This window comes from Clostridium sp. AWRP, assembly GCF_004006395.2.
Classification (GTDB): domain Bacteria; phylum Bacillota; class Clostridia; order Clostridiales; family Clostridiaceae; genus Clostridium_B.
This window is the reverse complement of sequence record NZ_CP029758.2, coordinates 4,383,030-4,498,372: the sequence shown is the minus strand read 5'-3', so window position 1 is coordinate 4,498,372 and position 115,343 is coordinate 4,383,030. Positions and strand designations below refer to the sequence as shown.

Below are 115,343 nucleotides of genomic sequence, written 5' to 3'. Positions count from 1 at the left end.
GTAACCAAAAGTTCCCCAACGATTTTCTAAGAATTCTACTAAATCCTTTTCTTCAAAATCTGGAAGCATGTCAATTTTAATTTTAACGGACTTTTTATTAAATAAATTACATGAGGCTATGCGACTTATGTCAAGTATAGGTGGCCCTGATATTCCGTAATCTGTAAATAATATTTCTCCATATTCTCTTTTTTGCATTATATTATCCACAACTATGTATACATACCCATTGAATTTTACTCCCGATAGGGCTTTTAAATGATTATAGCTTAATTTCAACTGTACAAGGCCAGGAAGGGGCGGTATTATACTGTGGCCAAGGCTTTTACATAGGGTAAATCCCGAACCGTCAGATCCTGTATTAGGGGCAGATTTTCCACCTGTACATAATATTAGTTTATTACATTCGTAAATTTGATCATTACAGTATATTTTAAAGGATTTTTTATTAAAGGATATATTACCGACTTTTGAATTTAAATAAACAGGTATATTTCGATCTTCAATAGCCATTTTCAATATATCTAGTACGGAGGATGATTGAAGAGAAAGAGGATACATCCTTCCGTTTTCCAAAGTTGTAATTGGAAGACCTAGTGAATTAAAAAAGTTTATTGTGTCGTCAAGGGAAAAATTATTTAAGACATTTTTAAAAAAACTAGCATTATTACTGTGATATCTGCAAAAATCTATATTTTTATTAGTTATATTACATCTACCATTTCCAGTTGATAATATTTTACTCCCTATCCTATTTTTGAATTCTAAAATTGCTACGTCTTTTCCTCTGTCTTTTGTCGTAATTGCAGCCATGATACCAGAAGCACCTGCACCAATTACTATGATTTCATGAAACATGTAGATACATCTCCTATTTAACAAAATTCATTTATCCGATCACTACCATTGCTAACACCCCCCATCTTTTATCAAAGTGGGGGATAAGCACTGCTACGTGCCTGGATAAGTTCTCCTAAGGTTCAGCTGGAGAAAGCCATCCTTATAAGAAAGCTCCATCTGAACCTAAGAATCACTTGATAGTTATATTTTAACTTACTTGTACTTTTTTTAATACAATTTGCAAAAAAATATATATTTAACTGCAGTTTGTAATATAATAAAAACAACATTATAAACATGAACGAGATAAAATTTTATTTCTATAATCTTATATATTTTGTAAAAAGGAGTGCTGTCCAAATGGAAGCTGCTAATTTCCTATACTATAAGAACTGGGTAGTAGTTGGCGATGTGTCTAATGAAGAAAAATATGCTTTTAAAATATTAAGTTCTCTTAAGGGCGCAATGTATAATGCAGAGGGAGTGAATCCTAGAGATGATAGTGGGAAGGTACACAAATCTTTAAGTGAAATACCTTTTAAAGTAGATGTACTTGATTTGTGCATAAATCCTAAGACTGGTATTGATATAGTTAAAGAAGCTTTTCAAATTGGCATAGACAAAATATTAATACAGCCAGGTGCAGAAAGTGAAGAAATATTAAATTTCTGCAGTAACAATGCAATTGATGCAGTAAAAGGATGTGCACTTGTAGAACTTACGAAAAAACATCAATGAATCTTACTTAGTGGGAGTTCGGTTTCTCCCACTAAGTCTATATGAATTATCTAGGGGCGTAGATACTGTTAGCTCCCACTTTTATCAAAGTGGGAGTGTTTACAGTAGGTAGCCATCAGATAAAGTTTAGGGGGTTTTTTATGCTTAAAATATATGCAGTTTCTGACTCTATAGGTGAGACTGCAGAACTTGTTGCTAAAGGTGCTGCTAGCCAATTTTATTCAGAGATAGAAGTACACAGGGTACCTTATATAAAGAGTTATGAGGATGTAAATGAATTTATAAATGGGTTAGAAAGCAAAGAAAATATCATGGTTATATCTACAATAGTCCTTGTAGAAGTAAGAGAATTTCTAGTTCAAAGGTGTGTAGAATGTGGTATTCCTATAAATAATATTTTAGGACCTTGTATAAGTATGGTATCAAGGATACTAAATAAAATACCTGAATATAGGCCAGGTGCTGTATGGGAAATAGATTCTGAGTATTATAAAAAGGTAGAGGCAGTAGAATTTGCCATAAAATATGATGATAGCAAGGATAATTCAGGAATAAAGTATGCAGATGTTGTTCTTTTAGGCCTTTCTAGAACTTCTAAAACACCACTTTGTATGTATCTTGCAAATAAGGGAATAAAAGCTTTGAACATACCGCTTATGCCCGAGGTACCTGTACCAGAGGAGCTATTTGACATTGATAGAAAAAAGATTGTAGCCCTTACTATAGATCCAGTGCACTTAATAGAAGTAAGAAAACATAGAATAGATAGATACAATACTATATCTAATAGATTTAAGTATGCAAATGAAGAAAGGGTTCTTCAGGAACTGGAATTTTCAGATAAGGTTATAAGAAGATTGAGGTGTAAGGTAATAGATGTGACAAAAAGGGCAATAGAGGATACAGCATTAATTATAATGGAGTATATAGGATACATAGAATCAAAAGGTTATTAAAGTACAAATTTTATTATAAGAAAGCTGTTTTTTTGCTTTTATATTCAAAATCATATAAGAAATTTCAAATTATAAAATTGACCTCATGCGTTGATACATAAGGAATCGTGAAGAAAAGTTCAAAGATGTCCAATAAAATATCACAAAAAAGTATTGACACTTTATAAAAAATTTTGTATTATAGTGTATGTCAGGTCGTTAGGTACGACTTAATAAAACAGTATAAGGCCCCTTGGTCAAGTGGTTAAGACACCACCCTTTCACGGTGGTAACAGCAGTTCAAGTCTGCTAGGGGTCACCAAGAGTAAGTATATGTGGGCGCATAGCTCAGCTGGGAGAGCATCTGCCTTACAAGCAGAGGGTCACAGGTTCGAGCCCTGTTGTGCCCACCACATATGGCTCAGTAGCTCAGCTGGTTAGAGTGCCGGCCTGTCACGCCGGAGGTCAAGGGTTCGATCCCCTCCTGAGTCGCCATTATCTATGGTTATGCATAGAGTTGATTTTTAAGTTTAACTTAAAGAGAAGTCTACACTTAAGGTGAGGTTTACTTGTTTAAGTTAAAGCTCTTAACTTATGCTGTGTAGTAATAGTTAGAGATTTACATTGACAATTGAATAAGGCCCCTTGGTCAAGTGGTTAAGACACCACCCTTTCACGGTGGTAACAGCAGTTCAAGTCTGCTAGGGGTCACCAAGAATAAGTATATGTGGGCGCATAGCTCAGCTGGGAGAGCATCTGCCTTACAAGCAGAGGGTCACAGGTTCGAGCCCTGTTGTGCCCACCACATATGGCTCAGTAGCTCAGCTGGTTAGAGTGCCGGCCTGTCACGCCGGAGGTCAAGGGTTCGATCCCCTCCTGAGTCGCCATATGTGCTGGCATGGCTCAGCAGGTAGAGCAACTGACTTGTAATCAGTAGGTCGTGGGTTCGATTCCTACTGCCAGCACCAAAAATAAGAATGTATTTTTAATACATTCTTATTTTTTTATTTGAAATTTTTATTTTGAATATTTTGTTTTATTCTTATGTCTTCTCCGAAAAACTTATACAAAGTAAATTCTCCAAGCAACCTAGAAGAAATTCTCTCTGAATAGCATTTTAAAATTTCTTCTAAGTCATAGTTTGTAGATACAAGCATTTTACTTTGTTTCAATAATTTTTTATTTAAAAGGTTAAATAGTTCAGTTTTAGAAAAGTCCGTTATTTGCTCAGAGCCTAAATCATCTATTATGAGTAAATCACAATTCATTAAAATATCTTCTAATTCTATGTTATTGTTGAATCTTATATCTCTTAGGTCTTTAATCAAGGATTCAGAAGTTCTATAAATTACTAAAAAACCTCTGTCTATCAATTCTTTTGATATACAATTTGACAAGAAGGTCTTTCCCGTTCCGGCAGATCCATAAAATAATAAATTTTCGCTGTAGTTAGAAAAGTTTTCTATGTATTTCCACGATGTGGATGCTATTGTTTCTATATTTTTTCTAGGACTTGTAGGGTTTCCTTCACTTTTGGTGGAGGAATATAGCTGAAAGTTAAAGTTATCGAAGTTATTCTTAGCTAACATATTTTTGAAGTCAGAATTGCTGTAGTAAAGTTTAATAAGTTTTTGTTTGTAGCAGTCGCATTTTTTGTTTCCAATGAATCCAGTATCTTTGCATTTATCACATTTATAGGACATATCTAAATAATTTACAGGATAATTATTAGATGTTAAAATATGAGCTTTTTTTATCCTTAAATATGAAATTTTTTGGTGAAGTTCCTTTAAGTAAATATCCTTGTTTGAGACATTGTTTAATATATTTATTGATAATTTTAAGGAAAGTCTACCTATTTGATTTTGTATGTTTAATACTTCAGGTAGTTTTTTTTTAATTTCTTCCTTTCGAAAGCCTAAAGCTTTTCTATCATCGTCTCTTATTTTTTCATATATTTTCATTATATTAGAGTGATAGCTCTTAATCATTCTTATCCCATCCTAGTAGTTTTTTTTCTAAGTCTTTAAAGTCATAGTTTCTTTGTTTAAAATTGTTGAAAGTTCCTTTTGAACTTTTATTTTCTGTAATTCTATTTACATTTTTAAAATTGCCTTTATTTACTTTCTTTGAATCCTTTTTTTCTATATCTTCTAATGTCTTAATTTTATCTTTATTCCAGCTTGTTAATATTCCATCAATATATTTAAAGTCAGCCTTATTTATTCTTTGAAAGCATATATCACAAGCTTTATATATAATTTCAACTGAGAAATTGTAAACCTGAATCCATTTAGAAAGTAAATCCTCTTGGGGTTTCATTATTTCTCCATCTTTTATACCAAGATAGCCTAAAATTTTTCTTATTTTAATCCATTTATCTTCATGTTTTTTTATAAAAGACTGGGCATCATTTATATCTCTTATTTTAGCGTCAAACCAGGATATTGCAGTTTTTTCTATATATCTGCTGTTGGTTTTTCCTTTTAAAGCACAGTATTGAACTAAAAGAAGTATAATCTCTGGAGAAAAATTAAAATCATTTAACCAACTTATGTACATAGTCATTTCTTTTGAAGATAAGGTCCTACCTAAGGATTTTTCTATATCTTCAAGCATATCTTTAATAGAAGTTTTATTTAATTCTTCAAGTAAATTTATATCATCTTCTTTCTCATTGTCTCTATCTGATAAATCTAAGAATTCTATATTATAGTTTCCCATATTGTCAACGGGTACCATTTTAATAACATTTTCGTCATTCCAGTAGTTCCAAGCGTTTAATACATCTGTTTCTAAAAGATGCAAAGCACTTGCAACAATTTGAGAGCTAACTCCTAATTCACCTGATTTGCAATATTTTAGCCCAAGCAGGTATACTTTAACAAATTCCCCTCGGGCTTTAGGCATAAACTTATCTATAAAAACGTTGCTTACAGGAGTATAGTTAGCTTCAGCAGTCTTAAATACAAAAGTACTCATATATTTTTTACCTACCTTTTATAAGCTTTGTTTTAAAAAGCTATCATATAAATATTATAACAAAATATAAAAAGTATAACAATGTAATACTTTTGGGATTATTTTCTATATTTAAGTTTACTAACGTTTGAATTTATTATATTATAGAGTTTAAAGGCATAGTTTTAAACTATTTTGTTTTAAATATTATATTAAAATTACTTGATTATACTAAGGTAAATAGGATAAAATTAAATTTTAGGATATAGTAGTCTTTAATCTTAAAATTTTAAGATGCTGGACAGTTAAAAGTTTTTAATATATACTTTGAATATCAAAATATTGGAGTATCAAAAATTATTTAAAGGAGGGGGTCACATGAAATTACCTCCATTGATCATAGGAGATCTAAAAGCTAAAATACCTATTATACAAGGTGGAATGGGTGTAGGAATTTCTCTACATAATTTAGCACAGGCAGTAGCAAATGAAGGTGGTATAGGTATAATTTCTACAGTGCAGATAGGATATAGAGAACCAGATTTTGAAGCTAACCCAACAGATGCTAACCTTAGAGCATTGAGAAAGGAAATACAAAAAGCTAAAGAATTGAGTCCCAAAGGTATAATTGGAGCAAATATTATGGTGGCTATAAATGATTATAATGATATGGTAAAGACTTGTATTGAGGAAAAAGCTGATATTATAATATCTGGAGCAGGACTTCCGCTTATTTTACCTAAACTTGTTGAGGGAAGCAGCATAAAGATAGCACCTATAGTTTCTTCAGGGAAGGCAGCTTCTCTTATAATTAGACACTGGTTGAAAAAATATTCTAGACTTCCGGATTTAGTTGTAGTAGAAGGACCTAAAGCTGGGGGACATTTGGGATTTCATTTAGAACAACTACAAGAAGGAAAAGAATGCTTAGAAGATATAGTATGTGAAGTAATCAAAGTAGTTAAATATTTTAGAGAAAAATATAATAAGAATATTCCTGTAGCAGCAGCTGGTGGAATATATACAGGAGCGGATATTGCAAAATTCTTTAAGTTAGGTGTAGATGCAGTACAGATGGGAACACGTTTTGTGGCAACTGAAGAATGTGATGCTAGCATAAACTTTAAAAAGGCATATATAGATTCAAAAAAAGAGGATATAAAAATAATAAAAAGTCCTGTAGGACTTCCTGGAAGAGCTTTAAGAAATAAGCTTATAAGGCAAGCTGAAGATGGGAGAATTGCGCCTAAAAGGTGTTACAATTGTTTGAAGAAATGTAATCCTAAGGAAACTCCTTATTGTATATCCAGAGCACTGATCAATGCTGTTAAAGGAAATATAGATGAAGGGCTTATTTTTGTTGGAAGTAACGCTTATAGGGTAAACAAAATTGTAAAGGTTAAGGAACTTATAAAAGAGCTAGTTTTAGAAGCAGAAAGTATTTGATATAAGTGGAGTAAATTAATTGTTAAAGTGGTGATCTAGTGAACAAAGGTATAGATGTTATAAATGAATTGTTAGTAGATCTTTTTAACGATATTCTAGTAATAGAACAAAAATCCCTTCAATATGCGACATTTAAAGATTTATCTGTCACGGAGGTACACACTATAGAAGCTATAGGCATGGATAAACCTAAGAGAATGAAAGATGTTGCCTGTCAACTAGATATAACTATGGGAACCTTAACTACGGCCATAAATCGTTTAGAAAGAAAGCAATATGTTACACGAACAAGGAGTAAAGAAGATAGAAGAATTGTATACATACAATTAACAAAGAAAGGAAAACTTGCCTTTAGAGTTCACCATAAGTTTCATTATAATATGGTTGAAGAAATCTTAGGAGAGTTAACGGAAGGAGAAGAAGAGGTTTTAATTAAATCACTGGAGAAACTTAATAATTTCTTCAGATCAAAGTATAATCTAAAAATTGGATCAAAGGAGAAGAATAATGAATAAAGTAGAAATTATAGGCACAGGAAGCTATGTTCCTCCCAAGATTGTGGATAATAATGATCTGTCTCTCATAGTAGACACCAGTGATGAATGGATAACAAGCAGAACAGGGATAAAGGAGAGAAGGATATCTCAAGGAGAAGATACCTCAGATATGGCAACAAAAGCAGCTATGGAGGCAATTAGAGATGCTAAAATAAATGTAGAAGATATTGAACTTATAGTACTTGCAACTGTTACTCCGGATAGCTTTATGCCTTCTACCGCCTGTATAGTTCAGAAAAATATAAAGGCAGTAAATGCTACATGTTTTGATATATCGGCAGCTTGTTCAGGTTTTGCATATGCAATGGATATTGCAGTTCAATTTATAAGGGCTGGAAGATTTAAAAATGTTCTTGTCATAGGAGCAGATACATTTTCTAAAATACTTGACTGGAAAGATAGAAGCACTTGTATATTGTTTGGTGATGGTGCATCAGCTGCATTTTTGCAAAGTGGAGAAGAAGATCAGATACTTTCAATTTATACTGGATCAGATGGAAGTAAGGGAGATTCATTAACATGTCCTGCAGTAGCTGTAAACAATCCTTATGTTGATGGTGTTATAAGCCCTATTAAGAGTGTAGTTGGAATGGAAGGAAGAGAAATATTTAAATTTGGAGTAAAGGTTTTAGAAAAATCAGTTAAAGCACTGCTTCAACAGGCTGATTGTACTTTAGAGGAAATTAAATATATAATTCCTCACCAGGCAAATTATAGGATAATAGAATGTGCAGCAAAAAAACTTGGAATAGGTATGGATAGGTTTTACATCAATTTAGATAGCTATGGCAATACTTCTGCTGCAAGTATAGGGATAGCCTTAGATGAAGTTCGCAAAAAAAACTTAGTTAAAAAAGGAGATAAAATACTTATTGTAGGTTTTGGAGGAGGATTAACCTATGGAGGATTTATATTAAAGGTAAATTCATGATTGATATAAAACTCTGGAGGTTAAGAATGATGTTAGAAAAAATTAAAGAGGATAAAGGGAGGTTAATTTATGATTAATTCTGTGTTTTCAAATATGGTAGGAATAAAGTATCCAATTATTCAAGGAGCAATGGCTTGGATTGCAGATAGCTCACTGGCAGCGGCGGTGTCAAATGCAGGAGGACTTGGAATAATTACTGGAAACGCACCACTTGAATGGGTAAGAGATGAAATACGAAAGGCCAAAAAACTTACAGATAAACCTTTTGGCGTAAATATAATGCTTTTATCAGAAACAGCTGAAGCAGTAGCTAAAATGGCATGTGAAGAAAAGGTTAAAGTTGTAACTACTGGAGCAGGAAATCCAGGAAAATACATAGATATGTGGAAAGAAAATGATATAAAGGTTATGCCTGTTGTAGCATCTGTAGCATTAGCTAAAAGAATGGAAAGGGCAGGAGTGGATGCAGTTATTGCAGAAGGTTGTGAATCTGGAGGACACGTAGGAGAACTTACTACTATGGCATTAGTACCTCAAGTAGTAGATGCTGTAAGTATTCCTGTAATTGCAGCAGGTGGTATTGGAGACGGAAGAGGTGCAGCAGCTGCTTTTATGTTGGGAGCTCAGGGAATACAGCTTGGGACTAGGTTTTTAGTTGCAAATGAATGTACAGTCCATGCAAATTATAAAGAAAAAGTGTTAAAGGCAAAAGATATAGATACCCAGGTTACAGGAAGGGTGACAGGCCATCCTGTTCGTGTTCTTAGAAATAAATTAGTGAGAAAATTTCAGTTGCTAGAGAAAAATGGATCACCTATGGAAGAATATGAAAAGTTAGGAAGAGGGGCTCTTGCAAGGGCAGTTCGTGAAGGAGATATAGATAATGGTTCTGTTATGGCAGGTCAAATAGCAGGGCTTGTATGTAAAGAACAAAGCTGTGATGAGATTATTCATGAAATATTTAAAGAAACTCAAGAGAACTTAAAAAGAGTTCAAAATATGTTTTAAAGATAATATTTGGAGGTACATATGGGTAAAATAGCTTTTTTATTTTCAGGACAGGGAGCCCAGTACGTAGGTATGGGAAAAGACCTTTTTGAAAATATAGATGTATGTAAAAATGTGTTTAAAGATGCGGATGAGGTGTTGAATTTTTCAATAAGTAATATGTGTTTTGAAGGTCCAGAAGAAGATTTAAACAAAACTGAAAATACCCAACCTGCAATTTTGACTACAAGCATAGCAGCTTTAAGAGCATTGGAGGGCTTTGGAATTAAGCCAGATATAGCGGCAGGTTTAAGTCTTGGCGAATATTCAGCTCTTGTATGCAGCGGTGCTATGGGATTTAAAGAAACAGTCTCCCTAGTTAAAAAGAGAGGAAAGTATATGCAGGAGGCAGTGCCTGAAGGTATTGGAACAATGGCTGCAATATTAGGATTAGATTATGTAAAAGTGGAAAAAATATGCGCAGATAGTTCTTCTTTTGGTATAGTGGAAACTTCAAATATGAATTGTCCTGGTCAGGTAGTAATTGGAGGAGAAATAGAAGCAGTAAAAGCTGCTTGTAAACTAGCAAAAGAGCGAGGAGCTCGCAGAGCTATAGAACTTTCAGTTAGCGGACCTTTTCATACTTCTATGTTGAAGCCAGCAGCAGAAAAGTTAGAAGGAGAATTAAATAAATTATCTCTTAAGGAATTTTCCATTCCAGTTGTAACAAATGTTACAGGGGAGGTAATTGAAAAATTGGATAAGGTAAAACCTTATTTGAGAAGGCAGGTTATGAGCACCGTACTCTTTGAAAAAAGTATAAATACTATGCTTGAAGCAGGGGTAGATGCGTTTGTAGAAATAGGGCCTGGAAAAGTTTTGAGTGGATTTGTAAGAAAAATAGACAGAAAAGCCCTTATATTGAATGTTCAGGATATTAAATCATTAAATTCTACTGTGGAAGAATTAAAAAATAGATAGGAGAATTAAAATGGATATTGTTAGTAAAAAGGTAGCAGTAGTTACAGGTGGAGCTAAAGGCATTGGAAGAGCCATTGCACTTAAATTGGCAGAAGACGGATTTAATATAGTAGTTAATTATAGAAGTAGCTTAAATTCAGTAGAAGAAGTAATAGGTGAAATTAAGAAAAGAGGTTCTGAAGCTATCGCAGTGCAGGGTGATGTAAGTGTATTTGAAGATGCAAAAAATATTATGAAGCAAGCAGTAGATACTTTTGGTAGAATAGATGTACTTGTAAATAATGCAGGGATAACTAGAGATGGATTGATACTTAGAATGAAAGAGGAAGACTTTGATAAGGTAATAGAGGTAAACTTAAAAGGAGCCTTTAATTGTATAAGACATGTGAGTCCTATAATGGTTAAACAAAGAAGTGGTAAAATAATAAGTATATCTTCAGTAGTAGGAGTCACAGGGAATGCTGGTCAGGTAAACTATTCTGCAGCAAAAGCCGGAATAATAGGCATTACGAAGTCTACAGCCAGGGAATTAGCATCGAGAGGAATAAATGTGAATGCTGTAGCACCTGGTTTTATAAAAACCGATATGACAGAAGTTCTTTCAGATAAAGTTAAAGATGCTACATTAAATAATATACCTCTAAAAAAATTTGGCAGTGCTGAAAATGTAGCAAACGTAGTAGCTTTTTTAGCATCTTCTAGTGCAGATTATGTAACAGGTCAGGTAATAAACGTAGACGGTGGAATGGTAATGTAAAAATTTTAAGGGTTGGTGAAAAGATATGAAAAAAAGAGTAGTAATTACAGGACTCGGGGCAATTACACCAGTAGGAAATGATACCGATACATTTTGGAATAATATAAAAAATGGAGTTTGTGGAATAGATTTTATTAAGGCTTTTGATGCAGAAAATTATAAAGCAAAAGTTGCAGCAGAAGTTAAAGGATTTGATCCACATGAGCGTTTAGACAGAAAAGAATCAAAAAGATTTGATAGATTTTGTCAGTTTGCTATGGTTTCAGCAATGGAAGCAGTAGAAGATTCTAAACTTGATATTGAGGGTGTAGAGAAAGAAAGATTTGGAGTAGTTATTGGCTCAGGTATAGGTGGAATAGGAACTATAGAAAAACAGCATTCTGTGTTAGAGGAAAAAGGACCTAACAGAATAACTCCTTTATTTATACCAATGATTATAAGTAATATGGCTGCTGGAAATATAGCTATAAAATTTGGAGCTAAGGGACCATGCAGTAATATAGTTACAGCTTGTGCTACAGGTACAAATTGTGTAGGTGAAGCTTTTAGAATGATTAAAAATAATCTGGCAGATGTAATGATAGCAGGTGGAACCGAAGCATGTATTACACCATTATCTATGGCTGGATTTGCTGCAGCAACTACTTTAACTAAGAGTACAGATCCTAAAAGAGCATCTGTTCCTTTTGATAAGGAAAGGGATGGATTTGTAATGGGAGAAGGTTCTGGCATATTGATATTGGAGTCTTTAGAGCATGCTAAAAAAAGAGGAGCTAAAATATATGCAGAATTAGTTGGATATGGTTTTACATGTGATGCATATCATATGACATCACCAGCACCAGGTGGTGAAGGTGCGGCAAGGGCTATGAGCCTTGCTATAGAAGAAGCTGGGATTGAAAAAGAAGAAGTATCTTATATAAATGCTCATGGAACAAGTACAAAAATAAATGATAAAGTTGAAACAGAGGCAATTAAAAAAGCTTTTGGAGATTATGCTAAGAATATACCTATAAGCTCTACAAAATCAATGACTGGACATTTGCTTGGAGCTGCAGGAGCAATAGAGGCTATAATAAGTGTTAAGGCTTTAGAAGAAGGAATTATACCTCCTACAGTAGGATATAAAGTTCAGGATGAGGAATGTGACTTAGATTATGTTCCAAACAAGGCAAGAGAGGCTGAACTTAAATATGTTATGTCTAATTCTTTAGGATTTGGTGGACATAATGCAGTGATTTTATTAAAAAAGTGGAGTGAGTAAATATGGATTTTAAAGCAATTGAAAATATGATAAAAACTATGGATAATTCAAAGCTTGGATATTTAGAAGTTAATTGGGATAACGTATCTATAATTATGAAAAAGCAGGGTGAAGAAGGAAACATAAAACAGGTAAACATAGTAAAAGAAAATGGAGAAAATATAAAACCTGTTTTTGAAAAACAAAGTGACAAAATTGAAGTAAAAGAAGATAATATAGATAAGGTTAAAAAATCTGAAGAAAAAAAAGATGACAATATAGAAGATGACAATATAGAAGATGATAACATAAAAGAAGTAAAGTCACCTATAGTAGGTACTTTTTATAATTCATCAGGACCTGAAAAACCTGTTTTCGTAAATGTAGGATCTAAAGTAAAAAAAGGAGATACTCTGTGTATAATAGAAGCTATGAAACTTATGAATGAGATTCAAAGCGAAGTGGATGGAGAAGTAGTGGATATTTTAGTTGAGAATGAACAGATGGTAGAGTATGGTCAGCCACTATTTAAAATAAAAACTGAAGCTTAATAGCTGTGGGAGGAGAATACTTATGGAACAAGATGAATTTAATGTGAACTTTGGAATAAATGAAATAAAAAAAATTATTCCTCATAGATATCCGTTTCTTTTGTTGGATAAGGTAACTTATATGGAGTCAGGTAAAAAAGTTATAGCATATAAGAATGTTACTGCTAATGAATATTTTTTTCAGGGACATTTTCCAGAAGAACCTGTAATGCCTGGAGTACTTATAATAGAAGCATTAGCTCAGGCTGGAGCTGTAGCTATTTTAAGCAAAGAAGAATTTAAAGGCAAAATAGCTTTCTTTGGAGGGATAAATAAAGCAAAATTCAGAAGAAAGGTAGTGCCTGGAGATACACTTAAATTAGAAGCAGAGATTGTAAAAATTAAAGGACCTGCAGGAATTGGAAAGGCAGTAGCATATGTGGAAGGCAAAAAAGCTGCTGAAGGTGAATTGTTGTTTATGATAGGAGACAAAAATTAGATTGTCAGGAGTTGAATTTTAAAAGTGTTTAATAAGATTTTGATTGCCAATAGAGGAGAAATAGCAGTTAGGATAATTAGAGCCTGCAGGGAAATGGGGATAGAAACTGTAGCAGTGTATTCAGAAGCAGACAGGGATGCACTTCACACTCAGATGGCAGATGAAGCCATATGTATAGGACCGGCATCTCCTAAAGAAAGTTATTTAAACGTACAAAATATAATAAGTGCTACAGTTTTATCAGGAGCTCAAGCTATTCATCCTGGATTTGGTTTTTTATCTGAAAACAGTAAGTTTGCAAGTATATGTGAACAGTGTAATATTACGTTTATAGGTCCTACTCCAGAATGCATTGACAGTATGGGCAATAAGTCTAATGCCAGAGATATAATGGGAAAGGCAGGAGTTCCTATCGTTCCAGGGTCAGATGGTGCTATAAAAACAAATGAAGAACTTTTGGAAACTGCAAGAAAAATAGGATATCCAGTTATGATAAAAGCCTCTGCAGGCGGTGGTGGACGTGGCATAAGAGTTGTATATGATGAATCCGAGATTATAAAAAATTATGAAAATGCTAAAGCTGAAGCTAGTGCAGCTTTTGGAGATGATACTATATACTTGGAAAAGTTTATAGAAAGGCCAAAGCATGTAGAAATTCAGATACTTGGAGATAATTTTGGAAATGTAGTTTATCTGGGAGAAAGAGACTGCTCCATGCAGAGAAGAAATCAAAAAGTAATGGAAGAAGCACCTAGCAAGGTAGTTACGGAAGAACTTAGAAAATCCATGGGAGAAACAGCTGTAAGGGCAGCAAAGGCTGTACATTATAATAATGCTGGGACTGTAGAATTTCTTTTAGACAAAAATAATAATTACTATTTCATGGAGATGAATACTCGCATTCAAGTAGAACATGCTATAACAGAAATGGTAACAGGTATAGATCTTGTAAAAGAACAGATAAAAATTGCAGCAGGAGAAAAGTTGGATTTTTCTCAGGATGATGTTAAAATAACTGGTCATTCTATAGAATGCAGAATAAATGCAGAAGATGTAAAAAGAGGTTTTATGCCTTCTCCAGGAAAGATAAAAGACTTATATGTACCTGGAGGTTTTAATGTAAGAGTAGATAGTGCAGTGTACTCGGGATATAATATTCCTCCCTATTATGATTCTATGATAGCAAAGCTCATTGTATATGGAAAAGATAGAGATGAAGCTATATGTAGAATGAGAAGGGCTCTGGGAGAATTTATTATAGAAGGAGTTAGTACCAATATAGACTTCCAATTTGAACTCATAGATAGTAAGGAATTTATAGAAGGAACTTATGATACAAAGTTTATAGAAAATAATTTCAAGTATTAATTCCTTCCTTTATTTGTAGTAAAATAGTTATATTGCTTTACTATAAAATAAATTGACTATTTACGATTTGGTGGTCAATCTTATAAGAGAGGTGATAAAGCTTGTTAAATAAATTCTTTAAAAAAACAAAATATATTACAGTTAGTCAGAGGGCTTTAAATAATATCCATGAAGATTTAGATTCAAAGCCAAGTATACCAAATGGAATGTGGGTAAAATGTGATGGATGTGGTAAGGTACTGTATAAGCAGGATTTAGAAAAAAATAATAGAGTATGTCAGTATTGCAAGCATCATTTTAGGATGAATGCTAAAGAAAGAATAGATCTTATAACAGATAAAGATAGCTTTTGCCAATTTGATGAAAACATGACGTCTACTAATCCTATAGGATTTAAAGGATATGAAGATAAAATCAGCAATATGCAGAAAAAGACTAATCTCAAAGAAGCTGTAATTACAGGAAAGGGTACCATAGGAGGAGAGTCTGCAGTAATTTGTGTTATGGATAGTAATTTTATGATGGGAAGCATGGGTTCCGTGGTAGGAGAGAAAATTACCAGAGCTGTAGAAAAAGCTATTGAGTTAAAAATACCTTTGATTATTTTTACAGCTTCTGGAGGTGCTAGAATGCAGGAAGGTATTTTTTCGTTAATGCAGATGGCAAAGATAAGCGGAGCTATAAATAGGTTGAATGACGCAGGACTTTTATATATATCGGTTCTTACAGATCCTACTACTGGTGGAGTTACAGCAAGTTTTGCTATGCTTGGTGATATAATTTTAGCGGAACCTGGAGCGCTCGTGGGATTTGCAGGGAAGAGAGTAATAGAGCAGACCATAAAGCAAAAACTTCCTGAGGGATTTCAAAGTGCAGAATTTCTATTAAAACATGGATTTGTAGATAGTATAGTTTCAAGGGAAAATTTAAAGAATACCTTGAAGAAGATATTGTATATTCATAATAGGAATAGGTAAATTTTCTAAATGAAAGGAAGCTCTTATATGGAAAAATTAGAAAAGGTTCAAAAAATTTTTAATAAAAAATTTGAGAGTAAAAATGCGTGGGATAGGGTTACTTTAGCTAGAATGATAGAAAGACCAACTTCACTTGATTATATAAATAGAATATTTGACTCTTTTATGGAGCTTCATGGAGATAGATATTTTAATGATGATCCTTCTGTAGTAGGAGGTATTGGATTGTTAAATGGTGAACCTGTAACCATTGTGGCCCAGCAAAAAGGTAGGAATACACAAGAAAATATAAAGAGAAATTTTGGTATGCCAGAGCCTGATGGATATAGAAAAGGATTAAGACTTATGAAACAGGCAGATAAATTTGATAGGCCTATTATATGTTTTGTGGATACACCTGGAGCCTTTTGCGGCATGGAAGCAGAGGAAAGAGGACAGGGAGAGGCAATAGCCAAAAATCTAATGGAGATGTTTAATTTAAAAGTACCTATAATATCTATAATAGTTGGAGAAGGTGGAAGTGGTGGCGCCCTTGCTTTCGCTGTAGCGGATTCAGTTTGGATGCTGGAGAATTCTATATATTCTATTTTAACCCCGGAAGGTTTTGCAGGTATACTATGGAAAGATGCTTCCAAAGCTAAGGAAGCAGCTGAGATTATGAAAATTACAGCTCAAGATTTAAAAAAATACGGTATAATAGATAAAATATTAAAGGAACCTGCAGGAGGGGCACAAAAAGATGTAGATAAAATGGCCTGCACCATAAAAGAAGAACTTATAGAAAAAATAGGTATACTTAGGAAAAGATCTAAAGAAGAATTACTCGAGCAAAGGTACAATAAATTTAGAAAAATGGGTAAGTTTATGGAATAAGTGGATTTTATAGGGGTGAGTCTTATGGGAATTAAATTACTGTGTACTCGTGACTTTGGTAAGAAAAGTATCAATGGCATACAAAGATTAGGATATGACATAGAAGTAGTTGAAGATGACAATTTGTATTATAAGGATGAATTTAAGGATGCAGAGGTTTTGTTATGCTATGATCCTTTTAAAACTCTAGATATAGGTAAAATGAACAAGCTAAAATGGATACAGCTTTTTAGTGTTGGAATAGATCAGGCTCCCAAGGATGATATTAGAAAGAAAAATATAATTTTGACTAATAATAAAGGTGGATATAGTATACCTATGGGAGAATGGATAGTATTAAAGATATTAGAAATGTTAAAACACAGTCAGAAGTTCTATGAAAAACAAAAAAATAAGATCTGGAAAATGGATATGGGAATATTGGAGTTGTGGGGCAAAACGGTAGGATTTATAGGTACAGGTAGTATAGCTAAAGAAGCGGCAAGTAGATTGAAACCATTTGGTGTAAAAATTTTAGGCTTAAATACAAAGGGCAGTGACGTGGAACATTTTGATAAGTGTTTCTCTTTGGAAAATGTAGAAGATATGTTAAAGTTATCTGATATAGTAGTAGTGTCTATTCCCTATACTAAGAAAACTAATCATTTAGTAAATGAAAATTTATTTAAAAGTATGAAAAATGGAGTTTACATAGTGAACATTGCAAGAGGATCTATATTAGATGAAAAAGCTTTGATAAAAAATATAAAAAATGGGAAAATAGCAGGAGCTGCTTTAGATGTAGTAGAAAATGAGCCTTTAGATGAAAGTAGTCCTTTTTGGAAATTTGAAAATGTAACTATAACGCCTCATAATTCTTGGGTATCGGATCAAGTGGATATTAGGAGATTTAATATGATTTATGATAATCTAAAAAGATATGCATCAGGAGATAAGTTAGTAAACATAGTAGATATAAATAAGGGTTATTAGAATTAAATTATATTTTGTTAAATGATAAACTACAAAGAATAGATAAAACTATTCATTTGTAGTTATTTTTATTTAAGGCAATAATTTATTTAAATCCAACATACCAGAACCTTGACACCACTTTGGTATGTTGAGCAGGTTGCAGGATATTTTTAAAAGAGAACTTAGATCATTGAAAGTGAGCTCAGGGTTATTTTCATACATTAAGGCACATACACCACTTATATAGGCCGCGGAACAGGAGGTGCCAGTATAATATACATATGGATTTTCAAGCGGTTTTGGATATAATTTCGCTCCATTTCGCTGGGGTATATATTGTGTATTTGAATTTATAGAGCATATATTTACGCAGGCAGCACTCAGGTCAGGTTTCTGAACTTTATTAATAGGACCGCAGGAAGAGTATTTATAGGGTTTAATATCTTTAAAAGTTGTATCAACGCCTGCAGCAGTTATACAATTGTTTAAAATGGCAATGCCTTTTATGCTGCCTTGAAGGTTACCTCGGTGACCAGATGGTACTATAATTGTTATGTTTAATTTAACAGCTATTTGAAACATTTTTTCAAATAAGGATAGTATAAAATGATTATCCATATCTAGTTCAAAGGGAAGGCAAATTATTTTTATTTTTTCATCTGAGCTTTCATTCAATAATAGCTGAAGTGAAAATAATATATCGGATACATAGCCTTTACCAAGAGCATTAAAGGCTTTTATAGAGTAAATACTGCTGTTTTCTGCAATACCTTTGTATAACCCTTTGGACTCAATACCACTGCCGCACATAATTCCACTCATAAAAGTACCATGTCCATTGTCATCGTAGGGGTATTTGTATGAGTTTATTAAATCCACAAATTTTGCTATTTTATTTTTAGGATTCAAAAGATCTGGATGGGGATAAGAACCAGAGTCTATTAACCCTATACATACATTTTTGCCTGTGAGCTTGTAGTTATCCTCAAATACTGCACCATTTGAAGCAAGAATGCTATTATTACCACATAGTAGAGCACAGCAGTCATTTATTACGTAACGTACTTGAGGAAATTCTATTATTCTGTTTATAGAACGAGAAGTTAAGGTTGCACATATGCAATTTATAATGGGAATTGAACGTATTACTTTACCGTTGTACAGCTTTACCTTCTTTTCTATAGTTTCCGTAAGGGAAGTGCATTTTATTATAACTCTGTAAGTTTTATATAATCCCTTGTCCATTGATAATTTTAGGTTAAGTTCCAATTTGCTTTTTATGGAAAACATATTATTCTCCTTAAAATTTATTACAATATATTATAATGCTTATTACAGTATATGTGCTATAGTTAATAGTTAAGAATGAAGAATTAAAAACTCAACTTTGGCAGTTTAAAAAAATTACGAAGCAATTTGCTTAGTTGAAAGTTGACAATTGATAGTGGACAGTGAAGGTTGATTTTTTTCCGTTTCACTACAAAAAATCTTTAATTAAATTTTTGATAGCCCGGTTTTGCTAAAGCAAAACATTGATGGTTTTATAAATTTAAAGATTTTTTGCGATAGCTAAAAATCATCCTTTACTGTCAATTGTCCACTATCAACTTTCAACTAAAAAAGTTACGTCATAATTTTTTTATATAAGTTAATTTAGAAACCTAAAACCCCCTATATCATACTAATCTATCTTAAAACATTTTTTACAAAAATTAAAAAATGATTTTGCTGTTGGAGTAAGAGATCTCTTAGAACTTATAATAAGATATATGGATCTAGTTAGTGGAATATCCTTTATAGTACTTTCCTTTATCAATCCTAGGGATATATAATTTTTAAGTACTTGCTTTGAAACTACAGCTATACCAAATCCCTTCCTTACAAATTGTATAAGAGAGCCTATATTATTTACTTCTAAACATGAAGTTATGTGAGAAGTGCTATATCCATTCTTTGTTAATGTATCTTCAAATGTCTTTCTTGTAGCAGAGCCTTTTTCTCGTAATATAAAATTGTATTTAAAAAGGGAAGGTATGTCTATAATATCGGGAATATTAAAGGAAGGATGAGATATAATAACTAGCTCATCTTTAGTTAGTTCATAACTTTCAATTTTTTCATCGTCTATAGGTTCTCCTATTAGTCCAATTTCAAAATTAAATTTTATTATGTTATCAATTATTTTTGAAGAGTTTAATTCTAATACATCGAAGGTTACACCAGGATGTATATTATGAAATTTTTCTATTAAGGAAGGAACTAAAGTGTTACAGGGAGTAGTACTAGAAGCTAATTTCAAATTACCAGCTATAGTTTCGTTAAAATTAGTTAACGTATATATGGCGTTGTCACGGATTTCTAAAATTTCTAATGCAAAGTTTAGAAAAGATTCTCCTGCAGGAGTAAGACGTACCTCTTTAGAAGTCCTATCAAATAAATATACTTTTAATTCTTTTTCTAAACTAGAAATGTGAGAACTAATGGCAGGCTGAGATAAAAAACTGAAATTTGCAGCCTTTGAAAAGCTTTTAAATTTGGCTACATTTATAAAAGCTTCTATTTGTTTAAAATCCATTGAAAATTCCCCCTTAAAATGGCAGCTTTACTTTTTTAACATATCCTGTATTAATTATATATTTATTTAATTAATTAGTCTAATATATTAAAAATATCTAACTTTTCCATTTAAGTAGTATTATACCTAAAACCATCATAGTCAATCCTAGTATTTTATTTGTTGTAAAACTTATTTTTTGGGAATCAAACAATCCCCAAAAATCAATTAAGGCTGCAGTAGCAAGTTGAGCAACTAAAATTATTGCAATAGAATGAGTTGGCCCTAGAAATTTAATGCCTTGTATTACAGTTACTGTTATGATTATACCTAAAACTCCACCTAAAAGGTATAATTTTTTGCAGCAGCCTATGTTTTGCAAGTTGTTTTTTTTGTTAAAAAAAGCTAAGATAAGGGCTATTACAAACCCCGTGCCTTGAACTATTGTAGTTGTGACCCATAACCCTAATTTATCACTCAATCTAGTATTGAATACACCCTGAATGCTCATGCTTATTCCTGCTACTATTGAATAAAGTATACCAAACAATTTATATCGCCTCCCACAGTAGTTTAACCGTAGGAGATCTATATTATTAAAACTTTGTTTGTAAAAAATATTCTCAAGGCTATCCACTTGAGAATATTAGAAGTTAAATTTATTTACATAAGAACAGAATGTTTAGAATAGAAAGCATTTTCTATAGTTTTATTAGAAAAACCTAGGCTGTATCCTAAACTTAAAAAGTCTTCAAATAAAGTTATGTAATGATCTTTAGATGAACAGACGATAAAGTCATTTATATCAATATATAAATTTAAGAATTGAGAGGTAATATCTCCATCGTTGGTTTTTACGTTTATTTTAATATCAGTAAATTCTTTTTCAAGTCCTAGAGTTAGTATAAAATTTAAAGAATTTATATACTCCTTTAAAATTAAATCATTATTTGCAGTTACATCATTACTCCAAAAATTAAAACACTGGGTTTCATTAGCCAGTTCAGCCATCTTTACTTGAAGTGCAAGAGTTTCCTTTGAAATTAAAGAATCTTTTTTTATAGAAATGTTACTTCTAATTCTGCTATTTAAATTTTCTTGTAATTCAAATAATTTTACTATATTCATGTATAGGCCGCCTTTCTTTATATATAATTATTATAAAATTTTTTTAAAATGACTTTTCCTACATATTATATTTTAGCGAAATTTAATAAATATTGAAACAATGTGCAACCGGTTACAATGAAAAAAATTATAAAAATTTATAAATTTTTATAATTTTTCGTATAAAGTAATTTTAATGTCAAAAGTAAAAGGTTTACAAAATAATTTTATTATGTAAGGATATTTTGAACACAAAAATAAGACCTCCTTAATTTTATGTAAATTTTAGAAGCCTTATTCTTATTTAATAAAGTTACTTTTTAGTTATAGCAGTTTTTACCGTTATACCATCCATTTTACCTAACTTGCCAGTCATGGAACTTATCTCATCTGAGGTACCGTCTACTATCACTGATATAACTGAAACGTTTCTTTCTCTGTATGGAATGCCTAATCTTCCTACTATGATATTTGAAAAAGAGTGAAGTATAGTATTTACTTTTGGAGAGTTTTCAAGGTTGTTTACTACTATACCAACTACACCTATTCTTTTTTCCATACAACATTACCCCCCTTAAGGCATTTGAAAGAAAATAACAAGTTAAAAATAGGCTAGCATACTGACTAGTTATTTTTTGAAAATGCCTAACAATCAGTGCATTAAAATTCAGCAGAACCAGTTGTTCTAGGAAATGGAATTACATCTCGTATATTAGACATACCAGTTATGTACATTAGTATTCTTTCAAACCCAAGACCAAAACCGGAATGTTTAGTTTCTCCATATTTTCTAAGTTCTAAGTACCACCAATAATCTTTTTTATTAAGTCCAAGCTCTTCTATTCTTTTTTCAAGAACTTTATATCGTTCTTCTCTTTGGCTTCCTCCAATTATTTCTCCTACTCCTGGTACTAAAAGATCTGCAGCTGCAACTGTTTTCCCATCTTCATTTTCTCTCATATAGAATGCTTTTATAGCTTTTGGATAATCGGTAACAAATATAGGCTTTTTAAATACTTTTTCAGTTAGATATCTTTCATGTTCTGTTTGAAGGTCAATACCCCACTCTACTGGATATTCAAATGATGCTCCACTTTTCTTTAGTATATCCACAGCCTCAGTGTAAGTTATTCTACCAAATTCTGAATTAGCTACATTATCTAATCTATTAAATAAAGTTTTATCTATGAAAGAATTGAAAAAGGCCATTTCTTCTGGTGCATTTTCAAGCACGTAATTTATTATATATTTTACTAGTTCCTCTGCTACATCCATATAATCTTTTAACTCAGCAAATGCCATTTCAGGTTCTATCATCCAAAATTCAGCAGCGTGTCTAGCTGTGTTTGAATCCTCTGCTCTAAAAGTAGGACCAAAAGTATATACATTTCTAAAAGCAAGAGCCATAGTTTCTGCTGACAATTGGCCACTTACAGTTAAGTTTGTTTCTTTACCAAAGAAATCCTTTGAAAAGTCTACGCTGCCATCTTCCTTTTTAGGAATGCTATTTAAATCCATGGAAGTTACTTTAAACATTTCTCCAGCACCTTCACAGTCACTTCCAGTTATTAAAGGTGTATTTGCATATACAAATCCTCTTTCCTGGAAGAATTTATGAACTGCATAGGCTGCTATAGAACGAACTCTAAATACTGCAGAAAAAGTATTGCTTCTTGATCTCAAGTGAGCGATGGTTCTAAGATATTCTAAAGTATGTCTTTTCTTTTGAAGAGGGTAGTCTGAAGATGAATTACCTTCTAATGTTATTTTCTTGGCCTGTATTTCAAAAGGCTGCTTTGCATTAGGTGTAAGAACCAAGGTGCCCTCTATAGACAATGATGAACTGATAGCTAATTTTGTTAGTTCTTTAAAGTTAGTCAATTTTTCATCAAAGACTATTTGGATGTTTTTGAAGAATGATCCATCATTTAATTCTATAAAGCCGAATGATTTAGAATCTCTTAGGGTTCTAATCCAGCCTGAAATTTTAATATCTTTGTTTACAAATTTTTCAGTTTCTCTATAAAGAGATCTTATCAATGTGGTTTCCATAAATTTTCCTCCATAGGTACATTGTATTTTAAATTTTCATAACTGCTTTAAAATATTGGATTAACTGAATACACAGTTTTTAAGATTAGTATGAACTATATAAATAGGTTCTTGGTATCAGAGGGAGTTTTAACTCTATCTGATGCTTAGGAATCGTTATTTAGTCACATTCTATTATATTATACAATAATATAATAGGTATGCAAACGAAAAATTCATATTAAACATATGTACAGAGGTGTTTTTAATTACTTCGCACTTCAAATTCATCTATAAAAGTATAATAATTAGGTTTAGTAACAGAAGTTAGCTTTATATATCTTGCTTTTATAGGTCTAGACAGAGTTAAATATAGGGGATATTTGGAACCATATCTGTCTGAAAAAGGTACAGAAGGAATCCTAAAAAGTCCTACAGGTGTAAAACTTACACCATCTTCAGATACGGCAATAGAAGCTCTATCGGGAAGTTCAGACCAAGAAATTGTGTCTCTAAAATAACTTACCATGAATTGTTCCACTTGTTTTGAGCTTCCTAGATCTATAGTTATATCTATGGGTTTAGTGTACCAACCTACCAAAGCTTTGTCTTTTACTGAATTTACAGAAGCAAACTTTCCGTCAGTAAGTTTTTTAAGTGTTGCGTCATTGTAATTTTCGTGGGGCATGGGAAGCAAGGTATAAGTACAATTCCTTGAAAGCAAGTTAGGAAGTTTTTTTATAGAATCCACTGCAACTACTGCAGGCTTTGAAGGTTTTGATACATTGCCTGAAAAACCTAAGGATCTTACCTCATAAGTACAATGGTTTGTATCTTCTCGTAGCAGAGGTATATCTGTAATAACTTTAGTAAAATATTTGGGGTTACCTCCATATTTCCTTTGAGTCATAATACGAGAAATTAGGGTACCGTTTCTGTAAATCTCATAGCCGCAAATATTATTAGAGTTTTTAGGGCTTGACCAAGCTATTTTAAACTTATTTTTCTCTATAGTTGATACAGTTAAATTTTGAGGAATATCTAATTTTTCTATAGGAAGCTTGCCTTTTTTTACATAATAAGAATATGCCTTATTAAAGCCGCTGTCTATATTATTTGGACTATAATAATGGCTGTAAGAAAAACATATTATATTATCTACGCAGGGTTGTTCCAAAGTGAGTTGTTTTAAAAACCTGTCTAAAGGTGCACTGGAGTTATTTGCATAATCAAAGTTTTCAGTGTTGGCCCAAAATAACATACCAGGTTTGCTGTCAACAGCCTTTCTAAGGGCAGTATACCATGAATTAACCTCTTCTAGTTTTAGCCTACCACTGCCTATGCAATCTTGAGGGCAAAATATATCTCCTTTTTTAAAGTTTGTTTTTGAAAATACATATTTCCAATCTGATTCATATTCTTTGGCAGTACCTGCAGATGAATTCATAAAAGGCGATAATAAAATAGGAAGACGCTCTTTTCTTTCACTAAGAGTTTTAAGGTGAACATTTATAGCGTTTATTAGACAGTCATATTTATTGAATTTATTAAATTTAGCATTGTCTACTTCATAGGGAAAGTACCATCCATAAAAAGCATTAGGATATTTGCGGTGATAATTCTTATATAAATCATCAGCTATAAGACTGCTTCTTTCCATTTGAGAATTTAGCCAGGCTGAGTTTTCCGGAGATATTTGCCACCACTCATTGTTATAGTTGGTATCCATAAAAATTTTCATGTTCAATTCTTCAGCATTTTTTAAGCATAAATCCACAGGATCAACGTTAGGATATAATTTCGGGTAGTTTGTGTTTGAATTTTTATATGAAATTTTAGTAATGTTTCCATTAGTTTGGGAGACACCGGATAGCACCAAATACTTCATTTTGTTTTGTTTTAGATAGGTTAGTTCCTTCTTCCAATCACTATCTGACCAATTTTGAGTGAGATCTAACTGGATAAATGACCCGGTGACTATGGGGTAATTTTTATTAGACTTGAGTGGGCTATTAAAATAAATAAATGTAAAAAAAGCAATTGCTAAAATTGAAATTATGAGTGTGATTTTTTTACTTTTAATTTTCATATTTAAAAATCCTCCTTTATGAAAAATTAAGTTCTATTTTACGATAATATATCAAATGATTCTTAGGTTCAGACGGAGTTTGCTTATATTACAGCTATGGGATAAATATAATAATAAAAATGGAGCAAACTTTAAAAAGCTTACTCCAAATTAAACATGAAAATCATATGCTTATTTTTTGCCACAGCACTGTTTATATTTTTTACCGCTGCCGCATGGACAAGGATCATTTCTACCAACCTTAGTTTTATTTACTACGGTTTTAGAAGAAACCCATTTTTTATGTATTTCTCTTCTTTTTTGATTTGAAAATATAGACTCCCACTGGGGAAGATCATACAGGTAATCAGCTTTGGCATCTAACATATTAAAGTACAATTTTTCAAAATTAATTTCTACAGAAATTTTTGAATCTACCTTTAAGTCTTCAAGAACTAAAGGTTTTTCAAGACTATCATTTATTCCATCCAAAAATCCCATAAAAAATACTTCTGAAGTTTCAAATTTTTTTGCTAAATCTTTTATAGCTCCATCTATAGTGCCCTCATGTTCAGATAAAATTTTTGTATAAATATTTTTTTCAATTGAGCCATATTCTTTCCAAAAGGCAGCTTCACCTTTTGCCTTTACAAAATTTACAACCATATTTGTCCAATCTTCATACAAACTCATACTTTATCCTGCTGCATATATTTTTTACAGCAGTACCTCCCTTCAAACTACAGATAAACATATAGGTGTTTTAATTTAAGGACCAATTAGTATTAATACTTAGTATTAATACAATGTTAGCCTTTGTCTAAAACCTACTGTACTTATCTTCTATTTTAAATATTTTGTCTAAGTTAAAAATCTTTTTAATAAAAAACCTATACTGACGTATTATAATAAAAATTATTATATTTTGCAATTCCTTTTTAAGGTCTTGATTTTAAGGCGTAAGTGGCTTCTTTGTTGCAATAAGTACACTTATGACCTGTTATATTCACCAAATAGGGAAAAGTTTCATTATCAACCAAAAAGTTATCAAAGGCTATGTCAACATGATGATCACAGCAATATGTAGTTTCTCTTTCCATTTTAATATCACTCCTGACGGTTTTCACAAGACAAAATTAACTGTATAAAATCTTCCCATACTTTTAAAATCTTATATAATTGCTGGGCTGATCACGTCTTGCCATGGATATGCTTACATCAGTATTTAATTTAATGCCGCATTCTCTTAAACTATTTGTTACAGTTTCATAAGCCAATTCAGGATAATTATTTATTTTACTTAAATGTCCTAAAATAATTCTTTTGAACTTTCCATTTAAAATGTCTGGGATGACCATTCCACAGTCATCATTAGATAGATGACCTACTTTACTTAGAATTCTCCTTTTTAAATCATAAGGATAAGGTCCGAACTTTAACATTTCTACATCATGGTTACTTTCTAAAAGAATTAAATCTGAATCTTTTAATATATCCTTGATGTCATTTGATATAAAGCCTAAGTCTGTTGCTACACATGCTTTCTTGTTTTTACAGTTAACTGCATATCCATAAGGATCTGCAGCATCATGGGATATACTATAACTTACTATGTCCATGTCTTTTATATTTATATAATTGTCATAAATTATTTTAATATTATGCTCTTTTATCTTGCCTATAGATTTTGACATGGCTTTCCAGGTAAGGGTATTTGCATATATAGGTATATCATATTTCCTAGATAACACACCTACACCTTTAATATGGTCACTGTGTTCATGTGTAACTAGTATAGCGTCTATGTCATTTGGCTTATGTCCAATTTTTAAAAGAGCATTTTCTATACTTTTACCAGAAAGTCCTGCATCTATCAGAATTTTAGCATTATCAGATGCTATAAATATGGAATTTCCACTGCTGCCGCTGTATAAAGGACAAAAAATCATAATAAATCTCCCTATTAAATAATATTTATATTACTCAGAATAAGATACTCTTTTTATATCGGCACCTAAAGCTCTAAATTTATCTTCTATATTGGGGTATCCTCTATCAATGTGCTTAATACTCAAAACTTCCGTAGTGCCCTCGGCAATAAGGCCAGCTATAACCATTGCAGCACCAGCTCTTAAGTCTGTTGCTTTTACAATAGCTCCACTGAGCTTACTTACGCCATCTATAATGGCAGTTCTACCTTCTACTTTAATATTGGCACCCATTTTTTTGAGCTCATCTACATGTTTAAATCTACTTTCCCATATACTTTCATTTATAATGCTTCTTCCTTCTGCTACGGTTAGAAGAGTACTTAAAGGTTGTTGTACATCTGTAGGAAATCCAGGGTAAGGTTGGGTTTTTATATTTACGCCCTTTAATTTTCCACTTGATTTTACAGTAACAGAATCGCCATCTTCTATTACTTCAGCTCCCATTTCTATAAGCTTTGCAGATATAGACTCTAGGTGCTTAGGTATAACATTTTGGATAACTACTTCTCCACCGCAGGCTGCTGCTGCAATCATATATGTACCAGCCTCTATTTGATCTGGTATAACACTATAGGAGCAACCTTTTAGTTCTTTAACCCCTACTATTCTTATTATATCAGTGCCTGCACCTTTTATATTTGCTCCCATGCTATTTAAGAAATTTGCTACATCTACCACGTGGGGTTCTTTTGCCACATTTTCTAAAGTAGTTACGCCTTCTGCAAGAGCAGCAGCTAACATTACATTTATAGTGGCTCCTACGCTTACTACGTCAAAAAATATATTTGTTCCAATCAAATTTTTAGCTTCTACTAATACGCAACCGTGTTTAATTTTAACTTGGGCACCTAAAGCTTCAAATCCTTTTATATGTTGGTCTATAGGTCTAACCCCTATAGGGCATCCTCCTGGTAGTTCAACCCTAGCTTTTTTAAATCTGCCCAGCAGTGCGCCTATGAGATAATAAGAAGCTCTCATTTTTCGTACGTCATCGGTGTTTGCATCTATACTATTTATAGTAGTACTATTAATTACTACTGAATTTTTACCTGTTTTTATTTCGCAGCCTAAACTTTCAAGAATTCTTTCTATGCAGTGGACGTCTTCTATATTAGGTATATTATCAATTGAGCATAATCCTTTACTGGCCATTATTGATGCCGGTAATATTGCTACAGCAGCGTTCTTTGCACCGTTAATTTCTATAGAACCGGAAAGAGGCCTTCCACCATTAATTACCAATTTATCCATTCACGTATCCATCCTTATCACAAATTTATATTTATATAAAGTTTAGAAAATCTCAAATTTAATTCATATTACACAAAATTTATTATATCATAATTTTGTGTTATTTTAACATAAAATTTGAAAATATGAAGGATACTCTTAAATTATAATATAAATGAAATTAATTATTTTTTAAATTAAAGCCCAGCTTTAATTTAAAAGCTGGGCTGGCGTAATTGTTTTAAGTTTTTATTGTTTCAGGTAGATACTGTGGAGAATAATTATTCTTGTTTCATAAAACTACCACAGTCAGTACATTGTACGTCTTTAGCCATAGATTCATGCTTTGTAACTTGTATTTTGTTGAGAGTGCAATAATTTGTATTCTTTGCATGAAATCTGCATTCGTTTACTATACATCCAATACTATTATTTTCAGTATTATTCATAATATACCTGCTTTTAAAAGATAAATATATTTTAAAGCAGGATGTCACCTCTTTCTTTTTGTAAATTTGATAACATTAGTATTTTTACACTTAGACGTAGTTTATATACTTATAATTACTGGTAATTTTTGATGCTATAAGAATTATAATTATGTGATATAATGTTAGTTACATACTATACATTTTTGTAAAATTAATTTGGGGGATTGAGAAAATAATGAAATATTATTTAGTAGCTTTGTTTGATAAAGATTCCTATTCTTATATTGAGCATATACAGAGAAATATATGTAGAAAGTATAGATTGTATAAAAATATACCGCCTTTACATATAACTCTTGGAGCTGTGGAAAATCCAGATATAGAGAAATTTACTAAGATTGTTTCTGATATATTAAAACCTTATAAGAAGTTTAAAGTAAAAGTGAATGAATCTATTTGTTTTAATCAATCTTGTAAGTCTGTTAATTTAAAGGTAGAAAATAAAGGATATGTAATAAGGCTTGCAAGACAGATAAATGAAACTTTAAAACTTTATAAGTTTGATGTTAGAGATAATGGGAACAATGGGGGCTTACATACTGTACTTGCAAATACGAATTACTCCATTAAGGAATTGACATCCAAGGAGTACGTTTCAGCTTGTAATAATGGTAAAAAAGATGAAATTTATAAAATGGCTCGAATAGATAGAATAGCACTTTGGAAACCTATAAACAATAGAAAGGAAGCACTTATAAGAAATTTTCCTTTAAGGGATTTTTAATATAATTTGATTAAGAAGGTAGTAAACTTTAAGTTTACTACCTTCTTAATATTTAAATATCTAATAAATTTTTCTTATAACTTGAGTATAAATCTTTGAGTTCACTAATTTTTTCTTCAGCTTCTATTTGAAGGTTAGATACTTCTTCGTAATCTCCAGCTTCTGATGCAAGTTTTATTCTAGTAAACAAGCTTTTATTAGAATATGAATCTTTCATCAAGTAATATCTTAAATCATTTATTTTTTGCCAATTAGCTACATCTAGATCTAAAGCTTTATCTATAGAATGTAACATTTTACAATCTCTTATTTCATTGGAGTAATCATTTAATATTCTATGATTTAGTTCTATTAGCCATCTAGTTGTAGCCCCTAATCTAAAGCTGTTTATTAAATTCTCGTCTAATACACCTTCTGCAGTTAGGACAGCTTTTTTCTCTGGGTATTTATCAAGAGCACTGAGATTTTCATATACAGTTGCAGGGGCTGTACCAAATAATCTTACTCTTTCTTCATCAGTAAAGGATTCAAATACATTTTCCTCACTTCTGTATGCTCTTCCTTTTTCCAAATAATCTGCATCATCTTCAGCTTTTTTGGAAAGTTCTGCTAATAAGTCATCTTCTGTTTTTCCATTTGTAACTGCATATTTTATTCCGTCCATCATAGCTAAATATAATGTAGTTACAGCTAAATAGGTGTTTGTATGAGGATTTGGAGCTCTTAATTCAAATCTTGTAGCTAAAGGATTTGCAGAATCTCTTATAACTCCTATAAGTACAGTTCTGTTTCTTGAAGGAATTTCTGCAGAGTGACCTAGGGAAGTTACTATGCATATAGGTGCTTCAAATCCAGGTTTTAATCTTCTGAGGGAATCAGTAGTGTTAGAAACAAAAGGATTTATAACTTCGTAGTTTTTAAGTATTCCCATTACAGAAGCATATCCAAAAATACTTAAGAAGTGTTCTTTAGTAGAAGAAAATAGATTTATAACTTTGCCATTTTTAAGCTTTAATGCTATTCCTATATGGGTATGTTCACCGCTTCCGGCTACTCCCTCAATAGGTTTAGCAAGAAAAGTAACATCTAATCCATTGCTTCTAAAAGTTTCTTCAACTATATTCTTTACAAGTAATTCATTATCTGCTGCTTGAACAGCAGTACAGTATTTCCAGTCTATTTCTAATTGTTCCATTACATGATTGAAACTTCCTGATTTATCTACTTTAGCTTTTACACCGCCTACTTCTTTATGTCCCATTTCAGGCTTTAAACCGTATAAGTTCATATTTAATAGAGTTTTCTCTAAGGCTGTTTTTACTATACCTTTTGTTCTAGTCCAATATTGTTCTTGAAGTTCCTGAGATGTGAATAATTCTTCAGTGTGTGCTTTATCGTTAGGTGTCATTACCCAAAATTCTAGTTCTGTAGCACAAGTAGCAATTACATCATCTATATCCTCGTATTTTATTCCGAAAGATGATATGGTACTTGGGTATTTCTTAAATAAGTCTAAGAGATTTGATTTGAAATGTTCTACACAATTTTTTAGTGCGTATCTAGAATCTACTGCTTTGTTTTCATGATATAGGAAACAAGGAATTCTCAGTGTCCCAACAGGCTTATTTGTTTCAAGGTCAACATTTTCTTCATTGTATTCTATATACCAATTTACATCAAGATCAGGCAACATATCTACTTTTGCGTTGTTTAGAGTTGCTATCCCTGGAAGAACTACAGATGAACCATCAGTTTGAATTGCCCCATTTAAAAAGCCATTTATATCTTTTAAAAATACCTCAATAGGGATTTTCTCATCAGTGTTGTTACCAGAAAGATCTATACCTATAAGGGACACAAATTTTATTTCTGAATGTGCAGTTAGCATTTTCTTTAAATTTTCCTCTGAGTGCGTTTCTTTAGGCACTACATACACTAGATCTTTTAACATAATTCCATTCCTCCTATAAATAATTAGAAGAGTATCTAATTTTTAATACTCTAATATTTTTACACCTAATAAATTGCTACTTTCGTTATTTTAATAACTCAATTTTATATATCTATGATTTTATAATTAATATTGATATATGTCAATAGAATTTTGAAGGAATTTATAATTGTAATTGCAATATTAATAAGAAAGCAAGAAATTTATAACATACTTATGTTGTAGATTTAAACGATTAATTATACTCATAATTTAGTTTTTTAGATTTTTTTTGTATAGTTTAAATGTATAATATATAATGAACATAGAAAGTTTTTTGATTAGAATAATGAGGTGATAGAGTGGATTTAGAAGATAGACCTATTGGTTTTTTTGATTCTGGAATAGGTGGAATAAGTGTTTTGAAAGAAGCAGTTAAAATCTTATCAAATGAAGATTTTGTGTATTTTGGAGATTCTAAAATGGCTCCTTATGGGGTAAAAACTGCAGAAGAGGTAAAAAGACTTACTTTTAATGCAGTAGAACTTCTATTAACAAAGAATATAAAGGCGTTGGTTGTGGCTTGTAATACTGCAACTAGTGCAGCAATAATAGATTTGAGAAAAAAATATAGCAAATCTATGCCTATAATAGGCATAGAACCAGCTTTAAAACCGGCAGTAGAATTTAATAGAAAAGGTAAGATAGTAATAATGGCAACTACGATGACCCTTTCAGAAAGAAAGTTTAGTAATCTCATGAAAAAGTATGAGAGTAGATCATCGATACAACCACTTCCATGTCCTGGTTTAGTAGAACTTATTGAACAGGGTAAGACAGAAGGAGAGGAAGTAGAAGGCTATTTAAAAGAAAAGCTAAATTCACTAAAAGATGAAGGAATTGCAGCAGTGGTATTAGGATGTACTCATTACCCGTTTATAAAGAAAAGCATACGTAAAATTTTAAATGAGGACATCCCTATAATAGATGGAAGCAAGGGTACCGTAGAGCAACTTAAAAGACAGCTTGTTAAATACCATATAAAAAACAACAAGAATAAAGTAGGAAAAGTGACAATATTTAATTCTATGGACAGTGAATTTATAATACAATTGAGTTATAAACTTTTAAAAGAGGAAAGTATATAGAAAGGTTAAAGTTCAAATAATGAATTTCTTCTTGCATTAGGAAATCTATAATTTTAATATTTTCTGACGTTAGGAGAAAAATTATCATTATCTATTAAATTAGGAGGAGAAAATGAATAGAGTAGGACAAAAAATAAAATTAGCAAGAACTGAATTGGGTATTAGTCAGAAACAGCTGGCTAAAAAGCTAGGAGTTTCAGAGGGATTTATAAATGAAGCGGAATCTGGAAAGAGAATAGTAAATCAAAACATAATTGATAAACTTTCAAAAATATTAGGTAAAAGTATAAATGATATAACTATGTCTTTTGAAGAGGAAGTATATAAAGAAGATAAAACTCCCAAATTTTCTCCAATAGCTAAGAAGGAGAAAGTACAAGACGTTTGGAGTGAAGCTTTTGGATCTGTTTTAAAAAAGGTACCCATTTATAAATATGATATGAGAACAGTAATAGGATTTAGACAGCTTCCGTTGATTGACAATAAAATAGAAGGATATGCTCAGGATAAAGTTATGTATTTGCAAGTAGAGAGTGACGATATGGAAGGATTTAGAATACAAAGGGGAGATTTAGTTTTTGTACATAGTACAGGAGAAATTTATAACAACTCCATATATCTAGTAGAGTATAGTGGAGAAAGAAAATTAAGACAGATAAAGAAGCTGGATAGTAATAAGGTGCTTCTTATTAGTAGTAGAAGTGGTATAAGGACAGAAACTATTGAGATTAAAAGTTTAAAGATAATTGCTAAATTGGATAGGCTTGAAATAAAACTTTAATTTGAAATTAAAGATGAACATTTAGGACACAACTAGGCAAATACAAAATGTGGTCAAATTGGCTGGGATAGGAACAGGGATTCTATTCTAGCCAATTTTTAATTTAAATTCCTTCTAAGTTGAAGTCAGGTACAAAACTTTTAGAAGAACTTGTACTCTCTTGAATAAATGCATTTTTTATCCCTAGAGATAGACAATAATTTATAAATGAATCATAGTGCTTTGGATTTAAAGGCCTATTTATTTCAGGAAACTTATAAGAATTATACATAGGTGTATATTGATTCATTATGCTTATGTAGACTGAATCTCCAAAGGTACTGTATATATAATCTATTATTTTTTTTGAGTCAAATAATAAACCGGGCAGCATGAGGTGTCGTATTATAACTCCTTTTGTCACCATTTCGTTTTTATCAAATTTTATAGTGCCTACCTGATTAAACATTTCTTCTATGGCTTTTGAAGCATAACTAAAGTAGTTGGGGGCATGAGAATACTTAACGGCATATTTGTTATTAAAATATTTTAAATCAGGAAGATACACATCTATATATCCTTTCAGGTCTTTTAAAGTAGCTGCATTTATATAGCTGTTAGTATTGAATAATACTGGCAGCTGAAGACCTTTTGATTTAGCTATATCTAGGGCTTCAATTATTTGTGGAATATAATGGGTTGGAGTAACTAAATTTATGTTGTGAGCATTTCTATCTTGTTGTTCTAGAAAAATTTCACTAAGCCTTTTTATGGATACTTCTTTTCCTATGTTTTCAGCACTTATAGTGTGATTCTGGCAAAAAACACATCTTAGATTACAATTAGAAAAAAATATAGTTCCTGAACCATTAATACCAGAAATGCAGGGTTCTTCCCATTTATGTAAGGATACTTTGGCTATTTTTACATTTTTGCCAGCATTGCAAAAGCCAGTTGCATCTTTTAATCTGTTTGTTTTGCAGGATCTAGGACATAAGATGCAATTTTCCAAATAGTTTTGCATAACAGCACTTCCTTTAAAGTTTAGATAATTAAAAATCAATGTGATTATAGCTTTTTAATTATAACATAAAGGAGTAATTCATTTATTATAATTTCTAAGATAAAAAATAATACATTGTACTATAAATATAAGACTTACTAAACCAAAAGCGGGATATAAAAATGAAATTAGTTTTACAAAACCAATTTGTGATACAGGAATTGTAATTAATATTATTATAATTACTGATCTTTTATAGGTTATATTAAATACTTCTTCAAAATTCTTTCCTACACTATATATATTAGATACCTCTGTAGAAAACATCTCTAACCAAATTATAGCAAGCAGTACTATTTCTAATATTTTTCCAAAACGATTGGCTATGTATAGGAGGGGAATTTCATATTTGAATATATAGGGTATATTCAAAATTAGCATGAAGTTTATTATAAAAACCAATATTGTAAGGATTAAGGAGCCTATAATAGAACCTGCAATAAGATTTTTCTTTTTGTTTATGGAAAGACTTAAAGGTACTAAAACGCCGCTGCAAGATAGCATATTAAAGCCTGAATAGATTAATGAAGAGAAAAGCCAGCTCTGTTTACAACAGTTTATGTTTTTTAAGCTAGATATATTTAGATTTTTATAAAAAGCTAAATACAATATAAATAAGGTTACTATTACTAGTATAAGTGAAGGAACTATGACTGAATTTATTTCGAGCAGGCCTTTAGTATCTCTAAATAATATAATTATAGCTATAAATATCATAAATAGTATACCTATCCATCGTGATACTTCAAAGTATTGATGAATTAGGGCACCACTTCCAGCAAGTATTATAGCTGATCCACCAATTAAGAAAAAAGTAGTTAAGGAATTGGTGACTATGCCCAAAAAGCCAGGACTTACTAGGGATATGAGGCCATCATAAGAATTTAACCTATATTTTTTGCTTATGTTAATTATTATAATTGACATTACTATGTATACAATGCAGCAGATCAATATACCTATGAAGCTTTTGTAACCATATTGGGTGAAAAATTGGCTTATTTCTTGTCCTGATGCTAAGCCAGCACCAACTATTGTACCTATAAATACAGCGGCTACTTGGAAAATCAAAACAATTTCTTTACTCAAAAATATCCCTCCAGTAATATAATTTTTAATTTTACTTATGTCCACTTTTCCGAAAAGGCAGCCATCAAATAAATATGTCCTATATATAAATATATAAATAACATATAAAAATAATGAATTATAAATTAAAATTTTATTTACGGGAAAAATAAAATTTAAGTAAATTAGTTAAGGCATTAAAAAAATAGGTTGGCATGATGAGCAGTTATTTCTTTGTAAATGACTTAACTTAATAGAAGGAGGTGAATTTCTACTACAGGGTAAAAACTGAGAGTAGGAAGTATATGAGAAAAAGAAGCATAATTTGTACCATATTACTTATAATTTTTTCTTGTAGTTTAATATGCGGATGCAATTTGAATAAAAAAGAAGATACTAAAGAGTCAAATGAAAGTTTCGATATGAAAGCAGCAGGCAATACAGTAGATACTTATATGAAATATCTCATGAAAAGTGATGTTGAAAATATTAAAAAATTATATTCCAAAGAACTCCTAAAAAGTCCCATAAAGAGTGAAAATCAAAATCTAAAAATTGTTGGATATAGTTTAAGTGACAGCAGTGAAATTGGAAAATCAGGTCAATTTAAGGTAAAGGTGGCAAGAGTAGATTTAAGCAAACCTTTTGCAGTGTTAGATGAATATTCTATAAAAGTAGTAAAGGAAGGTAATGATTATAAGATTAATAAGACTAGTGATGTTGTGGATAGGGAAGCATTTATTGAAAAAGATAAAATAAAAATGAGAAATAAAAATGATGTAAAGACAAATGTAGTAATAGACATAACAAATGTACCTAATTATGTATTCCCAAAAGATGATAAGGTAAATATAGATAAGGCTGCTGTACCAAAAAACAACTTTGGTATAATTGATTTTTCCTATACGGGAGACAATATGGCAATGGTTACTTATAACAAAGATTCATATATAGGTGTAATAAAAATAGATGAAAGCATGTCAGCACAATCTCAGGATTCTGATGGACAGCAGGGTAATGGTGGTGACGGCAAGGATGGAGAAGAAGGTGGGAAAAAGGGTGAAGTTGAGAAAACAGTAGGTAAAAATATAACTACTTTAGATCTTCTAAAGGATTCTAAAGTAGAATTTGTAACATTTTCTCAAGATGAAAAATTTGTTATGGCACAATATACAAATGCAAATATAGGCCATTGTATAAGGCTCTATAAGGCAAATTCAGGAGATATAGTGGATTACAAGTTTGAAGAAAAATTTCCTCTTGATAAAGTGGATGTAGTTTTTTCCTCTTTTGATGAAGATATATTAAACTTTGATGTTATATCAAAAAATAATAGTAGTGAATCACTTTCTAAACTAATTGGTAAGTGGAAGTTAAGCTTAAAGAATTTTAAAGCAGTTAAAATGTAATATTGTGATATAATGACAATGTATTATTTATTGGAAGATTGAGAGGATGAAGGGTTAGAATGCTGTGGGGAGACAAAACGTACTATAGTTTGAATTATTATTTGAGGAAAAAATTTGGATGTAAAGTATTTAAGATATCTTTGGATGGAGGATTTTCTTGTCCTAATAGAGACGGCACTATAAGTACAGGTGGATGTATATTTTGCAGTGAAAAAGGATCCGGGGATTTTGCAGGAAATAGGAATGTATCTATATCAAGTCAATTTCAGGGTATAAAGCAAATGATGAATAAGAAGTGGAAAGATGGAAAGTATATAGCCTATTTTCAAGCGTATACAAATACCTACGCTCCTGTAGAAATACTAAATCAGAAATATGAGGAAGCTATAAATCAAGAAGGTGTAGTTGGTCTTGCAATAGCTACTAGACCTGATTGTCTTGGAGATGATGTACTGGAATTACTTGAAAAATTTAATAATAAAATTTATACCTGGGTAGAGCTTGGCCTGCAAAGTTCAGATGATTTTACAGCAGAAAAAATAAACAGGGGATATAAATTAGAAACCTTTGAAAGATCTGTAAAAAATTTAAGAAAAATAGGAATTGAAGTGGTAGTTCATTTAATAATGGGACTGCCCTATGAAAATAAAGACATTATGATGAATACAGTAAAATACGTATCAACTCAGGATATACAGGGAGTAAAGTTTCATTTGCTTCACTTAATGGAACATACTCCTCTTGTAAAATTGTATAATGAAGGACAGTTGAAGCTTATGAGTCAAGAAGACTATGTAGATGTAATATGTTCAGCACTGTCAAATACCCGGCCGGATATTGTAATTCACAGGTTAACTGGAGATGCGCCTAGAAATTTACTTATAGGACCTAAATGGAGTCTTAAAAAGTGGGAAGTTCTAAATGACATAGATAAAACTATGAAGGATAGGGACATTTATCAGGGAATATATTATGGAAATAGTTAATTATTCAACTTTCACAGTTTAAAAATATGGCTAAGCAAAGCTTTTTGAGTTGACAGTTGACAATTGATAGTTGGCAGTTAATGTGGATTTTTTTCCGTTATATTGCAAAAAATCTTTGATTAAATTTTTGAAGTCTCGTTTTGCTAAAGCAAAACATTGATGATTCTATAAATTTAAAGATTTTTTGCGATAGCTAAAAATCATCCTTTACTGTCAATTGTCCACTCTCAATTCTCAACTAAAAAAATTGCTTCATAAGTTTTTTATATTAAGTTAAAATTTTATATGTGTAAAAGTTGAGTTGAAAATAATGTGTGGTTACTTTTAGGGGAGGAAATTGAAAATTGAAGATAGATGTAATAATATCAGCAGATGATATAAAAAATGAGAAAATTGAGGATAAGTCTGTAGTGATAGTGGACATGCTTAGGGCAACTTCAGTAATTACTACTGCTATGGACAATGGATGTAAGGCAGTGATACCTGTTCTAACTGTAGAAGAAGCTCTAGAAATAGCAGGGAGAGATAGGGAAAAATATATACTTGGAGGAGAGAGAAATGCATTAAAAATACCAGAATTTGATTGCTCGAATTCGCCACTTGAGTATACTAGAGAAGTTGTAAAAGACAAAATTCTTATAATGACTACAACTAATGGAACTAGAGCAATCAAAAGAAGTACTGCAGCAAAAAATATGTTAATAGGAGCACTTATAAATGGAGCTAAAGTGGCAGATAAACTGGTAAGTTTAAGAAATGATGTAACAATAGTTAATTCTGGAACAAGCGGTCAATTTTCTATGGATGATTTTATATGCAGCGGCTATATAATAAAGTGCATATTGGAAAAGACAGAGGTAGAGCTTACAGATATATCTAAAACTGCATTATATGTTTATGAAAAAAATCCAGATATTGTAGGATTTATACAAAATGCATCTCACTACAAAAGGATACAACAGCTAGATTTGTATGATGATTTAAAGTACTGCTGCAAAAAAGATATAATAAAAGGTGTTCCCGAATATTTAGATGGAGTTATCAAATTATTATAGAAATGTTGAAAAGCCCTAGTTTTAAGTAATGAAGGGCTTTATTCAATTATCCTTATATAATTGGACTTTATCCATCCTTTAGAATTCAGCCTGTTGTCTCCAGGCAAAAAAACTTCATACCAAAGTTGACTTTGAATTTGGGCACTATCTTGAATTTTTAAAGAAGTATTTTCTTTTAAAGTATTAACTATGCTGGAGTTTGAAATAGGTGAAAGATGAAGAGTTCCACTTATAGTAACTACTGCATTTAAAAATTGAGGAGTGACGTATTTAATGTCTATTTTCTTGGGAGTTTGTTTTGATAATTTTGACTTTAAATCATCATTTTCATACTTTAAAGAAAGTATTTGTCTTCTCTGGATTGATACCTTATCGTTAAATTTGTATAGAATAACAGCATTTCCTGCTATAATTAGAAGGAATAGAAAAGCTAGCATTTTAAATCTCCTCATTTAAGTACTTTTATATTAGTATATTCAATAAGGTGCTTAAAAATGAAAACTATATTGCCTCCATTAATTCGTTATAATTAGATATATGCATGTCCGAATAGTTTATTATTTCATTCCATTGGTATTCCGAATATAGGTCATGTACACCTATTACAGTCATACCTGCTGATTTTGCACCTTTAACAGCACACAAAACATCTTCAAAGACTACACAATCCTTTGAATTTAAATTTAACTTTTGGGAAGCACAAATATATATATCAGGGAAAGCCTTACTTTTTGAAACTTCGTCGCCTGTAATTATTGAGTCAAATAAATCATATATTTTATTCTTTTTGAGACATATGTTTGTTATTTCCCTATAATTGCTTGTAGCTAAAGCTATTTTAATACCTTTTTTCTTTAATAAAAGCAAAAACTCTTTAGCTCCTGGTTTAAGTGAGATATTATGGGAATATTCATAAATAGCCATATCATACCATTCTTTTTGAATTTCTTCTATACTATCAGAAATATTAAATTTACTTTTAAAATATTCGGCAGTTTCATAAAAGCTCATATGTTCTATATCATTTTTTAAACTTGGAGGAACAGTTAGCTTTTTTCTTGCCAAATACTTTTCATCAATGTTTTCCCACATCCACATCGAGTCAATAAGAGTGCCATCCATATCAAAAATAGCGCCTTTAATGTTTTTAAGCATTTATATATCACCTCATTTTAAGTATAACATCAAAATGATTTGCATATGAGTATTTTTAGAAACGTTCTAAAAAAATGGACTTTCTGAAATTGCTATCAGAAAGCCTAAAAGTTCTTATGGATACATACTTATATTAAGGTGCCTTTTGATCTAATGGATTACATATGTTAAAATTTGATGGATTTCTTTTGCTTCTTATCAACATACATTAGATGATCTACATGTCTCATGAACTGCTGAACTGTCATGCCAGATTTACGATCAAATATGTCAAAGCCTATACTGAAGTTTATAGAATAAGGAAATTTCTTACGCTTGTTAAACTTTTCAACACTTTCTTTTAATCTTTTTACTGCGTCAATCAAATCATTCATCTTTTCGACTTTTAGAACGATGATAAACTCATCCCCTCCATAGCGACAGATAAGATCCTCATTTCTAAAATTGCTTTTAAGAATTTTTCCGGTCTCTACAAGTGCCGTATCACCTGAGAGGTGTCCCCAAGAGTCGTTTATTTTCTTAAATGAATCCAAATCAATCATGATGATGCCTAGTACGGAACTACTCTTACCGTTTTGGACCCATTCCCTCATGTAATTATTAAATTGTCTGCGGTTGTAAAGCTTGGTTAGATCATCTGTATATGATTGATTATTTTGAATATTAATAAAAATAATCATAATAGAGAAAGCAGTACAAGCCCATATAATGGAGACCCCATAAAATAATGACTGTATGATTCCACCAATAAAAGGTGGTAATGCAAATAACAACAGCGAGATATAAACCTTTTTTTCAACTAATTTTCTGTTACGAAATATGGAAACAATTGAATACACAAGGTAATAATAACAGATCACAGTTATTAAATAAAAGAAAATGCCCCTGTGGTAAACATTATTTTGGTCTATAACGAATGAAAGACCGTAAAAAGCGCTTAACAATGCAAAAACAAAATTGATGAGTAAAGGGATTGCCATTAGTGAGAACAATTTCTTAATGCGTTTTTCATCTCTAAAAATTTGATAATCTGAATATATGCTCCAAAAAAAGCAAGGAAGTGGAGTTATTGCACAATATACTACCGCTATAATGATAGATACGACTCGCAGAGTTATACCTGGTCTACCATTTAAGAGCCACTGCAATGTGTCCAAAACGAGCAGAACTGCATTTAACGTCAATATGATTAGAAACACCTTTTGTTCATATAGATATTTTTGACTTTTGCTGTGAACATCCATGTAAATAAAAAGAAGAATTGCAAATGCAAAAACATTAAGTTCCAAATAGGCAAGGATATTTAATTGCATAAGTTCTCTCCATTTCCTACTGATATAAAAAACTGATTAAGTATATGATAATAAGCAAATCTACAAATGTCAAGTTTAAAAATGAAGCTGTTTATTCATTCTTGCTCATTTCGCTGCGTTTTGCAGGGCCAGTACTTTTGAGAAATGACAACAAAAAAGCGGTTGTGTCTTTATTTAGGGACGTAGCCTCTCTTTACTTCCACTTGAAGAAGTGAGAGTATTAGTGGGTCATGCATTTATATTGTGCAATTGTTTTGGTCGGAGTGACAGGATTTGAACCTGCGACCTCTTGCTCCCGAAGCAAGATGTTTTACAATAATAAAATTTCTTGACATAGGTAAAAACGTTCTGGTTAAAGGAATTATAGGTTATACAATTTTTTTTGAAATATGTGATAAATTATATACTTTTTCAAAAAAGGTGGGTAAAAGGTGGGTGTTATTTTGCTCTTCTAAATGGTATTACTTTCCCTTTATTTTTTATTTTCTCTTTTTTTATTTTATCCATCTCTTCATCAACAGTATTAAAAACATTGTCAATTTGTTCTATATTTTTCTTAGTATTGTCATTTATCATATTACCATAAATATCAAGTGTGGTAGTTGATTCTGAATGTCCTAAAATATTTTGTAAATCTTTTAAAGACAGGTTTCCTCTAGTTAAGTATACAAAGGTATGTCTAAAACAATGAGGAGAAGCCTTTATTCCAGCTTTAATAGAAAAGCGTCTTATAAGTGTGTAATAAGAATCAGGACGAATCATTTTACCGGATTCACTTGGGAATATCAAAGCCTTACCTTTTAAGTTTTCATTATATAAAATTGGATTAAATTCCTTTTTTAACATTTCTTTTTGCTCATTTAAAAACTGAATTGCATTTTCAGAAAGTGGAACATAATGTATTTTACTGCTTTTAGTATCTCCTAACCCTGTGACGCTATTAGATTTATTTATACTTATTCTTTTATTTTGCCAATCAATATCAGACCATTTCAAAGCAAGAAGTTCACCACGTCTTAAACCAGTAACTAAAGCAAATTTTACTGACCATATCCAACGACTATTTTCCATGGCTTTAAATAATTTTTGTAATTCATCCATAGTAAGGGTCTTACGAGGTTTGGCTTGTTTTATAGGTATCTCAATATTTTTAACAGGATTTTCAGCTATTATTTTTTCTTCAAAAGCTTTAGAAAAAGCAATATTCATAATTTTCCTTGCATGTTTCATTGTCCAAGTACTTAAATTTTTTTCATTCATTTTGGCGATAACCGATTGTATATCATATGTTTTTATAGTTGATAGTTTTCTATTACCAAGAACTGTTTTAATATGAGTATTATAGATTATTTTGTATTGGTCATATGTAGCCTTTTTTTTAAGAGGTTTTATATATGTTTCTAGCCATTTTTGAAACCAATCGTCAACTTTATACTTATTTTTTATTATAGGCAGATCTGTTATCTTTTTAATTTTTTCTCTTAGTTCTTTCATTGTTTTAGCCGATATGTACCTTTCTTGGCCATCAATTTTCTGACGCCATTCATACCGTCCATCTTTACGCTGTTTAAAAGTTCCCATTCCATTAGGATTACGCTGTTTACTCATACAAAGACACCCTCCTATATTTATATTTTACAAGTTCTTTGGGAACTCTAAAACAAGAGCTTAATTGGTATATATTCATGTTTTTATAATCACAATCTAATCTATTGGGTAATAATAATTCAGCTGCAAACTTATCTGCTTGAACTTCATATTTAGTTTTAACTTGTAATTTATTTATCATAAAGAATCTAATGGATAGGTCAGGATGCAGAACTGCATGACCGAGTTCATGAGCACATATGTATTTAATTTCATTATTATCCAATCTGCTGTTTAAATGAATAATGTTATATCCATTAGCTGTTCTTTGAAAAAAACCTTTAATTTCATTACCTAAATTACTTTTCATAATTTTTATACTTAAAAAATCACACAACTCAAAAGGATTATCTGTTCTATATGTTTTAATTAATCTAGTTACAATAGTTTTTATCACATAATCATCCCCTCAGATTAATTGGTTAATTATTCCCCTTTTCTTTCTTTTGCATTTGTTCAGCATATTGAATACCAAGCTGAATAGCATTTGCAAGAGCAATTTTAGATTCATCTGATAAAGCTTCTCCATTTAACATTAAACCAGGTTGAGCCATAATTACTTTTATAGCCTCTCTAATATCTGTAATTTTAGACACTTTTTTTTCTTCAGGTTCATCCCATCCCATTAAATAAGAAGGAGATATTTTTAATACTTGAGCCAATTTTTCTATGGTACCAAGTTTTAAATTTTTAATTTCTCCGCTTTCATACCTTTGAACCGTAGCTTTTGAAACTCCTAAATATTCCCCAATTTCTTGAAGTGTTAATCCTAATTCTTCACGTCTGCTTTTAATTTTTTCATTAATCTCCATCTTTTACACCTCATATTATCTTACTATTTTTACATATATTATAACACAAATTACGTAATATGCAACAATAATATGAACTTTTATGTAAAAAGTTTCGTATCATGTATTGACATAAAAATAAGTCCATGCTATTATAAAGATAAAGTTACGTAATACGTTACAAGAAAATAGAGGTGATAAAATGTTTAGATCTAATTTACTAAAGGCACAAATGGCACTTCATGGATATACTATTGCAAAGTTAGCTAGTGAAATTGGCATTACGCCTAAAACATTGTCAGTTAAGTTAAACCATTCTCCTGAGAAATTTACACAAAAGGAAATGGAAGCTATAGTCAATGTCCTTAAAATTAAAAATCCAGCGCAAATTTTTTTTAGTCACGAGTTACGTGATACGCAACAAGAGGTGAGTTAATAATTCTATTTATATGTTTAACCATGTCAAACATATTACATTTCAATAGTGCCGCAATGGCAAATAAAAATAAGGAAGGATGAAAATTAAATGGCAGTACAAGAAAAAAATCTAAAAAAGCTACTCAATGCAATAGGTGATGTAGAAATTACCGAGAAAGAAATGCACACCTTAAAATGGATCTCTGTATGGTCAGTAGAAACCATAGATAACATTTGTAGTGTTATAGAAAAAGTAAAAAAAGAAGGTGATGTTAAATGAATTGGTACAGGCAGCCAGTAAATAGTTCAGAGTTCAAGGCAGGATTAAAAGAGACCAAGCTTTTTAGGTTGTACATGTTGCTTGCAAGTTTAACAAAGGAAGAAAGAGAAGGACAGAAAGTTAGTACAAGAATTGCAGTAGTTAGAAGGGAGATTGAAAGGAGGAAAAAGAGTGGATCTAAGTAAACTATCCGTAAATGATTTAAAAAATGCAATTTGGAATTACAACAATGACATGGTCCCGATCGGTGGATTAGATGTAGAAGAATATCGCACAGAACTTATCTTTAGAGGTGAAGATGGTAAAGGATATGGGGAGGAGTAAGAATGAAATACCTAGATAAAAAAGGCAGTAAGGTATTTGTAAGTACTGGATTAGGCAGTAAATACGGAACTTTTAGGAAAAGTAAAAATGGTGGACTTCACAGAGTAAAATCTCCAGCAATGCCTATGGTAGAGTCAAGAGAAGAGGCTGAAAAAAATTTAAAAACATGGGCTGAAAAGAATGAATTAAAATCAGTCAATTAGAGAGGAGGAAAAAGAGTTGAATGAGAATTGGTACGCCTTAATAATAGCAAGCCAATTTCCGGTTACTGTAGAGCAGGCGTTTCAGATTTTAGATGCTGGAAAGAGAATTACAGGTAGAAAAGAAAAGTATGTAAAGCTAACTAATGAGGATCTTCTGGAAATGGAAAGATTAAGAGTTCAAGGTCTCACATACAGAGCTATTGGTGAAATGTATGGAATGAGTATGAACGCCACATTTCAAAGATTAAAGGCTTTCAGGAAGAAGGTGAAAAAGAATTGAAAAAGTTTGGTCGAGTAACAAAGAAAATGAGAAAGGAAGTGATCCAGCTTAGAAAGCAGGGAGAATCGTACAGGAGCATAAGCCTGAGTACAGGAGTTCCACAAAACCATATAGCCCAAATATTAAAGGAGGCCAGGTCATGTTAAGAAAATTATTTGAGAATGGGGGCCTTGAAGTAAGCGACCGGGAGTTTAAAGAAATTTTAAAAATGACTACAGATGATATAAGAGAAAACCGCATTAAATTTGGTAAGAGGACAAACTTAGATGAAGTATCTCGTATAGTTCTAAGAGCTTATAAGGTAATAAAGAGGGTGATGATAAATTGATTTACTGTAAGGTTGAAAGATGTCCAAGGGGGTTAAAAGAAGCTTTATGTTGTATTTATTGTACAAAGAATAAAAATTGTCCTAATGCTTGTAAGAGCACAAATAGTGCCTGCAATCTTAGTTTTGAAGTAAAAAAAGAACCCTTTGCAGAGGGTCAAAAATAAAAAATTCGATAGTTCAATCTTAATATAGGATTGAAAATAAGTCAATGGAGGTTTGAAAATGAAATTTTATGAAGACGATATTTTAGAAAAAATAGGATACGATTTTTATTGTGATATTGCAATAAATATTGTTAATAGAAGAAAAGAGTTGGGATTAACTCAAGGAGAACTAGCTAAAGAAGCAAGAATAAAATTAAGTAGATTGCGTAAAATTGAGGCTGTCCAATATCGTATAAGACTTGATGAAATTGAGTGTTTGGCCAAAACGTTAGATGTAACTGTTAATAATCTAATTAATTCAGAAATAGAAAGTCAAGCTGGTGACTGTTTGTATCTTGTGTATGTGGAGAATTGCGAAAACTTTCAGCTATACTCAAGAGCTAGTAACAAAAGAATGGCTTTTTTAAAACTTGAGAAAAAGCTAAATGACAAAGGGTTCACATGGTTCAGTACTCCAAGAACTAGAGTTTTTGTTAAATTAGTTGGTGTACCTGTAGTTAAGCGAGAACTGGAAGATAAGTTACCTAGGGTTAAAAAAGACCAAGAAATTGAAAAATAGAAGGTTCAAAGGAGCATATGAGAAAAATAAACCAAATATGGAGGTAATGGAATGTTTAAAAAACTATTTAAGTTTTGGAAATATAGACTTGAGATTAAGTTTAATAAGATTCCTGAACAAAATAAAATTGAGTTTTTAGCTAATAAGCTTGTTAAAGAGCTTAATTTCAAGATAGATCCAAGTTGTCAGCTAATAAGTGTATGGATACATGGGAAAAATGACCTAGATGTTGAAATAGGTAGCCAAATGATTAATTGCAAGTATACAGGTAGATAAGGGGAGGTAGAGAAGATGAAATTAGAAATAAGTAAAATTACGATCAAAGGATTTAAGGGTTATTTAAAAGAAGTAGAGTTTCCACTAGGATATAGAACTGAGATAACTGGAGACAATGGACTTGGAAAATCAAGTATAGGTGATGCAATAGTTTGGTGCATGACAGGTTGTGATATAAGTGGAAATGAAAAGGCTACTACCAAACTTGTAAATGATAAAAAACCTAAATTAACTGAAGTTGTGCTGGAATTTGAATTAGATGGCCAAGCACAAACATTAATAAGAAGAAAGAAAGGGTCTAGTACCGAAATTTATTGGAATGAAGATAAGATAACTAATAATGATTTAACAAAGGATTTATATAAGAATAAAGATATTTTTTTAAGCATATTTAATCCTTATTATTTTCCAGAGTTAGCACCTAAAAATGCAAAGAGTTTATTAAGCAGCATATTAAAACCTATAGATAAGGAAGAGATATTTCAAGAACTTGGAGACTTTTTAAAAGAGAAATTAGTAAAAAATAAATTTAAGGTACCTGAAACATTTTTAAGTGATAAAAGGGCAGAGCTGAAAGAGCAGGAAGAAAATATTATATTTTGTGAAGGTGTTGTTGAAGGATCCAAGCCTATAGAAATTCCAGGAAAGAAAGTATTTGATGATAAGGAATTAAATAGTCTTAAATCAAAAATAGAGACTATAAAAATATTACCTGAAGATCCTAAGATAAAAGATTTTGAAAAAGAAAGACAAAATTTAGAAGTTGAATTATCATTAGGATTCCAAGGAACCCAACAAACAACAGATATATCCATTATGAAAGCTCAAAAAGACTCATTATTAAAACAATATAAAGATATCAAAGTGAAGATAGACAACTTAGGTAAAAATATAGTGAAATGCGGTAAGTGCGGTAATGAAATAGATATTAATGAAACAATAAGAAAAAGTTTAAGTAACAATTTACAAGAAGTACTTCAGGAAGGTAAATCTAAAAAGGCTGAGATAGATAAAATTTCAAGTGAAAATCAAAAAATTACAGAGAAGAACAGTCAAGCATCTGCAAAGTGGAAAAGTTTAATTGGTAAGCAGCTTGAGGTTATAGATAAAAAAATAGAAGAATTAAGAAATAAAACAAATGAAATTAATAAAGAGAATGAAGAAAAGTTGCAAGTAATGAGAAATAGATTGTCAGAACTTAAAGAAGAAGAAACGCAAGTTTTAATTCATAATGCAAATATAGATTCTCTGTTAAAGCAGAATGAAAAGATTGAGTATGAGGTAGAACAATCTAAAAAAGAGATTGAAAATTCTAAACTTAAGATAGCAGAATTAAAAGTTGTTATAGATGCAGGTAAACAATACAACTCTATAAAGTTAAAAAAACAGTCTGAAATGATAGGTAAATATTTAGATAAGGTTAAGCTCCAATTTGAGAAATTAAATAAAGATGGTGAGCTTAAAGATGATTTTAAGATTCTTTATGAAGGTAGAGAATTCAATAAGCTATCTAATGCAGAAAAGATTAAAGCAGGTCTTGAAATGAGTAATTTTATAGCCAATATGCTAGATTTACATTTTCCAGTATTCGTTGATAATGCTGAAAGTATTACACAAATACAAGAATTAAATACACAAATGCTAATAGCTAGAGTTGTTGAAAATAAAAAATTAGAGGTGGAGGTACTTAAATAATGCAAGGATTAAATAATGATGAAGTTCAAGCAATGACCAGGGTTGAATATGAGGTTAATGGCAGCAAGGTAAAATTAACGTCTTCTATAGTGAAGAAATATTTAGTATCAGGAGATCCAACAAAAGTTACAAATGAAGAAGTAGGTGTTTTCCTTCAATTATGTAAGGGCCAAAAATTGAATCCGTTTTTAAGAGAGGCATACCTTGTCAAATATGGTAATAAGCCGGCTACTATGATAGTTGGGAAAGATACATTTACTAAAAGAGAATCAAGGAATCCAGATAGTGAAGGGCACGAAGCAGGAGTAATAGTAATAAATCTTAAGAAAGAAATTGAACAGAGAAGTGGAACATTCTACCTTAAAGGTCAAGAAAAATTGGTCGGTGGATGGGCTAAAGCATACAGGAAAAATAAAAAATTTCCTACTGAAATTACTGTCACACTTGATGAATATATAGGTACCAAATCAGATGGGTCTACTAATTCAAATTGGACCAAAAGGCCAGCTACAATGATAAGAAAAGTAGCTTTAGTACAAGCACTTAGAGAAGCGTATCCAGAAGATTTTGAAGGATTATATGTAGCTGAAGAAATGGATATTAATGATAAGGACCTAGAGACAGAACCAGTAGATCCAGAAAAGGAACTTGAAAAAGAGAACGAAATGCCAGATCCACCAAAGCCAGCTCAAAAAGAACAAAAACAATATATTATGCAGCTTGGAGAACAAAAAGGATTAGTAGAAGGTGAAGGCAGAGAAGCAGATATAAGCAAGCTTGAAACATTTGCTAATGAACATGGGGCAAGCCTTAGAAAGCTAACTTATGATAGTGCAAATGAGTTGTCAAAAGCCCTTGAAGAATATAAGCATGTTATAGATGTTGAACCAGTTGATGAAGCACCAGAGGAAAATACTGAAAATGATGATATAGATCCATTTTAGAGAGGAGTAAAAAATGAAACTGGAAGAAATTAAAAATAAAATAGTTGAATTATTGAATAGTACTGAAAGAAAAGGCATGAGTAGAGTTATTAAATATTTAGAAGACAGTGATTTCTTTGAAGCTCCTGCCTCTACTAGATACCATGGTAATTATAAAGGAGGCTTGGCAGAACATAGCTTGAATGTGTATGAAATATTTAAGAGGGAAAATAAAATATATGATTTTGGATTAAGTGACGATACAGTAAAAATTACTGCGTTGCTTCATGATATATGTAAAACTAACTTTTATACAACTTATGTCAAGAATGTAAATATTGCAGGAGTAGGAGAAAAACCAGTTTGGCGAAAGATGCCAGCTTATGGAGTTAATGACTTATTCCCTTGTGGACATGGTGAAAAGAGCGTTGCTTTATTGCAACGACTTATACCACTTAGCAAAGAAGAAATATTAATGATTAGGTGGCATATGGGTGGTTATGAGCCAAGCCAAAATTACAATAACATAAGTAATGCATGGAATATGTGTAAGGCTGGAGTTGCACTCCATACGGCTGATTTGGAATCCAGTTATATTTTAGAAACGCACTTTGAGCCTGGCGAAAATTCAAAGCAAATGTCATTTAAAGCTTAGAGGTGATTTTAATTGAATAGAGTTATTTTAATAGGAAGATTAACCAAAGATCCTGACTTGCAGTTTTTACCCGGCAATGGGACAGCAGTAACAAAGTTTACATTAGCAGTTGATAGAAGGTTTAAAAAAGAAGGACAGCAGGAAGCTGATTTTGTACCTATAGTGGTTTGGAATAAGCAAGCTGAGAGTGCTGCCAATTATTTAACTAAAGGTAAATTAGCAGGAATTGCAGGGAGAATTCAAACAAGAAATTATGAGGCAAAAGATGGTACTAAAAGATATGTTACTGAAGTTATTGCAGAAGAGGTTCAATTCTTAGAATGGGGAGATAAAGTAAGTAATAATTCAAGTCAAAATAATCAACAAAGTAATAATGCTGATTATGTAGAAGTTGAGGACGACGGGGATATACCATTCTGATAAATGAAATTTCAGTTAATACCCTCAGAAAGAGCTCTTGGCAAAGCTTAGAGAAATAATTCCGAAATTGATACTTATTCCAACAAATGCAACTAATTTTACAAAGTTTTTAAATGAATTGATTATCATAAAACATCCCTCCTTTAGTTGCTTTGCCGAGTCTTCCAAGGTAATGCCCTTTCTCAAGGTATTAACTAATATAATTATAACATATAAAGGCAGGCGATTAGATGCAAATACATTATAAATTTTCAAAGACAGATATTGACAAGTTATTAAAAGAGAACTTCATGGTTTTATATGATACAAGAGAACATGAAAACAAAAATCAACATATTTTAGATTACTTTGATAAGAAAAAAATTAAATATAAAAAGAAAAAAATAGATGAAGGTGATTATACTGCAATAATAACTAAAAGGCCTGAAATGGGAATATACAGAGATTTATATTTTCCTGTAGCAGTTGAAAGAAAAAATTCAGTTGATGAACTTGCCAACAACTTATCTGATAAAACAGATACACATGATGATATAAGACTAGTAAGAGAACTTAGGAGAGCAAAACAAAAAGGTATAAAAATGTTTTTAGTTATAGAAGATGAAAGAGGATTGAAAAATATTAAAACTGGCAATTATAGAAGTTTGTATAAACCAGTATCTTTTATTGCTAGATTAAAAAGTTTACAAGACCAATTTTTAAATGGTACAAGTTTTGTGAATAAAGCTGATTCAGGAGAAGAAATATTTTTAACACTTAAATATGGTGTTAGGAACTTCTTAAAGGAATTGGATGCAGATATAAGCCCGAAAGAGGAAATGTTATGAAGTATAAAGCAAAAGTCAAAGCAGAAGTAACAATGACAGCATTTATAAATGAAGATATTCAAGGAAATCAAGAGATTGAAGATATTGAGGATGTTCAAGATGTAAATGAATTTGAGATAATTCACAAGATTGGCTAATTCGTAGGTATCTTACAATCAGAAAAGAGGTGAGAAGGTGGAACTGCAGGACATAGACTTAAAAGAATTAATAGAAAGAGAAATAGGAAAACATTTTAATAGACAGGGGTACATTAAGTGCCCCTTCCATAATGAAAAAACACCTTCCCTATCTATTAAGTTTTTTCCAGATGCAAACAAATATAAATTTAAATGTTTTGGTTGTGGAGAAGTAGGGGATGCAATAGACTTTATAGAAAAAATTAAAAACATGACATATAACCAAGCCCGGGAGTATTTGGGGCTTACAGTTGAAAAAAGTATTCAAGAGCAGCAGACTGAAAAAGTACAGGGTTTTATAGATTGGCAAATAAAGAAATTTGGCTGGAAAGATAAGCTCATAGGGTTATTTCCATTTACCAATGATAAGGGCGAAATTGAATACTTCAAAGCCAAATTCAAGAACGATAAGGGCGAAAAACGGCTTTCTTACTATCATATTGAGGACAGTAAGGTAATTAATAAGCGTGGATGTGATGAACTTCCATATAACCTATATCAAGCCATACAAGGCATTAAAAATGGAAAAGTAATAATTATATGTGAAGGTGAAAAAGATGTAAATAACCTTAACTCTGTGCTTAAAAGAAGTGGTTATGTTGCTACCAGTGTTAAAAATGTAAAAGATTTGTCTATGTATGAAAATGCATACTTATACATTTGTGGTGACACAGGAGAAGCCGGAGAAAAATATAAGTGGTCCATATATAAAAAACTATTCAGTTCAGCAAAGTCATTCAAATTTATAAACCTCCCGGGTATAAAATCCATGGGAGACAACAAAGATGTCACAGACTGGTTAGAGGTTGGACACGATAAAAAGGATTTGTTAAATGCTTTTAATAGATCCTTAGATTTAAAAAATAAATATGAGTTGCAGCAGGATTCTTTTGGAATTTATAAAACTACTTTTAAGGGCGAGGATGAAAGAAAAATATATTTGACTAATTTCAATATAGTTGATGCCACAGCGATTAAGTATGTAAATGAAGATGTAGAAGGCATAAAGCTGTCCATAAAAACATCTTTTGGTAACATAATTGAGAAAATGGATTATGTAAGCGTATTTGATGATCCAAAGTCATTTAGAAATTTTCTTGGCTCTATGGACCTTATATTTAAGGGCAAAGTTGATGATTTAATGACTTTAAAGGCATGGATAAACAAATACTTTGCTCTTGAAAAATCCAAAGTTTACTCAGGCACCAGATTTGTACTTGAAGATGGTGAGATTAAACTTGTCACAAAAGATGGGATGATTTCAAATAAAGGGGTAGATCCAAATATAAAAAGTGATGGTGGTACAGCTATTAAAATTATAAATATAAAATCTATAGAAAAGAAAGAATTACAGGAGCTTATGAAATACTTATTTGAGTTTGCTCCAAAACGGATAAGTTATTCAGTTGTAGGTACTATAATTAATAATTTTGCAATAGCCCAAGCCATAGAATTAAATATCAGCTTTCATCATTTACTATTAGCAGGTGAAAGTGGTGGTGGAAAAAGTACGGTAATGGAAAATGTTATTGCTGCTATCTTAAACTACCCGAAGGATGATATTAAGTCAATCACACTAACTACGCCATTTGCTATGGAAAAAGCTTTAAGTGAAGGAAATTATTCATTACTCTTTGAAGAATTTAAGCCAAGTAAAATGAACGATTATAAGAAAAATATGATAAGTGAAATTTTGAGAAATTCTTATGACAGACATACAGTTGATAGAGGTAATAGAAATTTAAAAAGTAATACAGTCCTTGCACTCATGAGGCCGCTTATACTTGCGGGTGAGGAAACTTTTGTTAATAATGAAAAAGCGATTAATGAAAGGTCATGTATAGTTTATTTTTCAAAAAGTCAAAGAACAAAAGAGCAAGCCGCTGCCATGGAATGGATTATAAACCACCAAGAAATTTTAAATAAATTAGGGCGCAGCTTAGTAGATATTGTTTTGAATATGTCAGTAGAAGAATACAAAAACATCAGAGAAGCCGAATCCGACAAAATAAAAGGAATTAAAGACAGGCCTCGAAATACAGCAGTCAATATTTGCACTGGAATCGACATACTTAATGTATTGCTTAGTAAACATGATTTGCAGGAAATTGAAAATTATAATAACACAGTTGCTACCAATATAAAGAATGAGATACTTGATGATATGGACGATTCACTTTCAGAGATTGAAAAGATTTTATCATTATATGACCAAATTATAGGTGATGGAAGGATTATTGATGAAAATATAAAAAGGGCAGTCCAACGTAAAGACGGCAATTTATATATAAGGACAAGCGAAATGTATAATCAGATTTTCTCCTATATGAGGGATATTGGAAATAAACAATCACTTATGGAGCTAAAGGATTTTAAGAAGCAAACTAAAATGGCAGGATACTTGTTAAAACCGTCAGAAAGACAAATAAAAGTTGATAAAGTAAATATAAAATTTGATTTATATGATATTAAAAAAATTAAGAAGTTAGGACTTGAGGCAATAGCTCCGCCGGATATTTTCGAGGATGAGTGGGAGAAAGATGAGCAGAAAGTCGTATTTCCAGACAAGTTTAATAAGAAGTAACCAAATTTTAAAATAGATACCTTTTGGTTACCAAAAAGGTTACCTATTCAAGGCATTGGTATTACTAGCTTTATATAATATATATATATATGAGTAACCAAGTAACCTAAATATATATATACACACACGAGGGTGTACATGCTTATATATAAAGTTGACTGCATATATTTTTCAAAAAGGTTACTTCGTTAAAAAAATCGTGTAAAGATAGATATATCAATGGTTAAGGTAGGTAACTAAAAGCTAAAATTTTAGTTACCAAAAAGGTTACCGAGGGGTGATTATGTGGATATTAAAGATTTTTATAGAAAAAAGATAGTAGAAATTGAAAATGCTATCTTAAATGCAGAGAATGAAAAAGACTTTAAGAAAACGGTCAAGCTTCAGGTTGAAAAAGCAAACTATCAAAAGAGACTTAATGAGTAAAAACATTTTGAAAAGAGGTGTTTACTATAAAATATTACAAAGGTGTAGAATCAAATTTATATAATTACAAAGCTATAAAAGCTGAAATTAAGAATATAGATTTAGAATTACAAGAGTTGGAGAGTGAAGGTGGAGGATGTAAAGCTATAAGTTATGAAGAGAAATCAGCACCTACAAATAAATTTAATAGTGCAGTTGAGAATGAGGCATTGAAGCCAGAACAGTTAAGAAAAAGAAAACATAAACTTAAAGTCCAATTAGAAAAGATTGATAATGCATTAGAGACTTTGTCTGATGATGAAATGAATTTAGTAGAACTAAGATATTTTAAGAAACTTCAATTCAAAGTAATAGCACAAATAATTGATAGAAATGAAGTATATTGTGTTTGTTTAAAAAGTAAAATAATAAAGAAATTAATACCTCTTATATATTTATAATAAATATTATATAAAAATATTAGATTTATATAAGATATATATAATACAATCTGTGTTATTATAGTATCATAGAAATTTACAAGAAAGGCACTTAGATTAAGTTCTGAGTGTCTTATTTATGTTAAGTGTAAAGGAGGGATAGAGTTGCTTACTAAAGATCAAGAGAAGATGATTACAATGCTTATAGAAGGTTACAGGATTACTGATATTGCCAAGAAGATTGGAGTAAGCAGAACCTCAATTTATACATGGAAAGATAGTGATGAGGTTAAGGCTGCGCTGAACAGGCGAACGCAGGACATAAAGAATCAAGGCAATGCTTATATATTAAAAGATGTAAACACTTATATTGATGAAGTAAAGAAGATAGCAAAGGAAAGCACAGATCAAAGAGTAAAGTTCTCTGCTAATAAGTATCTAATTGACAGAACACTAGGAGTACCAACGGCTATAGGTGATGATGAAACACAAGATGGCAACGAAAATGTAGATAAGAATGATCTTGAAGAGCAGTTAGATAAGTTCAAAAAGCTAAAAGTTATCAAGTAGGAAATGTATTGAAAGCATTGATATGACTATGATTGAGTGGCTTTTTATAACTTCGCAAAATTAAGGTTTAGCGAAGTTAACTAAAATAGTATACTTTAAGACCATGGATGGAGTTCCTGACCCCGGGTACCTTCTAATTTGATGGAACAAAAATAGCCCGGTGAGCGACGCCGTATTTTCTGTGGTAAATTTTAAAAACCATTAGATAAGATCTGCCATAAGATGATATAATAAATATATCAAACTATTAAGGAAAATAAATTATGAACTATTTATTTTGGAATACTAATAAGAAAAAAATTAATGATATATTAGTAATGATGATAAAAGATTTATCCTGTGATATAGTGGGGTTAGCAGAATATGAGGATGATATTGATAAATTATTAAAAGATTTATCTAATGATGGAATTAATTTATATGAAAAACCTAGTATAGGATGTAGAATTAATGTCTTAACTAAATATTATCCTGAAAAAATTAAACTTGGGATTGAAGAAAATTACTATACTATAAAAAAGATACCTCATGATACATTAAAAGAACATATCGTAACATTTGTTCATTTGCCTAGCAATATGTATAAATCAGATGATTTTGATAAGCTTAGTGAGCTAATAGATATGAGAATTTCAATTGAAAAAAGTGAAAATGATTTTAATAATTTTAATAGCATTATAGTTGGTGATTTTAATATGAATCCTTTTGAAAAACCTATGATAGCTGCTAAAGGTTTTCATTCCATTTTCGATAGGAAAACTGCCCAAAAGAAGAAAAGAAAAATTTTGGGAAAAGAATATTTGATGTTTTATAACCCAATGTGGAATTTATTTGGAGATATTAAAAGACCACCTGGAACATATTACTATAATAATTCAGATCAAGTAAATTACTATTGGAATATGTTTGATCAGGTTATTATTAGACCACAACTAATAAATAATTTAAAGAACTTACAAATAATTACCGACATTAGAGGAAAAAGTCTTTTGAAGAATAATAAACCATCGGTTAGCGATCATTTGCCAATTTTCTTTAATATAATATAGGAGGAGCTTTATGAATAGTTTATGGGGAGAAATGGAACAAGATAATTTTTTAACACCTAATAAAATTTTAGAAGAACAAGGGAATTATTTGCCTAAACTAACTAAAGATTATGTTTATGGATTTGTAGAAAGAAATACAAAAAAAGAAGAAATAATAAATCAAGATGATTATAGAGATATTGATGAAGATGAAGGAGAATTTCATGAAGATTCATGGCGTTTTGTATATGACTTTTATATTAGAGGAAAATTTTTAGAAAATTATAGATATCTTCTTATAGAGGTTTGTCATAGGTTAGCAACATACCCACTTGAGTTAGAAGTTGATCAAAATATGTTTAGTGAAATATCGCCACAATTAGGTAAAATTAACCTAAACTTTGCATTTAGTAAAGATAGAATATTAAAGATAGATAATGAGGATATTTTTTTAAAAGTGTTGAAAGTAATATTGAATTCAAAAAGGGTTAAAAACATAATAGCATCTATAATAAATCTATCAAAATAAAAAACTTTTAATGTTAAGTACATCTGAAATGTTGAGTATAGACAAGACATTTTAAAGATGTACTTTTTTATGTTGAAAATTAAAATAAAGAAGGTGAATAATTTGTTTTTCAATAAACCTGCAAAGGTAGAAATTAAGAAAACTAAAAAAACTATACAAATAAAGTTCAGTGATAAACTGGAAGATCTGCAACATTACATAAAAGCTTGTGATACTCTTGGATTACCATTTACTATTGTTAAAAGAAATGTAGGAGGGAAAGAAAATCCTTGCTACTTTTATTTTTTCTATATAAATTTTGAGGAATGATAACAATGTTTCAAAATGAAGATGAACAAAATAAATTTCTCTTATATAAATACCTCCAGAAAGTAGGATTTGATGAATCAGCAGCCGAAAATATGATTCTGCAGCATAGTTCTAATTTATTTGGCTATCATGGATTAGCCTGGCAACTCGGGAAAATTTCTCTCGAGTTTTTTTGTATGTATTTTCTTCAGGACACATTTTTGCCAAAAGAGAATAACACTGCAGCACCTATAGCACAAGTTCATCATGAGATTTGGCATGACATTGAAGATTCCATAATTGGTAGTGGATCAAGTCAAAGGGGTTGGATACTTCCAAGAGGTACAGGAAAGAGTGCTTTTGGCGATTATGCTCCAACTTGCTGGTGTCATGCATATGGAATAAAAAAATATACCCTTATTTGCTCTGACATAGGCACTACAGCAGAGAAGTTTATTAAAGATATTAAAAATACATTTCTGGAGAATAAATATATTGAGAAAGCATTTGGCAAGTTACTTGATGACAAGGACAAAAGGTATATTTGTAATTCCACACAGCTTGAATTTACTAACAAGACTTTTATTGAAGCTATTTCTTCTAGTTCTCCTATGCGTGGTCGTAAATATGGCAATAACAGGCCCGACCTTATAATTCTTGATGATTACCAGTCCGAGCCTGATGTTAGAACTGAAGATGCTAGGGAAAAGAAATGGAAAAGATTTAGTGATGATGTTAAATATGCAGTACAAAAGGCAGTTAAAAGAGCTGGAAAAGTAGTAAAAAAAGGGACAACGCTCATAGCTCTTGGAACTTTGCAGCATAAAGAATGTTTTTATTCTAGGTTATTAAAGCAGCCAACATGGAAATTTAAGAAAGAAAAGGGTGTTTTGATTGATGATATAGACACGTATTTTAATACTGGTCTGTGGCTTCAATTCAAGAACATCCTTTTTAATTTTAAGGATAAGGATCATCTTGAAAATGCTAAAGAGTTTTACTGGCAGCATGAAAAAGAAATGAAATATCTTTTATTATGGGATGAATTTTGGGATTGCCTTGATATGGCACTTAGTTATTATGAAAATCCAGCAAGTTTTAAGCAAGAGGTTCAAGGCGATGTTGATTCTATAGGGGAAAGATGGTTTAAAACTGTTGCTACAGAAACAAGAAAAGAAATTGAAACACACTCTTTTACAAAAACTATGTTATGTATGGACCCGGCTAGTACAGATAGTGGAAAATCTGATTATAGTGCTTATTTGGTTGGTTCACAGGTGGATAATAACTTAAAGTATGTCCGTAAGGCCGAATTAGCTAGGATAAATGCAAGAACTGACTTTGATAAATATATTAGCCATGCTATTGATCTATTGAAGGAATATCCTGATATTACTCATGTTTATATTGAAAAAAATACCTTTAATGGTGCAGATGCTAACTTACTTGAAAATAAAATCAATGCAGATCATGTTTTAAGTGTTAGAGGTATTACCATAATAAATGAAATGCAGCGAAAAAATAAAGATGATAAGATTTCAACTATCATTCCTTATATGAATAAAGGACAAATTATTTTTGCTGAAGAGGATCAGGAGTTTATTAAACAGATCCTTGAGTTTGCTGGTCAAAAATTTTCACTCCATGATGATGCTCCAGATATTACAGCAGAATTTGCCAACAGAATTGAAAATATAGAAGTCATTCAAAAGGTCCAATTGTTTGACCGCAGGAAATTAGGATTGTAGGAGGTGAGCATTATGCCAGCAGACTTAGAACTTTTAAGAAAATGTAAGCAAGATTTTGATATGAAACTTCCAATATACATGAGTATGCAAAAATATTATGATGGCCATACCGAGGCTATGGAAAAGTACAAAATGATAACTAAGCGTGCTAATACAAAAGTACGTTGTAATTATATACAAAAATTCGTTAATGAAGAGGCTTCTTATTGCTGTGGAAATAAAATAACATATTCAAGCCACTCCAGTAATGCGAATGTAATTGAGGATATAAGGCTAAATTTTAAGCATTGGAAGGAAAAACATAATAAAGAGTTGTGTAAACAGAGTCTTATTTTTAATGAAGCTTATGAGTTATATTATATTGACAGTAATGGCTTATTTAATAATTTGATTTGTACGCCATTAAATTCTTATATTTTACAGGATGATTTCGGCAATACGCAGCTTTTTATTAGATTCTGGACAAAGAAATTTGATGATACACATACTTTATATGCTGATGTTTACACAGATACGGACATTGGTCATTATACCGTTATAGGAGACATATTTCAGCCTGTAAGTAGTAATAATATTGATACCAATGTATTTGGTAAAGTGCCAGTTAGTGTAGTTGAAATAGGAACTGTAGACGAAAGTTTATTTTCTACTTTGAAAGGGCTTCAAGATGGTTATGAAACTAACTTGTCTGACATGGTGAATGAGATAAGCGATTTTAGAAATGCATATCTTGCCTTTAAAGGTTGTAAACTTGATGATACAACAAAGGACGAAAATGGAGAAACTGACCTTGATAAAATGAAGAGGTTGGGAGTTATGAATTTACCAGGAGAAAAGGCAGACGCTAAGTGGTTAATCAAAGAGATAAACGATAGCTTTGTACAGAACACTTTGAATACCTTAGAAGATAAGATGTATCAATTAGCTTCTCATATAAATAATAATGAAAAACTTGTTAGTAATACAAGCTCTTTGGCTCTTAGAAATAGGCTAATTGGTTTGGAGGAAAAATGTACTAATAACATACAGGCTTTAGTTGATGCCATTAAAGTGAGATTGCAATTTTTATTTATATATCTTCAGATAAAACAAAATAAAAATTATGACTGGAAAGATATAGACATAAAGATTGTTCCAAACATACCTACAGATGATTTGATGATGAGTCAAATAATATCACAACTTAATGGAAAATTAAGTCTTAAAACTGGACTTTCCCAACTTTCATTTGTTGATAATGTTGACAATGAAATGGCAGAGCTAAAAAAAGAGAATGAGGCTAACAGCATTGGTCAAAGTCTTTTGAATGGTGGTGGAATAGATGAAAATGGATCCCCAGTACCGGAAGATGGTGGAGCAAATAAGGCTTGATTCTGAAAAATATGCAGATGAACAAATGAAAGATGTGTATTCTAATCAAAAAGACAAGCTTAATGAACTACATAGCTTCATAGGCCTACTTTATATAAAATATAGTGTAGATGGTATGCTAAAATTTAATAACTCTCAAAAAGCTTCTGTAATGGCTCAAATTGATGATAAATTAAAGGGTATGGGAAAGGATTTGGGGCAAAAGGAAGTTAGTAAGGTTAAGGGTATACTGGATAAAACCTATAAGGATACTTATTGTAAAAATGCTTATGTACTTGATAGTGGTATGGATGTAGATATAAAATTCAAGATGCCAAAACAGGAATTTATTGATTCAGCAGTAAATGCAAAATTCAAGGAGGAAACTTTTAGCAGTAGGATTTGGAACAATAAAGCTGCCATGATAGATAAATTAAAAGATTCCATAGCTGAAGCCTCTAAAGGCAATACTACAATAGATAAAATAGCAAAAGATATACAGCATACTTTTAATGTTTCTGCTTATGATAGCAACCGTCTTGTGTCAACTGAAACTGCAAGAGTGGCAGTGAAAGCACAGGAACAAATTGGGCTTGATTCTGGATGCAAGGAAGTAATGTGGTCTGCAACTTTAGATAGTAGGACGGCTCCACATGATGCAAGCCTTGACGGTAAAGTTTGGGGAATAAATGAAAACCACCCTGAACCAGTTATTGATACGCATCCACGTTGTCGTTGCGTACTTATAAATGTACCTTTTGCAGACTGGAAGCCGACAAAAAGAAAGGACAATGAGACTAAGGACATTATTGATTATAAGGATTATAAACAATGGTTAAATAATTCCAAAAGTGATATAATACCTACAGGAGCAATTTCACCGGATGATTTTAAAAGACGTGATAAACATGCAGAATTGTATTATGAAGAAATACGTAATAGAAAGTCTGATATTAGTACAATTGCTAAAAATACAGGTTGGGATATAGAAAAGATAGATGCTGTAAAACATCATGTATTTTTAGATAAGCATTTGCTTAATGGAGAAATGCAGAGATTTGCCTCTGACTATGATATGGCTCAAGCTTGGCAAAGATTGATTGATGGTAATAATATTAAAGATTCTGATTTAATATTATTAAATCATGAATATGAAGAATTAACCCAAATGAAAGTACACAATTATGATTACAGAACAGCCCATAAAGTTGCAAATAAAAAATATAATTGGTGGTCAATGATAACAGGAGATGATTAGTGTGTGGTGGCATCTAAAAAAAATAAAAGATGATACAGAAAAAATAATATATGCTTATAGTAAAGAAAGTGATCTTTTAGATGGACAAATCGAATATAATAAGAAAACTAAAAAGATTAACTGTTCAAAATTAGCGTTAAATGATACATCTAAAAGTGTACAGAAATTTTTCACCCATGTTTATAGAGTGATAGTAAAAGAAAATGCGCCTGATGAGAAATTCATAACAATTGGTTAAAAGCACTTACTAAGAAAAAACAGTAGGTGCTTTTATTATGCTTAAAATTTAAGTCTTAGAAATAAGACTTTTTTATTTTGTAAAAATTGGACTTACAGGGCATAAGAACTGTAAGGACTATATTAAGGAGTGAATATAAATGACACAAGAAGAAATAAAAGCGTTAACAGATGCCGTTACAAAAGGTGGGGATACCCTTACAAACTATGTCAAGGGTTTAAAGGCTACAGAACCAGAAATAAAACTTGATGGAGTTAAAAAGTTCTTGGAGGAAAATGACGAGGGTAAAACATATTTACAGAGTGTTGCGGATAAACGTGTTACTGATGGTATTGAAACTTTTAAGAAAAATAATCTTCAAAACTTAGTTGATGAAGAATATAAAAAGCAGCACCCTGAAGCTGATCCAAAGGATACTGAAATTGCAAAACTGAAAAAACAGTTTGAAGATATGCAAAAAGAAAATCTTAAGAAAGATTTAACCAATAAAGCTCTTAAGACCATGACAGAGAAAAAACTTCCTACTGATTTGGTTAATTTTATTGTTGGAGCTGATGAAGATACCACAAATAAAAATCTTGAAACCTTAGAAAAGGTATTTTCAACACATGATGAAGCTATAAAGACAGAAATATTAAAAGATGGTACTTATAAACCAGGCGGACAAGGTGGTGCAGAGCCAACTGAAGAAGCCGTTAAGGGACAGATAAATTCCTTATTTGGGATTAAAGAATAGAGAGGATGATGAAATATGACAAATACAATTAATTATGCAACTTTATTTATGACAGCGTTAGACACGCAAATGGTTCAGCAGTCAACAAGTGGATGGATGGAAGCAAATGCAGGACAAGTTATTTACAATGGTGGAAAGGAAATTAAGATACCTAAAATCAGTATGGATGGGCTTGGTAACTATGATAGACAACTAGGTTATCCGGGTGGATCAGTTTCATTGGATTATGAGACCATGACTATGACGCAAGATAGAGGTAAACAGTTTGTACTTGATTCCATGGATGTAAATGAGAGTAATTTTGTTGTTAACGCTTCAACTGTAATGGCACAATTCCAGAGACTTCAAATTATACCTGAAGTTGATGCTTATAGATACTCTAAGATAGCAAGTTTAGCTATAGCAAAAGGTAAAGCAGTTGGCGGATATACTCCTGTAGCAGATACTATATTGGAGAATTTAAAAGCTGATATAGTAAAGATACAAGATGTAATAGGAGATATTCCTCTTATAATTATTATGAGCAGGACGACTAAAGCTATTCTTGAAAGTTCAAAAGAAATAGCCAAACAATTAGTAGTTACTGAATTTGCAAGTGGAGCTTATACAACTAAAGTCTCCATGATAGACGATTGTCCTATAATTTCAGTGCCAAGTGCGAGACTTAAGACGGCTTACTTATTTAGGGATGGAAGGACTACTGGACAGACACAAGGCGGTTTTACGCCAGATACAGCTGCTAAAAATATTAACTGGATTATATGCGCTCAAAATGTACCTATAGCAGTTTCAAAAACCGATAACATGAAGATATTTACTCCGGAACAAGTACAAGATGCAGATGGCTATAAGATGGACTATAGAAAATATCATGATCTTTGGATTCCAGATAATAAATTTGATGCTATATCTGTAAATATAAAGGAGGCATTGGCATAATGTTTAAACTACAGAATTTAAATGTTATTAGGAAGGTTGAGACAGAGGAGGAAAAATCAAGACTCGAAAGTCAGGGTTTTAAAGAAATTGGGGAAGTAAAACCTGATTATGATGATATGATTTATAATGACCTGAAACAAGCAGCTAAAGAAAAGAATATTGAAGGTTATTCCAGTATGAAAAAGGAAGATTTGATTGCAATTTTGAAGGGATTAGAGAGTGAGGAAAAATAATCACTCTCTTTTTTATTTGGAGGTGATCTTATGGCAGCTATGGATGATGTTAAGGAATTAAAAGGATGGCAAGATAGTTCACATGATGGTGTAATAAAAATTTATATTCGCAGAGCCGTAACTCTTATTAAAGAGCATCTTAATTTAAGAATTGATGATGCTACCGATATTGCAACAGTTTATCAGGATGCCGTTGTATGTTATGTAATGGAGCAATTCGACAGAAAAGGGAATGAAGCAACAAAACAATATTCTCAAGGCAGCAGAAGTGGAACATATGAAAACAGCTTAAGCGAGAATGTAAAAAATTTGCTCCCGGTTCCATATGTGAGGATGATGGGATAATGAAATGTGATTTTACAGTTGGTATCTATGTAAAAACAGAAGGGCATCAAGATAGCCATGGTTCTTGGGTACCAGGTGGAGAAAATAAAGTTAAAGATATTGATTGTGATATACAGCCTTATAGTCAGGAGCTTTTACTTAAGAAATACGGCTACGACATTAAAGTGAATAAAAGGATATTTATTGATGATTTTGAGCCTAGTATAAAAATCGGTACCATATTAAAATATTTGAATAAACAAAATCAAACTGAGGCATATGAGGTTAAGTCTATACCTTGGGATGATGGATACATGGAGGTGATGTGCCTTGCCATATAAAAGTAATCTTAATAATGTTTTAAGTGCTTTAGAAAAAGCAAAGAAAGATGCACTTACTACTATAGGGGCTTTTGTAAAAGCTGAAGCACAATTAAGAGCACCAGTAGGAAAAAAAGAAGATGGCGATATAGACCCGGGCAGACTTAGAAGAAATATTGATTTTAAAGTGCATGACGATAATAATGGTGTTGATGTTGGTGCTACTAATGCAGTAGTAAATAAAAAGCGCGAGCCTTATGCTGCATGGGTTGAAAAGGGTACGTCCAAAATGCCAGCTCAACCATTCTTAGAACCTTCAGTAATGGATAACTTAGGTAAGATTGAGGAAATAGCAGGGCAGAAAATAAAAGTTAATATGGGAGGAAAATAAGATGTTAAATTTGTATGATGTGATATTTTCTTTAATTAATCCGGTAGTTGATTCTTACGCAGAACATTATCCTACAAGCGAAGAAAAAGTATATCCATATGCAGAATTTAATTTTCCCTAACGTTTCCGCTAACAATGAATATAGCGACCTCAATCAACTTCAAATTGATATTTGGAATAATAAATCCGGTCAAGTCGAGGAAATAGAAACAATTGCAGACAATTTGGTAAAAATACTTGATAAAAAAATAATAAAAACTGACAGTATGTTGATGCAAATTTTTAAGGATAAACCATTTAGATTGAAGCTTCCGGACCCGGTTATAAATATCCAACGCAGGGAGCTTAAATTTTTAGTGAAATTATACGAGAAAGGATGATGAGAAATGTCCGATATAGATACAACAGGGTTGCAAACAACAGGATTTAATGAGAAAACTATGGAACATCTTGTACTTGATGCAGGTGCGATTTATAAGAATTTCGGATTGCCTAGTCAAACGGTTGTTGGTGCAACAAGTGGTGGAAATGAGTTTGATGCAAAGGCTAAAACAAGGCAGATAAAGGTGGATGGTGTTAAGGCAGCCAATGCAAAGGGTATGGAGGTGATTGACAGTATTACAACGACACTGAAATGCAACTTTATTGAGATTACAAAAGAAATTTTAGCGGCAGCACTTATTGCAAACATAGATAGTGCAAGTGATTCCAATTATGATATTATAACTGGAAAAACTATAATTGCGGATAGTGATTATATACAGAATTTAGCTTGGGTTGGTACTCTTTCAGGAAGTTCAAAGCCAGTAATAATTGTTATTTATAATGCGCTTTGCTTGGATGGACTACAAATAAAGCCTCAGGATTCTAAGGATAACACATTAGACGTAACATTTACGGCTCATGCAGACCCATCAAAACCGCAAGAACTTCCTTATAAAATTTATTATCCAAAACTTACTGAGGATGATGGTTTTATAGTTTCTAGTGCAGCAGTTTCAGGTGGAAAAATAGTTTTAACTATGAATGATGATGTAGCTGAAACAGTTCCTAAAGATGGTTTTGTAGCTACAATATCAGGATCAGGTGATGTAATTACAGCAGCCGCAAGGGGAACATCAAACACAAAGACAATAGAACTTACCTTAACTACGGCCATAGCTTCTGGACAAACAGTTGCACTTTCATATACAAAACCTACAGATGATAGTAAACAAGTTCAATCAGCTAGTGGCATTGTATTGGATACATTTGCGACAATAAATGTCCCAAATGTTTAAGTTAAACACTCTTAATAGGGTGTTTTTTTATTTTAGGAGGTAAGGGAAATGGCAGAGGAAAAGAAGAAGGAAAAATTATTAAAGAGAAATTTAAAGACCAGTGATTTGTTTAGTTTTACTAGGATTATAAAGAAAATGAATATGAAAAAAGAACTTAAAGAAATTGCAAAAGATGTAACTGGAAAAACTGAAAAGGAAAAGAAACAAGCTTTACTGGGGTTAAGAGCAGATTTAATGCTTTTATTTGTTGAAAATATAGGAAATGCTGAACAGGAGATATATAGGTTCTTAGGTAGTTTGAGTGATAAAGAGGCACAGGAAATTGCAGACCAATCTCCAAAAGATACTTTTGCAATGCTGGGAGAAATAATGGATGATGAGAGTTTTGGCGATTTTTTATCTACAGCACTCAAATAGATGATGTTGAGTGCTTAGATTTACTTTTAAGTAGATATGGTCCGTCTGTATTAGATTTAGATATTTATTATGGACTTGAATTAATTAAAAAGGCATATGAAGAAAAGACAAATTCTATGGTTTGGGATATGTGGCTTGCTAAGTATCCATGGATGGATAAGGATAACTTCATAAATTTTGAAGATTTCAAAAAACAAATGATAGGAGATCCACACGAGTCAAAGCCAAAACCTAAAACAAAAGAAGAAATTTACAAGCAGGCAGATGATATTCTAAATGCTTTTAATAAATCTAAAGGGGGTAAAATCTAATGGAAATATTTAGTCTAGTAGGTTCTATTCTCCTGAAAGATAATGATGTAAAAAATAAACTGAAAGATGTTGATAATACAGCTAAACAAACAGGGAGTACCTTTGATAGTACATTTGGCAAGATAGTAAACAGTGCTTCCAAGTTAGGAAGAAATGTAGGTGCTGTATTTGATAACTTAGATAAAAAGTTTCAACTGTGGATGGAGGACAATAAGAAGTCCGCAAGCAATACAGAGATAAACAATAAAGCCCTTGAAAACTATAAAGGTAAGTTACAGGCGCTATCTACAGAACTTGAGAAAAGTCAAAAGGCTTTAAAAGGTGTTGCTGATGAATTTGGAAAAGATTCAACTGAGTATAAAGAGGCTGAAAATCATGTTATGGATTTGAAGCTTAAATATAAGCAGCTTGAAGATGAAAGTAAAAAGCTTCAGAAAGCCAATGATTCAATAAATTTTAAAAAGATAGCAGAGGGAGCTATTAGTGTTGGATCAGCTATGACTATGAAATTTACTACACCTATTTTGGGGGCATTTGGTTTAGCCGCAAAGTCTGCAACAAGTTTTGAGCATCAGATGGCAGATATAAGAAAAGAAGTTGCTGCTTCTGGAATACCAATATCACAGGTAAATTCATTAATGAAAGAAATGTCGCAGGATTCCATAAAGTGGAGTGAGGATTTCGGACAGTCTACAGATGATATAAACAAAGGACTTTTGACGTTAGTTAAGGATGGTTATTCTGGTAGTGAATCTATTAAAATTATGAATACTGCTTTATATACAAGCAGAGGTGCAAATGAAGACTTGGCGACTGTTATAGATCAATTAGGTTCTAGCCTTGAAGCCTATGGAATGAAAACCAATAATGCCGCACAGACAACCAACAATATGTCTAAAATGGCAGATACTTTTGCATATGTAAGTAATCATACCAAGGCAAGTATAACAAGCTTAGGTGAAGCTGCCAGTGTTATGGGTTCTACATTCACAGCTTTAAAGATCCCAATGACGCAGGGTGCTGCTGCTATAGGTGAATTGCAAAGTAATGGTATTGATGCAAGTACTGCCGCAAATGCACTAAAGGCTGGGCTTGTTAATTTAGTTCATCCTTCTAAACGAATGAGTGCTGCAATGAAAGAAATGAACCTTCAGGTATTTGATTCTAAAGGGCAAATGAAGGATTTGCCAACTATATTAGATAAAATACAGAATGGTACACAAGGTTGGACTGATAAACAAAAACAGGCAGCTATAGCTACTTTATTTGGGAAAGAGTCATTATCTACATGGAATGTTTTAATTCATAAAGGTGGAGGATACCTTAGAGATTTATCTACTCATGCCGGAAACGCTACAGGTGAAGTTAAAAAGTTATCTGATAGTATGAAGGATACTCCTGCTAATAAATTTAAAGAACTTAAAGAGAGTGTACATGCATTAGCTGTAAGTTTTGGACAGGATGTACTTCCAAGTTTATTACCATTAGTTAATGGAATTACTAATTTAATAAAGCATTTTAGCAATCTTAATGATGGCACTAAGAAGTTTATTGTTACTACATTAGCTTTAGTTGCTGGGTTAGGTCCTGTAATATTGATTTTTGGGAAGACTTTAGATACAATAATAAAACTTCATGAAAATATAGGTAAGCTTCAGCAGGGCTTTACAAGGCTCGGGGGTATATCTGGAATATTAGGTGGAGCATTAAAAGCACTTCCATTTATAGCTGTTGTAGCAGGAATTGCGGCAGCAATAGCTGTTGGGTATGAACTTTATAAGCATTGGGACCAAATAAAAGCTAAAGCTGGAGAACTGAAGAATTCTATTGCAACACACTTCAATAATATAAAAACTTCTATTGCTAATGTCTGGAATAGTATAAAAACATCAACTATAAATGTATGGAATGGAATTAAGACATCCGTTTTAGGTGTATGGAATGCTTTAAAAACAAGTGTAACAACAATTTTTAATAGTATTGAAGCAACTATAGTTGCCGTTTGGAATGGAATAAAAACAGCAATAATGACAGTTATAACTCCTATAGTTAATGGTGTTATTAATTTATTTAATTCCATGAAAACAGGAATATTTAATATTTTTAATGGATTTAAAACATTCTTTATAGGGATTTGGCAAGCTATTAAAACTATTTTTCTTGGAGCTGTACTTTTAATAATAGATTTAGTAACAGGAAACTTTACTAAACTATCTCAAGATGCGCAACTAATTTGGAATGATCTTAAAACTGCTTTCTCCAATATTTGGAATGGAATAAAAGAAATATTTACTGGAGCATTACAAGCTATAGCTGCCTTTCTATCTACTGAATGGGAAGGTATAAAAAATATAACTTCCACAGTATGGAATGGTATAAAAACTTTCTTAAGTGATTTATGGAATGGTCTAAAATCTATAGCAAGTACAGCATGGAACGCTATGAAAGAAGCCATTTCCAGTATAGTAACAGGAACTATAGAGACTATAAAGTCTATATGGAATGGAATTATAAACTTTTTTAAAGATTTACCATCTAATTTAGAAACTTTAGGACGAAATATGTTTGATGCCATGAAAAATGGTATATCCAGTGTATTGTCAACTATAGGTGGAGTAGTTAGAAATGGCTTTGATGATGCTATAAACTTTCTTAAAAATTTACCTAGTGAGGCTTTACAGTGGGGTAAAGATTTCATCCAAGGATTAATAAATGGGATAAAGTCAATGATTGATGGAGTTGGTGACACTGTAAAGGGCATTGCTGATAAAATAAGAAGTTTTTTACACTTCTCACGTCCAGATGAAGGACCGCTGCATGATTATGAAACTTGGATGCCTGACTTTTTACAAGGGCTTGCAGATGGAATAACTAAAAATAAAGGCATAATAACAAAAGCAATGCAAGGACTTACGGGTGCTATGTCTTTAGGTTCTGGAAATAGTGACCAATCAACGCAGTATGGCCAGAACTTGAATAAATCTTTAGGACAGGGAATACAAGACAGCCAGGATAAAGTTATAAAGCCAGTTGATACTTTAAATACTACTATAACTAGTAAAATGGCTGCTCTTGTGCAGTCATTTATTCAGCATGGACAGAATTCAGATATCAATTTAGGTAATGGCATAACTACAAACTCGGATGCAACTATAAACCCACTAACAACATTAATAGCCACTATAACCACTGGAATAAAAACTTTTGTTCAATCTTGTATTCAGCATGGTCAAAACACTGATACTAACCTTGGTAATGGAATAACTAATAAATCCGGTGATGTAATTAATGCTGCAAACAAAGTAACTACTACTGTAGGAAATAATCTTGATACTTTTGCAAAAGGTTCTGTCAAGTATGGCCAGGAAACAGACACTTCTATTGGAAATGGTGTAACCAATACGATACAAACTGTTGTGACTGCAATAAACAGTGTAACAACTAAAATGGGTGACATACTAAAAAGTTTTGCTAGTTCATGTGTTTCTATTGGTCAATCAATTGGAGATTCTATAGCAAGTGGTATGAGAGCCAGTGAAGCTAATGCAGCTTCTATAGCACATGAACTGGTTCAAAAAATATTAGATGCGTTTACCAGCCCTGAAGGTTTTGACATACATTCGCCTTCACGAAAATTATTTCAAATAGGTAACTATGTAATTCAAGGGTTCATAAACGGATTGTCTTCTCAGGATGCAGTTGCTATTTTCCAAAATAAAATTATGTCTATGCTTAGTGCGGCAGGTGCCATGAGTGGAAATGTAGCAGAATGGATTATGATGGGCATTATGGCTGAAGGTGCTCCGCTTAGTTGGTTTTTGCCACTTGAAATGATAGCTTCACGTGAAAGTGGTGACCCTGGTAAACTTGGCACTGGAAACCCAGGACTTATAAATAATATTGGCGTGGGGAACGAATATGCAACTGGATTAATGCAGGTTTTACCTTCTACTTTTAGGGGCTATTTTGGTTCAGATGCAGGAATATTTAACCCTATAATGAGTGTAAGAGCTGCCATAAGAGAAATAAGGGAAAGTTGGGGTGGAAATCCTTATAACATACCAGGACTTATGGATGGTAATGGGTATTTAGGTTATGAGACTGGAACGAATAATGCAACAGAAGGAGCACATCCAGTAGCTGAAAATGGATTTGAAATAGTTCTTGGTAAAGCTCTTAGATGGTTTTCTGGTGGGGAAACTGTTTTAAATAATAAAGATAGCATGACTTTATTAGATAATATCAAAAATGCTGTGGAAACTGTAAAGAGTTTAGGAAACATGAGTTTTAGTTCAATGCCTACTATAAAAACTCAGGAAACTGAAAGCATAGAAAATAAAAATACCGAGACAAAAAAACAGCCAGTAATATTAAAACTTGTTTTGCAGAATGGAAGAGAATTAGCTGAATACATGATTGACGACATAAATAAATTACAAGGTGAAATTCAGTTAAGTAAAAATAGAGTAGCTTTAGGGAGGAGATAAAATGATTTATGGTTTAACTTTTAACGGCAAACATTCATTACAAGATTTTGGCCTATATATTGAGAAAAAGACCATAAACCCTCCTGCTAAAACTAAGATACTTGAGGCAGTACCTTTCATGAACAGTAAGTATGATTTTAGTACTGTTGGCTCTGGAGGTGAACAGGTTTTTGATACTAGGACTATAACTGTTAAACTGGCATTGCTCTGTTATAGCATGGAAGAATTATATACCATCTATAGTCAGGTACTCGAATGGCTAACTGATTGTGGTCAATCTCAACTTATTTTTGATTTTGACCAGGCATATTATTATCTTGCAGATGTTCAGGAGGCTTCAAAGTTTGAAGATTTTAAAGAGAATGCAGAGCTTGAAGTTACTTTTGTAGCTGAACCATTCCGTTACAGTGTTGATTATATGGGAGATGATATTTGGGATAATTTTAATTTTCTTACCGATTATACTCAATACACTAATGAGTTTAATATAACAGAAATAGGACCTGGTACAACAGTAATTATGTATAACAATGGTAGACTTGTAAAACCAGTTATTAATGTTGATGCGGATAGCATGAGGGTAAATTATAATGGTAAAAACTATTACCTTAATAAAGGCGATAATAAGTTATGGAATCTTAAATTAGAAAATGGACAAAACATTTTGCACTTTTATAATGCACTTGGAAAAGTAAAAATAATATTTAGAAATGAGGTGCTTTGATGTATAAAGTATGCTTATATAATGCTGGACAAGAAACATTAATACACTATCCAACAGCAGATAAAGAAGCACCACACCTTTTTAAAATGGATTTGCAGGAGAAGGATAACGACGTTGATACCTTCTCCTTTTCTATTGATATAGGTAATGCAGGATATAATTCACTAAGGGAATTTAAGACAAAGGTAAACCTAATTGATACCAGGGATAATTCAATTAGGTTTACTGGAAGACTTTTAAAAGCTCCTGAAAAGATGGATTCTAATGGATTTTACAAAGAAGCTAGTTGTGAAAGTGCCTTAGCTTATCTTTTAGACAGCAATACCAGGACACAGACTTATTTAACAGCGGATGTAAAAAATGCCTTACAAGATTTACTTGATAGACATAATGCAATTGTAGAGGACGAGAAAAAAATATACCTGGGTACCATAGGTGTAATTGGTTCTATAGCTTATACATGCCAATATGAAAGTACATTAAGTGCAATGACCAATATGTTAAAAGGAATTGAGTGTCACCTTCAGGTTAGAGAAGATGATGGAAAGCTGTACCTGGACTGCTTGAAAGAATTAAATAGTAGAGTAGTTGAGGTACGTCTTGGTGAAAATATGAAAGAAATGATTAAAACCTATGATCCTACTGGCATTGGTACAAGAATTATTCCTTTAGGTGCTAATAATCTTACTATAGCAGATGCTAATGGAGGTCTTGACTATATCGAAGATCTAATTGCAAAAGGTTTGTTTGGAGTTATTGAAAAACCAGTATCATATTCAGATATAACGGATGCCGCAGAGTTAAAATCAAAAGCTACAGCAGATATAAATAATTATACACAACCTTCACTTACATTTGAAATAAATGCTCTTGATTTAAGTACATTGAGTAGTGTTCCAGCAGATACATTTAGAAAAGGCTTAAATCTTCATATAATAAATCCTGTAATGGGAATAGATGATGTGTACACCATAGTTGAAGTGGATGCTGATTTGACGCAAGTATATAATCCTAAACTAACTATTAGTAATATTCCTGCTACTATACAGGACATTATTTCAAGGAATGAAAATAATGCACTTAATAACGATTCTATCCACAACGGTGTACAAGTTGGAGATAGTTTTGGAATTAGGGTATCCAGTAGTGATGGCAAGATTGTAATAACCATAAATGCACTGGAAGGTATAACAATAGAAGATGTAGTAAAAAATTTGAAAAAGTTTTTTATAGATACAGATGGAAATTTAACTATGGATGGTATTCAAAAGATAACTAAGGATAATAAAGTAATAATTGAAAATACCTTTAATAACTATGGTGGAATTAATAATATATATGACAAAGATGGTAATTTAGTCTTTAAACTTGGAGTTGAAAGTGGTTCCAGTGATAATGTAGGAGCTACTTTAATTGGTTATAATAAAGGATCTGATAAACCACGATTTAAATTAGGCATAGCTAAAGACGGTGACTTTGGCACACTTCAAATGTTTAATAGTGAAGGAAAAGCCAAAGCTGTGGCTAATGGTAATGATAAAAATAATAATGGCGTATTCTTTATAGTTGATTCTAACGGAATAAGGCAGAGGCTTGCTACAGAGCGATATGTACAAACCTATGTAGCAGATCATATGCCAAGCACACCAGCAGGGGGTGGTACAAGTGGCAGTTGATGTAAGTCAACAAACAAGTTTAATCAGGCAGGGGATAAAAGGTAAGGATGTAAGAGAAGCTCTTGCCTCTGGAATTGAAAAAATTGCAGGTGATGAAAATCAGTTTGAAACTGATATGATGCAGCAGGAAACGGACTACCAAAGAGGTGTAGAACAGAGAATAAAGGATTTTGAAAATACTCAAAAGGAAGAGTGCCAAGACTTTGAAGCCTCTATGGAAGATAAACAGCAGTCATATGAAAAAAACATAACTGGAAGGCAGGACAACCTTGAGAACAGGCAGGGAAAACTTGAAGTACGCCAGACAAGTCTTGAAAATACATTTGACCAAGAAATTGAAAATGCAGTGAGTGACAACCCTTCATCTGCAGAAACTGTATATGCAAGAACCGACCACGTTAATAATAAGACTTACCATAATTTAGGCGAAAGGCTTGATACATTGATAAATCTATTAGGCTATATACCTGTTGATGGCGGAAGTTTCTTTGAAGAGTATATAGAATTTGCTAAAGATGGAGGAACATTTTAAAAATTTTAAGGAGGAAATATAAATGGCACAAACAATACGATTGAAAAGAGGAAAAAATGCTAATGTTAATTCTTTGACTTTAGCTGCAGGTGAACCTGCTTTCGTATTAGATACAGGAAAATTGATAGTTGGTAATGGTACAGATAAAGTATTTATTAATCCTGATATAGGGACACCAGGTACTTATACCAAGGTTACAATTGATGCACAAGGAAGGGTAACTGTAGGTACTTCACTGTCCGCAAGTGATATACCAAATTTAACACTTTCCCAAATAACTGATGTAGGGACAGCTGCAAGCAAGAATATTGGGGCTGGATCTGGTAATGTACCTGTAATTGGGTCAGATGGTAAACTAAGTGCTAATATAATGCCTGCAATAGCAATATCAGATACTTTTGTAGTTAAATCCCAAACAGAGATGCTGGCATTAACTGCACAAGTAGGAGATATTGCAGTTAGAACAGATTTATCTAAATGTTATATCTTAACTACAAATGATCCTACAAAAGTAGAATGTTGGCAGGAACTTTTAACACCAGCAAGTCCTGTACAAAGTGTGGCAGGAAAGACAGGTACAGTTACTTTGAGTGCATCTGATGTAGGACTTGGTAATGTAACAAATGAAAGTAAATCTACAATGCTTGCAAGTCCTGCACTCACAGGAACACCAACCGCACCAACTGCATCAACTAGTGCAAATAATACGCAGGTAGCCACTACAGCTTTTGTAAAATCACAAGGGTATGTGACATCTTCAGGAGTAACAAGTGTTGCAGCAGGAAAAGGATTATCTGGTGGTGGAAGTTCATCCAGTGTTGCATTAAATATCAACTGTGGGGATAGTATGAGCGTAGAGTCTGGTGCTTTAGATGTTAAAATAGATAATTCTAGTATTGTTCCAATGGCAAATGCAGCAGGGGCAACAGGTAGTTTATGTGTAGGAACTGTAGATGGAGGTACATTCTAGGGAGGCGATTGTATGTCAATAATAAAATTTAAGCGTGGTATAAAAAGTAACCTACCTGTATTAAGTGTTGGAGAGCCAGCATTTTGCACAGATACAAAAGAACTTTTTGTAGGCAGCAGTGAGGGTAATGTAAATTTATCAAATGTAAGTAAAGTAAATGGACATACTGCTAGTGGAACTCCAACAACTAGTGAAAAAACCGATATAATTAAAATGATAAATGAGGTTTTTACAGATGCCAATAATGGTAAAACAAAATTATATAATGCCATTATTGGCAAAGGAATAACACCAGGTAGTCAAACATTTACAGATTTAGTTAATGCAATAAATACACCTAGTTTAGTAAATACAGCAGGCGCAACAGCAACAACAGATGATATAGTATCTAATAAAGCTGCATATGTAAATGGAAATAAAATAACTGGAACAGGAAATAAAGCTAAAAGGTTTGTTAGTGGAACAATTACAGCAGATAGCCAGGGAAATTTTATGACATTCCCTGAGTTTGATGTTTCTACAGTTATTATTTCATTCACCTCGAGTAGAGGAATAAAAATGACAGGAGTTTTTATTAATAATGGTAGGAGCTCTGATTATTTTGTTGTGGGTTCAGATGGCAAAACATATAAGTATGATTACGATATAAGTTATATGCAGGGAAGAGTTTTCGGTACAGTCGACGCTAATGTAGATATATCATATAAAATTTATGAATAGGAGGGCAGAATATGGCTAATAAAATACAATTAAGGCGAGGGTTAAAAGCTAATCTACCAACTTTAGACGTAGGAGAGCCAGCATTTTGCACAGACACAAAAGAGTTGTATATCGGAACTGCAAATGGAAATGTAAAAATGTCTGACCCTATGGATGTGTTAAAGTTTGAAACAGCTGGGGGAACCGCAACGGAAATAACTCTCACTATTCCAAATTTAGCTAATGGAATATCTAAAACATTTATAGCAAGTGCAAATAATAATGGAGAGCCAACTACCATAAATGGATATGGATTATATAAACCTAATACTACTACAGCACCTAATTTAATAGGGGGAAAAGCATATACTGTTTGGTTTGCTAAACCGAGCCAAAATAGTCCATACTGTTTTTTTATCAAAGCTAGTGCAGAAGGTGATGCAGTTGCTGAAAATGTACTAGCTGAAAAGAAATTCAGCAATGATAATGATACAGGAATACCAGGAACAATGCCTGATAATGGTGCTGTAGTAATTACACCTAATACATCAAATCAACCAATAGGAAAGGGTTACCATAATGGCAGCGGATATGTAAAGGGTGATTCTAATTTACAACCCAAATATATATTAAAAGATAAACCTATATTTGGAGTTAATGGTACATTAAGTATAGAAAGTCTAGGTGGAAAGAGATTTAAAAGTAATTCATTCACAGTTACACAAGGGCAAACACTTACAATTCCATTGGATTTTAACCCAAGTGCTGTAATTGTTGTAATAAACTATAATGGAAAAAATTATTATAGTTGCAGATGGGGTGATTATTATTATACACCTTGGGCTACTTATTCAAATGAAAATTTGCTAGCAAATACGTATGTATCAAATTTAGGAATAAATAGTTTTGACTTCCACAGTGATTATGCATGTTCCTGCACATATATAGCAATGGAATAAAAAATAGGGATAAAGATATAAGTCAGTAGAAGGAGGTAGTGTATGAGTGAATGTTATGACGTAAAGCTATGTGCAGAAAAGCATAAACAAATAGATGAAACTTTTGATCTGTATGAGAGAAGATTAAACGATCATGCTGACAGGCTTAAAAAGCTAGAAGGAAGGGGAGAGCGAGTAGATGAAAAAATAGAGAACCTATGTGAACAAATTAATAATTTAGTAGTTACCCTTAGATGGGGTATGGGTATATTAGGAGCTTCATTCTTGGGGCTCTTTATTTATTTGCTAGAATTACATTTAAAATAAGGAGGTTTTAAAATGCTGAATGGAATTGACATATACGAAGGTGACAATATTTCGGATTGGGATTTAATCAAAAGAAACTATGATGTAGTAATACAAAAAGCTACTCAAGGAACTGGGCATACCGATAGACTTTTAAGTTACAGATACCCAAAAATTAAAAATGCAGGACTAAAAATTGGATTTTATCATTTTGCTTCATATAATTCAACTAACCCAATTGATGAAGCTCAACATTTTTTAAATGCTATAAAGGGTTTAGAAAGTGACACAATTCTATTTTTAGATATAGAGATAGAAGATAAATGGGATAAACAGATTGCGATAAATTTTGCAAATGCTTTCATTAAATATGTGCAAAGTCAAGGTTACAGCATTGGCATTTATACAGGCTACTATTTCTATAAGGATTACCTGAAAGGGAATATACCTCAGGTACCTTTATGGATTGCAAGCTATGGAAAACAGCCCCCTACTTATCCAGAAGATTCATGGCAGTACTCAGAGGATGGACAAATTTTAGGTGCTATTGGAAATGTAGACTTAAATTATTTCAATGAAAATATATTAAATGGAGGTACAAAAAAAGTGAAAAATATAGTATGTATCAATAATTCTGTAGATGAAAGGGCAGCAGGATATTTAGCTGATTTCTTACAATGCCCTATTATAAATAATGCTCTTGTGAAATTTGATTATAGCTGTGTAGAGAATGTTTATTGTGTAGGCGGTGGGCAATTCACAGATCATGCAAAACAAATAATAAAAGGACAAGATAGATATGGAACTTGCCAAGCTGTATTAGATTTTATTAAAAATGGAGGTAAATAATTATGGATATGAATATAATAACTAGTTTAGTAAGCGTGATGATTGGTGGAGCTATAGGATATATAGCTCCTAAAATTAAATTTAACAAGAATATGGAGGACAATATTAATACAGGATTAGCTGAAGCTGATAATTTAATAAGTACAGCAAAAGCTATAGCTCCAAATTCTAAAGTCGTAAATGTAATTGACTTTGTAGAAAAGAGAGCTGAAAAAGAGGTCCAAAATGCTGAACAATTAGCTCATATAGGGGACTTACAATCAAATGAAGAAAAGTTTAAATCTGCACAAGATGGCATATATAATTCATTAGAATTGATTGGGATTAAACCAGATGATAAATGGACAAAAGTTATTGATGATAGTATTCAAAGTGCTGTAAATCAATTAGGACATAAAACAGTTCCAGAGATTGAAAAAGATAAGAAAATAAATGAATTGCAGCAGCAGTTACAGGTAGTACAAGCAAGAAATAATCAGTTGCAACAAACTATAGCACAGATAAATGCAAGTACAGCTCAAACTGTAATACAAGCTCAGACAGCACAACAATAATTTATACCCCGGGAAACCGGGGCTTATTTTTTATTTTTTAGAAAAAAAGTAATAAAAATCTATAATAACTATTGACTTTTTACGTAGATATGTTATAATATAATTGTAAGGAGAAGGAGGTGAAGAAGTGGAATGGATAAGTAAATTAATAGCCCTAGTTATTTCAATACTAACAATTCGTCAACTGAACGTGACTTACAGGAAAACGAAGTTAGAAATTAAAAAACTAGAGCTGGAAATCCAAAAACTGAGGGAAGGGAAATAACTTCCCTCTCTAAAAAATATTTTATTTACTTATTTATTATACACGATAATATGAAAATATTAAACTTTTCTTTGATAATTTGTGGAATAATAATTGTGACATTAGGATGTAGGATCATGTTTGTTAAACTAAAAAAGAATAAATTAGAAGATGAAAAAAATAAGTTATTAAAAAAGCAAAACAAGGAGTGAATTATGGATCGTGATGAGCTTATAAAATTAATTAAAGATAATACTATGGATTCAAGTGAAGTTGTAGAATACTTAGGTATAAGTAAACAACGTCTTTCTGATATGAATAGACAAGGGAAATTAATAGCAATAAAAAAGGGAATTTACTTAAGAGAAGACGTTGAGAAAAGAAAATTAGAGCAAAGTGACCTTAGAAAAAAATATTATAAAAGATAATGTTAAGTCTAGTAGGAGAAATCTTGCTAGACTTATTTCTTTATTCCAAAATAGACAATATATGAATATTTTGTTACAATGTAATTAAAATTACATAATTAAGGGGGATTTACATTGGAAAATAAAAATATGACAAAGTGCAAAGCTTGTGGAGCTGATATTGCAAAAGGTGCTAAAAAATGTCCACATTGTGGCAAAGACCAGAGAAATTTTTTCATGCAACATAAAATTCTTAGTATTATTGGGATATTAATTATTATTGGGATTATAGGCGTTGCTACGGGTGGTAATAAAAATCAGGGAACTAAAGTAGGCGAAAGTACTAGTGCCAATAGTCAAGCACAAAAAGAAGAATCTAAAAAGAATGAAACGAAAACATTTAAAGTTGGAGATGTGGTACAGTTAAAAGATTACAAAATAACTGTTAATAAAGTATATAATGTTTCAGAGACTGACATGGATAAGCCTAAAGATGGAAATGAATTTATTGCTGTAGATTGTACTGTAGAAAACATATCTAAAGAACAGAAAACAGTATCATCAATTGCAATGTTTAAAGTAGTAGATAAAGATGGAAGGCAGTGTGAATATTCTTTAACAGGACAAAGCGCTGCTAATGCTGGACAATTAGATGGTGATGTTGGAGCTGGCAGAAAAATAACAGGCGTATATGTAGTTGAGGTCCCTAAAGGTACGACGGGATTGGAGCTGGAATTTGATGCTTCTTTAATTAGTTCTGGACAAGTTATTGTCAAACTTAATTAAAAATTTTTGAGTTACAAAAATACAATAATAGAGGTTAGGGAAAACTCCAGCTAAAAATAAGCTGGAGTTTTTTATTCTATAAACTTTATATAAATTTGAGAAAAGGTGGGTGAAAGGTGGGTATTATTAAAAATACCAATAAACTTAACTTGCACTCAACCTATCTATATCAATGGTCGGAGTGACAGGATTTGAACCTGCGACCTCTTGCTCCCGAAGCAAGCGCGCTACCATCTGCGCTACACCCCGCTTATATGCTATTTTATACCATATATAAAAAAAAGACAAGATACTTGTAAATTAGAGTTCCCCTATTTTTTCAGAAATGACTAAATACTACTTGTGGATAAGTTAAAAATAAACTTGAAAATTGCCTACAGATTTATAAAATTGAGTAAAAAGAATAAAACAGTCCATTAAGAGCTTAGGCGGTTGTGAATTTTTCCTAAAATAGGGTTTTATTGTTAGAAACGCCACTTGGCAGGCATGTTGTCTGCATGACTTAAAATATCCAACTCATTTAGTGGATTTCAGTAGTTATAAGGATTGCGTCGTAGAAAATTATAATAGGCAACCCAAAGAGAAACATCATAAAGAGCACCATTTTCACCTCTATAACTACAAGTAACACAGTAGGAAGACTTGAAGGTGCGGTTAAGCGCTTAACCATCTGCAATAAATTTTAGATCTTTATTTGGAAACTGTTTGAACTTTTAAAAAGCCATATGCATGGCTAGAATACAAGGACCTACAGAACTAGTATTGGACACCTGGTAGCCAAGAATAGACTTTTTATAGGCATCCATGACAATCCAAACGTAGTGTTTTATGCCTTTAACCTTGATATAAGTTTCATCAGCAGAAAGAATTTTAGAAGGTTTATAGTCAAAAGTATCTGTAAAAGGTTTAATAACTGAGGCATAAGTCACAGTATAATTAGCAATCGTTGTGTGTAAAATCTTTATGCCATGTGTTTCTGATAAAGCATGGGCAGTTTGTCCACTTAGCGGGACAGCTTTGACGTGAATTTTAATTTTGGGAAAACTCCAGGAACTGCAGTAATCCGCAGACAAGTGACTCATATAGGGTTTCTAGGTTAAACGCCTAAAATAGGCAGGTGGCTTAACAGTCGAGTAGGTATTTCATATCCTGATATATCTCTTATATTAAGTATATGTGATGCTCTGAAGATCAGTGAACATGAGCTTATTACAGCTAGCGAGGATTTACATCAGCATGAAATTGAAAGACAGGCTATGAAGTTAAAAAGAGCAATAAAAACTTATAAAATGGTATTTTACATTATATATGGGGTTACTTTGCTAGTATGTTCTATCTGTAATTTGGCAACTAGCCATACCCTATCCTGGTTTTTCATTGTACTCACGGCTATAGCAGTGGCTTTTTCACTTACATCTTTGCCTTTGATGTTTGAAAAAAACAGAGCACTTATAACACTTATTGGCTTCTTTATATCTCTAAATGCTCTGCTTTTGGTATGCTGCATCTATACGAGAGAAAATTAGTTTTTGGTGTCTTTTACATCGTTATTGTTTTCTTTTACAGTTGTATGTCCAGTTACGCTGGTTGCATTATTGTTACCTTGGATGTTCTTAGTTACTATTCGCTATATAAAAATAAATGCACTTTTTAGAGCCGCTATTTGTTTTGCAATTAGCGCAGTGTATATATTTCTAATCAATAGTGTATTAGCTACTATTATTGTTCACAAGCCATTTGCACTGCAGAAATACAATTTTAATGTATGGACAGGTAAATATGTAAACGGAAATATTATTCTTATCACCACAATGATACTTTTAATTATGGCAGTTGTATTATCAATTGCAGAAATTGCATTATTAATAAAAAGAAAGGAAAAGGAACTATGAGTAAAAGAGAAACATTAGAATATAAAGCATCATCATTAGATGGATATTACAAACTTCTTTTTAAAATGATTCCAGTTGCAGTGGCGATAAATCCCATAATGTGTCTTGCTCAATGCTTTGGTGAAGAATTTGCCTGGCGAGGTTACTTACTTCCTAAGTTATGTAAAATTTTTTCACCCTGGAAAGCGACCTTATTAACAGGCGTTATTGGAATCATTGGTTTTGTAGTGTTAGCTATAATTTGTTTTATTAGGATATATAAAGATAAAAACATTGCGAAACAATCTTTTTAAAGAACAAAGTGCAAAGTTCAAATATCAAATAAGGATAATTTTCTTCCTAACGTCAGAAAATATTAAAATTATAGATTCCCTAAGGTACGAGGGAAATAATCTTTATCTGTTCTTTGTTATTTGAACTTTGTTATTTTCAAAAGCTTTGTTTCGCAAAGTTCTTAATTTACTAATTCCAAATAGAGTATCATATGCTCATTTTATCCTCATTATCCCCTTCCCCTCTTGTAGGAACTGTAGACATGAGAAATCCAACTAGTACTGATACTAGGGCAGGTGATATTATATTTATATAAGCTATGTAAGAGGTTCTATATAATATTAGTGCAGTTATACCTGTTAAAAGTATGCTGATTATAAAAATATAAATTACAAATTTAGCAAAAGAACTAAAAAACTTTTTATATAGTTTGTGCCTTGTAGGGCCACTTATTATTTTTTGAAACAAAAAATATGATAATAGAATTAAAATTACGTCTACTGAAGCAGATATTAAAAAATTTTTCAAATAAAACACCTCCAATAGGTTTATTAATCTATAGTATTACCCTATTGGGGGCATTTTACACTCAAATTATTTGCTTAAATACATTTCTCCTACTTTAAATACATCTCCTGCACCTACAGTTAGAAAGAGGTCTCCATCTTTTAAATCAGTTTTTAAATAATCTACTATGGATTTAAAATCTGGAATATTAGTGCACTTTATACCACGTCTTGCAATTTCTTTAGCTAACATAGCAGAACTTACCTTGCCAGTGTCTTTTTCTCTTGCAGGATATATATTTGCTAAAATTAGTTCATCTACGTTGTCGAAAGCCTCAGTAAATTTTTTAAATAAGCTTATAGTTCGTGAAAAAGTATGGGGCTGAAATACACAAATTATTCTCTTATGAGGGTAATTTATAGCAGCATTTAAAGTTGCTTTTATCTCAGTAGGATGATGAGCATAATCGTCTATTACTGTTATGCCTTCCTTTTTACCCTTCAACTCAAATCTTCTGTGAGTACCTTTAAAGTTTTCCAATCCCATTTTTATGTTATCAGTGGATATATCTAAGATTAAAGATACAGCTGTACTTGCCAGTGCATTTAATATATTGTGTTTACCTGGAACATTCAAGTGTAAAGATGATATTTTAACATCATTTTTATATATATCAAAGGATGCACAACTTTTTTCATCAAAACGTATATTTTTAGCTGTAATGTCACCAGTATTAATTCCATAAGTTAATACGCTGCAGTTAACGCTTGATATAACATTTTTCATTCTTACATCGTCCGCACAACAAACTAAGTATCCTTCTTTTGGAATTAGATTTGCAAATTTTATAAAGGCATTTTGTATATCGTCTATGTCTTTATAATAATCAAGATGATCAGCATCTATATTTAAAATTACGCCTATGGATGGGAAAAACTTCAGAAAAGATCCTTTGTATTCACAAGCTTCAGTAATGAAATAAGGGCTGTTTCCTATTCTTACATTCCCATTTATATTGTCCAAGTTTCCTCCTACTAATATTGTAGGATCTAAATCGGCTTTAAGTGTAATACATGACAGCATGGATGTAGTTGTGGTTTTACCATGGGTACCTGCTACAGCTATATTATACTTATGACCCTTCATTATATGACCTAAAAGCTCAGCTCTGGACATTAGAGGAATGTTCAAGGCTTTAGCTTTTAAAAATTCTTCATTATTTTTTTGGATTGCGGCAGTATATATAACTAAATCTATATCTGGTTTTATATTTTCACTGATTTGTCCTATATAAATTGTAGCTCCTTTGGATTCTAATTTTTCTATTGCAGGAGAAGTTTTTATATCTGAACCGGATACTTTAGATCCCTTTTCTATTAAAATTTCAGCTAAAGCGCTCATGCTTACTCCGCCTATACCTATAAAATGTACTCTCTTATTTTTTATAAAATCAAATGACAACTGAATCACTCCTTTAATTTAACTAACTCATCTAATAATTATATACAAAAATTAATTAAAAAGCATAACTTTATGGATATAATTTATAATTTACAATATTTGAACTTTAAACTTTTTAAAAATTTTACAGCAATGAATTCTTAAACTACTAGTTGAGCTTGTAGTAAATAGGTGTTGATAAATAACATTTTTTAGAATACAATATGAATAATAGAATAAAATAGTAACATATTATTCGTAAAATTATATAGATGGGTGATAGAATGCAAAAGTTTAGTAGAAATCAGAGAATAGCTGCAGTAACAAAAATTTTACTTGAAAATCCTAATAAAATAATGGGTTTGAATAACTTCACAGAAATGTTTAACACTGCAAAATCTACTGTAAGTGAGGATATTGTAGTAGTGAAGGATACTTTAAATAAATTGGATATGGGGAAAATAAATACTGTATCAGGAGCAGCAGGTGGAATTAAATATGTATGTGGCATGTCAAATGAAAAGAAAAGGGAATTTGCTGAAAAATTATGTATTATTTTGAAAGATAGAGAAAGAATAATACCAGGGAATTTTTTATATATGACAGATATAATGTTTAACCCTAAGATAATATACACTGCTGGATTGATATTGGCATCTATTTTTATAGAAAAGGATATTGATTATGTAGTTACTGTTGAGACAAAGGGAATTCCGCTAGCTTATGAAGTAGCGAGGATGCTGGGAGTTCAACTTGTAGTTGTAAGAAGGGAAACAAAATTTACTGAAGGCTCTACTTTAACTATAAATTATGTATCAGGTTCTACAGGAAGAATTCAAAATATGTCTTTGTCTAAGAAAGCATTGAAGAAGGGAAGCAAGTGTATTTTTATTGATGACTTTATGAAGGCAGGAGGAACTGCTAAAGGTATAGTAGATCTTTTGAAGGAATTTGAAAGTGAACTTTTAGGAATAGGAATTTTAATAGACAATATAGAAATATCTAACAAATTAGTTAAAGACTATGTGTCACTAGTTGATTTTAAAGGCATTGATGAAAATGGAAATGCAATTCTATTTCCTTCTGAAATGTTTAACTAATAAAATTTTCAAAAAATTTTATTAGTTTTTAATAAAATAGGAAGGAAAAATACAAAATATAGAGAATAGTATATACATAAGCATCTTGGAGGTGGATTTATATGCAAATTACAGACGTTAGGGTAAGAAAAATTGCAGCAGAGGGTAAGATGAAAGCTATTGTTTCAGTAACCTTTGATAACGAATTCGTAGTTCACGATATAAAAGTTATAGAAGGTCAAAATGGTCTTTTTATAGCAATGCCAAGTAGAAAGACTCCTGATGGAGAGTTTAAAGACATTGCTCACCCTATAAATACTCAAACAAGGGAGAAGATACAAAAGGCAATTCTTGATGAGTATGAAAAAGTAAAAAGTGAAGAAACTGTTACCGAAGAAAAGGTTAAGGAATAATAAAAGGGAGTATTTATACTCCCTTTTATTATTCCTTAATAATTTTCAAAATACGTTTAAAATTATTATCCGAAAGTTATTTATAAGGTTGCAAATAACTTTCATATAAAATATAATATTATAGGATGTTTTAATAATATAATGTATAAAATTGAAGCTTATAACCATAAAGAGGTGTTAAAATGTATAATTGTGCTATAATATTGGCGGCTGGAGAAGGAAAAAGGATGAAGTCATCTAATCCTAAAGTACTTCATAGGGTTTGCGGAAGAGAAATGGTTAATATAGTTATTGATACTGTAAAGAAAGCACAAATAGAAAATATAGATGTGGTAATTGGCAAAGGTTCAGATGAGGTAAAAAAACATACTGAAAGTAGGAATGTAAGTTATTCTTTTCAGGAAAAGCAATTGGGTACAGGAAATGCGGTTTTATGTTCGGCAAGCTTTTTAAAGGATAAAAAGGGAACTGTAGCTGTATTTACAGGAGATGCGCCTTTAATAAAAGAGGATACTATAAAAAAGATGCTAAGTTTTCATAATGAAGGTGGATATAAAGCTACTATACTAACTTCTTTGGTGAAAGATCCTTCTGGATATGGAAGAATTATTAGAGAAAAAAGTGGAGAAGTATCTAAAATAGTTGAGCATAAAGATTGTTCACAGGAAGAACTTAGAGTAAATGAAATAAATTCAGGAATGTACTGTTTTGACATAGAGAGTTTAACGGAAAGCCTAGATAAAATACATAATGATAATGCTCAAGGCGAATATTATCTGACTGATGTTATAGAAATATTGAAAGGTCAAGAAAAAAAGGTTGGGGCATTACCAATTCCATTTGAGGAAACTATGGGAGTTAATTCAAGGGTTCAGCTTTCAGAAGCTGAAAGAATTATGAGAAAAAGAATAAATACAAAACATATGGAAAATGGTGTTACGCTTATTGATGTTGATAATACTTACATAGAGTTAGACGTTAAAATAGGTAAAGATACTATAGTGTATCCTGGAAATGTACTTCAAGGTAATACTGTAGTGGGCGAAAATTGTACATTGTATCCTAATTCTAGAATACAAAATAGTGTAATACAAAATAATGTAACAATTCAAAGTTCAGTAATACTAGATAGTACTATAGGGGAAAGTACTACTGTAGGACCTTTTGCATACATAAGGCCTGAAAGTACAATAGGTAAGTCTGTAAGAATAGGTGATTTTGTGGAAGTAAAGAAGTCAACTATAGGGGATAAGACAAAAGTGTCTCATTTGACATATATAGGAGATGCGGAAGTTGGAAGTGGATGCAATTTTGGATGTGGAACTGTTGTAGTAAATTATGATGGAAAGAAAAAGAATAAGACGTTAATTGGAAACAATTCATTTATAGGATGTAATACAAATTTGATCTCTCCAGTTAAGGTTAACGACGATACTTATATAGCAGCAGGTTCTACAATAACAGATGAAGTTCCAGAAGGAGCATTAGCAGTAGCTAGGGCTCGACAAATAAATAAAGAAAATTGGGTATATAAAAAAGGATTAAAGAAATAAAATTTTAGGAGGGCTTTACATAATGATAACCCATGGTAAGAATATTAAAATTTTTGCAGGCAATTCTCATCCTGAATTAGCTAGGCAAATAGCGGATATTTTGGGAACTAAAGTTGGAGATTCTAAAGTTTCTACTTTTAGTGATGGAGAAATATCTGTAGATATTAATGAGACAGTTAGAGGAATGGACGTATTTATAGTTCAATCAACAAATGACCCTGTAAATGATAATTTGATGGAGCTTTTAATTATGATTGATGCATTTAAAAGAGCATCAGCAGGGAGAATAACTGCAGTAATGCCTTATTACGGATATGCTAGACAGGACAGAAAAGCTAAGGCAAGAGATCCAATTACAGCAAAACTTGTAGCAGATATATTAACTGCTGCTGGGGCAGACAGAGTACTTACAATGGATTTACATGCAGCACAAATTCAAGGCTATTTCAATATACCTTTAGATCATCTTTTGGGAGCACCTATTCTTGCAAAGTATTTTATACAAAAGGAATTTGATAAGAGAGATGATATAGTTGTAGTTTCACCAGATCTTGGAAGTGTAACAAGAGCAAGAAAATTTGCCGACAAGTTAAATGCAAGCATAGCTATTATTGACAAGAGAAGACCAAAAGCTAATGTATCAGAAGTAATGAATATAATTGGAGACATAGAAGGAAAAACAGTTATATTAGTGGATGACATGATAGATACAGCTGGAACAATAACAAATGGTGCTAATGCTCTTATGAAACGTGGAGCAAAAGAAGTTTATGCTTGCTGCACACATGCAGTATTATCAGGGCCAGCAATAGAGAGAATAAAAGATTCTGTTATAAAAGAACTAATAATGTTGAATACTATAAGTTTACCTGACAGCAAAATGCTGGATAAATTTAAGATACTATCTATAGCTCCAGTGTTTGCGGAAGCTATAAAAAGAATATATGAAGATGTTTCTGTAAGTAAATTATTTGAGGATTAGAATTAAAAGGCATGTAGAAAATGTATTCTACATGCCTTTTAATTAAGAATATTAAAGTGTACGTAGTATTTATGACTTATTTGTAACTTTTGATAATATATTATTATTTATACAAAAATATGTGATAAATTTAATATAGAGAAATTTTCTTTATTACAAATAACATGATTGATGAGGTATTCATATATCAATATTTATTTAGGAGGGTGAAATTATGGAAGGGTCTATAGGTAAAATTTTAATAGTAGATGATGATGAAAATATATGTGAAGTAATAAAAATGTACGTAGAAAGTGCAGGATATGAGACAAAGGTTGTTAATGATGGTAAGACAGCAGAAACTATGTTCTTAGAATATAAACCGGATTTAGTGCTTTTAGATATAATGCTTCCAAATATAGATGGAATAGATGTACTTAAATGGATAAGAAAAGAATATGAGACACCTGTAATTATGCTTACGGCAAAAGGAGAAACTTTTGATAAGGTTTTAGGTCTTGAATTGGGAGCAGATGACTATATAGTTAAACCTTTTGAGGCCAAGGAAATGCTAGCTAGAATTAAGGCGGTACTTAGAAGGTATAGTGTGGATAACGAAAACAAGGAAGTACTAAAGTTTAATCAACTAACTATTGATATAAATTCATATACAGTAGTTTATAAAGATGATGAAATAAAAATGCCGCCTAAGGAGTTTGAATTACTACATTATCTTGCAAGTAATAAAAACAGAGTATTTACTAGAGAACAACTTTTATGTGAAGTTTGGGGTTACGATTATCCAGGAGATTCTAGAACTGTAGATGTACATGTTAAGAGATTAAGGGAAAAGCTTCAAGGAGGAACAAATTGGCAAATAGAAACTGTGTGGGGTGTAGGATATAAATTTGAGGTGAAGTAAATGAAAAAGGGGTTATTTTCAAAACTTATGGTTGCATTTACTGGAATCATTATAGTTAGTTTTGTAATGACATCAGGTTTTTTATCCTATTGGTTTGAAAGTTATTATTTTCAACAGAGAAAAGTAGAAATGCTTAGAGAATCTCAGCTTATAGAATATAAAGCTATACAGTATTTAAATGGGAATTTGACTTCAGATAATATAAATGAAACTTTAAGTTACATAGGAAAGTATTTATCAGCAGATATATGGCTAGTTGATAATTATGGATACATCTATTCTGTATCAAAAAGCGAGCATAAAAAACTGATAGCTACTTCTAGGCAAATAGTTACTAAAGATTTACAAGACCTTAGAGAGAATAAAACAGTTAATAAGATACAAAATTACCCAGGTATATTTACAACTCCAGTTCACACATTTGAAATACCTATTTTTTCAAATGGAGTTTTTAGAGGTGCTATAATGATGCATACTTCTATAAGTGAATTAAAGAGTCCTCTAAAGAGAGTGTATGAAATTATATGGATATCAGCTGTTTTGGCCATTATAATATGCTGTATTGTAATTTACTATTTATCACAAAAAATAATAATAAATCCCCTTAAAAAAATAAATTATGCAGCAGACAAGATATCCAAAGGAGAAGTTGAAAAGAGAGTTCATATAGAATCCAAAGATGAAATTGGAGAACTTGCGAAATCCTTTAACATTATGGCAGATTCATTAGAAAAAGTAGAAAAGCATAGAAGAGAGTTTATATCCAATGTGTCTCATGAAATAAGGTCTCCAATAACTTCTATAAAAGGATTTATTGGGGGAATGATTGATGGGGTTATTCCAGCAGAAAAACAGAACTATTATCTGTCAGTTACTTATTCAGAGATACAAAGACTTACGAGGCTTGTAAATGATCTTTTGGATTTATCTGCAATTGAAGCCGGTGAATTTAAACTTAGAATAGAAGAAGTTGATATAAATGAGATTATAAGACTATGTGTTATAAAATTTGAAACTAAAATAAATAATAAGAAACTAAAAGTAGATGTATTGCTGGAAGATAATAAGTTGTATGTAGCTGCAGATAAAGACAGGATAAATCAAGTGGTTACAAATTTAGTGGATAATGCTATAAAATATTCAGATATTGGTGGAAATATAAAAGTTTCAACTAAGGTTAAAGGTGAAAAGGCAGTTGTATCTGTTTATAATGATGGATCAGGTATACCGGAGTCAGATTTAAAACATATATGGGATAGGTTTTACAAGGTGGACAAATCTAGAACTTCAAAAGTGAGTACAGGGCTTGGACTTTCTATTGTAAGAAGTATACTTACTCAATTAGGTGAAGATATATGGGCTGAAAATAAGGAACCTAAGGGAATTATGTTTACTTTCACTTTAAAGAGGGTTTAAGGAATAATTACATTCTGTTCATATTTGTGTAAAAATTTTTTATTATAATTACTCTAAGTTTAGAGATTATGAGGTGTAATTAATGAATGATGATAACATAAAAGATGCTAATTGGGAAAATGTAAAAGATGATGAGGCAAAAATAAAGTTTGTAAATAGTAAGAAAAGGTCAAACATAAAAAAAATAGCTAGTTTGTTTTGTGTTATACTAGTAGCTGCAGTTTCTGGAGGTATATCTGGAGCATATGTAATTAATAAAAAACAGACTTCTAAAATTTATACACCTGATAATCGAATGTTAGTTGAACCAAACCAAGATAAAAGTGAAGTAAAAGATAAATCTGAAAACACGAAAGAAAGTTCTATAACAGAAGTAGCTGAGACTGTTGGACCTGCAGTAGTAGGAATAAGTAATAAAGCAGAAGGGTATTTTGGATTGCAGGATGCAGGAAGTGGATCGGGGGTAATAATTGATTCCAATGGATATATAGTTACTAATTATCATGTAGTGCAGGGAGCGGATAAAATTACTGTTAAGCTTTCAAGTAATAAGATATTAAATGCTTCTGTATTAGGAACAGATCAAAGATCCGATTTAGCTGTAATAAAAGTGGATGCAAAAAACCTTCCCGTAGTTAGATTTGGAGATTCTTCGAAAGTGAAGGTTGGGGACACTGCAATTGCCATAGGAAATTCATTAGGAGACAAATTTGCAGGATCTGTTACTGCAGGAATAATAAGTGCATTAAATAGGAAGATAGAGTACAATGGATCAATATATAAAGTTATTCAGACAGATGCAGCTATAAATCCAGGAAACAGCGGTGGACCTCTTTGTGATTTACAAGGTAATGTTATAGGTATAAATAGTTTAAAAATAGGTGCTAATTTAAATGCAGAGGGGATGGGTTTTGCTATAGACATAAATGAAGCAAAGAATATAATAAAATCTCTTATGAATAGTGGAAAAGTATCGAGGCCTTATCTAGGTATATCGGGAGAAAGTGTAGTGTCAGAGGATGATAAAATTCAAGGAGTTTATATTGAACAGGTAGAAAAAAATAGTGGGGCTGGTGTTGCTGGTATAAAGCCTACGGATATAATAATGCAGGTAGATGGTAAAAAGGTAAGAGATGTATCAGATATAGAAGAAGTAATAGAAAGTCATAAAATTGGAGAAAAGGTTGAGGCTGAAATTTGGAGAGATGGAAAGACTATAAAAGTGGAAGTAGTTCTCTCTGAATTAAAGGAAAATAAATAAAGAGACTTTTGGTCTCTTTATTATTTATGTCTTTTAGTATAATATATATTATGTAATGGATTTAATATAGTATTGAGATTGGAGTGAAATAATGTTTTTAATAGTTGGATTAGGAAATATAGGAACTAAGTATCAGCATACAAGACACAATATAGGGTTTGATGCTGTAGATTTAATAAGTAGTAAGTATAATATTCCTATAAATAGGGAAAAATTTAAAGGAACCTATGGAGAAGGTATAATATCAGATAATAGAGTAATGTTATTAAAACCGGGTACTTATATGAATTTGAGTGGAGAAAGTGTAATAGAGGCTGCAAATTTTTTTAAAATAAAAAGCAGTAATATAATAATTATATATGATGATATAGATCTTGAAGTTGGAAGGATTAGAATAAGAAAACATGGAAGTGCTGGAGGACATAATGGAATAAAGAGCGTAATAGCAAATTTAGGTACAGATGTATTCCCAAGAATAAAAATAGGGATTGGACAGCCTAAAGGGGATCTTGTATCTCATGTTTTGGGAAAATTTGACAAAAATGAAAGAAATGATATAGAAAAAGTTTTAGAAACTAGCGTGGGCGTATTGGAATGTCTCATAAATTGTGGAGTAGAAGAAGCTATGAATAAGTTCAATGGATTAAAAATATCAAGTGATTTTTAGGTTCAGATGGAGTTTGCTTATAAAGATGACTTTTTCCAGCTGAACCTTAGAATAACTTATCTAGGCGCGTAGTAGTGCTTATCCCCTACTTTGATAAAAGAGGGGGGGTGTTAGCAATGGTAGCGATCGGATAAAGCTTATACAAAATAATTCAATTGATACCGTATAATCTCTTTAAACAAAGAGATTAACGGTTGTTGTGCGTTAAATTAAAAAACTTAAGTGAAATGTTTATCTAGAGTCGGATGAATAAAATTTGTAGGGTGGTTGTTAAAATGAGATTAGATGGACTTATAAAACCTATGAGGGAAAGCAGAGAATTTAAAAATATTGTTGATGGAATAAGCAAAAAAAAGTTTCCTATAGGCGTATTTGGACTTTCAGAGTCAGCTAAAAGTTACTTAATATATGGAGTGTATAATGAAATAGACAAGCCTTTCCTAATTGTTACTCATAGTGATGTAGAAGCCAGAAAACTATATGAAGATCTATCCTTTTATTTAGCAGAAGTATACTATTTTCCTACTAAAGAGATGGTATTTTATAATATAGATGCCATATCAGGAGATTTGAGGTGGGAAAGGTTAAAGGTAATAAGGAAAATGATAGATACAGGTAGAAAAATTATAATAACTTGTGTGGAATCTCTAGCATCTACATATATACCTGTAGAGTTATATGAAAATTATATAATTAACATATCTGTAGGCAACGTTTTAAATTTAAAAGATATAAGTGAGAAATTGGTTCAAGGTGGTTATGAAAAAAATGAAATTGTGGATTCAAAAGGTCAATTTTCCATAAGAGGCGACATAATGGATATATACTCACCAATAGCTGCAGAAGCATATAGAATAGAGCTATTTGGGGATGAAGTAGAATCTATTAGAACTTTAAATTTAGAATCACAGAGAAGCATTGATAAAATAGACAGTATAGAAATATTTCCTGCTAAAGAGATTATACTTGATAAGGATAAGATTCAAAAGGGAAGAAAAAGTATAGAAGATGACGCAGCTCTAGTAGAAAAGAAATTAAAAAAGAGCAAGAATAAAGAAGCATTAGATAGAATAGATGAGTTAACAAAGAAAAACTTAGAGAATCTAGAGGAGAATTGGAGTTTTGAAAATATTGATAGTTTTCTTCCATATTTTTATGATAAGCCTACTTCTTTCCTTGATTATACTAAGGACTATTTTATAGTTATGGATGATGTACAGAGGTGTTTCGGGAAATTAAATAGTGTATATTTTGAATTTGAAGAAAATTATAAAAGCCTTTTAGAGAAGGGAAATATACTTCCCAAACAGAGCAAAATGTTATGTGCAAAATCTGATTTACTTGAAGAACTTAAAAATAAGGAAATTATGACATTAGATGCTATTGCTAAGTCCTCTAAGGTTATTCAACCTAAAACTATAACTAATTTTTCTCAGATAACTTTAAATAGTTACCAAGGACAGATGGATCTACTTATTGAGGATATTAAGGATAAAAAGTCTAGAGGATATAAAATTCTGATTTTATCTGGAACAAGACCTAGAGGAGAAAGATTGGTAGACACTTTAAGGGAAAGAGGCATAGAAAGTAGCTATAGAGATGTTATTCATGAGATTAAATCAGGGGAAGTTGTTATAACTTTTGGAAGTCAACTCAAAGGTTTTGAATATCCAGATTTTAAAGTAGGAGTTATATCAGATAAAGAAGTTTTTGGTAAAGCAAAAAAGAAGAATACAAGGAAGGTTCCTAAAAAGGGAGTAAGCAAAATAAAAAGTTTTGCAGAACTTAAGTCCGGGGATTTTGTAGTACATGTAAATCATGGTATAGGAATATACAAAGGGATAAAGCAGCTGGAAGTTCAGGGTCACAAGAAGGATTATTTGGAACTTATGTATGACTCCGAAGATAAACTGTATGTGCCTGTAGAACAATTGGATATGGTGCAAAAATATATAGGATCTGAAGGAAAGAGTCCCAAAATAAATAAATTGGGAGGATCAGATTGGGCTAAAGCGAAGAAAAAGGTAAAGAAATCAATAGAGGAAATAGCTGAAGATTTAGTAAAATTATATGCAATTAGGTCTACTTTAAAAGGTTACAAGTATTCAAAGGATACAGTATGGCAAAAACAGTTTGAGGATGAGTTCCCCTATGAAGAGACACCAGATCAACTTACAACTATACAGGATATAAAGCAGGATATGGAATCAGATAAGGTAATGGACAGATTACTTTGTGGGGATGTAGGATATGGGAAAACGGAAGTAGCAGTAAGAGCTGCTTTTAAGGCTGTTATGGATGGAAAACAAGTTGCATTTTTAGTCCCAACTACGATACTTGCGCAACAACATTATAATAATTTTGTTCAAAGGTTTTCTGATTTTCCTGTAAAAATAGATATGATAAGCAGGTTTAGAACAACAGCACAGCAAAAAGCATCCATAAAGGCAGTTAAAGTAGGAGACGTTGATATATTAATTGGTACTCACAGAATATTACAAAAAGATGTACAATTTAAAGATTTAGGACTTCTTATAATAGATGAGGAACAGAGGTTTGGAGTAAGTCATAAGGAAAAGATCAAAAAAATTAGAAAAAATGTAGATGTACTTACGTTAAGTGCTACACCTATACCTAGGACATTGCATATGTCTCTCGTAGGGGCTAGGGATATAAGTGTTATAGAGACACCTCCAGAGGAAAGATATCCAATTCAAACTTATGTAGTAGAATATAATGATCAATTAATAAGAGACGCCATATTAAGAGAAATAAATAGAGGGGGACAGGTTTATTTTGTATATAATAGAGTTGAGAGTATAAAAGAAATGGCTTCTTATATAGCCAAACTAATTCCAGAGGCAAAAGTAGCTGTGGCCCATGGACAAATGCAGGAAAGAGAACTTGAAAATATAATAGTTGATTTTATGAAAAATGAGTATAATATTTTAGTAGCAACTACTATTATAGAAACCGGTATGGATATACAGAATGTAAATACAATGATAATATATGATGCTGATAAAATGGGTTTATCACAACTATACCAATTAAGAGGAAGAGTTGGAAGAACTAATAGAATGGCTTACTGTTACTTGAGCTATAGAAGAGATAAGGTTCTTACGGAAGTAGCAGAAAAAAGGCTTAAAGCTATTAAAGAATTTACTGAACTTGGATCTGGGTTTAAAATAGCACTAAAAGATTTGGAAATAAGAGGTGCAGGTAATATGATGGGATCATCACAGCATGGTCATATGGCTGCTGTAGGTTATGATCTCTATTGCAGAATGCTGGAAGATACTATAAAGCTTATAAAAGGAGATATAGACAAAGAACCTGTAGAAACTACCGTAGAATTGAAAATAGATGCATATATACCTGATAATTATATAAAGAGTGAGGTTCAGAAAATAGAAATATATAAGAAAATAGCAGCTATAAGTTCCTATGATGATATGCTTGATATAAAAGAGGAATTGGAAGATAGATTCTCTGATATACCAACTTCAGTATACAACTTGATGGATATATCCTATATAAGAAGTATGAGTAAGAAAATCGGCATAGAGGAGATAAAAGAAGTAAGGGACGAAGTCGTTTTTTCATTTCAAGATCAAAATAGGGTTGACAAAAATGTGCTTAGGGAACTTTTTAAAACTTATCCACATGAGTTTGTGTTAAAGATGAATAAAAAGCCCGGGTTTGGGTATAAATTAAAAAATGTAAAAAGAGAAGATATTTTACATCAGATTAAGGAAATTGTGAAATATATGCTAAAAATATATGAACAAAAATAGCTTTGTAGTAAAAATAGTTTTGTGTTAAAATTAATTTATATTTTGCAAAACACAAAAAGAGTGGGGGAATAAACCGTGAAGAATATAAAAAGGTTGGTGGCTGCTGCATTTATAACAGTGTTCGCATTTTCAACTGTAGGATGTAATATGATAGAAAAAACACCAGAAGCTATAGCTAATAGTACTGTGGCAACAGTTAATGGAGAAAAAATCACAAGAGGTGATTTAGATAAAGATCCAAATACAATTCAATTGCTAACTCAAGCTAAACAACAATATGGTTCAGACTATGCAAAAAATGATGAAGCTACTAGTACTATTAAAACCCAAAAAGAAAAGATACTTGACAATATGATTACTACTAAAGTAATCGAACAAAAAGCTAAAGAGTTAAAGCTTCTACCAAATGAAAGTAAATTAAAATCAGACATGGATAAAAAGATTGATGATATTAAAAAGCAGAATTTTAAAGGTGATACCAGTCAATTTGATGCAGCATTAAAAGCACAGGGATTTACTGAGGAATCATTTAAGACAATGTTTTTAGCACAATTGAAAACTCAAGCAATAGAAACAAACATAAGTAATTATCTTGCAAAAAGTGTAAAGATAACAGACAAACAGGTTAAAGACTATTACAATGCAAATAAGGATAAGTATACAGAACAGCCTGATAAAATGCATTTAGCTCATATACTTGTAAAGACAAAAGATGAAGCACAAAAAGTGAAAGCAAGATTAGATAAGGGGGAGGACTTTGCAAAGGTTGCAAAAGAAGTTTCTCAGGATACCGTTACTAAAGATAAAGGTGGAGACTTAGGGTTTGTAAATTATAACGATTCAGGATATGATGCTCAATTTATGGCAGGAGCAAAAGCATTAAAAGAAGGTGCTATATCAGCTCCAGTTCAAAGTAGTTTCGGATATCATATAATCAAGTGTATAAAAAAGCAAGAATATCCAGTTAAGGATTTTAACAAAGTTAAAGATGAGATAAAGAAGCAGCTGGAAAGTGATCAAAAGAGTAAATTAGTTTCTCAAAAAGTTCAAGAATGGAAAAAGGCCGCAAGTATAACTAAAAAAGAAAAAAATATTATTTAAATTAATTTTTATTTAAATAAGTAGAAAAGAACTGCAGTAATTGTGCTGCAGTTTTTTTTTATTTTTCTAATTTAAATAACAATTGTGTATAAAATTGCATATTTAGAAAGATAATAATAATACAAGTTATATATTATATTTTATAGGAGGAGTTATAGTATGAAAGCAACAGGAATTGTTAGACGTATAGATGACTTAGGTAGAGTTGTCATACCAAAAGAAATAAGAAGAACACTTAGAATAAGAGAAGGAGACCCTCTTGAAATATTTACGGATAGGGAAGGTGGGGTTATATTAAAAAAATATTCCCCTATTGGAGAACTTAGTGATGTTTCAAAAGGATATACAGAATCACTTCAACAAACTATAGGAAATATTATTATGATATGTGATAAAGACAGCATGGTGTCAATTAGCGGTATACCTAAAAAGGAATATATGGGAAAAAAGATAAGTAATGAACTAGAAAAGTTAATAGATAATAGAAAAACGGTTTCCATAGCTGGGGATAAGGAGGAAGATGGAATTATTCCTTTGTATGATGACGAGGATGTACAGGGTAAGTACTCAGCTCAAATTATATGCCCTATAATAGCAGGAGGTGATGCAATAGGAGCTGTAATAATAGTATCTAAAGAAAAAGCTAACTTTGGAGATATGGAGATAAAGCTAGCTGAAACTGCATCATCCTTTTTAGGCAAACAAATGGAAGAATAGATAATGGCAGCATTAGCTGCCATTTATATTCTGTTGACATTATTGACTATAATTTAAAAAATATTCATTTAAAGTAATAATACCTTCGAATTTTAAATAATTATAAACATGGAACAAATTGTTTGCAATTATAGCATTCGGAGGTATTTTTATGAAAAAACAATCCCTTATAAAAGGCACTTTTGTATTAGGGGCAGCGGGTATACTATCAAAATTTTTAGGACTATTTTTTAGATGGCCACTTCAAATGCTCATTGGAGATGAGGGAGTGGGTTACTATCAAATGTCATTTCCACTTTATATGTTTTTTATTGCGGCAGCTTCAGGTATACCTGTAGCGGTGTCAAAGATGGTATCAGAGAGAAATGCTGTTGGAGATTATGAAGGGGTAATTCAAGTACTTAGAAAATCTATACTCCTAATGGTTATTTTGGGAACAGGTTTTACAGCTATATTACTTATATTTTCAAATCCAATTATACATTTTCTGAAATGGGATAGAAAATCCTACTATTCTTTAATTGCTATTGCATTTGCACCTATATTCATATCAATAATGAGTGCTTTCAGAGGTTTTTTTCAAGGCCTTCAAAATATGAATTATACGGCTGTATCTCAAATTATAGAACAAATAGGAAGAGTAATAGTAGGAGTGGGACTTGCATATTTATTATTGCCTAAAGGTATAGAGTATTCCGCAGGAGGGGCGGCATTAGGGGCGGCAGCAGGAGGACTATTTGGAGGTATATATCTAATAGCAAAGTATATTTATGTAAGAAAAGAAATAAGTGTATTTAAAGTTGAAGATAATAAGGATGTACTGAGTAAACTGCTTTATATAGCTATTCCAGTATCTCTAGGAGCAGCAGTTAGTAGTATAATGAGTCTTATAGATTCAGCTTTGGTGCCTCAGAAGTTATTGGAGGCTGGATTTACATATAGGGAAGCTGCTATATTATATGGACAGCTTACGGGAAAGGCATTTGTGCTTATAAATATACCATTAACGATATCTTCAGCACTATGTGCTTCTTTGATGCCAATAATTGCAGAATCATATATATTAAATAGAAAAGTTGATGTCATAAATAAGGTGGATTTATCTTTTAAAATTTCTATGGTTATTGCAATTCCATCTACCATTGGATTATATGTTCTAGCGCACCCTATTCTGGATTTAATTTTTCCAGGTCAATCTGCAGGATTTGATATACTTCAATATTCAGCGTTGTCCATTCCTTTTATTGTACTTGTTCAGACATCTACAGCTGTGCTGCAGGGCATTGGACATTATATTAGACCTGTAGCTAATTTGGCGGTAGGATGTGTTATAAAGATAGTTATAACTCTATTTTTGGTGCCAATACCTTATATAAATATTTATGGGGCTGTTTTAGGGAGTATAGGGGGGTATGTTGCAGCCTGTATTTTAAACATAATATTTTTAAGCAAAAAATTGAAAATTCATATAAATTATTTTGAAACTATGGTTAAACCCACGTTTGCATCCATTTTTATGATGGCAGCTGTTGTAATTATATATTTGTATGTCTATAATTATAGCATGAATAGTAGAATAGCTTGTTTTTTAGCTGTAATTGCCGGTGTGATTATATACGTACCAATCATAGTTATATTTGGAATATTTAAATACAGTTATATAAAAGGGAGATTCTTAAAAAAATAAAGGAGGATTTACAAATGATTAAGGTAGTAGGCCTTGGACCAGGATCCATAGAATCCCTTACAATAGGTGCTGTTAATGCACTGAAGGATGTGAGCAAAGTATACTTGAGGACAGAGAAACACCCTACTGTGGATTACTTGAGACAATTGGGTATAAGTTTTGAAACTTATGATCATCTATATGAAAAAAAGCAGAAATTTGAGGATGTATATAGATCTATAGCAGAAGATTTAATATTAAAGGAAAAAAGTTTTCATCAAATAATTTATGCAGTACCAGGTCATCCTCTGGTAGCAGAAAAATCTGTAAAATTATTGTTAAAATTATGTGAACAAAATTCCGTAGATGTGGATATAATACCATCGGTTAGTTTTATAGATGTTATTGCAGAGAAGTTGAATATAGATGTTATTGAAGGAATAAAAATAATAGATGCTTTTGATATAAAGCATGAAACGTTAGATAAAAGGGTAGGTACTATAATAACGCAAGTATATGATAGACTAATTGCATCTGAAGTAAAATTAAGTCTTATGGATTATTATAGAGATGATGCAGACATATATTTTATAAGAGCTGCAGGAATTAAAGATAGTGAGAGTATAAGAAAAATAAAATTGTATGAGCTGGACAGGCAAGATGATATAGACTATTTAACATCAATTTATATACCTAAAGATTTAGAGTGCAAATATGATTTAAAAGATTTATTAGATGTAATGGAGAAATTAAGAAGTGAAGAAGGCTGTCCTTGGGATAAAGAACAAAGCCATGAGAGTCTAAAAAAATATCTTATAGAAGAGAGCTACGAAGTACTAGAAGCTATAAATAAGAAAGATGATGTAGAACTGACGGAGGAACTGGGAGATGTATTATTTCAAATAGTTTTTCATTCCCAAATAGGCAAAGAAGAAGGATTTTTTAATATTAATGATGTAATTAATGGTGTATGTGATAAAATGATAAAGAGACACCCACATGTATTTGGAGATATAGAAGTAAATAATTCAGAGGAGGTGCTAACAAACTGGGATGCTTTAAAGAAAAAGGAGCAAGGACTTAAAACTCATACAGATGAACTTAGACATGTTGCACAAGCTTTACCTGCTTTGATGAGAGCTTGTAAAGTTCAAAAAAAAGCTGCTAAGGTTGGATTTGATTGGGACAAAGTTGAATGTGCATTAGATAAAGTATTAGAGGAATATTATGAAGTAAAGGATGTATATAAAAGCAAGGAAAGGGGAAAAATAGTAGAAGAAATAGGAGATTTAATATTTGCTTGTGTAAATGTAGCTAGATTCCTTGACATTGACCCCGAATTTGCATTAAATTATACTATAGAGAAATTTATAAATCGTTTTGCATATATAGAGAAAGGTGCCAGAGAGAAAGGACTGGATATGGAAGACATGACATTAAATGAAATGGATGAACTCTGGGAAAAGGCTAAAAATATATAAATTTAATTTTTTATATGCAAAAAGAAGGAATTTTTTAATTAATGCAGAATATGCTACTATATCCATGTAAGTATATTCAATAGATTAGAAAGTGATGAATACTTTTAAGTATATATAAATTACATAGTAAGTTGCTAAATATTTTTGTGTAGTATACAATATTTATTGCTTTCGAAAGCTTAATTAGAAAAAATTGGTTAATGATGACCGAAAATTAGCCGTAAAGATATTTGTGAATATTTTTACACATTTATCTATGAAAATAAGAGGAGGTAAAAAAAGTGAATAAATCAGAATTAATAGCAGGTATAGCAGAAAAGTCAAAATTAACAAAAAAAGATGTAGAGGCAGCTCTTAAAGGGTTTATAGAAAGCGTAGAAGAAACATTGGAAAAGGGAGAAAAAGTTCAGTTAGTAGGATTTGGAACCTTTGAAACAAGAAAAAGAGCTGAAAGAATTGGAAGAAATCCTAGAACTAAGGAAGAAATAAAAATACCTGAATCAACAGTTCCTGTATTTAAAGCTGGTAAAGAGTTTAAAGATAGAGTAAATAAATAATGTATTTTTCAGAAAGCCTGGGTGAAAATCTAGGTTTTCTGTTTTAAAGGGGAGTTTGTATGAGATTAGATAAATACCTTAAAGTATCTAGAATAATAAAGAGAAGAACTGTAGCAAAAGAAGCATGTGAAGGTGGAAGGGTTGCTATAAATGGAAAAGTGGCCAAACCTAGTGTTGAAGTTAAAGAAGGGGACATAATAGAAATCAAATATGCTAATAAATGTTTAAAGGCAGAAATCTTAAATGTTGCAGCTCATGTTACAAAAGAAAACGTTCAAAGTATGTATAGGATAATTTCAACTGAATAAGATTTAAAATACAAAGTAATATAATCCCCAATGGCTACATATATTTATTATAGGTGGAGGGGATGTTTTATGGAGAAAAAAGAAATAAGTGTAGAAGACAAGAAAAGCTTATTAAGTCTTGAAAATAGAAAAAAGTTAATGTTAACTGGTGTCATTGAAGTAGTAAGTTTTAATGAAGATCAAATAGTCTTAAATACTAATCTTGGAACCCTCAATATTAAAGGCAAAAGTTTGAAGATGAATAAGTTAGATGTACAAAATGGAGATGTAATTATAGTCGGTATGGTAAATTCTTGTGTATATACTAATAATAAGTCGAAAAAAAAGAACCAAAGTTTAATATCAAAGATGTTTAAATAAAATCATGTTACCATGAAAGGATTAGTATGATTATATCAATAAGTAATCAAATTGGACTTATAATATTTAGCCTTACAGCAGGAATAATAACGGGAATATTATTTGATTTTTACAGACTAATAAGAGGGTTTAAAGATTTAAATAAAATAATAACATTTATCGAGGACACCCTGTTTTGGGTATTTACAGCCATAATTGTATTTATATTTTTAATGTATACAAACTATGCCTATATGGGAATGTATGTGTATATTTTATTAGGTGTAGGTATATGTTTATATTTGAAGTTTTTCAGCAATTTGCTTATAGAATTACATAATAAATTCTTCAAAGTATTGGGAAGATTATTTAGGGTATTTATATATATAATAATATATCCTTTTCAATACCTTATTTATAGTATTAAAAGAAAAAATAAAAAAAAGTATAAAAATTAGCTTGAAGAAAATCAAAAATCAAATTACAATATAAGTGAGATATGATATGATAAATCGAGGAAGGCAATAGTTAATAAAATAAGTATATAGAAATGTAAATCATTAAAGGGAAAATTGGTGATTATTAATGAAAATAAAAATCAAGTGGAAAAATATAATCTTTTTATTAATAGTTCTATATATAGGCTATATTTTTATAAGCCAGCAATTAACTATGCAGAACATAAAAAAACAGATAAGTGAGAAGAAAGTTGAAGAGCAGAGGGGTAAATATAAAAATCAAAAATTACAGGAAGAGGTTAAAATGTCTAATTCTAATGTGTATATAGAAAAATTAGCTAGAGAAAAATTAGGTCTTATTAAGCAAGGTGAAACTCCTGTAATAGACAATAAAAACTAATTACCAGTTATGCTGTAATAGAAAACTATAACAGGTTTCTTGAAATTATGCCTGTTGAGATTATGGAGGATAAGTGGTTGTGGATGTAGCAAAGATTTTTGGGCAAGATCCAAGAAGTCCTACTCTGTTAAAAGAGAAGAAGTTTATATTATATAGTATTATTTTTTAAGGAGGAGTTTTTTTAATATGACCTTAAAGGCAGGAAGCATACTAGAGGGTACAGTAGTTAACATTACTAGTTTTGGAGCTTTTGTAGATGTTGAAGGTAAAACTGGGTTAGTGCATATATCTGAGGTGTCGGACACTTATGTTAAGAATATACGAGATTATTTAAAGGAAAAGGACAAAGTAAAAGTTAAGGTGATTTCTATTGATGACAATGGAAAGATTAGTTTATCTATAAAGCAGGCTGGACTTGATAAAAAGAGTGTTAGACCTATGGAAATAGATTGGCAAAAAGAAAAAACTAAGCAAAATCAGGGTAATTTTGAAGATAGGTTATCTAAGTTTTTAAAAGATAGTGAAGAAAGATTCCAAGATATAAAGAAACATCAAGATGCAAAAGGTAAAGGATATAAAAAATCTTCTAATTACTAGTAGGATTACCTAAGGAGGCTGTTTAGCCTCTTTTTAAATTTTCTTTGTAGAAATTTTTAAAAATTAGTTGACAATATAGTTAGTACCATATATAATAATATATGTCGTCAATTTGTTGTGTATATATTTTGCTGGAGTGGCGGAACAGGCAGACGCACAGGACTTAAAATCCTGCGGGCTTTAAAACCCGTACCGGTTCGATTCCGGTCTTCAGCACCAATTAATGCCGCGGGGTGGAGCAGCTGGTAGCTCGTCGGGCTCATAACCCGAAGGTCGGAGGTTCAAGTCCTTCCCCCGCAACCACAGAAATATATAACATGGCGGAATAGCTCAGCTGGCTAGAGCATTCGGTTCATACCCGAAGTGTCGTAGGTTCAAGTCCTATTTCCGCTACCAATTGATGATGTGCTGGAGTGGCGGAACAGGCAGACGCACAGGACTTAAAATCCTGCGGGCTTTAAAACCCGTACCGGTTCGATTCCGGTCTTCAGCACCAATTAATGCCGCGGGGTGGAGCAGCTGGTAGCTCGTCGGGCTCATAACCCGAAGGTCGGAGGTTCAAGTCCTTCCCCCGCAACCAAGAAAACTTGCATATATTGCAAGTTTTTTTTAGTTTTCAATTTACTTGTCTTTAAAGTTATTAATAATGAACAAAGTCTAATCAGGTTAAAGCATACCTTTCTAAAATTATTAAAATCACAAATTTATTAACACTGTGGATAAAATATGATAACTAGTTTTTAGTAAACATTTAAAATAAAAATTATGAAAAAAACATAAAATTAATGTCCTAAAAAAAATATGGATGTATCTCATGTTATGACATTTATTTCCAGTAATTACTGCTATAATGTAATCAGTAATTTTATAAGGTGGGTGGTATAATATGCAATATGGAGCAGAGGTATTTCCTTATCAAAGGACAGAAAAGCTAAAGAATGAAGAAAAAAACCATGAAGCTAGGGACATGACAAAAACAATTCAAATAATATTTTATTTCCTAGCAGGTTTTTTAGTTGGAAGGGTTATGATGGTAAATCTTATGGCACCCTTTGGCATAGCCTTTTTTATATCAATAGCACAATGTGAAAAGCGAAAACCTTCCCTCATTGCTGCGGTGGGAACACTATTAGGGTATATTTCAATGTATGGAAATATTAAATATCTTCCTGTATATTGTATAGAAATTGTAACATTAGCAACTTTAAATCACATATTAAATAATATTAGTGCAAAAAAGAAGTTGGTATTATTATTTTCTGCTGCGTTAATAGAGTTTTTTGCCTATAAGTTTTTAATATTGAAATTAACTGTTGGGGTAGCTGCTTTTAATTCTGTTTTTGAAGTTATGTGTATCTTTCCAATATATTTTATTATTAATTATTCTATAGTATGCTTAAAAAAATTGAAAACTAGACATTTATACAGTAGTGAGGAAATAATTAGTATGTCTATAACTGCATCTTTGATTATAGCAGGAACTTGGGGAATGAGTATACATGAAGTATCTTTTAGAAATATAATAGCACTAGGTTTTATACTTATATTAGGTTATGTAAAGGGAAGTCCATCGGGGGCAGCCGCTGGTGTAGCCATGGGAACTATAATAGGAGTTACCTCTAGCGATATGATGATATATATTTCAGTTTATGGATTATGTGGGCTTATATCAGGTGTGTTTAGGGAAACAGGTAAGTGGATGAGCGGAAGCGCTTATATTATAGGATTTATGGTGCTAAAGATGTATTCTAATATAGGAACAGAATTTAAAATAATAGAAATAATTATAAGCTGTTGTATATTTTTTGTAATACCTCAGAAAATATACAAAAAAATAGAAATGGAGTTAGATTGGGAAAAGAAGCAGGAGCATTTAAAAGAGAATTATGCAGGTAAAATCAAATCTATTTTTTCACATAAATTTGATAGTTTTTCTAAAGTACTTAATAACATGTCAGTTGTTTTGGCTAAGTTGGCAGATAACGATAAACTTGCTTTGAAAAATAAAAGTAGTGCACTTATAGAAAATTTGGCAGATAGAGTGTGCTCTGATTGCGATATGAAGCACATGTGTTGGAACAGAGAAGCTTTTTATACTTATAATGCTTTTGCAGAATTAATACAAAATTACGAGGATAACAAAAAACATATGCCAGGGGAACTTCAAAGAAAATGTACTAAAAGAACGGTACTTATAAAAAATACGGAAGAGATTGTAAATAATTATATTGTAAGTGAAATGAGAAAGAACAGACTCAGTGAATGTAGAGAATTACTAGCATCCCAAATAAAGAATATGGGAAAAACTATAGGTGATATAGTAGAAGATTTTAATTTAAATATGAAGTTTAATCCTGAGGTGGAAAATGATATACGAAGAATTTTAAATAAAAGCAATATACATTATAAAGATGTGTTTTGTTTCAATAATAAAAAGGGACATTTAGTTGTAAACTTATCTATGGAAGCTTGCGGCGGCAAACAGGAGTGTGTTAAAAATATATTGCCTCTTATAAACAATGTAACTAAAAAGTTAATGTGTGTAAGTGAAGATGGATGCAATATAAATTCTTCTATGGACAGCTGTAGTATAACTTTTGAAGAAACTCCTAAATATCATATAGCAGCTTATGTGAGTAGAGTTTGTAAAGATGGTGAAAAGTGTAATGGTGATAGTTATAGCTTTGGAAAATTGCCAGATGGAACATATATGACTATTATAAGTGATGGAATGGGTTCAGGTCCTCAGGCAGGACAGGAAAGTAGTGCATCTGTTGAACTTATAAAGGAATTTACAAGTGCAGGTTTCAATAAAATGACAGCTATCAATACAGTAAATTCTATAATGGGTATAAAATTTACTGAGGATGAGAAGTTTTCGACATTAGATTTAAGCAGTGTGGATTTATATAAAGGCGAAGTAGATTTTATGAAAGTAGGAGCAGCGGCTAGTTTTATAAAAAGAGGGGAGGATGTTATAGTAATAAAGTCAAAAACGCTTCCTATAGGAATATTAGATAAAGTGGATGTGGACATTAGTAATAACAAAATAATGAATGGAGACTTCCTGATAATGGTAAGCGATGGAGTGATTGATTATGAAAGTGAAGCAGCAGGAAATTTATATTGGATGATAGAATTTCTAAAAGAATTAGATTGCACTGATCCTAAAGAAATGTGCAAGAAAATTACGGATAAAGCAAAAGAACTTTCTGGAGGGAAGGCAAAAGATGATATGACGGCAATAGTAGAAAAGGTATACAGCCTTTATTAATGGACATAATTATTATTTCTTAAGTATTCAACTTTCGCAGTTTAAAAACATTGCGAAGCAATTAATTCACAATGCACGATGCACAATTCACAATTAAGGATGATTTTCTTCCGCTAAAACTTCAGAAAATCTAAAATATAGCATTATTGAAGCAAAAGTTCAATAAGCTTCAAAATTTAAAATTTTTTGCAGCACAGAGGAGAAAAATCTACTAAAATTGTGCGTTGTGAATTATAGATTGGTGTTGTAGACAGTCTAAATATAGCTTTTATGTCATTCTTACACAAAAAATAATTCATTTATGTTATAATAAATTAGCGTATTGTTTCTAAAATAATAATTTTTAGGAAGTGTTTGTTTTGATAGAATCTGTATTAGATACTATAACAAAGAATAAAATGTTTGATAGAGGAGATAAAGTAATAGTAGCTGTATCGGGAGGCCCAGATTCGTTATGTCTATTACACATATTGTATATTTTGAGAGAAAAGTTAGATATAACTTTATATGCAGCTCATGTAAATCACTGTTTAAGAGGAAAAGATGCAGATAGAGACGAAGAATATGTAAAAAAGTTTTGTGAAAATTTGAAAATAAAATTTAAAAGTTTAAAAATAGATGTAAATCATGTTTCACAAGAGGAAGGCATATCTTGTGAGAGTGCGGGAAGAAAAGTAAGATATAGTTTTTTTGAAAAACTTAAGGATGAGTTAAAAGCTCAAAAAATAGCTATAGCCCATAATGCTAACGATCAGGCTGAAACAATTTTAATGAGAATTATGCGGGGCGCAGGGTTAGACGGTTTAGTAGGAATAAGACCTGTAAGAGATAATATATATGTTAGGCCTCTGATATGCAGCACTAGAGATGAAATTGAGAAATATTGTAGCTTAAATAATCTTAATCCTAGAATTGATAAAACTAATTTAGAAACTTTATATTCTAGGAATAAAATAAGGTTACAACTTATACCATATATACAAGAGAACTTTAATAAAGATATAATTAAAGTATTAAATAGATTTTCTGATACAATAAAAATAGATAATGAGTATTTAAGTTATATTTCACAAGAAAAATTTAAAAAACATTGTGACATAAAGGGAGAAAAGGTTATAATATCTAAAGAGGCATTCTTAGAGAAGGAAGCAATATTAAGTAGGATAATAAGAATGTCCTTAAAAACTGTAACTGGAAATTTAAAAGATTTTGAGAGAATTCATATTCTAAATATAATAGAAGTTCAGAAACATTCTACTGGGAAGGAACAGATGCTTCCCAATAACGTATTGGTTTTGAATGACTATGGAAATATTATAATAAGTAAAAATACAAAAAAAGCTGTGTCAGATCATAAAAAACAGTATATACTGCAACTTGGATGTAATAATATCTTCCCAATTAAATCTACCGTTTATATAGAACTAGTTGAAGCTAAAGAATATATACATTGTAAAAAAAATAAGCTTATACAGTATTTTGATTACGATAAGTTAGAAGGAAATATTATATTACGAAACAGGAGAGAAGGGGATAAGTTTATACCACTTGGAATGACTGGAAGTAAGAAATTAAAAGACCTGTTCATAGATTTAAAAGTATCTAAAGATAAAAGAGATGATGTTCCTATCATATGTTTTGGAGACAAAATTGGATGGATTGTTGGATATAGAATAAGCGAACTTTTTAAAGTTGATAAGAATACTAGAAATATTTTAGTTATAAAATTTGAAAGTGAGGAACTAGGAAAGTATGGCCAACATTAGTGATGATATCAAGGAAGTACTACTTGATGAAGGTAAAATTAAAAAGAAAGTTAAGGAAATAGGAAAAAGAATAAGTCAGGATTATGATGGAAAGGATTTGCTCCTTGTAGGCATCTTGAAAGGGTCTGTTCCATTTATGGCAGATTTGCTTAAAGAAATAACTATTCCATGCAGTATGGATTTTATGGCAGTTTCAAGCTATGGAAATTCTACGAAAAGTTCAGGTGTTGTTAGAATTTTAAAAGATTTAGATTTTGAAATAGAGAATAAGCACATATTAATAGTAGAAGACATTATAGATTCGGGTATAACCTTAGCTTATCTTGTGGATTACTTGAAAGGAAGAAAAGCTAAGAGTGTAGAGATAGCATGTCTTTTAAATAAAGCCGATAGAAGAAAGGTTAGCGTTAATGCAAAATACATAGGATTTGAAGTGCCTGATTATTTTCTAGTAGGATATGGCTTGGATTATGCAGAAAAGTATAGAAATTTCCCCTATGTTGGGATATTAAAAGAAGAAATTTACAAATAATTAGTAACAAATTTTATTGTAAAGGAATTTTAATTATGATACAATTTTACATTATAAAACTAGAAAGAGAGGGGGGCCTTTAATGAAAAAATTTTCAAGTGCAACGGCCTGGGCAGTAGTTTTTATATTAGTGATAGTTGCAGCATTGTTGCTGGTAAGAACTAATGAAAGTTCAACATCCATTAGTTTCAATGATTTTCAGAAGTACTGGTTAAGTAATGATGTAAAAAGTTTTCAGCTTAGAGAAGATAAAATGACAGTTCAAGGTAGTTTAAAAAATGGAACAGCATATGAGACTGTAGTCCCATCTGAAAGATTATTTCAATTTATAGGTCAGCATCCTAAAGATGGTGAAGTTCAAGAAATGTATGCTAAACCTGCAACAATACCTATGTGGGTACAATATTTACCGACTGTTCTTTTAATACTTATGCTTGTAGCATTTTGGTTTATGTTTATGCAGCAATCGCAAGGTGGCGGTGGAAATCGTAATGTGATGAATTTTGGAAAGAGCAGAGCTAAAATGGCCACGCCAGACAATAATAAGAAGAAAGTTACTTTTGCAGATGTTGCAGGAGCAGAAGAGGAAAAAGCAGAATTAGCAGAGATAGTAGACTTTTTAAAACAACCTAAAAGATATATAGAAATGGGAGCTAGGATACCTAAAGGGGTTTTACTTGTAGGACCTCCAGGAACAGGAAAAACTCTTCTTGCTAAGGCTATATCTGGTGAAGCTGGAGTACCATTTTTTAGTATATCTGGTTCAGATTTTGTGGAAATGTTTGTTGGTGTAGGAGCTTCTAGAGTTAGGGACTTATTTGATCAAGCCAAAAAAAATTCACCTTGTATAGTTTTTATAGATGAAATAGATGCTGTTGGAAGACAAAGAGGCGCTGGACTTGGCGGAGGACATGATGAAAGAGAACAGACTTTGAATCAACTCTTAGTTGAAATGGATGGATTTGGAGTCAATGAGGGAATAATCATGATAGCTGCTACAAATAGACCTGATATATTAGATCCTGCACTTTTAAGACCTGGAAGATTTGATAGGCAAATACTTGTAGGTGCACCTGATGTTAAGGGAAGAGAAGAAATACTTAAAGTCCATTCTAAAAATAAGCATTTATCAGATGAAGTTAAGTTAGATGTATTAGCTAAAAGGACACCTGGATTTACAGGTGCAGATCTGGAAAATCTTATGAATGAATCTGCGCTTTTAGCAGTTAGAAAAAGTAAAACACTAATTGGTATGGATGAGTTAGAAGAAGCAGTGACTAGAGTAATAGCAGGACCTGAAAAAAAGAGCAGGGTAATTGACGAGGAAGATAGGAAGCTTACAGCATATCATGAGGCAGGTCACGCTGTTGTTATGAAACTTTTACCTAATTCGGATCCTGTTCATCAGATAAGTATAATACCTAGAGGAATGGCAGGAGGATATACTATGCACCTTCCTGAGAAGGACAGTTCTTATATGTCAAAGTCAAAGCTAGAAGATGAAATTGTGGGTCTTCTAGGAGGAAGAGTAGCAGAAAAATTGATTATAGGTGATATAAGTACTGGAGCTAAAAATGATATTGAAAGAGCTACAACTATAGCTAAAAAAATGGTAATGGATTATGGTATGAGTGATTTAGGGCCTGTTGCATTTGGATCAGGACATGATGAGGTATTCTTAGGTAGAGATTTAGGCAAAGGTAGAAATTTTAGTGAAGAAGTAGCTTTTGAGATAGATAAGGAAATAAGAAAATTAATAGATGAAAGTTATGATAAAGCAGAAAAGCTTCTTTCAGATAATTTAAATAAGCTTCATGCAGTAGCAAAACAACTTTTAGAAAAGGAAAAACTTGAAGCAAATGAATTCGAAGAAATATTTGCTCAGGCTTAATTGAATATGTTTAAGTAGAGAGTCCTTGTGATAGCATACAGGGACTTTTCCTATTTTACAACTACTTGTGCCAATGCTCCTATGTATATTATGAAAGTGATTATCACAAAGTTGTAGGAACTTTGGAGTATATGATTCTCTTTAAAATGGATGATAGCAATTTAATCTTGACAAATAAAATTTTATTGATACAATTAAATTATTATTTTGACTTAAGTTGATGATTTTTAGGGGCAGCTACAAAGCTGCTCCTTAATTGTGTATATCATGTAAGTAATCATTATTATTTCAATTTAGAAGGGTGGTGTTGTTTAATGATTCTAGTTCTAGATGCAGGAAATACTAACATTGTTCTAGGAGTATATGATGGAAGTAAACTTATTTCAGTATGTAGATTGTCTACAGATTCTAAAAGGACAGCAGATGAATATGGGATTCAAGTAATGGAACTTTTCTTACACGAAAAATTGGATCCTTCAGATATAAAAGGAGTTATTATATCCTCTGTAGTTCCAAATATAATGTACTCGTTAGAACATATGATAATGATATATTTTGGGATAGTTCCAATTATAGTTGGACCTGGAGTAAAAACTGGAATAAATGTGAAGTATGATAACCCAAGAGAAGTAGGGGCAGATAGAATAGTAAACGCTGTAGCAGCTCATGAAATGTACAAAAGATCTCTAATTATAATAGATTTTGGTACAGCTACTACATTTTGTGCAGTTACTGCAAAGGGGGATTATTTAGGCGGAGTAATATGCCCTGGAATAAAAATATCTGCAGATGCTTTAGTTGAAAAGGCAGCTAAGCTTCCAAGAGTGGAAATAACCAAGCCTCAAAAAGTAATATGTAAAAATACAGTTGCTAGTATGCAATCCGGCATAGTGTATGGTTATATTGGCCAGGTGGATTATATAGTTGGAAAAATGAAAAAAGAAATGATGGATTTAGGAGAAGATGAACCTTTTGTAATAGCTACGGGGGGCCTCGCTAAACTGATAAATGAGGAGTCAAAGTCTATAGATACAATAGATTCTATATTGACATTAACAGGACTTAAGATAATCTATGACAAAAATAAAGAGTAGGTGCTTTAATGAAAATAGGAAATTTTGAATTGAAAGACAATGTGGTTTTGGCTCCTATGGCTGGAGTTACAGATAGGGCTTTTAGAGAATTGTGCATAGAGATGAAGTGCGGATTTACCTATACAGAAATGATAAGTGCCAAAGCTCTTTTTTATGACAGTGATAGAACTAAGCAGATGCTTAAGGTGTCTTCTATAGAAAAGCCTTTAGGTGTTCAAATATTTGGAAGTGATCCACTTATAATGGCTAAAGTTTGTGACCTTTTTAATTGTAATGAAGATATTGCCATTATAGATATAAATATGGGGTGCCCTGCTCCTAAAATAGTAAAAAATGGAGAAGGATCTGCACTTATGAAAAATCCTCATCTTGCTTCTCAAATAGTAAAAGAAGTGAAAAAAGCTTCTTTAAAACCAGTTACTGTAAAAATGAGAATAGGATTTGACTTTGATAATATAAATGTAGTGGATTTTGCCCAAATTATGGAGCAATCAGGAGCTGATGCTGTGACCGTTCATGGTAGAACTAGTACACAGATGTATAATGGCAGTGCAAATTGGGATATAATAAGTCAAGTAAAGAAAAAAGTGAACATTCCCGTAATCGGAAATGGAGATGTATTTACAGCAGAAGATGCAGTAAGATTGTTTAATAATACAGGATGTGATGGGATAATGATTGGAAGAGGTTCTATGGGAAATCCGTGGATATTTAAACAGATATATGAAATTAGAAATCATCAACCTGTTATATTCCCAGGTCCTTCAGAAAAAATAAATTTGTGTATGGAACACTACAGAAGGGCAATATATTACAATGGTGAGGATAAAGCTGTAAGAGAAATGAGAAAGCACATAGCGTGGTATATAAAAGGACTAAAAAATAGTAAAGAGATAAAAGATAAAATAAATTATGAAAAAAAGAGTGAAAATGTATTCAAAATTTTAAATGAATATAAATCTTTGTTGTAATTTTTAATAGAATAGGAGAATAGGATATTACTGTAAGCAATGTAATAGGAAGAAAAGTGTGAAATCCATTTTGTATACTACATCGCAAAAAAATGAATTCTATAATGACAGCAGTTTTTGGGGAAAAATTAAAGATAGATTTAGGTTAAAATTGAAGGAAAAAATCTTTATAAAAGAATTAAAGCTAGAAATAAAAAATGTTAAATTTCCGCCAAATATTAATATAGAGTCTTATAATAATAACATCCTAAGAGCAAAAAAGATATCGGGGATAGGAGATATGGAGCTAGCTCCTAAAGTATATAGATATTTAGATTATAATTTATACAATAAATTTCAAAGAGAGCTAATGGCTTTTAGTATTATAAAGAGTTTAAAAGTTATACTTAGGATCAAAAAAAAGAGTATAAGACATAGTTGTATAGTTGTTTATGATGCTTCGGATAGAATTTTATTTGATACTATATGTTATTTAGCTAGAGAGGCTAAAGATATAATATTACTTTCTAAAGATATTATGAAAGCTAGTGGTATTGGACAATATATTATTGCTAATTATGGAATAACTCCTATAATTACATCTGATATGAAGTTTTCTTTCGAAAGTGCAGATTTTGTAATAAGTTCTAAAAATGTCACTGTAAAGAATGATGCATATGTATGGTATATAGATAATAGTTATATGCCCAGCAATAGAGGCACAATAGTAAACGATGTTAGCTATAAAGTTCCATGGAATTGTGAGTACAATGGAGTATCTTTTGAACTTTTAGGGTCTATACTTTGTCAAATGAATGAAAAAAATGTGGAAAAATCTTTATCCTATAATGGCATATTTCTTGATAAAATAAAATTTAATGAGGATATGATAGTTTTATAATCTAAGGGAAATTGTAGTATAAAAATTCAATTTTCAAAATGTTGACATTATAATGGGGCTGTTTTATAATTACTTAAATAATAATTAGTATGAGTAAAAATGAGCACATTGGTGGTTAATAGGGTTATCTATAAGAATTTTAGATAAATTGTTAAAAGGGGATAGTTAAATGAGTGGATCAAAAAAATATGTAATGACCTATGAAGGTATAACAAAACTTGAGGATGAATTAGAATATTTAAAAACAGTTAAAAGAAGAGAAATTATGGAAAAAATTAAAGTAGCACTTTCTTTTGGAGATTTAAGCGAAAATTCAGAGTATGATAGTGCTAAAAATGAACAAGCATTTGTAGAAGGAAGAATAGTACAACTTGAAAATATGCTAAAAAATGCTACTATAGTAGATGAAGAAGAAATTCCGCCAGGAGTAGTAGGTATAGGATCTATTGTAAAGGTTAGGGATTATGATTTTAATGAGGAAGTAGAATATTTGATTGTAGGGTCTGCAGAAGCTGATCCAATTAACAATAAAATATCCAATGAATCTCCAGTAGGTAAAGGACTTGTAGGTAAAAAAGCTGGGGATGTAGTTGAAGTACAGATTCCAGATGGAGTTAGTAAGTACGAGATACTTAGTATAAGAAGATAATTGGAGGGTAACATTGATGTCAAAAGACGAAAAGAAATTACATGCACTAGAAGAAAAGTCTAATGAGCTCATTAGGGAGAGACTGCAAAAATTTGAAGACCTTAAAGAAGCAGGAAAAGATCCTTTTGACGTATATAAAGTAGAAAGGACACATACTTCAAAAGAAGTAAAGGACAACTACGATACTTTAGAAGGTAAAGATGTAACTGTAGCAGGAAGGCTTATTTCGAAAAGAGTTCATGGAAAAGCTGGATTTTCCGATTTATATGATAGATATGGAAAGATACAGTTATAT

At 31.5% G+C, this 115,343-nt stretch carries 129 protein-coding genes and 13 tRNA genes (2 of these 142 cut by a window edge); 113 read left to right on the top strand and 29 right to left on the bottom strand.

The features are described from left to right. Positions 1-858, bottom strand: the 5' portion of a protein-coding gene (locus tag DMR38_RS21215; RefSeq protein ID WP_127723682.1) for an NAD(P)/FAD-dependent oxidoreductase. The gene continues 372 nt to the left of window position 1, outside the view; the window shows 858 of its 1,230 coding nt (coding positions 1-858); the start codon lies at positions 856-858; its stop codon lies beyond the left edge, outside the window. Between the two features lie 342 nt (positions 859-1,200). Between DMR38_RS21215 and DMR38_RS21210 the strand changes: the two genes are divergently transcribed. The 9 genes from DMR38_RS21210 (at position 1,201) to DMR38_RS21170 (ending at position 3,481) form a co-directional block, all read left to right on the top strand. Next, positions 1,201-1,578: a CoA-binding protein gene (locus DMR38_RS21210; RefSeq protein ID WP_127723680.1), complete on the top strand. Its 378-nt coding sequence runs from the start codon at positions 1,201-1,203 to the stop codon at positions 1,576-1,578. A 140-nt stretch (positions 1,579-1,718) separates the two neighbouring features. Next, positions 1,719-2,534: a pyruvate, water dikinase regulatory protein gene (locus DMR38_RS21205; protein WP_127723678.1), complete on the top strand. Its 816-nt coding sequence runs from the start codon at positions 1,719-1,721 to the stop codon at positions 2,532-2,534. 226 nt (positions 2,535-2,760) lie between these two features. After that, positions 2,761-2,835, top strand: a tRNA-Glu gene (locus DMR38_RS21200). A 15-nt stretch (positions 2,836-2,850) separates the two neighbouring features. Then, positions 2,851-2,926, top strand: a tRNA-Val gene (locus tag DMR38_RS21195). A 5-nt stretch (positions 2,927-2,931) separates the two neighbouring features. After that, a tRNA-Asp gene (locus DMR38_RS21190) sits at positions 2,932-3,008 on the top strand. A 144-nt stretch (positions 3,009-3,152) separates the two neighbouring features. Further along, a tRNA-Glu gene (locus DMR38_RS21185) sits at positions 3,153-3,227 on the top strand. A 15-nt stretch (positions 3,228-3,242) separates the two neighbouring features. Next, positions 3,243-3,318 (top strand) — tRNA-Val (locus tag DMR38_RS21180). A 5-nt stretch (positions 3,319-3,323) separates the two neighbouring features. Further along, positions 3,324-3,400: transfer RNA gene (locus tag DMR38_RS21175), tRNA-Asp, on the top strand. 5 nt (positions 3,401-3,405) lie between these two features. Beyond that, positions 3,406-3,481: transfer RNA gene (locus DMR38_RS21170), tRNA-Thr, on the top strand. A gap of 36 nt (positions 3,482-3,517) precedes the next feature. Here the strand turns inward: DMR38_RS21170 and DMR38_RS21165 are convergent. Both DMR38_RS21165 and DMR38_RS21160 read right to left on the bottom strand, forming a co-directional pair. Beyond that, the gene (locus DMR38_RS21165) at positions 3,518-4,504 is read right to left on the bottom strand and encodes an ATP-binding protein (protein ID WP_127723676.1); all 987 of its coding nucleotides are present in this window, start codon (positions 4,502-4,504) and stop codon (positions 3,518-3,520) included. Further along, positions 4,497-5,495 (bottom strand): DnaD domain protein, encoded by a 999-nt coding sequence (locus tag DMR38_RS21160; protein WP_127723674.1) that lies wholly within the window; start codon positions 5,493-5,495, stop codon positions 4,497-4,499. The genes DMR38_RS21165 and DMR38_RS21160 overlap by 8 nt, the downstream gene beginning before the upstream one ends. Positions 5,496-5,852: 357 nt before the next feature. On the opposite strand from DMR38_RS21160, the gene DMR38_RS21155 reads away from it, so the two are divergent. From DMR38_RS21155 to DMR38_RS21100, 13 genes are all read left to right on the top strand, one after another. After that, complete coding sequence (locus DMR38_RS21155) at positions 5,853-6,920, top strand: nitronate monooxygenase family protein (RefSeq protein WP_127723672.1); 1,068 nt, start codon at positions 5,853-5,855, stop codon at positions 6,918-6,920. A gap of 38 nt (positions 6,921-6,958) precedes the next feature. Next, positions 6,959-7,435 carry a MarR family transcriptional regulator gene (locus tag DMR38_RS21150; RefSeq protein ID WP_127723670.1) on the top strand — a complete coding sequence of 159 codons (477 nt, stop codon included), beginning with the start codon at positions 6,959-6,961 and terminating at the stop codon, positions 7,433-7,435. Then, on the top strand, positions 7,428-8,408 hold the full coding sequence (locus DMR38_RS21145) for a beta-ketoacyl-ACP synthase III (RefSeq protein WP_127723668.1): 981 nt from the start codon (positions 7,428-7,430) through the stop codon (positions 8,406-8,408). Before DMR38_RS21150 ends, DMR38_RS21145 begins: the two co-directional genes overlap by 8 nt. Positions 8,409-8,477: 69 nt before the next feature. Then, entirely contained in the window at positions 8,478-9,416 is a 939-nt protein-coding gene (gene fabK, locus DMR38_RS21140; protein WP_127723666.1) for an enoyl-[acyl-carrier-protein] reductase FabK, read from the top strand. A gap of 21 nt (positions 9,417-9,437) precedes the next feature. Further along, the gene (gene fabD / locus DMR38_RS21135; protein WP_127723664.1) at positions 9,438-10,376 is read left to right on the top strand and encodes an ACP S-malonyltransferase; all 939 of its coding nucleotides are present in this window, start codon (positions 9,438-9,440) and stop codon (positions 10,374-10,376) included. A gap of 10 nt (positions 10,377-10,386) precedes the next feature. Then, on the top strand, positions 10,387-11,133 hold the full coding sequence (gene fabG, locus DMR38_RS21130) for a 3-oxoacyl-[acyl-carrier-protein] reductase (RefSeq protein WP_063601201.1): 747 nt from the start codon (positions 10,387-10,389) through the stop codon (positions 11,131-11,133). A gap of 25 nt (positions 11,134-11,158) precedes the next feature. Beyond that, entirely contained in the window at positions 11,159-12,397 is a 1,239-nt protein-coding gene (gene fabF, locus DMR38_RS21125) for a beta-ketoacyl-ACP synthase II (protein WP_127723662.1), read from the top strand. Between the two features lie 2 nt (positions 12,398-12,399). Further along, positions 12,400-12,927 carry an acetyl-CoA carboxylase biotin carboxyl carrier protein gene (accB, locus tag DMR38_RS21120; protein WP_127723660.1) on the top strand — a complete coding sequence of 176 codons (528 nt, stop codon included), beginning with the start codon at positions 12,400-12,402 and terminating at the stop codon, positions 12,925-12,927. A 22-nt stretch (positions 12,928-12,949) separates the two neighbouring features. After that, positions 12,950-13,405, top strand: a complete 456-nt coding sequence (gene fabZ / locus DMR38_RS21115) for a 3-hydroxyacyl-ACP dehydratase FabZ (RefSeq protein ID WP_127723658.1) — start codon at positions 12,950-12,952, stop codon at positions 13,403-13,405. A gap of 24 nt (positions 13,406-13,429) precedes the next feature. Beyond that, on the top strand, positions 13,430-14,773 hold the full coding sequence (locus DMR38_RS21110) for an acetyl-CoA carboxylase biotin carboxylase subunit (protein WP_127723656.1): 1,344 nt from the start codon (positions 13,430-13,432) through the stop codon (positions 14,771-14,773). 101 nt (positions 14,774-14,874) lie between these two features. Beyond that, entirely contained in the window at positions 14,875-15,750 is an 876-nt protein-coding gene (gene accD / locus DMR38_RS22095) for an acetyl-CoA carboxylase, carboxyltransferase subunit beta (RefSeq protein ID WP_175413091.1), read from the top strand. 27 nt (positions 15,751-15,777) lie between these two features. Further along, a complete protein-coding gene (locus tag DMR38_RS22090; protein WP_175413090.1) occupies positions 15,778-16,623 on the top strand; it encodes an acetyl-CoA carboxylase carboxyltransferase subunit alpha in 846 nt (281 codons plus the stop codon). A gap of 24 nt (positions 16,624-16,647) precedes the next feature. Continuing rightward, positions 16,648-17,595 carry a phosphoglycerate dehydrogenase gene (locus tag DMR38_RS21100; RefSeq protein ID WP_127723654.1) on the top strand — a complete coding sequence of 316 codons (948 nt, stop codon included), beginning with the start codon at positions 16,648-16,650 and terminating at the stop codon, positions 17,593-17,595. A gap of 72 nt (positions 17,596-17,667) precedes the next feature. Here DMR38_RS21100 and DMR38_RS21095 read toward each other — a convergent pair whose 3' ends face one another. From DMR38_RS21095 to DMR38_RS21040, 12 genes are all read right to left on the bottom strand, one after another. Then, complete coding sequence (locus tag DMR38_RS21095; RefSeq protein WP_127723652.1) at positions 17,668-18,867, bottom strand: S8 family serine peptidase; 1,200 nt, start codon at positions 18,865-18,867, stop codon at positions 17,668-17,670. Positions 18,868-19,258: 391 nt separating this feature from the next. Next, positions 19,259-20,152 (bottom strand): selenium metabolism-associated LysR family transcriptional regulator, encoded by an 894-nt coding sequence (locus DMR38_RS21090; RefSeq protein ID WP_127723650.1) that lies wholly within the window; start codon positions 20,150-20,152, stop codon positions 19,259-19,261. A 97-nt stretch (positions 20,153-20,249) separates the two neighbouring features. After that, positions 20,250-20,681, bottom strand: coding sequence for a DMT family transporter (locus tag DMR38_RS21085; RefSeq protein ID WP_127723648.1), 432 nt, complete (start codon positions 20,679-20,681; stop codon positions 20,250-20,252). Between the two features lie 113 nt (positions 20,682-20,794). Further along, the gene (locus tag DMR38_RS21080; RefSeq protein WP_127723646.1) at positions 20,795-21,259 is read right to left on the bottom strand and encodes a dUTP diphosphatase; all 465 of its coding nucleotides are present in this window, start codon (positions 21,257-21,259) and stop codon (positions 20,795-20,797) included. 292 nt (positions 21,260-21,551) lie between these two features. After that, entirely contained in the window at positions 21,552-21,797 is a 246-nt protein-coding gene (locus tag DMR38_RS21075) for a TM1266 family iron-only hydrogenase system putative regulator (RefSeq protein ID WP_127723644.1), read from the bottom strand. Positions 21,798-21,898: 101 nt separating this feature from the next. Further along, positions 21,899-23,290: an asparagine--tRNA ligase gene (gene asnS, locus DMR38_RS21070; RefSeq protein WP_127723642.1), complete on the bottom strand. Its 1,392-nt coding sequence runs from the start codon at positions 23,288-23,290 to the stop codon at positions 21,899-21,901. Positions 23,291-23,534: 244 nt separating this feature from the next. Beyond that, on the bottom strand, positions 23,535-25,358 hold the full coding sequence (locus DMR38_RS21065; RefSeq protein WP_243124389.1) for a DUF4434 domain-containing protein: 1,824 nt from the start codon (positions 25,356-25,358) through the stop codon (positions 23,535-23,537). Positions 25,359-25,529: 171 nt separating this feature from the next. Next, complete coding sequence (locus DMR38_RS21060; protein WP_127723640.1) at positions 25,530-26,030, bottom strand: SEC-C metal-binding domain-containing protein; 501 nt, start codon at positions 26,028-26,030, stop codon at positions 25,530-25,532. A gap of 245 nt (positions 26,031-26,275) precedes the next feature. After that, entirely contained in the window at positions 26,276-26,437 is a 162-nt protein-coding gene (locus tag DMR38_RS21055) for a CxxH/CxxC protein (protein WP_127723638.1), read from the bottom strand. A 63-nt stretch (positions 26,438-26,500) separates the two neighbouring features. Further along, on the bottom strand, positions 26,501-27,286 hold the full coding sequence (locus DMR38_RS21050; protein ID WP_127723636.1) for an MBL fold metallo-hydrolase: 786 nt from the start codon (positions 27,284-27,286) through the stop codon (positions 26,501-26,503). A 30-nt stretch (positions 27,287-27,316) separates the two neighbouring features. Then, on the bottom strand, positions 27,317-28,579 hold the full coding sequence (locus DMR38_RS21045) for a UDP-N-acetylglucosamine 1-carboxyvinyltransferase (protein ID WP_127723634.1): 1,263 nt from the start codon (positions 28,577-28,579) through the stop codon (positions 27,317-27,319). A 260-nt stretch (positions 28,580-28,839) separates the two neighbouring features. Next, the gene (locus DMR38_RS21040; RefSeq protein ID WP_127723632.1) at positions 28,840-29,007 is read right to left on the bottom strand and encodes a DUF1540 domain-containing protein; all 168 of its coding nucleotides are present in this window, start codon (positions 29,005-29,007) and stop codon (positions 28,840-28,842) included. 217 nt (positions 29,008-29,224) lie between these two features. Here DMR38_RS21040 and DMR38_RS21035 point away from each other — a divergent pair, with 217 nt between their 5' ends. Then, on the top strand, positions 29,225-29,773 hold the full coding sequence (locus DMR38_RS21035) for a 2'-5' RNA ligase family protein (RefSeq protein ID WP_127723630.1): 549 nt from the start codon (positions 29,225-29,227) through the stop codon (positions 29,771-29,773). 52 nt (positions 29,774-29,825) lie between these two features. Here DMR38_RS21035 and DMR38_RS21030 read toward each other — a convergent pair whose 3' ends face one another. After that, the gene (locus DMR38_RS21030; protein WP_127723628.1) at positions 29,826-31,724 is read right to left on the bottom strand and encodes a glutamine synthetase; all 1,899 of its coding nucleotides are present in this window, start codon (positions 31,722-31,724) and stop codon (positions 29,826-29,828) included. 341 nt (positions 31,725-32,065) lie between these two features. On the opposite strand from DMR38_RS21030, the gene murI reads away from it, so the two are divergent. Continuing rightward, on the top strand, positions 32,066-32,851 hold the full coding sequence (gene murI, locus DMR38_RS21025) for a glutamate racemase (RefSeq protein ID WP_127723626.1): 786 nt from the start codon (positions 32,066-32,068) through the stop codon (positions 32,849-32,851). A 112-nt stretch (positions 32,852-32,963) separates the two neighbouring features. Continuing rightward, positions 32,964-33,632, top strand: coding sequence for an XRE family transcriptional regulator (locus DMR38_RS21020; RefSeq protein WP_127723624.1), 669 nt, complete (start codon positions 32,964-32,966; stop codon positions 33,630-33,632). A 103-nt stretch (positions 33,633-33,735) separates the two neighbouring features. Here DMR38_RS21020 and DMR38_RS21015 read toward each other — a convergent pair whose 3' ends face one another. After that, on the bottom strand, positions 33,736-34,635 hold the full coding sequence (locus DMR38_RS21015) for a radical SAM protein (RefSeq protein ID WP_127723622.1): 900 nt from the start codon (positions 34,633-34,635) through the stop codon (positions 33,736-33,738). Between the two features lie 78 nt (positions 34,636-34,713). Next, positions 34,714-35,763, bottom strand: coding sequence for a transporter (locus DMR38_RS21010; RefSeq protein ID WP_127723620.1), 1,050 nt, complete (start codon positions 35,761-35,763; stop codon positions 34,714-34,716). 356 nt (positions 35,764-36,119) lie between these two features. Between DMR38_RS21010 and DMR38_RS21005 the strand changes: the two genes are divergently transcribed. From DMR38_RS21005 to DMR38_RS20995, 3 genes are all read left to right on the top strand, one after another. Further along, positions 36,120-37,151, top strand: a complete 1,032-nt coding sequence (locus tag DMR38_RS21005) for a hypothetical protein (RefSeq protein WP_243124388.1) — start codon at positions 36,120-36,122, stop codon at positions 37,149-37,151. A 59-nt stretch (positions 37,152-37,210) separates the two neighbouring features. Further along, positions 37,211-38,137 carry a TIGR01212 family radical SAM protein gene (locus DMR38_RS21000; protein WP_127723616.1) on the top strand — a complete coding sequence of 309 codons (927 nt, stop codon included), beginning with the start codon at positions 37,211-37,213 and terminating at the stop codon, positions 38,135-38,137. 344 nt (positions 38,138-38,481) lie between these two features. Beyond that, positions 38,482-39,192: a 2-phosphosulfolactate phosphatase family protein gene (locus tag DMR38_RS20995; RefSeq protein WP_127723614.1), complete on the top strand. Its 711-nt coding sequence runs from the start codon at positions 38,482-38,484 to the stop codon at positions 39,190-39,192. 38 nt (positions 39,193-39,230) lie between these two features. Here the strand turns inward: DMR38_RS20995 and DMR38_RS20990 are convergent, their stop codons facing one another. The 6 genes from DMR38_RS20990 to DMR38_RS20960 form a co-directional block, all read right to left on the bottom strand. Then, entirely contained in the window at positions 39,231-39,629 is a 399-nt protein-coding gene (locus DMR38_RS20990; RefSeq protein WP_127723613.1) for a hypothetical protein, read from the bottom strand. A gap of 64 nt (positions 39,630-39,693) precedes the next feature. After that, a complete protein-coding gene (locus DMR38_RS20985; RefSeq protein WP_127723611.1) occupies positions 39,694-40,347 on the bottom strand; it encodes an HAD family phosphatase in 654 nt (217 codons plus the stop codon). Between the two features lie 167 nt (positions 40,348-40,514). Next, entirely contained in the window at positions 40,515-41,660 is a 1,146-nt protein-coding gene (locus DMR38_RS20980; RefSeq protein WP_127723609.1) for a GGDEF domain-containing protein, read from the bottom strand. A gap of 438 nt (positions 41,661-42,098) precedes the next feature. After that, on the bottom strand, positions 42,099-43,268 hold the full coding sequence (locus DMR38_RS20970; RefSeq protein WP_127723607.1) for a tyrosine-type recombinase/integrase: 1,170 nt from the start codon (positions 43,266-43,268) through the stop codon (positions 42,099-42,101). Then, complete coding sequence (locus DMR38_RS20965) at positions 43,261-43,704, bottom strand: ImmA/IrrE family metallo-endopeptidase (protein ID WP_127723605.1); 444 nt, start codon at positions 43,702-43,704, stop codon at positions 43,261-43,263. Before DMR38_RS20965 ends, DMR38_RS20970 begins: the two co-directional genes overlap by 8 nt. 25 nt (positions 43,705-43,729) lie before the next feature. Beyond that, positions 43,730-44,119 carry a helix-turn-helix transcriptional regulator gene (locus DMR38_RS20960; RefSeq protein ID WP_127723603.1) on the bottom strand — a complete coding sequence of 130 codons (390 nt, stop codon included), beginning with the start codon at positions 44,117-44,119 and terminating at the stop codon, positions 43,730-43,732. Positions 44,120-44,300: 181 nt separating this feature from the next. Here DMR38_RS20960 and DMR38_RS20955 point away from each other — a divergent pair, with 181 nt between their 5' ends. The 50 genes from DMR38_RS20955 (at position 44,301) to DMR38_RS20740 (ending at position 80,186) form a co-directional block, all read left to right on the top strand. Next, positions 44,301-44,534 carry a helix-turn-helix domain-containing protein gene (locus DMR38_RS20955; RefSeq protein WP_127723601.1) on the top strand — a complete coding sequence of 78 codons (234 nt, stop codon included), beginning with the start codon at positions 44,301-44,303 and terminating at the stop codon, positions 44,532-44,534. Positions 44,535-44,624: 90 nt separating this feature from the next. Continuing rightward, positions 44,625-44,795 carry a hypothetical protein gene (locus tag DMR38_RS22085; RefSeq protein ID WP_175413089.1) on the top strand — a complete coding sequence of 57 codons (171 nt, stop codon included), beginning with the start codon at positions 44,625-44,627 and terminating at the stop codon, positions 44,793-44,795. Next, a complete protein-coding gene (locus DMR38_RS20950; RefSeq protein ID WP_127723599.1) occupies positions 44,792-44,980 on the top strand; it encodes a hypothetical protein in 189 nt (62 codons plus the stop codon). The genes DMR38_RS22085 and DMR38_RS20950 overlap by 4 nt, the downstream gene beginning before the upstream one ends. Beyond that, positions 44,967-45,119, top strand: a complete 153-nt coding sequence (locus DMR38_RS22080; RefSeq protein WP_175413088.1) for a hypothetical protein — start codon at positions 44,967-44,969, stop codon at positions 45,117-45,119. Before DMR38_RS20950 ends, DMR38_RS22080 begins: the two co-directional genes overlap by 14 nt. 2 nt (positions 45,120-45,121) lie before the next feature. After that, a complete protein-coding gene (locus DMR38_RS20945) occupies positions 45,122-45,322 on the top strand; it encodes a hypothetical protein (protein WP_243124387.1) in 201 nt (66 codons plus the stop codon). Positions 45,323-45,338: 16 nt separating this feature from the next. After that, positions 45,339-45,602, top strand: a complete 264-nt coding sequence (locus DMR38_RS20940; protein ID WP_127723597.1) for a hypothetical protein — start codon at positions 45,339-45,341, stop codon at positions 45,600-45,602. 139 nt (positions 45,603-45,741) lie between these two features. Next, positions 45,742-45,930, top strand: a complete 189-nt coding sequence (locus DMR38_RS20935; protein WP_127723595.1) for a hypothetical protein — start codon at positions 45,742-45,744, stop codon at positions 45,928-45,930. Continuing rightward, complete coding sequence (locus DMR38_RS22070; protein WP_175413086.1) at positions 45,927-46,094, top strand: hypothetical protein; 168 nt, start codon at positions 45,927-45,929, stop codon at positions 46,092-46,094. The genes DMR38_RS20935 and DMR38_RS22070 overlap by 4 nt, the downstream gene beginning before the upstream one ends. Positions 46,095-46,152: 58 nt before the next feature. Further along, the gene (locus DMR38_RS20930) at positions 46,153-46,653 is read left to right on the top strand and encodes a helix-turn-helix transcriptional regulator (RefSeq protein ID WP_127723593.1); all 501 of its coding nucleotides are present in this window, start codon (positions 46,153-46,155) and stop codon (positions 46,651-46,653) included. 51 nt (positions 46,654-46,704) lie between these two features. Continuing rightward, on the top strand, positions 46,705-46,929 hold the full coding sequence (locus DMR38_RS20925; protein WP_127723591.1) for a hypothetical protein: 225 nt from the start codon (positions 46,705-46,707) through the stop codon (positions 46,927-46,929). 15 nt (positions 46,930-46,944) lie between these two features. Next, positions 46,945-48,624, top strand: a complete 1,680-nt coding sequence (locus DMR38_RS20920; RefSeq protein ID WP_127723589.1) for a DNA repair protein — start codon at positions 46,945-46,947, stop codon at positions 48,622-48,624. Next, positions 48,624-49,568: a phage recombination protein Bet gene (gene bet, locus DMR38_RS20915; protein ID WP_127723587.1), complete on the top strand. Its 945-nt coding sequence runs from the start codon at positions 48,624-48,626 to the stop codon at positions 49,566-49,568. Before DMR38_RS20920 ends, bet begins: the two co-directional genes overlap by 1 nt. A gap of 13 nt (positions 49,569-49,581) precedes the next feature. Further along, positions 49,582-50,202, top strand: a complete 621-nt coding sequence (locus DMR38_RS20910; RefSeq protein ID WP_127723585.1) for an HD domain-containing protein — start codon at positions 49,582-49,584, stop codon at positions 50,200-50,202. A 12-nt stretch (positions 50,203-50,214) separates the two neighbouring features. Beyond that, complete coding sequence (ssb, locus tag DMR38_RS20905) at positions 50,215-50,622, top strand: single-stranded DNA-binding protein (RefSeq protein ID WP_127723583.1); 408 nt, start codon at positions 50,215-50,217, stop codon at positions 50,620-50,622. Positions 50,623-50,858: 236 nt separating this feature from the next. After that, positions 50,859-51,449 carry an ERCC4 domain-containing protein gene (locus tag DMR38_RS20900; RefSeq protein WP_175413151.1) on the top strand — a complete coding sequence of 197 codons (591 nt, stop codon included), beginning with the start codon at positions 50,859-50,861 and terminating at the stop codon, positions 51,447-51,449. Next, positions 51,446-51,586 carry a hypothetical protein gene (locus DMR38_RS22065; protein ID WP_175413085.1) on the top strand — a complete coding sequence of 47 codons (141 nt, stop codon included), beginning with the start codon at positions 51,446-51,448 and terminating at the stop codon, positions 51,584-51,586. The genes DMR38_RS20900 and DMR38_RS22065 overlap by 4 nt, the downstream gene beginning before the upstream one ends. 37 nt (positions 51,587-51,623) lie before the next feature. Continuing rightward, positions 51,624-54,209: a CHC2 zinc finger domain-containing protein gene (locus DMR38_RS20895; protein ID WP_127723580.1), complete on the top strand. Its 2,586-nt coding sequence runs from the start codon at positions 51,624-51,626 to the stop codon at positions 54,207-54,209. Positions 54,210-54,494: 285 nt separating this feature from the next. Continuing rightward, a complete protein-coding gene (locus tag DMR38_RS22060) occupies positions 54,495-54,635 on the top strand; it encodes a hypothetical protein (RefSeq protein WP_175413084.1) in 141 nt (46 codons plus the stop codon). A gap of 17 nt (positions 54,636-54,652) precedes the next feature. After that, a complete protein-coding gene (locus DMR38_RS20890; RefSeq protein WP_127723578.1) occupies positions 54,653-55,075 on the top strand; it encodes an RNA polymerase subunit sigma in 423 nt (140 codons plus the stop codon). A gap of 144 nt (positions 55,076-55,219) precedes the next feature. Then, positions 55,220-55,624 carry a helix-turn-helix domain-containing protein gene (locus DMR38_RS20885; RefSeq protein ID WP_127723576.1) on the top strand — a complete coding sequence of 135 codons (405 nt, stop codon included), beginning with the start codon at positions 55,220-55,222 and terminating at the stop codon, positions 55,622-55,624. Between the two features lie 263 nt (positions 55,625-55,887). Continuing rightward, entirely contained in the window at positions 55,888-56,673 is a 786-nt protein-coding gene (locus tag DMR38_RS20880; RefSeq protein ID WP_127723574.1) for an endonuclease/exonuclease/phosphatase family protein, read from the top strand. Between the two features lie 10 nt (positions 56,674-56,683). After that, on the top strand, positions 56,684-57,181 hold the full coding sequence (locus DMR38_RS20875; protein ID WP_127723572.1) for a hypothetical protein: 498 nt from the start codon (positions 56,684-56,686) through the stop codon (positions 57,179-57,181). 69 nt (positions 57,182-57,250) lie between these two features. Next, positions 57,251-57,490, top strand: a complete 240-nt coding sequence (locus DMR38_RS20870) for a hypothetical protein (protein ID WP_175413083.1) — start codon at positions 57,251-57,253, stop codon at positions 57,488-57,490. Between the two features lie 5 nt (positions 57,491-57,495). After that, a complete protein-coding gene (locus DMR38_RS20865; RefSeq protein ID WP_127723568.1) occupies positions 57,496-59,217 on the top strand; it encodes a hypothetical protein in 1,722 nt (573 codons plus the stop codon). Positions 59,218-59,229: 12 nt separating this feature from the next. Next, positions 59,230-60,588 (top strand): phage portal protein, encoded by a 1,359-nt coding sequence (locus DMR38_RS20860; protein ID WP_127723566.1) that lies wholly within the window; start codon positions 59,230-59,232, stop codon positions 60,586-60,588. Then, complete coding sequence (locus DMR38_RS20855) at positions 60,566-61,825, top strand: minor capsid protein (RefSeq protein ID WP_175413082.1); 1,260 nt, start codon at positions 60,566-60,568, stop codon at positions 61,823-61,825. The genes DMR38_RS20860 and DMR38_RS20855 overlap by 23 nt, the downstream gene beginning before the upstream one ends. A 1-nt stretch (position 61,826) precedes the next feature. Then, positions 61,827-62,063 carry a hypothetical protein gene (locus DMR38_RS20850; protein WP_127723561.1) on the top strand — a complete coding sequence of 79 codons (237 nt, stop codon included), beginning with the start codon at positions 61,827-61,829 and terminating at the stop codon, positions 62,061-62,063. Positions 62,064-62,202: 139 nt separating this feature from the next. Continuing rightward, entirely contained in the window at positions 62,203-62,799 is a 597-nt protein-coding gene (locus tag DMR38_RS20845) for a DUF4355 domain-containing protein (protein WP_127723559.1), read from the top strand. A 15-nt stretch (positions 62,800-62,814) separates the two neighbouring features. Next, positions 62,815-63,738, top strand: coding sequence for a hypothetical protein (locus tag DMR38_RS20840; RefSeq protein WP_127723557.1), 924 nt, complete (start codon positions 62,815-62,817; stop codon positions 63,736-63,738). Beyond that, on the top strand, positions 63,738-63,971 hold the full coding sequence (locus DMR38_RS20835) for a Rho termination factor N-terminal domain-containing protein (RefSeq protein ID WP_127723555.1): 234 nt from the start codon (positions 63,738-63,740) through the stop codon (positions 63,969-63,971). The genes DMR38_RS20840 and DMR38_RS20835 overlap by 1 nt, the downstream gene beginning before the upstream one ends. Before the next feature lie 30 nt (positions 63,972-64,001). Continuing rightward, positions 64,002-64,316 (top strand): phage head-tail connector protein, encoded by a 315-nt coding sequence (locus tag DMR38_RS20830; protein WP_127723553.1) that lies wholly within the window; start codon positions 64,002-64,004, stop codon positions 64,314-64,316. After that, positions 64,316-64,636, top strand: coding sequence for a hypothetical protein (locus tag DMR38_RS20825; RefSeq protein WP_127723551.1), 321 nt, complete (start codon positions 64,316-64,318; stop codon positions 64,634-64,636). The genes DMR38_RS20830 and DMR38_RS20825 overlap by 1 nt, the downstream gene beginning before the upstream one ends. Further along, positions 64,626-65,006, top strand: coding sequence for an HK97-gp10 family putative phage morphogenesis protein (locus DMR38_RS20820; RefSeq protein WP_127723549.1), 381 nt, complete (start codon positions 64,626-64,628; stop codon positions 65,004-65,006). The genes DMR38_RS20825 and DMR38_RS20820 overlap by 11 nt, the downstream gene beginning before the upstream one ends. 98 nt (positions 65,007-65,104) lie before the next feature. After that, positions 65,105-65,386 carry a hypothetical protein gene (locus DMR38_RS20815; RefSeq protein WP_243124386.1) on the top strand — a complete coding sequence of 94 codons (282 nt, stop codon included), beginning with the start codon at positions 65,105-65,107 and terminating at the stop codon, positions 65,384-65,386. Positions 65,387-65,392: 6 nt separating this feature from the next. After that, entirely contained in the window at positions 65,393-66,286 is an 894-nt protein-coding gene (locus DMR38_RS20810) for a SwmB domain-containing protein (RefSeq protein WP_127723547.1), read from the top strand. Positions 66,287-66,334: 48 nt separating this feature from the next. Next, the gene (locus tag DMR38_RS20805) at positions 66,335-66,703 is read left to right on the top strand and encodes a hypothetical protein (RefSeq protein WP_127723545.1); all 369 of its coding nucleotides are present in this window, start codon (positions 66,335-66,337) and stop codon (positions 66,701-66,703) included. A gap of 116 nt (positions 66,704-66,819) precedes the next feature. Continuing rightward, complete coding sequence (locus DMR38_RS20800) at positions 66,820-67,014, top strand: hypothetical protein (protein ID WP_127723543.1); 195 nt, start codon at positions 66,820-66,822, stop codon at positions 67,012-67,014. After that, complete coding sequence (locus DMR38_RS20795; protein ID WP_127723541.1) at positions 67,014-71,501, top strand: phage tail tape measure protein; 4,488 nt, start codon at positions 67,014-67,016, stop codon at positions 71,499-71,501. The genes DMR38_RS20800 and DMR38_RS20795 overlap by 1 nt, the downstream gene beginning before the upstream one ends. 1 nt (position 71,502) lies before the next feature. Continuing rightward, positions 71,503-72,225: a distal tail protein Dit gene (locus DMR38_RS20790; protein WP_127723539.1), complete on the top strand. Its 723-nt coding sequence runs from the start codon at positions 71,503-71,505 to the stop codon at positions 72,223-72,225. Next, on the top strand, positions 72,225-73,901 hold the full coding sequence (locus tag DMR38_RS20785) for a phage tail spike protein (RefSeq protein WP_127723537.1): 1,677 nt from the start codon (positions 72,225-72,227) through the stop codon (positions 73,899-73,901). The genes DMR38_RS20790 and DMR38_RS20785 overlap by 1 nt, the downstream gene beginning before the upstream one ends. After that, the gene (locus DMR38_RS20780) at positions 73,891-74,433 is read left to right on the top strand and encodes a hypothetical protein (protein ID WP_127723535.1); all 543 of its coding nucleotides are present in this window, start codon (positions 73,891-73,893) and stop codon (positions 74,431-74,433) included. Before DMR38_RS20785 ends, DMR38_RS20780 begins: the two co-directional genes overlap by 11 nt. A 22-nt stretch (positions 74,434-74,455) precedes the next feature. Further along, positions 74,456-75,403 (top strand): hypothetical protein, encoded by a 948-nt coding sequence (locus tag DMR38_RS22165; protein WP_127723533.1) that lies wholly within the window; start codon positions 74,456-74,458, stop codon positions 75,401-75,403. Between the two features lie 12 nt (positions 75,404-75,415). Further along, positions 75,416-76,123, top strand: a complete 708-nt coding sequence (locus tag DMR38_RS20770) for a hypothetical protein (protein ID WP_127723531.1) — start codon at positions 75,416-75,418, stop codon at positions 76,121-76,123. Positions 76,124-76,134: 11 nt separating this feature from the next. Continuing rightward, the gene (locus DMR38_RS22050) at positions 76,135-77,061 is read left to right on the top strand and encodes a hypothetical protein (protein ID WP_175413081.1); all 927 of its coding nucleotides are present in this window, start codon (positions 76,135-76,137) and stop codon (positions 77,059-77,061) included. Positions 77,062-77,103: 42 nt separating this feature from the next. Further along, positions 77,104-77,367, top strand: coding sequence for a hemolysin XhlA family protein (locus DMR38_RS20760; protein WP_127723529.1), 264 nt, complete (start codon positions 77,104-77,106; stop codon positions 77,365-77,367). 12 nt (positions 77,368-77,379) lie between these two features. Beyond that, positions 77,380-78,195: a GH25 family lysozyme gene (locus tag DMR38_RS20755; protein WP_127723527.1), complete on the top strand. Its 816-nt coding sequence runs from the start codon at positions 77,380-77,382 to the stop codon at positions 78,193-78,195. A gap of 2 nt (positions 78,196-78,197) precedes the next feature. Then, complete coding sequence (locus DMR38_RS20750) at positions 78,198-78,749, top strand: hypothetical protein (protein ID WP_127723525.1); 552 nt, start codon at positions 78,198-78,200, stop codon at positions 78,747-78,749. 127 nt (positions 78,750-78,876) lie between these two features. After that, positions 78,877-79,014: a hypothetical protein gene (locus DMR38_RS22045; protein WP_175413080.1), complete on the top strand. Its 138-nt coding sequence runs from the start codon at positions 78,877-78,879 to the stop codon at positions 79,012-79,014. 194 nt (positions 79,015-79,208) lie between these two features. Continuing rightward, on the top strand, positions 79,209-79,421 hold the full coding sequence (locus DMR38_RS20745) for a DNA-binding protein (RefSeq protein WP_127723523.1): 213 nt from the start codon (positions 79,209-79,211) through the stop codon (positions 79,419-79,421). A gap of 114 nt (positions 79,422-79,535) precedes the next feature. Beyond that, positions 79,536-80,186, top strand: a complete 651-nt coding sequence (locus DMR38_RS20740) for a DUF4352 domain-containing protein (protein WP_243124385.1) — start codon at positions 79,536-79,538, stop codon at positions 80,184-80,186. Between the two features lie 173 nt (positions 80,187-80,359). Here DMR38_RS20740 and DMR38_RS20735 read toward each other — a convergent pair. The 3 genes from DMR38_RS20735 to DMR38_RS22040 all read right to left on the bottom strand — a co-directional run bounded on the left by DMR38_RS20735 (position 80,360) and on the right by DMR38_RS22040 (position 81,693). After that, a tRNA-Pro gene (locus DMR38_RS20735) sits at positions 80,360-80,435 on the bottom strand. A 464-nt stretch (positions 80,436-80,899) separates the two neighbouring features. Then, positions 80,900-81,268, bottom strand: a complete 369-nt coding sequence (locus DMR38_RS22465; RefSeq protein ID WP_243124383.1) for a transposase — start codon at positions 81,266-81,268, stop codon at positions 80,900-80,902. A 215-nt stretch (positions 81,269-81,483) separates the two neighbouring features. Further along, the gene (locus DMR38_RS22040; RefSeq protein ID WP_127723521.1) at positions 81,484-81,693 is read right to left on the bottom strand and encodes a hypothetical protein; all 210 of its coding nucleotides are present in this window, start codon (positions 81,691-81,693) and stop codon (positions 81,484-81,486) included. A 43-nt stretch (positions 81,694-81,736) separates the two neighbouring features. On the opposite strand from DMR38_RS22040, the gene DMR38_RS20720 reads away from it, so the two are divergent. Together DMR38_RS20720 and DMR38_RS20715 are read left to right on the top strand one after the other, a co-directional pair. Beyond that, complete coding sequence (locus DMR38_RS20720) at positions 81,737-82,078, top strand: hypothetical protein (RefSeq protein WP_127723519.1); 342 nt, start codon at positions 81,737-81,739, stop codon at positions 82,076-82,078. Next, the gene (locus DMR38_RS20715; RefSeq protein ID WP_243124382.1) at positions 82,075-82,371 is read left to right on the top strand and encodes a CPBP family intramembrane glutamic endopeptidase; all 297 of its coding nucleotides are present in this window, start codon (positions 82,075-82,077) and stop codon (positions 82,369-82,371) included. The genes DMR38_RS20720 and DMR38_RS20715 overlap by 4 nt, the downstream gene beginning before the upstream one ends. 187 nt (positions 82,372-82,558) lie before the next feature. Here the strand turns inward: DMR38_RS20715 and DMR38_RS20710 are convergent, their stop codons facing one another. After that, the gene (locus DMR38_RS20710) at positions 82,559-82,879 is read right to left on the bottom strand and encodes a hypothetical protein (protein WP_063557014.1); all 321 of its coding nucleotides are present in this window, start codon (positions 82,877-82,879) and stop codon (positions 82,559-82,561) included. 66 nt (positions 82,880-82,945) lie between these two features. Next, the gene (murC, locus tag DMR38_RS20705) at positions 82,946-84,319 is read right to left on the bottom strand and encodes a UDP-N-acetylmuramate--L-alanine ligase (RefSeq protein ID WP_127723517.1); all 1,374 of its coding nucleotides are present in this window, start codon (positions 84,317-84,319) and stop codon (positions 82,946-82,948) included. Between the two features lie 263 nt (positions 84,320-84,582). Between murC and purR the strand changes: the two genes are divergently transcribed. From purR to lysS, 33 genes are all read left to right on the top strand, one after another. Continuing rightward, positions 84,583-85,398 (top strand): pur operon repressor, encoded by an 816-nt coding sequence (purR, locus tag DMR38_RS20700; RefSeq protein ID WP_127724189.1) that lies wholly within the window; start codon positions 84,583-84,585, stop codon positions 85,396-85,398. 101 nt (positions 85,399-85,499) lie between these two features. Next, positions 85,500-85,790, top strand: a complete 291-nt coding sequence (gene spoVG / locus DMR38_RS20695) for a septation regulator SpoVG (RefSeq protein WP_013240751.1) — start codon at positions 85,500-85,502, stop codon at positions 85,788-85,790. Between the two features lie 182 nt (positions 85,791-85,972). Then, positions 85,973-87,343, top strand: a complete 1,371-nt coding sequence (glmU, locus tag DMR38_RS20690) for a bifunctional UDP-N-acetylglucosamine diphosphorylase/glucosamine-1-phosphate N-acetyltransferase GlmU (RefSeq protein ID WP_127723515.1) — start codon at positions 85,973-85,975, stop codon at positions 87,341-87,343. Positions 87,344-87,365: 22 nt separating this feature from the next. Then, positions 87,366-88,325: a ribose-phosphate diphosphokinase gene (locus tag DMR38_RS20685; protein ID WP_127723513.1), complete on the top strand. Its 960-nt coding sequence runs from the start codon at positions 87,366-87,368 to the stop codon at positions 88,323-88,325. 214 nt (positions 88,326-88,539) lie between these two features. Then, a complete protein-coding gene (locus DMR38_RS20680; RefSeq protein WP_127723511.1) occupies positions 88,540-89,226 on the top strand; it encodes a response regulator transcription factor in 687 nt (228 codons plus the stop codon). Next, entirely contained in the window at positions 89,227-90,642 is a 1,416-nt protein-coding gene (locus DMR38_RS20675) for a HAMP domain-containing sensor histidine kinase (protein WP_127723509.1), read from the top strand. 82 nt (positions 90,643-90,724) lie between these two features. Continuing rightward, positions 90,725-91,903: a trypsin-like peptidase domain-containing protein gene (locus DMR38_RS20670; protein ID WP_127723507.1), complete on the top strand. Its 1,179-nt coding sequence runs from the start codon at positions 90,725-90,727 to the stop codon at positions 91,901-91,903. A gap of 91 nt (positions 91,904-91,994) precedes the next feature. Further along, the gene (gene pth, locus DMR38_RS20665) at positions 91,995-92,570 is read left to right on the top strand and encodes an aminoacyl-tRNA hydrolase (RefSeq protein WP_127723505.1); all 576 of its coding nucleotides are present in this window, start codon (positions 91,995-91,997) and stop codon (positions 92,568-92,570) included. Between the two features lie 275 nt (positions 92,571-92,845). Further along, the gene (gene mfd, locus DMR38_RS20660; protein ID WP_127723503.1) at positions 92,846-96,367 is read left to right on the top strand and encodes a transcription-repair coupling factor; all 3,522 of its coding nucleotides are present in this window, start codon (positions 92,846-92,848) and stop codon (positions 96,365-96,367) included. A 75-nt stretch (positions 96,368-96,442) separates the two neighbouring features. After that, a complete protein-coding gene (locus DMR38_RS20655; RefSeq protein ID WP_127723501.1) occupies positions 96,443-97,468 on the top strand; it encodes a peptidylprolyl isomerase in 1,026 nt (341 codons plus the stop codon). A gap of 159 nt (positions 97,469-97,627) precedes the next feature. After that, complete coding sequence (gene spoVT / locus DMR38_RS20650; protein ID WP_127723499.1) at positions 97,628-98,185, top strand: stage V sporulation protein T; 558 nt, start codon at positions 97,628-97,630, stop codon at positions 98,183-98,185. Positions 98,186-98,336: 151 nt separating this feature from the next. Further along, positions 98,337-99,872, top strand: coding sequence for a polysaccharide biosynthesis protein (locus tag DMR38_RS20645; RefSeq protein ID WP_127723497.1), 1,536 nt, complete (start codon positions 98,337-98,339; stop codon positions 99,870-99,872). 14 nt (positions 99,873-99,886) lie between these two features. Next, positions 99,887-101,332 (top strand): nucleoside triphosphate pyrophosphohydrolase, encoded by a 1,446-nt coding sequence (gene mazG / locus DMR38_RS20640; protein WP_127723494.1) that lies wholly within the window; start codon positions 99,887-99,889, stop codon positions 101,330-101,332. Positions 101,333-101,613: 281 nt separating this feature from the next. Beyond that, entirely contained in the window at positions 101,614-101,889 is a 276-nt protein-coding gene (locus DMR38_RS20635) for an HU family DNA-binding protein (protein WP_127723492.1), read from the top strand. A 59-nt stretch (positions 101,890-101,948) separates the two neighbouring features. After that, positions 101,949-102,197 (top strand): RNA-binding S4 domain-containing protein, encoded by a 249-nt coding sequence (locus DMR38_RS20630; RefSeq protein WP_127723490.1) that lies wholly within the window; start codon positions 101,949-101,951, stop codon positions 102,195-102,197. A 69-nt stretch (positions 102,198-102,266) separates the two neighbouring features. Then, on the top strand, positions 102,267-102,557 hold the full coding sequence (gene yabP / locus DMR38_RS20625; protein WP_063556999.1) for a sporulation protein YabP: 291 nt from the start codon (positions 102,267-102,269) through the stop codon (positions 102,555-102,557). Positions 102,558-102,583: 26 nt separating this feature from the next. Then, a complete protein-coding gene (gene yabQ, locus DMR38_RS20620; RefSeq protein ID WP_127723488.1) occupies positions 102,584-102,994 on the top strand; it encodes a spore cortex biosynthesis protein YabQ in 411 nt (136 codons plus the stop codon). A 127-nt stretch (positions 102,995-103,121) separates the two neighbouring features. Then, positions 103,122-103,394 (top strand): septum formation initiator family protein, encoded by a 273-nt coding sequence (locus tag DMR38_RS20615; protein ID WP_127723486.1) that lies wholly within the window; start codon positions 103,122-103,124, stop codon positions 103,392-103,394. Positions 103,395-103,580: 186 nt separating this feature from the next. Then, complete coding sequence (locus tag DMR38_RS20610) at positions 103,581-103,991, top strand: S1 domain-containing RNA-binding protein (RefSeq protein WP_013240734.1); 411 nt, start codon at positions 103,581-103,583, stop codon at positions 103,989-103,991. 130 nt (positions 103,992-104,121) lie between these two features. Beyond that, positions 104,122-104,210 (top strand) — tRNA-Leu (locus DMR38_RS20605). A gap of 8 nt (positions 104,211-104,218) precedes the next feature. Then, positions 104,219-104,294, top strand: a tRNA-Met gene (locus DMR38_RS20600). 16 nt (positions 104,295-104,310) lie between these two features. After that, a tRNA-Met gene (locus tag DMR38_RS20595) sits at positions 104,311-104,387 on the top strand. An 11-nt stretch (positions 104,388-104,398) separates the two neighbouring features. Further along, a tRNA-Leu gene (locus DMR38_RS20590) sits at positions 104,399-104,487 on the top strand. An 8-nt stretch (positions 104,488-104,495) separates the two neighbouring features. Continuing rightward, a tRNA-Met gene (locus DMR38_RS20585) sits at positions 104,496-104,571 on the top strand. Between the two features lie 306 nt (positions 104,572-104,877). Continuing rightward, positions 104,878-107,265, top strand: coding sequence for a stage II sporulation protein E (gene spoIIE, locus DMR38_RS20580; protein WP_127723484.1), 2,388 nt, complete (start codon positions 104,878-104,880; stop codon positions 107,263-107,265). 359 nt (positions 107,266-107,624) lie between these two features. After that, a complete protein-coding gene (gene tilS / locus DMR38_RS20575) occupies positions 107,625-109,031 on the top strand; it encodes a tRNA lysidine(34) synthetase TilS (protein WP_127723482.1) in 1,407 nt (468 codons plus the stop codon). Then, positions 109,018-109,563, top strand: coding sequence for a hypoxanthine phosphoribosyltransferase (gene hpt / locus DMR38_RS20570; RefSeq protein WP_065076896.1), 546 nt, complete (start codon positions 109,018-109,020; stop codon positions 109,561-109,563). Before tilS ends, hpt begins: the two co-directional genes overlap by 14 nt. 82 nt (positions 109,564-109,645) lie before the next feature. Continuing rightward, a complete protein-coding gene (gene ftsH, locus DMR38_RS20565; RefSeq protein ID WP_127723480.1) occupies positions 109,646-111,454 on the top strand; it encodes an ATP-dependent zinc metalloprotease FtsH in 1,809 nt (602 codons plus the stop codon). A gap of 314 nt (positions 111,455-111,768) precedes the next feature. Beyond that, positions 111,769-112,548: a type III pantothenate kinase gene (locus tag DMR38_RS20560; RefSeq protein WP_127723478.1), complete on the top strand. Its 780-nt coding sequence runs from the start codon at positions 111,769-111,771 to the stop codon at positions 112,546-112,548. A gap of 8 nt (positions 112,549-112,556) precedes the next feature. Next, entirely contained in the window at positions 112,557-113,519 is a 963-nt protein-coding gene (dusB, locus tag DMR38_RS20555) for a tRNA dihydrouridine synthase DusB (RefSeq protein ID WP_127723476.1), read from the top strand. Between the two features lie 58 nt (positions 113,520-113,577). Beyond that, the gene (locus tag DMR38_RS20550) at positions 113,578-114,399 is read left to right on the top strand and encodes a hypothetical protein (RefSeq protein ID WP_127723474.1); all 822 of its coding nucleotides are present in this window, start codon (positions 113,578-113,580) and stop codon (positions 114,397-114,399) included. Positions 114,400-114,568: 169 nt separating this feature from the next. Continuing rightward, the gene (gene greA, locus DMR38_RS20545; RefSeq protein ID WP_127723472.1) at positions 114,569-115,048 is read left to right on the top strand and encodes a transcription elongation factor GreA; all 480 of its coding nucleotides are present in this window, start codon (positions 114,569-114,571) and stop codon (positions 115,046-115,048) included. Between the two features lie 16 nt (positions 115,049-115,064). Next, a protein-coding gene (gene lysS, locus DMR38_RS20540) for a lysine--tRNA ligase (RefSeq protein ID WP_127723470.1) crosses the window boundary here: on the top strand, positions 115,065-115,343 show its start. The gene runs 1,233 nt beyond the window's last position; only the first 279 of its 1,512 coding nucleotides appear in the window; it begins with the start codon at positions 115,065-115,067; its stop codon lies off the right edge, out of view.

What these genes read in the sequence shown, in the direction of transcription:
- DMR38_RS21210 (WP_127723680.1), top strand. Translation starts at nt 1,201, where the DNA reads ATGGAAGCTGCTAATTTCCTATACTATAAGAACTGGGTAGTAGTTGGC.
- DMR38_RS21205 (WP_127723678.1), top strand. Translation starts at nt 1,719, where the DNA reads ATGCTTAAAATATATGCAGTTTCTGACTCTATAGGTGAGACTGCAGAA.
- DMR38_RS21165 (WP_127723676.1), bottom strand. Translation starts at nt 4,504, where the DNA reads ATGATTAAGAGCTATCACTCTAATATAATGAAAATATATGAAAAAATA.
- DMR38_RS21160 (WP_127723674.1), bottom strand. Translation starts at nt 5,495, where the DNA reads ATGAGTACTTTTGTATTTAAGACTGCTGAAGCTAACTATACTCCTGTA.
- DMR38_RS21155 (WP_127723672.1), top strand. Translation starts at nt 5,853, where the DNA reads ATGAAATTACCTCCATTGATCATAGGAGATCTAAAAGCTAAAATACCT.
- DMR38_RS21145 (WP_127723668.1), top strand. Translation starts at nt 7,428, where the DNA reads ATGAATAAAGTAGAAATTATAGGCACAGGAAGCTATGTTCCTCCCAAG.
- fabK (WP_127723666.1), top strand. Translation starts at nt 8,478, where the DNA reads ATGATTAATTCTGTGTTTTCAAATATGGTAGGAATAAAGTATCCAATT.
- fabD (WP_127723664.1), top strand. Translation starts at nt 9,438, where the DNA reads ATGGGTAAAATAGCTTTTTTATTTTCAGGACAGGGAGCCCAGTACGTA.
- fabG (WP_063601201.1), top strand. Translation starts at nt 10,387, where the DNA reads ATGGATATTGTTAGTAAAAAGGTAGCAGTAGTTACAGGTGGAGCTAAA.
- fabF (WP_127723662.1), top strand. Translation starts at nt 11,159, where the DNA reads ATGAAAAAAAGAGTAGTAATTACAGGACTCGGGGCAATTACACCAGTA.
- accB (WP_127723660.1), top strand. Translation starts at nt 12,400, where the DNA reads ATGGATTTTAAAGCAATTGAAAATATGATAAAAACTATGGATAATTCA.
- fabZ (WP_127723658.1), top strand. Translation starts at nt 12,950, where the DNA reads ATGGAACAAGATGAATTTAATGTGAACTTTGGAATAAATGAAATAAAA.
- DMR38_RS22090 (WP_175413090.1), top strand. Translation starts at nt 15,778, where the DNA reads ATGGAAAAATTAGAAAAGGTTCAAAAAATTTTTAATAAAAAATTTGAG.
- DMR38_RS21100 (WP_127723654.1), top strand. Translation starts at nt 16,648, where the DNA reads ATGGGAATTAAATTACTGTGTACTCGTGACTTTGGTAAGAAAAGTATC.
- DMR38_RS21095 (WP_127723652.1), bottom strand. Translation starts at nt 18,867, where the DNA reads ATGTTTTCCATAAAAAGCAAATTGGAACTTAACCTAAAATTATCAATG.
- DMR38_RS21090 (WP_127723650.1), bottom strand. Translation starts at nt 20,152, where the DNA reads ATGGATTTTAAACAAATAGAAGCTTTTATAAATGTAGCCAAATTTAAA.
- DMR38_RS21080 (WP_127723646.1), bottom strand. Translation starts at nt 21,259, where the DNA reads ATGAATATAGTAAAATTATTTGAATTACAAGAAAATTTAAATAGCAGA.
- DMR38_RS21075 (WP_127723644.1), bottom strand. Translation starts at nt 21,797, where the DNA reads ATGGAAAAAAGAATAGGTGTAGTTGGTATAGTAGTAAACAACCTTGAA.
- asnS (WP_127723642.1), bottom strand. Translation starts at nt 23,290, where the DNA reads ATGGAAACCACATTGATAAGATCTCTTTATAGAGAAACTGAAAAATTT.
- DMR38_RS21065 (WP_243124389.1), bottom strand. Translation starts at nt 25,358, where the DNA reads ATGAAAATTAAAAGTAAAAAAATCACACTCATAATTTCAATTTTAGCA.
- DMR38_RS21060 (WP_127723640.1), bottom strand. Translation starts at nt 26,030, where the DNA reads ATGAGTTTGTATGAAGATTGGACAAATATGGTTGTAAATTTTGTAAAG.
- DMR38_RS21055 (WP_127723638.1), bottom strand. Translation starts at nt 26,437, where the DNA reads ATGGAAAGAGAAACTACATATTGCTGTGATCATCATGTTGACATAGCC.
- DMR38_RS21050 (WP_127723636.1), bottom strand. Translation starts at nt 27,286, where the DNA reads ATGATTTTTTGTCCTTTATACAGCGGCAGCAGTGGAAATTCCATATTT.
- DMR38_RS21045 (WP_127723634.1), bottom strand. Translation starts at nt 28,579, where the DNA reads ATGGATAAATTGGTAATTAATGGTGGAAGGCCTCTTTCCGGTTCTATA.
- DMR38_RS21040 (WP_127723632.1), bottom strand. Translation starts at nt 29,007, where the DNA reads ATGAATAATACTGAAAATAATAGTATTGGATGTATAGTAAACGAATGC.
- DMR38_RS21035 (WP_127723630.1), top strand. Translation starts at nt 29,225, where the DNA reads ATGAAATATTATTTAGTAGCTTTGTTTGATAAAGATTCCTATTCTTAT.
- DMR38_RS21030 (WP_127723628.1), bottom strand. Translation starts at nt 31,724, where the DNA reads ATGTTAAAAGATCTAGTGTATGTAGTGCCTAAAGAAACGCACTCAGAG.
- DMR38_RS21020 (WP_127723624.1), top strand. Translation starts at nt 32,964, where the DNA reads ATGAATAGAGTAGGACAAAAAATAAAATTAGCAAGAACTGAATTGGGT.
- DMR38_RS21015 (WP_127723622.1), bottom strand. Translation starts at nt 34,635, where the DNA reads ATGCAAAACTATTTGGAAAATTGCATCTTATGTCCTAGATCCTGCAAA.
- DMR38_RS21000 (WP_127723616.1), top strand. Translation starts at nt 37,211, where the DNA reads ATGCTGTGGGGAGACAAAACGTACTATAGTTTGAATTATTATTTGAGG.
- DMR38_RS20990 (WP_127723613.1), bottom strand. Translation starts at nt 39,629, where the DNA reads ATGCTAGCTTTTCTATTCCTTCTAATTATAGCAGGAAATGCTGTTATT.
- DMR38_RS20985 (WP_127723611.1), bottom strand. Translation starts at nt 40,347, where the DNA reads ATGCTTAAAAACATTAAAGGCGCTATTTTTGATATGGATGGCACTCTT.
- DMR38_RS20980 (WP_127723609.1), bottom strand. Translation starts at nt 41,660, where the DNA reads ATGCAATTAAATATCCTTGCCTATTTGGAACTTAATGTTTTTGCATTT.
- DMR38_RS20970 (WP_127723607.1), bottom strand. Translation starts at nt 43,268, where the DNA reads ATGAGTAAACAGCGTAATCCTAATGGAATGGGAACTTTTAAACAGCGT.
- DMR38_RS20960 (WP_127723603.1), bottom strand. Translation starts at nt 44,119, where the DNA reads ATGGAGATTAATGAAAAAATTAAAAGCAGACGTGAAGAATTAGGATTA.
- DMR38_RS20955 (WP_127723601.1), top strand. Translation starts at nt 44,301, where the DNA reads ATGTTTAGATCTAATTTACTAAAGGCACAAATGGCACTTCATGGATAT.
- DMR38_RS22085 (WP_175413089.1), top strand. Translation starts at nt 44,625, where the DNA reads ATGGCAGTACAAGAAAAAAATCTAAAAAAGCTACTCAATGCAATAGGT.
- DMR38_RS20950 (WP_127723599.1), top strand. Translation starts at nt 44,792, where the DNA reads ATGAATTGGTACAGGCAGCCAGTAAATAGTTCAGAGTTCAAGGCAGGA.
- DMR38_RS20945 (WP_243124387.1), top strand. Translation starts at nt 45,122, where the DNA reads ATGAAATACCTAGATAAAAAAGGCAGTAAGGTATTTGTAAGTACTGGA.
- DMR38_RS20935 (WP_127723595.1), top strand. Translation starts at nt 45,742, where the DNA reads ATGTTAAGAAAATTATTTGAGAATGGGGGCCTTGAAGTAAGCGACCGG.
- DMR38_RS20930 (WP_127723593.1), top strand. Translation starts at nt 46,153, where the DNA reads ATGAAATTTTATGAAGACGATATTTTAGAAAAAATAGGATACGATTTT.
- DMR38_RS20925 (WP_127723591.1), top strand. Translation starts at nt 46,705, where the DNA reads ATGTTTAAAAAACTATTTAAGTTTTGGAAATATAGACTTGAGATTAAG.
- DMR38_RS20920 (WP_127723589.1), top strand. Translation starts at nt 46,945, where the DNA reads ATGAAATTAGAAATAAGTAAAATTACGATCAAAGGATTTAAGGGTTAT.
- bet (WP_127723587.1), top strand. Translation starts at nt 48,624, where the DNA reads ATGCAAGGATTAAATAATGATGAAGTTCAAGCAATGACCAGGGTTGAA.
- DMR38_RS20910 (WP_127723585.1), top strand. Translation starts at nt 49,582, where the DNA reads ATGAAACTGGAAGAAATTAAAAATAAAATAGTTGAATTATTGAATAGT.
- DMR38_RS22065 (WP_175413085.1), top strand. Translation starts at nt 51,446, where the DNA reads ATGAAGTATAAAGCAAAAGTCAAAGCAGAAGTAACAATGACAGCATTT.
- DMR38_RS20880 (WP_127723574.1), top strand. Translation starts at nt 55,888, where the DNA reads ATGAACTATTTATTTTGGAATACTAATAAGAAAAAAATTAATGATATA.
- DMR38_RS20875 (WP_127723572.1), top strand. Translation starts at nt 56,684, where the DNA reads ATGAATAGTTTATGGGGAGAAATGGAACAAGATAATTTTTTAACACCT.
- DMR38_RS20870 (WP_175413083.1), top strand. Translation starts at nt 57,251, where the DNA reads ATGTTGAAAATTAAAATAAAGAAGGTGAATAATTTGTTTTTCAATAAA.
- DMR38_RS20865 (WP_127723568.1), top strand. Translation starts at nt 57,496, where the DNA reads ATGTTTCAAAATGAAGATGAACAAAATAAATTTCTCTTATATAAATAC.
- DMR38_RS20860 (WP_127723566.1), top strand. Translation starts at nt 59,230, where the DNA reads ATGCCAGCAGACTTAGAACTTTTAAGAAAATGTAAGCAAGATTTTGAT.
- DMR38_RS20855 (WP_175413082.1), top strand. Translation starts at nt 60,566, where the DNA reads ATGGTGGAGCAAATAAGGCTTGATTCTGAAAAATATGCAGATGAACAA.
- DMR38_RS20845 (WP_127723559.1), top strand. Translation starts at nt 62,203, where the DNA reads ATGACACAAGAAGAAATAAAAGCGTTAACAGATGCCGTTACAAAAGGT.
- DMR38_RS20840 (WP_127723557.1), top strand. Translation starts at nt 62,815, where the DNA reads ATGACAAATACAATTAATTATGCAACTTTATTTATGACAGCGTTAGAC.
- DMR38_RS20835 (WP_127723555.1), top strand. Translation starts at nt 63,738, where the DNA reads ATGTTTAAACTACAGAATTTAAATGTTATTAGGAAGGTTGAGACAGAG.
- DMR38_RS20830 (WP_127723553.1), top strand. Translation starts at nt 64,002, where the DNA reads ATGGCAGCTATGGATGATGTTAAGGAATTAAAAGGATGGCAAGATAGT.
- DMR38_RS20825 (WP_127723551.1), top strand. Translation starts at nt 64,316, where the DNA reads ATGAAATGTGATTTTACAGTTGGTATCTATGTAAAAACAGAAGGGCAT.
- DMR38_RS20815 (WP_243124386.1), top strand. Translation starts at nt 65,105, where the DNA reads ATGCAGAATTTAATTTTCCCTAACGTTTCCGCTAACAATGAATATAGC.
- DMR38_RS20810 (WP_127723547.1), top strand. Translation starts at nt 65,393, where the DNA reads ATGTCCGATATAGATACAACAGGGTTGCAAACAACAGGATTTAATGAG.
- DMR38_RS20805 (WP_127723545.1), top strand. Translation starts at nt 66,335, where the DNA reads ATGGCAGAGGAAAAGAAGAAGGAAAAATTATTAAAGAGAAATTTAAAG.
- DMR38_RS20800 (WP_127723543.1), top strand. Translation starts at nt 66,820, where the DNA reads ATGGTTTGGGATATGTGGCTTGCTAAGTATCCATGGATGGATAAGGAT.
- DMR38_RS20795 (WP_127723541.1), top strand. Translation starts at nt 67,014, where the DNA reads ATGGAAATATTTAGTCTAGTAGGTTCTATTCTCCTGAAAGATAATGAT.
- DMR38_RS20790 (WP_127723539.1), top strand. Translation starts at nt 71,503, where the DNA reads ATGATTTATGGTTTAACTTTTAACGGCAAACATTCATTACAAGATTTT.
- DMR38_RS20785 (WP_127723537.1), top strand. Translation starts at nt 72,225, where the DNA reads ATGTATAAAGTATGCTTATATAATGCTGGACAAGAAACATTAATACAC.
- DMR38_RS22165 (WP_127723533.1), top strand. Translation starts at nt 74,456, where the DNA reads ATGGCACAAACAATACGATTGAAAAGAGGAAAAAATGCTAATGTTAAT.
- DMR38_RS20770 (WP_127723531.1), top strand. Translation starts at nt 75,416, where the DNA reads ATGTCAATAATAAAATTTAAGCGTGGTATAAAAAGTAACCTACCTGTA.
- DMR38_RS22050 (WP_175413081.1), top strand. Translation starts at nt 76,135, where the DNA reads ATGGCTAATAAAATACAATTAAGGCGAGGGTTAAAAGCTAATCTACCA.
- DMR38_RS20760 (WP_127723529.1), top strand. Translation starts at nt 77,104, where the DNA reads ATGAGTGAATGTTATGACGTAAAGCTATGTGCAGAAAAGCATAAACAA.
- DMR38_RS20755 (WP_127723527.1), top strand. Translation starts at nt 77,380, where the DNA reads ATGCTGAATGGAATTGACATATACGAAGGTGACAATATTTCGGATTGG.
- DMR38_RS20750 (WP_127723525.1), top strand. Translation starts at nt 78,198, where the DNA reads ATGGATATGAATATAATAACTAGTTTAGTAAGCGTGATGATTGGTGGA.
- DMR38_RS20745 (WP_127723523.1), top strand. Translation starts at nt 79,209, where the DNA reads ATGGATCGTGATGAGCTTATAAAATTAATTAAAGATAATACTATGGAT.
- DMR38_RS22465 (WP_243124383.1), bottom strand. Translation starts at nt 81,268, where the DNA reads ATGAGTCACTTGTCTGCGGATTACTGCAGTTCCTGGAGTTTTCCCAAA.
- DMR38_RS22040 (WP_127723521.1), bottom strand. Translation starts at nt 81,693, where the DNA reads ATGCAGCATACCAAAAGCAGAGCATTTAGAGATATAAAGAAGCCAATA.
- DMR38_RS20715 (WP_243124382.1), top strand. Translation starts at nt 82,075, where the DNA reads ATGAGTAAAAGAGAAACATTAGAATATAAAGCATCATCATTAGATGGA.
- purR (WP_127724189.1), top strand. Translation starts at nt 84,583, where the DNA reads ATGCAAAAGTTTAGTAGAAATCAGAGAATAGCTGCAGTAACAAAAATT.
- spoVG (WP_013240751.1), top strand. Translation starts at nt 85,500, where the DNA reads ATGCAAATTACAGACGTTAGGGTAAGAAAAATTGCAGCAGAGGGTAAG.
- glmU (WP_127723515.1), top strand. Translation starts at nt 85,973, where the DNA reads ATGTATAATTGTGCTATAATATTGGCGGCTGGAGAAGGAAAAAGGATG.
- DMR38_RS20685 (WP_127723513.1), top strand. Translation starts at nt 87,366, where the DNA reads ATGATAACCCATGGTAAGAATATTAAAATTTTTGCAGGCAATTCTCAT.
- DMR38_RS20680 (WP_127723511.1), top strand. Translation starts at nt 88,540, where the DNA reads ATGGAAGGGTCTATAGGTAAAATTTTAATAGTAGATGATGATGAAAAT.
- DMR38_RS20675 (WP_127723509.1), top strand. Translation starts at nt 89,227, where the DNA reads ATGAAAAAGGGGTTATTTTCAAAACTTATGGTTGCATTTACTGGAATC.
- DMR38_RS20670 (WP_127723507.1), top strand. Translation starts at nt 90,725, where the DNA reads ATGAATGATGATAACATAAAAGATGCTAATTGGGAAAATGTAAAAGAT.
- pth (WP_127723505.1), top strand. Translation starts at nt 91,995, where the DNA reads ATGTTTTTAATAGTTGGATTAGGAAATATAGGAACTAAGTATCAGCAT.
- mfd (WP_127723503.1), top strand. Translation starts at nt 92,846, where the DNA reads ATGAGATTAGATGGACTTATAAAACCTATGAGGGAAAGCAGAGAATTT.
- spoVT (WP_127723499.1), top strand. Translation starts at nt 97,628, where the DNA reads ATGAAAGCAACAGGAATTGTTAGACGTATAGATGACTTAGGTAGAGTT.
- DMR38_RS20645 (WP_127723497.1), top strand. Translation starts at nt 98,337, where the DNA reads ATGAAAAAACAATCCCTTATAAAAGGCACTTTTGTATTAGGGGCAGCG.
- mazG (WP_127723494.1), top strand. Translation starts at nt 99,887, where the DNA reads ATGATTAAGGTAGTAGGCCTTGGACCAGGATCCATAGAATCCCTTACA.
- DMR38_RS20630 (WP_127723490.1), top strand. Translation starts at nt 101,949, where the DNA reads ATGAGATTAGATAAATACCTTAAAGTATCTAGAATAATAAAGAGAAGA.
- yabP (WP_063556999.1), top strand. Translation starts at nt 102,267, where the DNA reads ATGGAGAAAAAAGAAATAAGTGTAGAAGACAAGAAAAGCTTATTAAGT.
- yabQ (WP_127723488.1), top strand. Translation starts at nt 102,584, where the DNA reads ATGATTATATCAATAAGTAATCAAATTGGACTTATAATATTTAGCCTT.
- DMR38_RS20615 (WP_127723486.1), top strand. Translation starts at nt 103,122, where the DNA reads ATGAAAATAAAAATCAAGTGGAAAAATATAATCTTTTTATTAATAGTT.
- DMR38_RS20610 (WP_013240734.1), top strand. Translation starts at nt 103,581, where the DNA reads ATGACCTTAAAGGCAGGAAGCATACTAGAGGGTACAGTAGTTAACATT.
- spoIIE (WP_127723484.1), top strand. Translation starts at nt 104,878, where the DNA reads ATGCAATATGGAGCAGAGGTATTTCCTTATCAAAGGACAGAAAAGCTA.
- hpt (WP_065076896.1), top strand. Translation starts at nt 109,018, where the DNA reads ATGGCCAACATTAGTGATGATATCAAGGAAGTACTACTTGATGAAGGT.
- ftsH (WP_127723480.1), top strand. Translation starts at nt 109,646, where the DNA reads ATGAAAAAATTTTCAAGTGCAACGGCCTGGGCAGTAGTTTTTATATTA.
- DMR38_RS20560 (WP_127723478.1), top strand. Translation starts at nt 111,769, where the DNA reads ATGATTCTAGTTCTAGATGCAGGAAATACTAACATTGTTCTAGGAGTA.
- dusB (WP_127723476.1), top strand. Translation starts at nt 112,557, where the DNA reads ATGAAAATAGGAAATTTTGAATTGAAAGACAATGTGGTTTTGGCTCCT.
- greA (WP_127723472.1), top strand. Translation starts at nt 114,569, where the DNA reads ATGAGTGGATCAAAAAAATATGTAATGACCTATGAAGGTATAACAAAA.